The 108,433-nt window shown below is 72.6% G+C and carries 105 protein-coding genes, 1 tRNA gene, 3 pseudogenes and 1 riboswitch; of the genes and pseudogenes, 67 read left to right on the top strand and 42 right to left on the bottom strand.

Annotation, left to right across the window (positions count from 1 at the left end; all coding sequences use genetic code 11):
- Window positions 1-596, bottom strand: a 596-nt coding sequence (locus tag B0E54_RS11795) for a UbiA family prenyltransferase (RefSeq protein WP_234583404.1), incomplete at its 3' end; no start/stop codon positions are given.
- A gap of 46 nt (window positions 597-642) precedes the next feature.
- Here B0E54_RS11795 and B0E54_RS11790 point away from each other — a divergent pair.
- From B0E54_RS11790 to B0E54_RS11775, 4 genes are all read left to right on the top strand, one after another.
- Window positions 643-1,416, top strand: a complete 774-nt coding sequence (locus B0E54_RS11790) for a bifunctional 2-polyprenyl-6-hydroxyphenol methylase/3-demethylubiquinol 3-O-methyltransferase UbiG (RefSeq protein WP_234583403.1) — start codon at window positions 643-645, stop codon at window positions 1,414-1,416.
- A gap of 42 nt (window positions 1,417-1,458) precedes the next feature.
- Window positions 1,459-2,625, top strand: a complete 1,167-nt coding sequence (locus B0E54_RS11785; RefSeq protein ID WP_234583402.1) for an acyl-CoA dehydrogenase family protein — start codon at window positions 1,459-1,461, stop codon at window positions 2,623-2,625.
- A gap of 85 nt (window positions 2,626-2,710) precedes the next feature.
- Entirely contained in the window at window positions 2,711-3,769 is a 1,059-nt protein-coding gene (locus B0E54_RS11780; RefSeq protein WP_234583401.1) for a type III polyketide synthase, read from the top strand.
- A 31-nt stretch (window positions 3,770-3,800) separates the two neighbouring features.
- The gene (locus tag B0E54_RS11775; protein ID WP_234583400.1) at window positions 3,801-4,433 is read left to right on the top strand and encodes a hypothetical protein; all 633 of its coding nucleotides are present in this window, start codon (window positions 3,801-3,803) and stop codon (window positions 4,431-4,433) included.
- 9 nt (window positions 4,434-4,442) lie between these two features.
- On the opposite strand, the gene B0E54_RS11770 is transcribed toward B0E54_RS11775, so the two are convergent.
- On the bottom strand, window positions 4,443-5,120 hold the full coding sequence (locus B0E54_RS11770) for a hypothetical protein (RefSeq protein ID WP_234583399.1): 678 nt from the start codon (window positions 5,118-5,120) through the stop codon (window positions 4,443-4,445).
- Window positions 5,121-5,449: 329 nt separating this feature from the next.
- Here B0E54_RS11770 and B0E54_RS11765 point away from each other — a divergent pair, with 329 nt between their 5' ends.
- Genes B0E54_RS11765 through B0E54_RS11750 form a run of 4 tightly spaced genes read left to right on the top strand, consistent with a single transcriptional unit; the run spans window position 5,450 to window position 8,225 of the window.
- Window positions 5,450-5,935 carry a CarD family transcriptional regulator gene (locus B0E54_RS11765; RefSeq protein WP_007073334.1) on the top strand — a complete coding sequence of 162 codons (486 nt, stop codon included), beginning with the start codon at window positions 5,450-5,452 and terminating at the stop codon, window positions 5,933-5,935.
- Window positions 5,936-5,991: 56 nt separating this feature from the next.
- Window positions 5,992-6,687 carry a 2-C-methyl-D-erythritol 4-phosphate cytidylyltransferase gene (gene ispD, locus B0E54_RS11760; protein WP_234583398.1) on the top strand — a complete coding sequence of 232 codons (696 nt, stop codon included), beginning with the start codon at window positions 5,992-5,994 and terminating at the stop codon, window positions 6,685-6,687.
- A 13-nt stretch (window positions 6,688-6,700) separates the two neighbouring features.
- Window positions 6,701-7,186, top strand: coding sequence for a 2-C-methyl-D-erythritol 2,4-cyclodiphosphate synthase (gene ispF / locus B0E54_RS11755; protein WP_234583409.1), 486 nt, complete (start codon window positions 6,701-6,703; stop codon window positions 7,184-7,186).
- 10 nt (window positions 7,187-7,196) lie between these two features.
- The gene (locus tag B0E54_RS11750) at window positions 7,197-8,225 is read left to right on the top strand and encodes a lipopolysaccharide assembly protein LapB (protein WP_234583397.1); all 1,029 of its coding nucleotides are present in this window, start codon (window positions 7,197-7,199) and stop codon (window positions 8,223-8,225) included.
- A 155-nt stretch (window positions 8,226-8,380) separates the two neighbouring features.
- Here B0E54_RS11750 and B0E54_RS11745 read toward each other — a convergent pair whose 3' ends face one another.
- Entirely contained in the window at window positions 8,381-9,547 is a 1,167-nt protein-coding gene (locus B0E54_RS11745; protein ID WP_234583396.1) for a homogentisate 1,2-dioxygenase, read from the bottom strand.
- A 94-nt stretch (window positions 9,548-9,641) separates the two neighbouring features.
- Between B0E54_RS11745 and B0E54_RS11740 the strand changes: the two genes are divergently transcribed.
- The 6 genes from B0E54_RS11740 (at window position 9,642) to B0E54_RS11715 (ending at window position 14,672) form a co-directional block, all read left to right on the top strand.
- Entirely contained in the window at window positions 9,642-10,511 is an 870-nt protein-coding gene (locus B0E54_RS11740) for a hypothetical protein (protein ID WP_234583395.1), read from the top strand.
- A complete protein-coding gene (gene fahA / locus B0E54_RS11735; protein WP_234583394.1) occupies window positions 10,508-11,704 on the top strand; it encodes a fumarylacetoacetase in 1,197 nt (398 codons plus the stop codon). Before B0E54_RS11740 ends, fahA begins: the two co-directional genes overlap by 4 nt.
- A gap of 344 nt (window positions 11,705-12,048) precedes the next feature.
- A complete protein-coding gene (locus B0E54_RS11730) occupies window positions 12,049-12,258 on the top strand; it encodes a DUF397 domain-containing protein (RefSeq protein WP_007466013.1) in 210 nt (69 codons plus the stop codon).
- A 139-nt stretch (window positions 12,259-12,397) separates the two neighbouring features.
- Complete coding sequence (locus tag B0E54_RS11725; RefSeq protein ID WP_234583393.1) at window positions 12,398-12,880, top strand: SRPBCC family protein; 483 nt, start codon at window positions 12,398-12,400, stop codon at window positions 12,878-12,880.
- 85 nt (window positions 12,881-12,965) lie between these two features.
- Window positions 12,966-14,222: a PQQ-binding-like beta-propeller repeat protein gene (locus tag B0E54_RS11720; protein ID WP_234583392.1), complete on the top strand. Its 1,257-nt coding sequence runs from the start codon at window positions 12,966-12,968 to the stop codon at window positions 14,220-14,222.
- Between the two features lie 90 nt (window positions 14,223-14,312).
- On the top strand, window positions 14,313-14,672 hold the full coding sequence (locus B0E54_RS11715) for an LPXTG cell wall anchor domain-containing protein (protein ID WP_234583391.1): 360 nt from the start codon (window positions 14,313-14,315) through the stop codon (window positions 14,670-14,672).
- A gap of 16 nt (window positions 14,673-14,688) precedes the next feature.
- On the opposite strand, the gene B0E54_RS11710 is transcribed toward B0E54_RS11715, so the two are convergent.
- From B0E54_RS11710 to hppD, 6 genes are all read right to left on the bottom strand, one after another.
- Window positions 14,689-15,612 carry a hypothetical protein gene (locus B0E54_RS11710; protein ID WP_234583390.1) on the bottom strand — a complete coding sequence of 308 codons (924 nt, stop codon included), beginning with the start codon at window positions 15,610-15,612 and terminating at the stop codon, window positions 14,689-14,691.
- Between the two features lie 127 nt (window positions 15,613-15,739).
- Window positions 15,740-16,294 carry a hypothetical protein gene (locus B0E54_RS11705; RefSeq protein WP_234583389.1) on the bottom strand — a complete coding sequence of 185 codons (555 nt, stop codon included), beginning with the start codon at window positions 16,292-16,294 and terminating at the stop codon, window positions 15,740-15,742.
- 134 nt (window positions 16,295-16,428) lie between these two features.
- Window positions 16,429-17,532, bottom strand: coding sequence for a histidinol-phosphate transaminase (hisC, locus tag B0E54_RS11700; protein ID WP_234583388.1), 1,104 nt, complete (start codon window positions 17,530-17,532; stop codon window positions 16,429-16,431).
- The gene (locus tag B0E54_RS11695) at window positions 17,529-18,509 is read right to left on the bottom strand and encodes an RDD family protein (RefSeq protein ID WP_234583387.1); all 981 of its coding nucleotides are present in this window, start codon (window positions 18,507-18,509) and stop codon (window positions 17,529-17,531) included. The genes hisC and B0E54_RS11695 overlap by 4 nt, the downstream gene beginning before the upstream one ends.
- A 37-nt stretch (window positions 18,510-18,546) precedes the next feature.
- Window positions 18,547-19,311, bottom strand: coding sequence for an RDD family protein (locus tag B0E54_RS11690; protein WP_234583386.1), 765 nt, complete (start codon window positions 19,309-19,311; stop codon window positions 18,547-18,549).
- Window positions 19,312-19,322: 11 nt separating this feature from the next.
- Entirely contained in the window at window positions 19,323-20,528 is a 1,206-nt protein-coding gene (hppD, locus tag B0E54_RS11685) for a 4-hydroxyphenylpyruvate dioxygenase (RefSeq protein WP_234583385.1), read from the bottom strand.
- Window positions 20,529-20,658: 130 nt separating this feature from the next.
- Here hppD and B0E54_RS11680 point away from each other — a divergent pair, with 130 nt between their 5' ends.
- The 5 genes from B0E54_RS11680 to B0E54_RS11660 all read left to right on the top strand — a co-directional run bounded on the left by B0E54_RS11680 (window position 20,659) and on the right by B0E54_RS11660 (window position 29,192).
- Entirely contained in the window at window positions 20,659-21,165 is a 507-nt protein-coding gene (locus B0E54_RS11680; protein WP_234583384.1) for an Lrp/AsnC family transcriptional regulator, read from the top strand.
- Window positions 21,166-21,267: 102 nt separating this feature from the next.
- On the top strand, window positions 21,268-22,725 hold the full coding sequence (locus tag B0E54_RS11675; protein ID WP_374109262.1) for a PQQ-binding-like beta-propeller repeat protein: 1,458 nt from the start codon (window positions 21,268-21,270) through the stop codon (window positions 22,723-22,725).
- Window positions 22,726-22,839: 114 nt separating this feature from the next.
- A complete protein-coding gene (locus B0E54_RS11670; protein ID WP_234583383.1) occupies window positions 22,840-24,507 on the top strand; it encodes a fumarate hydratase in 1,668 nt (555 codons plus the stop codon).
- A 258-nt stretch (window positions 24,508-24,765) separates the two neighbouring features.
- Window positions 24,766-27,747 carry an AfsR/SARP family transcriptional regulator gene (locus B0E54_RS11665; protein ID WP_234583382.1) on the top strand — a complete coding sequence of 994 codons (2,982 nt, stop codon included), beginning with the start codon at window positions 24,766-24,768 and terminating at the stop codon, window positions 27,745-27,747.
- Between the two features lie 35 nt (window positions 27,748-27,782).
- Window positions 27,783-29,192, top strand: a complete 1,410-nt coding sequence (locus B0E54_RS11660) for an aspartate ammonia-lyase (RefSeq protein ID WP_234583381.1) — start codon at window positions 27,783-27,785, stop codon at window positions 29,190-29,192.
- A 101-nt stretch (window positions 29,193-29,293) separates the two neighbouring features.
- Here the strand turns inward: B0E54_RS11660 and eno are convergent, their stop codons facing one another.
- Window positions 29,294-30,601 carry a phosphopyruvate hydratase gene (gene eno / locus B0E54_RS11655; protein ID WP_234583380.1) on the bottom strand — a complete coding sequence of 436 codons (1,308 nt, stop codon included), beginning with the start codon at window positions 30,599-30,601 and terminating at the stop codon, window positions 29,294-29,296.
- 175 nt (window positions 30,602-30,776) lie between these two features.
- On the opposite strand from eno, the gene B0E54_RS11650 reads away from it, so the two are divergent.
- Entirely contained in the window at window positions 30,777-31,199 is a 423-nt protein-coding gene (locus tag B0E54_RS11650; protein ID WP_234583379.1) for a MarR family winged helix-turn-helix transcriptional regulator, read from the top strand.
- 37 nt (window positions 31,200-31,236) lie between these two features.
- Here B0E54_RS11650 and B0E54_RS11645 read toward each other — a convergent pair whose 3' ends face one another.
- Window positions 31,237-31,521, bottom strand: coding sequence for a hypothetical protein (locus B0E54_RS11645; protein WP_234583378.1), 285 nt, complete (start codon window positions 31,519-31,521; stop codon window positions 31,237-31,239).
- Window positions 31,522-31,928: 407 nt separating this feature from the next.
- Here B0E54_RS11645 and B0E54_RS11640 point away from each other — a divergent pair, with 407 nt between their 5' ends.
- From B0E54_RS11640 to B0E54_RS11630, 3 genes are all read left to right on the top strand, one after another.
- Window positions 31,929-32,741, top strand: coding sequence for a helix-turn-helix transcriptional regulator (locus B0E54_RS11640; protein ID WP_234583377.1), 813 nt, complete (start codon window positions 31,929-31,931; stop codon window positions 32,739-32,741).
- Window positions 32,732-32,914, top strand: coding sequence for a DUF397 domain-containing protein (locus tag B0E54_RS11635; RefSeq protein WP_234583376.1), 183 nt, complete (start codon window positions 32,732-32,734; stop codon window positions 32,912-32,914). The genes B0E54_RS11640 and B0E54_RS11635 overlap by 10 nt, the downstream gene beginning before the upstream one ends.
- Before the next feature lie 71 nt (window positions 32,915-32,985).
- Window positions 32,986-33,570 (top strand): GNAT family N-acetyltransferase, encoded by a 585-nt coding sequence (locus tag B0E54_RS11630; protein ID WP_234583375.1) that lies wholly within the window; start codon window positions 32,986-32,988, stop codon window positions 33,568-33,570.
- On the opposite strand, the gene B0E54_RS11625 is transcribed toward B0E54_RS11630, so the two are convergent.
- Window positions 33,537-34,082 (bottom strand): CGNR zinc finger domain-containing protein, encoded by a 546-nt coding sequence (locus B0E54_RS11625; RefSeq protein WP_234583374.1) that lies wholly within the window; start codon window positions 34,080-34,082, stop codon window positions 33,537-33,539. The two genes, B0E54_RS11630 and B0E54_RS11625, sit on opposite strands and share 34 nt — an antisense overlap.
- Window positions 34,083-34,168: 86 nt before the next feature.
- On the opposite strand from B0E54_RS11625, the gene B0E54_RS11620 reads away from it, so the two are divergent.
- From B0E54_RS11620 to B0E54_RS11610, 3 genes are all read left to right on the top strand, one after another.
- Window positions 34,169-35,125, top strand: a complete 957-nt coding sequence (locus B0E54_RS11620) for a DMT family transporter (RefSeq protein WP_234583373.1) — start codon at window positions 34,169-34,171, stop codon at window positions 35,123-35,125.
- Between the two features lie 13 nt (window positions 35,126-35,138).
- Entirely contained in the window at window positions 35,139-35,861 is a 723-nt protein-coding gene (locus tag B0E54_RS11615) for an HAD family hydrolase (RefSeq protein WP_234583372.1), read from the top strand.
- Between the two features lie 97 nt (window positions 35,862-35,958).
- Window positions 35,959-37,701: a S8 family serine peptidase gene (locus B0E54_RS11610; RefSeq protein ID WP_234583371.1), complete on the top strand. Its 1,743-nt coding sequence runs from the start codon at window positions 35,959-35,961 to the stop codon at window positions 37,699-37,701.
- 154 nt (window positions 37,702-37,855) lie between these two features.
- Here the strand turns inward: B0E54_RS11610 and B0E54_RS11605 are convergent, their stop codons facing one another.
- The gene (locus B0E54_RS11605; RefSeq protein ID WP_234583370.1) at window positions 37,856-38,296 is read right to left on the bottom strand and encodes an endonuclease domain-containing protein; all 441 of its coding nucleotides are present in this window, start codon (window positions 38,294-38,296) and stop codon (window positions 37,856-37,858) included.
- Between the two features lie 297 nt (window positions 38,297-38,593).
- Between B0E54_RS11605 and B0E54_RS11600 the strand changes: the two genes are divergently transcribed.
- Entirely contained in the window at window positions 38,594-38,821 is a 228-nt protein-coding gene (locus tag B0E54_RS11600) for a hypothetical protein (RefSeq protein ID WP_234583369.1), read from the top strand.
- Between the two features lie 311 nt (window positions 38,822-39,132).
- On the opposite strand, the gene B0E54_RS11595 is transcribed toward B0E54_RS11600, so the two are convergent.
- Window positions 39,133-39,798 (bottom strand): IclR family transcriptional regulator, encoded by a 666-nt coding sequence (locus tag B0E54_RS11595; protein ID WP_374109263.1) that lies wholly within the window; start codon window positions 39,796-39,798, stop codon window positions 39,133-39,135.
- Between the two features lie 54 nt (window positions 39,799-39,852).
- Here B0E54_RS11595 and cysS point away from each other — a divergent pair, with 54 nt between their 5' ends.
- Both cysS and rlmB read left to right on the top strand, forming a co-directional pair.
- Window positions 39,853-41,268 (top strand): cysteine--tRNA ligase, encoded by a 1,416-nt coding sequence (gene cysS / locus B0E54_RS11590; RefSeq protein ID WP_234583367.1) that lies wholly within the window; start codon window positions 39,853-39,855, stop codon window positions 41,266-41,268.
- On the top strand, window positions 41,268-42,401 hold the full coding sequence (rlmB, locus tag B0E54_RS11585) for a 23S rRNA (guanosine(2251)-2'-O)-methyltransferase RlmB (RefSeq protein WP_234583366.1): 1,134 nt from the start codon (window positions 41,268-41,270) through the stop codon (window positions 42,399-42,401). The genes cysS and rlmB overlap by 1 nt, the downstream gene beginning before the upstream one ends.
- Before the next feature lie 51 nt (window positions 42,402-42,452).
- Here the strand turns inward: rlmB and B0E54_RS11580 are convergent, their stop codons facing one another.
- Both B0E54_RS11580 and B0E54_RS11575 read right to left on the bottom strand, forming a co-directional pair.
- A complete protein-coding gene (locus B0E54_RS11580; protein WP_234583365.1) occupies window positions 42,453-43,040 on the bottom strand; it encodes a hypothetical protein in 588 nt (195 codons plus the stop codon).
- A gap of 170 nt (window positions 43,041-43,210) precedes the next feature.
- Entirely contained in the window at window positions 43,211-44,302 is a 1,092-nt protein-coding gene (locus B0E54_RS11575) for an ABC transporter ATP-binding protein (RefSeq protein ID WP_234583364.1), read from the bottom strand.
- A gap of 342 nt (window positions 44,303-44,644) precedes the next feature.
- Here B0E54_RS11575 and B0E54_RS11570 point away from each other — a divergent pair.
- Window positions 44,645-44,721: transfer RNA gene (locus B0E54_RS11570), tRNA-Thr, on the top strand.
- 675 nt (window positions 44,722-45,396) lie between these two features.
- Here the strand turns inward: B0E54_RS11570 and B0E54_RS11565 are convergent.
- Complete coding sequence (locus B0E54_RS11565) at window positions 45,397-45,666, bottom strand: hypothetical protein (RefSeq protein WP_234583363.1); 270 nt, start codon at window positions 45,664-45,666, stop codon at window positions 45,397-45,399.
- Window positions 45,667-45,777: 111 nt separating this feature from the next.
- Between B0E54_RS11565 and B0E54_RS11560 the strand changes: the two genes are divergently transcribed.
- From B0E54_RS11560 to B0E54_RS11545, 4 genes are all read left to right on the top strand, one after another.
- Window positions 45,778-46,836: a hypothetical protein gene (locus B0E54_RS11560; RefSeq protein WP_234583362.1), complete on the top strand. Its 1,059-nt coding sequence runs from the start codon at window positions 45,778-45,780 to the stop codon at window positions 46,834-46,836.
- A complete protein-coding gene (locus B0E54_RS11555) occupies window positions 46,833-47,234 on the top strand; it encodes a helix-turn-helix domain-containing protein (RefSeq protein WP_234583361.1) in 402 nt (133 codons plus the stop codon). The genes B0E54_RS11560 and B0E54_RS11555 overlap by 4 nt, the downstream gene beginning before the upstream one ends.
- Window positions 47,235-47,268: 34 nt before the next feature.
- The gene (locus B0E54_RS11550) at window positions 47,269-47,688 is read left to right on the top strand and encodes a VOC family protein (RefSeq protein ID WP_030327852.1); all 420 of its coding nucleotides are present in this window, start codon (window positions 47,269-47,271) and stop codon (window positions 47,686-47,688) included.
- Window positions 47,689-47,754: 66 nt separating this feature from the next.
- On the top strand, window positions 47,755-48,405 hold the full coding sequence (locus B0E54_RS11545; protein WP_234583360.1) for a histidine phosphatase family protein: 651 nt from the start codon (window positions 47,755-47,757) through the stop codon (window positions 48,403-48,405).
- A gap of 8 nt (window positions 48,406-48,413) precedes the next feature.
- Here the strand turns inward: B0E54_RS11545 and B0E54_RS11540 are convergent, their stop codons facing one another.
- Window positions 48,414-49,007: a protealysin inhibitor emfourin gene (locus B0E54_RS11540; RefSeq protein ID WP_234583359.1), complete on the bottom strand. Its 594-nt coding sequence runs from the start codon at window positions 49,005-49,007 to the stop codon at window positions 48,414-48,416.
- Window positions 49,008-49,157: 150 nt separating this feature from the next.
- Here B0E54_RS11540 and B0E54_RS11535 point away from each other — a divergent pair, with 150 nt between their 5' ends.
- The 3 genes from B0E54_RS11535 (at window position 49,158) to B0E54_RS11525 (ending at window position 54,317) form a co-directional block, all read left to right on the top strand.
- Entirely contained in the window at window positions 49,158-51,545 is a 2,388-nt protein-coding gene (locus B0E54_RS11535; RefSeq protein ID WP_234583358.1) for a M4 family metallopeptidase, read from the top strand.
- Window positions 51,546-51,684: 139 nt separating this feature from the next.
- A complete protein-coding gene (locus tag B0E54_RS11530; protein WP_234583407.1) occupies window positions 51,685-52,458 on the top strand; it encodes an enoyl-CoA hydratase/isomerase family protein in 774 nt (257 codons plus the stop codon).
- Between the two features lie 332 nt (window positions 52,459-52,790).
- Entirely contained in the window at window positions 52,791-54,317 is a 1,527-nt protein-coding gene (locus B0E54_RS11525; RefSeq protein ID WP_234583357.1) for a serine/threonine-protein kinase, read from the top strand.
- A gap of 67 nt (window positions 54,318-54,384) precedes the next feature.
- Here B0E54_RS11525 and B0E54_RS11520 read toward each other — a convergent pair whose 3' ends face one another.
- From B0E54_RS11520 to B0E54_RS11505, 4 genes are all read right to left on the bottom strand, one after another.
- Window positions 54,385-54,828 carry an HNH endonuclease gene (locus B0E54_RS11520; protein ID WP_234583356.1) on the bottom strand — a complete coding sequence of 148 codons (444 nt, stop codon included), beginning with the start codon at window positions 54,826-54,828 and terminating at the stop codon, window positions 54,385-54,387.
- A gap of 215 nt (window positions 54,829-55,043) precedes the next feature.
- Window positions 55,044-56,300, bottom strand: coding sequence for a hypothetical protein (locus B0E54_RS11515; protein WP_234583355.1), 1,257 nt, complete (start codon window positions 56,298-56,300; stop codon window positions 55,044-55,046).
- Window positions 56,301-56,366: 66 nt separating this feature from the next.
- Window positions 56,367-57,920: an FAD-dependent oxidoreductase gene (locus tag B0E54_RS11510; protein ID WP_234583354.1), complete on the bottom strand. Its 1,554-nt coding sequence runs from the start codon at window positions 57,918-57,920 to the stop codon at window positions 56,367-56,369.
- Window positions 57,921-57,950: 30 nt separating this feature from the next.
- The gene (locus tag B0E54_RS11505; protein WP_234583353.1) at window positions 57,951-58,433 is read right to left on the bottom strand and encodes an MSMEG_6728 family protein; all 483 of its coding nucleotides are present in this window, start codon (window positions 58,431-58,433) and stop codon (window positions 57,951-57,953) included.
- A gap of 106 nt (window positions 58,434-58,539) precedes the next feature.
- Here B0E54_RS11505 and B0E54_RS11500 point away from each other — a divergent pair.
- Window positions 58,540-60,444, top strand: a pseudogene (locus tag B0E54_RS11500) (TrkA family potassium uptake protein); the annotation flags it as partial.
- Here B0E54_RS11500 and B0E54_RS11495 read toward each other — a convergent pair.
- Together B0E54_RS11495 and B0E54_RS11490 are read right to left on the bottom strand one after the other, a co-directional pair.
- On the bottom strand, window positions 60,379-61,617 hold the full coding sequence (locus tag B0E54_RS11495) for an APC family permease (RefSeq protein ID WP_308195349.1): 1,239 nt from the start codon (window positions 61,615-61,617) through the stop codon (window positions 60,379-60,381). The pseudogene B0E54_RS11500 and the gene B0E54_RS11495 sit on opposite strands and share 66 nt — an antisense overlap.
- Before the next feature lie 9 nt (window positions 61,618-61,626).
- Window positions 61,627-62,364 carry a phosphatase PAP2 family protein gene (locus tag B0E54_RS11490; RefSeq protein WP_234583406.1) on the bottom strand — a complete coding sequence of 246 codons (738 nt, stop codon included), beginning with the start codon at window positions 62,362-62,364 and terminating at the stop codon, window positions 61,627-61,629.
- Between the two features lie 120 nt (window positions 62,365-62,484).
- Between B0E54_RS11490 and B0E54_RS11485 the strand changes: the two genes are divergently transcribed.
- A complete protein-coding gene (locus B0E54_RS11485) occupies window positions 62,485-63,708 on the top strand; it encodes a DUF4032 domain-containing protein (protein WP_234583351.1) in 1,224 nt (407 codons plus the stop codon).
- 291 nt (window positions 63,709-63,999) lie between these two features.
- Here B0E54_RS11485 and nagA read toward each other — a convergent pair whose 3' ends face one another.
- The 3 genes from nagA to B0E54_RS11470 form a co-directional block, all read right to left on the bottom strand.
- On the bottom strand, window positions 64,000-65,109 hold the full coding sequence (gene nagA / locus B0E54_RS11480) for an N-acetylglucosamine-6-phosphate deacetylase (protein ID WP_234583350.1): 1,110 nt from the start codon (window positions 65,107-65,109) through the stop codon (window positions 64,000-64,002).
- The gene (locus B0E54_RS11475) at window positions 65,106-66,107 is read right to left on the bottom strand and encodes an ROK family protein (protein WP_234583349.1); all 1,002 of its coding nucleotides are present in this window, start codon (window positions 66,105-66,107) and stop codon (window positions 65,106-65,108) included. The genes nagA and B0E54_RS11475 overlap by 4 nt, the downstream gene beginning before the upstream one ends.
- A 114-nt stretch (window positions 66,108-66,221) precedes the next feature.
- Window positions 66,222-67,151: an SIS domain-containing protein gene (locus tag B0E54_RS11470; RefSeq protein ID WP_234583348.1), complete on the bottom strand. Its 930-nt coding sequence runs from the start codon at window positions 67,149-67,151 to the stop codon at window positions 66,222-66,224.
- 202 nt (window positions 67,152-67,353) lie between these two features.
- Between B0E54_RS11470 and B0E54_RS11465 the strand changes: the two genes are divergently transcribed.
- The 4 genes from B0E54_RS11465 to B0E54_RS11450 all read left to right on the top strand — a co-directional run bounded on the left by B0E54_RS11465 (window position 67,354) and on the right by B0E54_RS11450 (window position 70,817).
- The gene (locus B0E54_RS11465) at window positions 67,354-68,139 is read left to right on the top strand and encodes a DeoR/GlpR family DNA-binding transcription regulator (RefSeq protein WP_053654382.1); all 786 of its coding nucleotides are present in this window, start codon (window positions 67,354-67,356) and stop codon (window positions 68,137-68,139) included.
- A gap of 120 nt (window positions 68,140-68,259) precedes the next feature.
- Window positions 68,260-69,270, top strand: a complete 1,011-nt coding sequence (locus B0E54_RS11460; RefSeq protein ID WP_255786846.1) for an ATP-binding cassette domain-containing protein — start codon at window positions 68,260-68,262, stop codon at window positions 69,268-69,270.
- Window positions 69,267-70,283, top strand: a complete 1,017-nt coding sequence (locus B0E54_RS11455) for an ABC transporter permease subunit (protein WP_234583347.1) — start codon at window positions 69,267-69,269, stop codon at window positions 70,281-70,283. The genes B0E54_RS11460 and B0E54_RS11455 overlap by 4 nt, the downstream gene beginning before the upstream one ends.
- Window positions 70,284-70,394: 111 nt before the next feature.
- On the top strand, window positions 70,395-70,817 hold the full coding sequence (locus tag B0E54_RS11450; protein ID WP_234583346.1) for a DUF3263 domain-containing protein: 423 nt from the start codon (window positions 70,395-70,397) through the stop codon (window positions 70,815-70,817).
- An 11-nt stretch (window positions 70,818-70,828) separates the two neighbouring features.
- On the opposite strand, the gene B0E54_RS11445 is transcribed toward B0E54_RS11450, so the two are convergent.
- Window positions 70,829-71,044, bottom strand: a complete 216-nt coding sequence (locus B0E54_RS11445; RefSeq protein WP_234583345.1) for a hypothetical protein — start codon at window positions 71,042-71,044, stop codon at window positions 70,829-70,831.
- A gap of 279 nt (window positions 71,045-71,323) precedes the next feature.
- Here B0E54_RS11445 and B0E54_RS11440 point away from each other — a divergent pair, with 279 nt between their 5' ends.
- The 14 genes and pseudogenes from B0E54_RS11440 to B0E54_RS11375 all read left to right on the top strand — a co-directional run bounded on the left by B0E54_RS11440 (window position 71,324) and on the right by B0E54_RS11375 (window position 79,856).
- Window positions 71,324-72,001 (top strand): hypothetical protein, encoded by a 678-nt coding sequence (locus tag B0E54_RS11440; RefSeq protein ID WP_234583344.1) that lies wholly within the window; start codon window positions 71,324-71,326, stop codon window positions 71,999-72,001.
- Complete coding sequence (locus B0E54_RS11435) at window positions 71,998-72,393, top strand: phage holin family protein (protein WP_234583343.1); 396 nt, start codon at window positions 71,998-72,000, stop codon at window positions 72,391-72,393. The genes B0E54_RS11440 and B0E54_RS11435 overlap by 4 nt, the downstream gene beginning before the upstream one ends.
- 24 nt (window positions 72,394-72,417) lie before the next feature.
- Window positions 72,418-73,017: a DUF3618 domain-containing protein gene (locus B0E54_RS11430; RefSeq protein ID WP_234583342.1), complete on the top strand. Its 600-nt coding sequence runs from the start codon at window positions 72,418-72,420 to the stop codon at window positions 73,015-73,017.
- A complete protein-coding gene (locus B0E54_RS11425) occupies window positions 72,986-73,876 on the top strand; it encodes a hypothetical protein (RefSeq protein WP_234583341.1) in 891 nt (296 codons plus the stop codon). Before B0E54_RS11430 ends, B0E54_RS11425 begins: the two co-directional genes overlap by 32 nt.
- Window positions 73,877-74,002: 126 nt before the next feature.
- Complete coding sequence (locus B0E54_RS11420; RefSeq protein ID WP_234583340.1) at window positions 74,003-74,512, top strand: GNAT family N-acetyltransferase; 510 nt, start codon at window positions 74,003-74,005, stop codon at window positions 74,510-74,512.
- A gap of 601 nt (window positions 74,513-75,113) precedes the next feature.
- A complete protein-coding gene (locus tag B0E54_RS11415) occupies window positions 75,114-76,346 on the top strand; it encodes an SRPBCC family protein (protein WP_234583339.1) in 1,233 nt (410 codons plus the stop codon).
- Window positions 76,343-76,561, top strand: a pseudogene (gene gvpJ, locus B0E54_RS32910) (gas vesicle protein GvpJ); the annotation flags it as partial. The gene B0E54_RS11415 and the pseudogene gvpJ (B0E54_RS32910), both read left to right, overlap by 4 nt.
- A gap of 169 nt (window positions 76,562-76,730) precedes the next feature.
- Window positions 76,731-77,486: a GvpL/GvpF family gas vesicle protein gene (locus B0E54_RS11405; protein WP_234583337.1), complete on the top strand. Its 756-nt coding sequence runs from the start codon at window positions 76,731-76,733 to the stop codon at window positions 77,484-77,486.
- A gap of 2 nt (window positions 77,487-77,488) precedes the next feature.
- Entirely contained in the window at window positions 77,489-77,818 is a 330-nt protein-coding gene (locus tag B0E54_RS11400) for a gas vesicle protein GvpG (protein WP_234583336.1), read from the top strand.
- The gene (locus B0E54_RS11395) at window positions 77,787-78,101 is read left to right on the top strand and encodes a gas vesicle protein (protein ID WP_234583335.1); all 315 of its coding nucleotides are present in this window, start codon (window positions 77,787-77,789) and stop codon (window positions 78,099-78,101) included. The genes B0E54_RS11400 and B0E54_RS11395 overlap by 32 nt, the downstream gene beginning before the upstream one ends.
- 46 nt (window positions 78,102-78,147) lie before the next feature.
- Window positions 78,148-78,303: pseudogene (gvpJ, locus tag B0E54_RS32905) on the top strand (gas vesicle protein GvpJ); the annotation flags it as partial.
- Window positions 78,304-78,469: 166 nt separating this feature from the next.
- Entirely contained in the window at window positions 78,470-79,300 is an 831-nt protein-coding gene (locus B0E54_RS11385; protein WP_234583333.1) for a GvpL/GvpF family gas vesicle protein, read from the top strand.
- Window positions 79,297-79,506, top strand: coding sequence for a gas vesicle protein (locus tag B0E54_RS11380; protein ID WP_234583332.1), 210 nt, complete (start codon window positions 79,297-79,299; stop codon window positions 79,504-79,506). The genes B0E54_RS11385 and B0E54_RS11380 overlap by 4 nt, the downstream gene beginning before the upstream one ends.
- Entirely contained in the window at window positions 79,503-79,856 is a 354-nt protein-coding gene (locus tag B0E54_RS11375) for a gas vesicle protein K (RefSeq protein ID WP_234583331.1), read from the top strand. The genes B0E54_RS11380 and B0E54_RS11375 overlap by 4 nt, the downstream gene beginning before the upstream one ends.
- Window positions 79,857-79,941: 85 nt before the next feature.
- On the opposite strand, the gene B0E54_RS11370 is transcribed toward B0E54_RS11375, so the two are convergent.
- The 8 genes from B0E54_RS11370 to B0E54_RS11335 all read right to left on the bottom strand — a co-directional run bounded on the left by B0E54_RS11370 (window position 79,942) and on the right by B0E54_RS11335 (window position 89,302).
- The gene (locus tag B0E54_RS11370; protein WP_234583330.1) at window positions 79,942-80,874 is read right to left on the bottom strand and encodes an SMP-30/gluconolactonase/LRE family protein; all 933 of its coding nucleotides are present in this window, start codon (window positions 80,872-80,874) and stop codon (window positions 79,942-79,944) included.
- A gap of 93 nt (window positions 80,875-80,967) precedes the next feature.
- The gene (locus B0E54_RS11365) at window positions 80,968-83,169 is read right to left on the bottom strand and encodes an AAA family ATPase (RefSeq protein ID WP_234583329.1); all 2,202 of its coding nucleotides are present in this window, start codon (window positions 83,167-83,169) and stop codon (window positions 80,968-80,970) included.
- A 36-nt stretch (window positions 83,170-83,205) separates the two neighbouring features.
- A complete protein-coding gene (locus B0E54_RS11360; protein WP_234583328.1) occupies window positions 83,206-83,727 on the bottom strand; it encodes a hypothetical protein in 522 nt (173 codons plus the stop codon).
- Between the two features lie 37 nt (window positions 83,728-83,764).
- Complete coding sequence (locus B0E54_RS11355) at window positions 83,765-84,517, bottom strand: ATP/GTP-binding protein (RefSeq protein ID WP_234583327.1); 753 nt, start codon at window positions 84,515-84,517, stop codon at window positions 83,765-83,767.
- Window positions 84,495-84,974: a DUF742 domain-containing protein gene (locus tag B0E54_RS11350; RefSeq protein WP_234583326.1), complete on the bottom strand. Its 480-nt coding sequence runs from the start codon at window positions 84,972-84,974 to the stop codon at window positions 84,495-84,497. Before B0E54_RS11350 ends, B0E54_RS11355 begins: the two co-directional genes overlap by 23 nt.
- A complete protein-coding gene (locus B0E54_RS11345; RefSeq protein WP_234583325.1) occupies window positions 84,971-85,447 on the bottom strand; it encodes a roadblock/LC7 domain-containing protein in 477 nt (158 codons plus the stop codon). The genes B0E54_RS11350 and B0E54_RS11345 overlap by 4 nt, the downstream gene beginning before the upstream one ends.
- A complete protein-coding gene (locus B0E54_RS11340; RefSeq protein ID WP_234583324.1) occupies window positions 85,444-88,131 on the bottom strand; it encodes a sensor histidine kinase in 2,688 nt (895 codons plus the stop codon). Before B0E54_RS11340 ends, B0E54_RS11345 begins: the two co-directional genes overlap by 4 nt.
- Window positions 88,118-89,302, bottom strand: a complete 1,185-nt coding sequence (locus tag B0E54_RS11335; RefSeq protein ID WP_234583323.1) for a hypothetical protein — start codon at window positions 89,300-89,302, stop codon at window positions 88,118-88,120. The genes B0E54_RS11340 and B0E54_RS11335 overlap by 14 nt, the downstream gene beginning before the upstream one ends.
- A 375-nt stretch (window positions 89,303-89,677) precedes the next feature.
- On the opposite strand from B0E54_RS11335, the gene B0E54_RS11330 reads away from it, so the two are divergent.
- Together B0E54_RS11330 and B0E54_RS11325 are read left to right on the top strand one after the other, a co-directional pair.
- Window positions 89,678-92,542, top strand: a complete 2,865-nt coding sequence (locus tag B0E54_RS11330; RefSeq protein ID WP_234583322.1) for an alpha/beta fold hydrolase — start codon at window positions 89,678-89,680, stop codon at window positions 92,540-92,542.
- Window positions 92,542-93,438 (top strand): ABC transporter permease, encoded by an 897-nt coding sequence (locus tag B0E54_RS11325; protein ID WP_234583321.1) that lies wholly within the window; start codon window positions 92,542-92,544, stop codon window positions 93,436-93,438. Before B0E54_RS11330 ends, B0E54_RS11325 begins: the two co-directional genes overlap by 1 nt.
- Here B0E54_RS11325 and B0E54_RS11320 read toward each other — a convergent pair.
- Window positions 93,428-94,030, bottom strand: a complete 603-nt coding sequence (locus B0E54_RS11320; RefSeq protein WP_234583320.1) for a DUF4232 domain-containing protein — start codon at window positions 94,028-94,030, stop codon at window positions 93,428-93,430. The genes B0E54_RS11325 and B0E54_RS11320 overlap by 11 nt on opposite strands.
- 291 nt (window positions 94,031-94,321) lie before the next feature.
- Between B0E54_RS11320 and B0E54_RS11315 the strand changes: the two genes are divergently transcribed.
- Entirely contained in the window at window positions 94,322-94,771 is a 450-nt protein-coding gene (locus B0E54_RS11315) for a DoxX family protein (RefSeq protein ID WP_234583319.1), read from the top strand.
- 129 nt (window positions 94,772-94,900) lie between these two features.
- Here the strand turns inward: B0E54_RS11315 and B0E54_RS11310 are convergent, their stop codons facing one another.
- Window positions 94,901-95,206 (bottom strand): helix-turn-helix transcriptional regulator, encoded by a 306-nt coding sequence (locus B0E54_RS11310; protein ID WP_234583318.1) that lies wholly within the window; start codon window positions 95,204-95,206, stop codon window positions 94,901-94,903.
- Window positions 95,207-95,297: 91 nt separating this feature from the next.
- On the opposite strand from B0E54_RS11310, the gene B0E54_RS11305 reads away from it, so the two are divergent.
- From B0E54_RS11305 to paaN, 4 genes are all read left to right on the top strand, one after another.
- Window positions 95,298-96,266 carry a DMT family transporter gene (locus tag B0E54_RS11305; RefSeq protein WP_234583317.1) on the top strand — a complete coding sequence of 323 codons (969 nt, stop codon included), beginning with the start codon at window positions 95,298-95,300 and terminating at the stop codon, window positions 96,264-96,266.
- Window positions 96,267-96,333: 67 nt separating this feature from the next.
- Window positions 96,334-96,469, top strand: a riboswitch (SAM riboswitch).
- A gap of 10 nt (window positions 96,470-96,479) precedes the next feature.
- Window positions 96,480-97,766, top strand: a complete 1,287-nt coding sequence (gene thrC / locus B0E54_RS11300; RefSeq protein ID WP_234583316.1) for a threonine synthase — start codon at window positions 96,480-96,482, stop codon at window positions 97,764-97,766.
- Between the two features lie 255 nt (window positions 97,767-98,021).
- Window positions 98,022-99,041 carry a GNAT family N-acetyltransferase gene (locus B0E54_RS11295; protein ID WP_234583315.1) on the top strand — a complete coding sequence of 340 codons (1,020 nt, stop codon included), beginning with the start codon at window positions 98,022-98,024 and terminating at the stop codon, window positions 99,039-99,041.
- A gap of 50 nt (window positions 99,042-99,091) precedes the next feature.
- Window positions 99,092-100,765, top strand: a complete 1,674-nt coding sequence (gene paaN, locus B0E54_RS11290) for a phenylacetic acid degradation protein PaaN (RefSeq protein ID WP_234583314.1) — start codon at window positions 99,092-99,094, stop codon at window positions 100,763-100,765.
- Between the two features lie 248 nt (window positions 100,766-101,013).
- Here paaN and B0E54_RS11285 read toward each other — a convergent pair whose 3' ends face one another.
- Entirely contained in the window at window positions 101,014-101,544 is a 531-nt protein-coding gene (locus B0E54_RS11285; protein ID WP_234583313.1) for a GNAT family N-acetyltransferase, read from the bottom strand.
- Window positions 101,545-101,847: 303 nt separating this feature from the next.
- Between B0E54_RS11285 and B0E54_RS11280 the strand changes: the two genes are divergently transcribed.
- The 3 genes from B0E54_RS11280 to groL all read left to right on the top strand — a co-directional run bounded on the left by B0E54_RS11280 (window position 101,848) and on the right by groL (window position 105,375).
- Entirely contained in the window at window positions 101,848-102,051 is a 204-nt protein-coding gene (locus B0E54_RS11280) for a cold-shock protein (RefSeq protein ID WP_088950422.1), read from the top strand.
- Between the two features lie 121 nt (window positions 102,052-102,172).
- On the top strand, window positions 102,173-103,480 hold the full coding sequence (locus B0E54_RS11275) for a hypothetical protein (RefSeq protein WP_234583312.1): 1,308 nt from the start codon (window positions 102,173-102,175) through the stop codon (window positions 103,478-103,480).
- A gap of 272 nt (window positions 103,481-103,752) precedes the next feature.
- Window positions 103,753-105,375: a chaperonin GroEL gene (groL, locus tag B0E54_RS11270; RefSeq protein WP_234583311.1), complete on the top strand. Its 1,623-nt coding sequence runs from the start codon at window positions 103,753-103,755 to the stop codon at window positions 105,373-105,375.
- Window positions 105,376-105,433: 58 nt separating this feature from the next.
- Here the strand turns inward: groL and B0E54_RS11265 are convergent, their stop codons facing one another.
- The 3 genes from B0E54_RS11265 to B0E54_RS11255 all read right to left on the bottom strand — a co-directional run.
- Window positions 105,434-105,679, bottom strand: a complete 246-nt coding sequence (locus tag B0E54_RS11265) for a hypothetical protein (RefSeq protein WP_234583310.1) — start codon at window positions 105,677-105,679, stop codon at window positions 105,434-105,436.
- A gap of 77 nt (window positions 105,680-105,756) precedes the next feature.
- A complete protein-coding gene (locus tag B0E54_RS11260; RefSeq protein ID WP_234583309.1) occupies window positions 105,757-106,692 on the bottom strand; it encodes a GNAT family N-acetyltransferase in 936 nt (311 codons plus the stop codon).
- A 49-nt stretch (window positions 106,693-106,741) separates the two neighbouring features.
- On the bottom strand, window positions 106,742-108,433 hold a 1,692-nt coding region (locus B0E54_RS11255), incomplete at its 5' end, for a S8 family serine peptidase (RefSeq protein WP_234583308.1).

Genomic DNA, 108,433 nt, shown 5'->3' with positions numbered 1-108,433 from the left:
CTGCCCGCCGCGCCGAGGCGGTGCGGCAGACCGCGTACCCCCGTCCGGGCGTCGTCGGCCAGGTCCGGCAGCACGTTGGCGAAGTGCGCGCCGGCCCCCAGGCAGGCCGCCGCCGCCAGCAGCCAGGCCGGCGGGGTCGGCTCGCCGGGCAGCGCCAGCACCACGAAGCCGGGCAACGCGCCGAAGGACACGGCGTACGGCACCACCGAGAAGACGGTGGCCTTGAGCGGCCAGTCGTAGAGCAGCGCGGAGACGAGGGCGACGGTCAGCCAGAGCGCCGCCGGAGGGTTCGTGGTCAGCGCCAGCAGCGGGCAGGCCAGCGCGGCCGCCGCCGCGGCCCAGGCCGTGACGCGCCGGCCCACCGCGCCGGCGGCGACCGGTTTGTCGGTACGCCCCACAGTGGCGTCCCGCTCGGCGTCCAACGCGTCGTTGGTCCAGCCGACGGCGAGCTGGCTGGCGAGTACGGCGAGCACCACCGAGACGATTCCCGACGGCCGGTGCCCCACCCCCCAGGCCAGCAGACCGGACACCGTGGTCACCGCGACGGCCGGTTCCGGATGGCTCGCTCTGACCAGCCCTAACACCCTCGACGACATAAGGGAAGTCTGGTCGTTACCGAGCAGTCGTGCCACGCTCGGTGCCATGCGAGACGTGGCTGCGGCCGCGGCGTCCACCGGTCCCCGGGTGCTGCCGCGCAACGACCCGCGCCAGTACGACGACCTGGCCGGCGAGTGGTGGCGGCCCGATGGCGCGTTCGCGATGCTGCACTGGCTGGCCGAGGCCCGCGCGGCGCTCGTGCCGCCGGCGACCCGCCCGGGCGCGGTCCTTGTCGATCTGGGTTGCGGCGCCGGGCTGCTCGCGCCGCACCTCGCCGGCAAGGGATACCGGCACGTCGGTGTCGACCTGACCCGCTCGGCGCTGGTCCAGGCCGCCGGGCACGGGGTGCGCGTGGTCCAGGGTGATGTCACCGCGGTGCCGTTGCCGGACGGGTGCGCCGACGTGGTCTCGGCCGGTGAGCTGCTGGAACATGTCCCGGACTGGCCGCGCGCGGTGGCCGAGGCGTGCCGGCTGCTGCGCCCCGGCGGCCTGCTGGTGCTGGACACGCTCAACGACACGGCGCTGGCCCGGCTGGTCGCGGTACGGATCGCCGAGCGGCTGCCGACCGTGCCGCGTGGCATCCACGATCCACGGTTGTTCGTGGACGCTCGCGCGCTGGTGGCCGAGTGCGCCCGGCACGGTGTCGAGCTGCGTCTGCGCGGCATCCGTCCGCAGGTCGGTGGCCTGGTCGGCTGGCTGGTGCGCCGGGCGCGCGCGGCGCGGACGCCGGGCGCGACGTCGACGGGCCGGGTCCCGCGCATCGTGCCGACGCGGTCCACCGCCGTGCTGTACCAGGGCCAGGGGGTCCGCAGAGGATAGTCGGCTTCGTGGCGGGGTATGGGACGCCGAGGAGGAAGCGATATGACGGTGCACGCGCTTGAGGCGGCCCGCCGGTTGGCGCCGCGGTTCGCCGCGCGCGCGGCGGAGCACGACCGGGACGGCTCCTTTCCGGTCGACGACTTCCGCGACCTGCGGGAGGCCGGCCTGTTCGGGCTGATGGTGCCCCGCGCGCTGGGTGGCCTGGGCGCCAGCTTCGCCGAGTACGCCGCGGTCGCCACCGAACTTGCCCGGGGCAACGGCGCGACCGCGCTGGTGTTCAACATGCACGCCTCGGTGACGGGCGCGCTGGGCGCGGTCACCGAGGAGTTGGCCGAGGCCCTGGGTGTGCCGGACGAGGCGCTGGCCGCCCGGGACCGACTGCTCACCGCCGCCGCGGAGGGCTCCTGGTACGCCGTGGCGATGAGCGAGCGCGGCGCAGGTGCGCGACTCTCGGCGTTGAGCACGGTCTACGAGGCGACCGACGAGGGGTGGCACCTCAAGGGCAGCAAGACGTTCTGCTCCGGTGCCGGGCACGCCGACGGTTACCTGGTGGCCGCGCGCAGCTCCGCCGACCAGTCGGTGGTGTCGCAGTTCCTGGTGCCGGCCGGTGACGGTCTGAGCGTCGAGCCGACCTGGGACGCCCTCGGCATGCGCGCCACGTCGTCGCACGACCTGCATCTGGACGTCACCGTGCCGACCGACCGGCTGCTCGGCGGGGTGGAGGGGCTGGCGCTGGTGGTCGCCCAATTGATGCCGCACTGGCTGGTGGCCAGTTACGCGGCCGTCTACGTGGGGGTGGCCCGGGCGGCGATCGACGCGGCGGCCGAGCATCTCAACGCCCGCAACCTGGCCGGCCTGCCGGCGGTGCGGGCGCGGCTGGGCCGGGCGGACGCGGCGACCGCGGCGGCCCAACTGGTGGTGGCCGAGGCGGCCCGCCGGGTGGACGACGCCCCGGGGGACGCGGAGACCAACCGCTGGGTGTGGCGGGCGAAGCTGCTGGCCGGCACCACTGCCGCCGAGGTGGCGGCGTCGATGCTGGAGGCGGCGGGGACGTCGGCGACCCGGCGTGGTCACCCGTTGGAGCGGCTCTACCGGGACGCCCGCTGCGGCTCGCTGCACCCGGCCACCTCGGACGTCTGCGCCGACTGGCTGGGCATCGCCGCTCTGGGCGGGGACCCGGATCGCGACGCATCGGTACCGCGTTGGTGAGCCCGCGCGGCGTTACACGTACGGGGGAGGTGCCGGCCGAGGTGGCCGGTGGGACGGCCAGGGGGAGGACAGCGTCTGACGAGAGGTGGGGATCGTGTCCGTACCAGTGATCGCGGGGCTCGGGACAGCACAGCCGCCGTCCGCTTCGCAGGACGAGTTGTGGGAGGGCTTCTTCTCCCGGCACTTCACCGGCACCACCCGGTCGTTGGCCCAGCGGATCTTCGCGAACTCGGGGGTGACCCGACGGCAGGCCGCGGTCAACCCGCTGCTCGAGGACGTCTCGGACTGGCCGACCGAGCGCCGGATGCGTCGGTACCAGGTGGAGGCGCTGCCGCTCGGCAAGGAGGCGGTGGGGCGTGCGCTGACGGCCGCCGGTCTGGACGCCAGCGACATCGGGCTGTTCATCGTCTGCTCCTGCACCGGGTACGCCACCCCGGGGCTGGACATCCTGCTCGCCCGCGACCTGGGCATGGCAGCGGACACGCAGCGGATGTTCGTCGGCCACATGGGCTGCTACGCGGCGCTTCCGGGGTTGGGCGCGGCGAGTGACTTCGTGACCGCCCGGGGCCGGCCGGCGCTGCTGCTCTGCGCGGAGCTGACCAGCCTGCACATCCAGCCGTCCACCGCCCGGGTGGACACCCAGCAGATCGTGTCGCACGCGCTCTTCTCGGACGCCGCGGTCGCCGCCGTGCTGGTGCCCGGCGGTCGGGGGTACGCGTTGCGTGAGGTCACGTCGGTCACCGACACCTCGACCGCCGACCACATGACCTGGGACGTCACCGACGCGGGGTTCCGGATGGGGCTGTCGCCGAAGGTGCCCCAGGTCCTCTCCCGGCACGTCCGGGGGCTGGTGGATGACCTGTTGGCCCGGCACGGCGGCGTCAGTTCCGACGTGGACGGCTGGGCGGTGCATCCGGGTGGGCCCCGCATCCTCAACGTGGTGGAGCGGGAACTGGCCCTGCCGCCGGAGGCGTTGGCCGCGTCCCGGGCGACGCTCGACGAGCACGGCAACTGCTCGTCGCCGACAGTCCTGCTGATCCTGGACCGGTTGGGCCGTTCGACTCCGGCGCCCCGGCGGGTCCTCATGCTGGCGTTCGGTCCGGGCCTCACCCTGTACGCCGCCCTGCTGGATCGACAGGACTGAGCGCCGGCGACCCGACCGGTACGCTCACCACATGGATGCGGCGGACGGCCGGCTGCGGTCGGCGGTGCTGGCCGGGGTGACCCTGGCCGCGCTGGCGGTCGGCGGCTGGTGGTGGCGTGCCGCCGCGCCCACGCCGATGGCCGGGCCGGTGGGCGTACCGAGCGCCGAGCCGAGCGTCAGCACCGAGTTGGAGCGTGTCCTGGCCCGTGGTGTGCCCGAGGGGCGGGTGACGGTGCGGGTGGATCCCGAAACGGGCGAGGCCGTGCGGGTGGAGAGCCGCTCCCCTCTGGTCGACCCGGCGACGGGCACCGTCGTCGATCTCGGCGACGATCAGGGCGTGCTGTCTCCCGGGAGTGACCTGCCCTCGTTCCGCATGATGGTCTGGCGGGAGCAGCGAGAGCTCACCCCCGGCCAGGAGGTGACGCGTCAGTCGGCGGACGACGGCTCGCGCTATCTGCTGCAGTACCGGTGCACCCGACCGGGCACGCTGGCGGTGACGGGCACGGGGGCCGGGATCGCCGGCCCGCCGCGCATCGACTGCGACGGCACGCTGGCCTCCGCTGAGGTGCTGCCCGGCGGGGGGCCGTTCCGGGTGACCCTGTCGGCCGTCGGTGACGAGCCCATCGACGTCCAGGCGCAGCTCGTCGCGCTGCCCCCCGCGTAGGACGACCGCTCAGCGGGTCAGGGCGATCAGGTCGTCCTGGTACGCGTCGACCGACCCCGGGTCCGGCAGCACCCGGGTCACCACCCCGGTGCGGTCGACCAGCAGCGCGTTCGCGGCACCGGGCCCGAGGAACGAGCGCAGCCCACCAGCGGGGTCGGCCAGCGCCCGGACGCCCCTGGTCGGCGGTGCGGTCGCGACAGCCCGTCCTTCGCTAACGGTGACGACTGTGACACCGGCGGGCGCCGCCGCCACGGCCTCGGTGACGACGTCCGGGCAGCCGCAGTCGTCCACGAGGATGATCATGGCGGGCAGCAGGCCACGCAGCGGCACCGGCGCCTGCCCGGCGTCGACCAGGTCCAGCGCGGGCAGCGGCTGGCCGGTGAGCGTCACGGGCGGCGTCGAGGGCGCCGGGGTGGGTCGGTCGGTGCCCCGGCCGACGCGGGGCCAGGTCACGGCGACCAAGCCGGCCAGGGTGGTGAGCATCGCCACCAGCAGGACCAGCAGCGGCAGGGTGAGGGCGCGGTGCCCGGTGTGGCGGCCGGCCGCCCGGCGCAGCTCGCGGCGCACCGCGGCTGCCTCGCTCGCCAGGGCCGAGGCGTCGTCGGGGACGACGACGCGGCCCCACTCGGGTGGCAGGTCGGGCAGGCCGTCGGGAGGCCCGTGGCCCTCTGCGTCCGGCTTGCCCATCGGACCCCCTCCGAAGCGTCTCGAGAGCGGAGTGCGGCTCGGACTCCAGCGTCCCGCACCAGGGGCACCTCCCGCTACACCTGGGCGCGTTTCCGCCGGGCGGGATACCATGGGAGGAGCGCATTGCCCTTGATCTCGACGTTCTGTTCACCCGTACCGGGAAGTCATCCGTGCGTTACGGAGCGTGTTCGAACCATCGGTTTGACCGCCTGTCAAGCTGAAGAAAGACCTCTCACAGGGCCCCTGAGCTGCGCCAACGGTCAGGACATCGGTGAGACATCGTTGCCTGAGCGTGTTACCCTAGACACAGCGAAAGGGGTTTCGAACCTATGGTTTTCAGTGTCGGCGAGACCGTTGTTTACCCCCACCACGGGGCCGCACTCATCGAGGCAATCGAGACTCGGGTCATCAAGGGCGAGCCCAAGCAGTATCTCGTCCTGAGGGTCGCGCAGGGTGACCTGACGGTCCGGGTGCCGGCCGAGAACGCCGAGATCGTGGGCGTCCGTGAGGTGGTCGGCGAAGAGGGCCTCGGCAAGGTCTTCGACGTTCTCCGGGCTCCGCACACCGAGGAGCCGACCAACTGGTCGCGGCGTTACAAGGCCAACCTGGAAAAGCTGGCCTCCGGCAACCCGCTGAAGGTCGCCGAGGTCGTGCGTGACCTGTGGCGCCGGGAGCGGGAGCGGGGCCTCTCCGCAGGCGAGAAGCGGATGCTGGCCAAGGCCCGCGACATTCTCGTCGGCGAGGTCGCGCTGGCTGAGAAGAGCACCAAGGACGAGGCGGAGACGCTGCTCGACAAGGTCCTCACCGAGGCCTAGTCCGCACAGCATCGTCGTACCCACTTCGTAGCGAAGAAACCACCGAGGACCGCGACGTGACCGCGCAGCTCAATCCGCGCGGTGACGTCGCGGTCCTCGTGCCTGCGGCGGGTGCCGGCGTACGGCTCGGTCCCGGCCGACCCAAGGCGCTGCGCCTGCTCGCTGGCGAGCCGTTGCTGGTGCACGCCGTACGCCGGCTCGCCGCCGCCGCGTCGGTGCACACGATAGTGGTGGCCGCGCCCGCCGCTGAGGTGGTGGGCGTCCGTGAACTGCTGGCGCCGGTGGCTCCGGTGATCGTGGTGCCGGGTGGCGCCGAGCGGCAGGCCTCGGTCGCCGCCGCGCTGGCGGCGGTGCCGGCCGGCCCGACGATCATCCTGGTGCACGATGCCGCCCGAGCGTTGACCCCGCCCGAGTTGGTCGAATCGGTCGCCGCCGCGGTCCGGGGTGGCCGGGCCGCGGTGATTCCCGTCCTGCCGGTCGTCGACACGATCAAGGAGGTCGGCGCGGACGAGGTGGTGCTGGGCACCGTCGACCGGGCCGCCCTGCGGGCGGTGCAGACCCCGCAGGGCTTCCGCCGGTCCGTCCTGACCGCCGCGCACGCCGCGGCCGGCGACCCGCTCACCGACGACGCCGGCCTGGTCGAGAAGCAGGGCATCGCCGTGAGCTGCGTGCCCGGCTCGGAGTACGCCCTGAAGATCACCCGTCCGTTCGACCTGGCGTTGGCGGAGCACCTGCTCGCCGCCGCCGGCTGACGCGTAACCTCTGATCATGATCGTTCCTCGGGTGGCCATCGGCACCGATGTGCACGCGTTCGAGCCTGGCCGGCCCTGCTGGGTGGCCGGCCTGCTCTGGCCCGACCAGGACGGTCTCGCCGGGCACTCGGACGCCGACGTCGCCGCCCACGCCGCCTGCAACGCGCTGCTCTCCGCCGCCGGCCTCGGTGATCTCGGCGCCGCCTTCGGCGTGGACCAGCCGGAGTGGGCCGGGGCGTCCGGCGTGGCGCTGTTGGCCGAGACGGCCCGCCGGGTGCGGGCCGCCGGCCTGGAGATCGGCAACGTCTCCGTGCAGATCGTCGGCAATCGTCCCAAGATCGGCCGCCGTCGGGACGAGGCCCAGCAGGTGCTCTCCGACGCCGTCGGCGCCCCGGTCACCGTCTCCGCCGCGACCACCGACGGGCTCGGTTTCGCCGGCCGTGAGGAAGGTCTGGCGGGCATCGCGGTGGCCCTGGTGTACGACGCGCCGGCCGCCTAGGCTCGCCGCGATGTCCACCGAACCCGCCCCCGACCGGTTCGCCGGCGACGGCTATCTCGAACGCGCCCAGCTCCTCGCCGAGCTGGGACGCCACGACGAGGCGGCCGGCGAGCTGACCGAAGGGCTCGCGCTGAAGCCCGCGGATTCGCAGGCCCTCACCATGCTGGCCCGGGTGCATCTCGTCGCCGACCGGCCGGCCGACGCGCTCGCCGCCGCCGACGCGGCAGTGGCCGCCGCACCGCAGGCCCTGCCGGCGCTCGTCGTCCGGGCCATGGCGCTTGTCGACCTGGGGCGCTACGCCGACGCGGCGGCCACCGCCGACCGGCTGCTGGCGCTCGGGCCGACCGACGCGTACGCCCAGCGCAGCGCGGCGGCGATCCTGGCCGACTCGCGGAACGGGCAGCCGGCGCTGAACGCGGCCTGGCGGGGGGTTGAGCTGGCCCCGCAGGAGGCGCAGGCGCACCTGGTGCTCAGCCTGGTCGCGGCCCGGCTGGAGCTGTTCGACCTGGCCGAGCGGGCCTACCGGGAGGCGCTCCGGCTCGATCCGCGCCTCAGCGAGGTCGAGCACGGCGTCGGTGTCCTGCACCTGGAGCAGCGCCGCTGGTCCGAGGCGTTGGCGCACGTGGCGGAAGCGGTCACGATGGGCCCGAGCCGTGTCGACTCCCCGCGGACCCTCGCGTACGGCCTGCACCGCCTGGTGCTCTACGGCGCGGGCTGGTCACTGGTCGCCGCGGTGGTGGTGGCGTTCGCGGCCTCGACGAGCGACGGGTTCTCCCGTGCGCTGGCGGTGCTCGCGGCCCTCACCGGCGGCGTCGTGGTCTGGCAGCTCGCGGCGCGGCTGCCGGGGCTCACCCGGACCGTCCTGCCCGCCATGCTGCATTCGGACCGCACGATGGCCCTGGCGATCTACGCGGTGGCCGCCGCGCCGGCCCTGCTGCTCGTGTACGCGGTGGTCGGCTCGCCGTGGCCGCTGGTGCTGGCGATCGTCGCCACCGCGATAGCCGAGTTCGCCGTCTTCACCAGAACAACCTTCCGCTGACCAGGCAACCCACCTTCGGCAACACCACAACACCGCAACAGATCACCAGCGTCTGTCAGCTCGCCCAGGTCAGGGTTTTCGCCGGAGCCCGCCCGCGTCGGGATCAAGCCTGACCGCCCAGAGCGGGCGGGCTCCGGCGAAAACCCCCACAGCGACTAAACAGAACGCGCCCACGTCCAGGCGTACCCCTCGTCCTCGCAGGCGCGCGCCGCGTCGCACAGGTCGAGGGGCCGGAAGGTGTCCACCATGACTGCCAACTCGTCGAAGTAGTCCGCGCCGATGGAGCGTTCGGCGGCGCCCGGCTGAGGGCCGTGGGTGAAGCCGGACGGGTGCAGCGAGATGGAGCCCTGCTCGATGCCGGAGCCGCGTCGGGCCTCGTAGTTCCCGCCGGTGTAGAAGAGCATCTCGTCGGAGTCGACGTTGTGGTGGTTGTACGGCACCGGGATCGACTGCGGGTGGTAGTCGACCTTGCGGGGCACGAACGAGCAGATGACGAAGTTGGGGCCCTGGAAGGTCTGGTGCACGGGCGGGGGCTGGTGGATGCGGCCGGTGATCGGCTCGAAGTCGTGGATGGAGAACGCCCACGGGTAGAGGTGCCCGTCCCAGCCGACCACGTCGAACGGGTGGTTGGCGTACACGTAGCGGGTCCAGCCACGACGGTGGCGGACCAGCACCTCGACCTCCTCGCCGTCGACGAGCAGCGGGGCGTCCGGGCCGCGGACGTCGCGCTCGCAGTACGGCGAGTGCTCCAGGAACTGGCCGCGGACGGAGAGGTAGCGCTTGGGTGGACCGATGTGCCCGGCCGCCTCGACGGTGAGCAGCCGGACGGGCTGGTCGCCGGTGGGTACCAGCCGGTGGATGGTCGAGGTGGGGATGACGACGTAGTCGCCGGCGACCGCGTCCAGCGCGCCGAACGGCGACTCGACCCGCAGGGTGCCCGCCTCGACGTAGAGGCAGTGGTCACCGGTGGCGTCGCGGAACAGCGGGGAGGGCCGGTCGGCGAGGACGTACCCGATGCGGACGTCGTCGTTGGCGAGCAGGTACTGCCGGCCGAGGATCGGGTCGGCGCCGCCCGCGTCGAGCTTGTGGGTGCGCAGGTGGCGCGGCTTGAGCGGCAGGTTCGGCGCACGGGTGAACGTCGGCGGGGTGAACTCGTCGGCGGCCAGGATCGCCGTAGGGGCGTGCCGGTGGTAGAGCAGCGAGGAGTCGGAGGAGAAGCCCTCCTGGCCCATCAGCTCCTCGGCGTAGAGGCTGCCGTCGGGCTGGCGGAACTGGGTGTGGCGCTTGCGCGGCACCTCGCCGACGCTGCGGTAGTACGGCATCTCGCCTCCCGATAAATCCCGTTCACCGGCCAGAGGCGTCCGATAATCGGACGCTGTTGTCCGTTCCTTGTAGCGTCCCGTACATTCTTGTTCCGTGTCAACGCAGGTGCCCGCGCTCCTTCACGGCCTGGTGGACGACGCCGCCGTCTTCCCTCCGGGCAGCGCCGCGCTGCCCGACGCCCTGGCCGCCCACCGCCGGCACCGCGCCGCCTGGTACGCCGACCTGGTGGGCCCGCTGCTCATCCCCGCCTCGACAGTCGCGGCCGGTGAGCTGAGCGGTCTCGTCGACCCGGCCGAGGGCCTCGTGATCGGGCTGATCGGTGACACCGGCATCGGTCGTCTGCCCTTCGCGCTCTCGTTCCTGGCACCCGACGGCGTCACCGCACGCCAGGTCGAGGTGGCCGTCGCCAAGCGGGGCGAGAACCCGCTGCCCGGCATCGCCGAGCTGCTGCGGCTGACCGACGAACTGCCGGACGTCGACGCCGTCTACGCCGAGCTGCCGCTGACCTTCGGGCTGATGGGCGCCCTCGACGCGGTCGCCGCCGCCCGCGCCGACGGCGTGCCGATCGCCGCCAAGTTCCGCACCGGCGGGCTGGCCGCCGAACTGTTCCCCACGCCGGCCGAGCTGGCCGCCGTGATCTGCGCCTGCCGGGACCGGAACCTGCCGTTCAAGCTGACCGCCGGGCTGCACCAGGCCGTGCGACACCTCGACCCGGAGACCGGGTTCACCCACCACGGGTACGCCAACGTGCTGGCCGCGACGCTCGCCGCGGCCGACGGGGCGGGCGTGCGGGTGGTCGCCGAGCTGCTGACCGCGCTCGACCCGCGCCCGCTGCTCGAACGCGCCAACGAACGGCTGGACGCGCCGCGCCCACTCTGGGTCGGCTTCGGCTCGTGCAGCATCCTGGAACCACTTACCGATCTGATCCGGCTGGGGCTGGTGAACGGGGGGCACGACGCATGACCTGGGTGACCGGCGTTGACGGTTCGCCGTACGGGGTGACGAACCTGCCGTACGGGGTGTTCTCCGCAGGCGGGGACGAGCCGCGGATCGGCGTACGGATCGGGTCGTGGGTGTTCGACCTGGCCGCTGCCGAGACCGCCGAGCTGGTGCTGGCCGCTGGCGCGCTGTGCCGGCCCACCCTCAACGACTTCATGGCGTTGGGACGTCCGCAGTGGACGGCGGTGCGTCAGCGGATCGTCGAGCTGCTGACCGACCCGGCCCACCGGTCGGCTGTGGAACCGCTGCTGGTGCCCCTGGCCGACGTGGAGCTGCTGCTTCCGTTCGAGGTGGCCGACTACGTCGACTTCTACTCCTCCGAGCACCACGCCTCGAACGTCGGGCAGATCTTCCGCCCCGGTCAGCCGCCGCTGCTGCCCAACTGGAAGCACCTGCCGATCGGCTACCACGGCCGCGCGGGCACCGTCGTCGTCTCCGGCACGCCCGTGGTCCGGCCCACCGGCCAGCGGGCGTCCGCCGAGGGTCCGGTCACCGGCCCGTCGGTACGCCTCGACATCGAGGCCGAGGTCGGCTTCGTGGTCGGTGTGCCCAGCCCGCTGGGGGCCCGGGTGTCCGTCGACGACTTCGCCGACCACGTCTTCGGAGTGGTGCTGGTCAACGACTGGTCGGCCCGCGACATCCAGGCTTGGGAGTACCAGCCGCTCGGCCCGTTCCTCGGCAAGTCCTTCGCCACCTCGGTCTCGGCCTGGGTGACGCCGTTGGACGCGCTGGCCGAGGCCTTCGTGCCGGCTCCGGAGCAGGACCCGCCGGTCGTCGACTACCTGCGCGACGTGCCGCACCTCGGGCTCGACCTGCGCCTGGCGGTCGAGTGGAACGGCGAACGGGTCAGCGAACCGCCGTTCGCCACCATGTACTGGACCCCGGCGCAGCAGTTGGCGCACCTCACCGTCAACGGCGCGTCCCTGCGGACCGGCGACCTGTACGCCTCGGGCACCGTCTCCGGCCCGGACCGTTCCCAGGTCGGCTCCTTCCTGGAGCTGACGTGGGGCGGGGCCGAGCCCGCGAAGGTCGGCACCGAGAGCCGTACCTTCCTGGCCGACGGCGACACGGTCACCGTCACCGCCACCGCGCCCGGCCCGGACGGCACCACAATCGCCCTCGGTGAGGTCACCGGAACCGTCCGTCCGGCCCGCTGAGCCGGCCAGTCCCGCGGGCCCGCGCCCGGCCCGCCTGCCACCTGGCTCGACCTCGGCTTCCTTTGCTCTGCTTCACCCCACGCAACACCTGGGGCCGCTCGCTGTTGCGTCCGTTGAAGCAGAGCAAAGGGTCCGCCGGGTTCACCTCGGCCCGCGTCGGAGCCGCCTGAGCGCCTGCCCGTCGGGCCGTCTCATCGATGAGACTCGTGATCGCACCGTCTGTGCGATCACCAAGCCTGGTTACCCCGTTGGTCACGCGGATCAACTCGCCCTGCCACCCGTACGGCCGGAGCACGACCGGTCGCGGGTGGCGGGGCATCCCGACGCACACGGAGGTAACGACGATGCACGATCTCACCGGAGCGCTCTGGCGCACCAGCAGCCGTTCCAACGACCAAGGGCTCTGCGTGGAGGTGGCCGACAACCTGGTCGACGTCCTCGGTCTGGTCGCTCTCCGCGACTCGAAGGACCAGGCCGGCCCCACGCTGGCCGTCAGCCCGCCGGGGTGGACAGCGTTCATCGGCGCGATCAGGGGTGGTCGCTTCGACCGCTGACCGGCACGCCGGGCACCGGTGCACGATCGGTGCCGGGCGACAGCCGGAACGGACAACGGGGCCTCCGGACGGTGAAATTCCGTCCGGGGGCCTCGTGCGGCCCGGACCGCGCGTACCGTCGACGACACGGGAGGGTGGCATGTCGACGGTGGCGGTTACCGGGTTCATCGAGGCGCACGCTGTCGATGTCTGGCGTCTGCTGACCGACCTGCCCGGCCGGGCCACCCGCCTCAGCGCGGCCGGCCCGGTCGAGGTGCTGACCCCGGGCCCGTTCGGGCCGGGCACCGCCTGGCGCGAGGCGCGCGCCCAGCCGGGCGGCGGCACCCTCACCGAGGAGTTCCTGGTGGTGGAGGCGCTCGCGCCGCAGCGTCTGGTGCTCTGTTCCTCAGGCGCCGGCGCGGACTACCGGATCACCTGGAGCCTGCGGCCGGTCCGACGTCGCCGCCGCGCCCGCACGGCGGTCACCGTCACCCAGGAGGCCGTGCCCACCGATCCGTACGGCCGGGTGGTGGCGCTGCTGCTCGGTGGCCTCGCCGCCCGGGCGGTCGAGGTGGCACTCCGGCGCGACCTCGCCGACCTGGCCGTCGCGGCCGGCACCCTCGGCTCGGTCGAGGCCGCCTGACCCGTTCGCCCGCCCACCGCGTCCCGGACAACCTGGCCGGGGTCCGGTCGGTTGCGCTGGGTAGGGTGCCGGGCGGAGGTGCGGCATGGGGTTCCCGAGGGGCCGACGACGGCTCGTGCTGGCGGCGGTGGTGCTGCTCGCCCTGGCAGCCGTCGCGGTCATCGTCCACCGGGTGCTCGCGCCGGCCGAGGTGAGCACGCCGGCGCACGGCGCGTATCCGGCCGCGCCCCGACCGGCCGCAGGTGTGGTCGGTCGGCTGCCGGTCGCCCCGTTGATCGTGGACGGCAGGCTGCGGGTGTACGCCGCACACCGCCAGGTCTACGCCGACCGCCCCGTCGACGGCCGGCACCGGACAACGCCGTACTGGTCGTACCGGCGCTGGCCGGCGGAGCTGACCGGGGTGGTGGCGAGCGGCAGCACCGTGATCAGTCGCTGGTCCGACGGCCGGCTCGTCGCGCTCGACGCGTCGACCGGGCGGGTGCGGTGGCGGGCCGACGGCCCGGTGCCCGCCGAGAACCCGGAGGTGATCCGGCGGACCGGGGCCGGCACGGTCTGGGACGCGCGCGGGCTCCTCCTCACCGACCTGGCGGACGGCCGGACGGTGCTGACGGTCACCGGTGACACGCAGGCCCGCGGGGTGGAGGTGGCCGGCGGTCGGGAACTGTGGCGAGCCGATCTGCCCGGCGCCTGCCGCAGCGACCTCGGCACCACGGCGACCGGGCAGGTGATCGGCCTGGACGCCTGCGCCGGGCCGGCCACTGTCGAGTTCCGGGATGCCGCGACGGGTGTGGTGGGCGAGCGTTGGCGACCGCCGGGCGGCCCGGATCGGCTGGTGGTCACTCCACTCGGTTGTCGTACCGGCCGGTCGGGCTGTCTGGGCCTGCGGACCGCCGGCCCCGGGGACGCCGGTGGCCGGGGCTGGCTGCTGGGCGGTGGCGGGCCGCTGGCCGCGCCCGCGCTGGACCCGGCCGGGGCCACGCTGGCCGGTGACCAGGCCATCGCCGTCGTCGACGGGGTGGCGGTGGGGCGGTCGGCGCGGACGGGCGCCGAGCTGTGGCGTTTCGCCGGCCTGGGACCGGCGCGGGTGCTCGCGGTGCAGCCCGGCCGGGCGCATCTGCTGACCGAGGCCAACGAACTGGTGACACTCGACCCGGTGACCGGGGCGCTGCTCTCCCGTTACACGCTCAACGTGGGCTCGGACGGCACGGGCTGGGCGCCCGGGGCGGTCTGGGCCGAGGACGGCTACGTCGCGGTGGAACGGCTGCGCGAGCCGGTCGACCCGAACGGCGACGACCAGCGCTACTACCTGACCTCCGAGGCGGTGATCCTGGCCGCCACCTGATCGGGGCACCGGGTCATGAAACTTTCACCCACTCTGACCAGAAAAGGTACTTTTCTCACGGTTCAGGTTTCCGGTGAGAGGGGTCGGCGCATGGCCAGCAGGGCAGCCAGATGGTGGGTCGGCGGCGTGCTCGCCGCGACCGCGGGCCTCGTGATCATGGTGCCGCCGGCGCTCGTGTCGGACGGGACGTCGGCCAGCGCGTTCGCCGCCGTGCGGGTCGCACCGTCGGACGACACGGGTGTCACCTTCGAGGTGGTGCCGGCCACGCCGACCGCCACCCCGACCACGCCGACCCCCACCCCGACCCGGCACCCGCACCCTCCGACGCCCAGCCACGGTGGAGAGTTGCCGGTCACCGGCTCGGGTGGGTCGGTCCTGCTCCTCGCCGCGCTGGGCCTGACCCTGCTGGCCGTCGGTTGGCTTGCCGCACGCCGCCGCCGACCCAGCTGACGTACCCCGGCGGATGTCAGCGTCCGGCCGGGACCCGCTCGCGGGGCGCGGCGGCGGGGGAGCGACGGGACCGGCGGGACCGACGCAGGAGCAGCGTGAGACCGGTGGCCAGCAGCAGTGCCGCGACTGTCGCCCCCAGCGTCCAGGGGGACAGCATGCGGGAGACGACGCTGCCCTTGCGGCCAACCTGACCCGGGTCGGGGAACCGGATCTGTGCGGTCAGGTTCCGCTTCACCAGACCGCTCTCCAGGTGCACCTCGGCTTTCCAGGGGCCGTTCGGCAACTCGGCGGGAAACCGGGCGACGACCTGTCCGGTGCCACCCGGGGGCAGGGTGACGCCCTCCCCGACCGGGAACGGGCCGGCCCGGCTGCCGGCCGGTCCGTCGTTCAGGGTTATCGCGCCGGTCAGGTCGACGGCACGGCCGCCGGTGTTGGTGACCTGGACGGTCAGCGACGGCACGCCTTCGGGGCTACGGGCCGGCCGCAGGTCGCCGATCGCGAAGTCGGAGGCCGGTTCGCCGCCGGGACCGACGTCGAGATACATCCGGACGCCGACCCGGTGGATCTGCTTGACCTCGCCGCTCGCCCGGGGTGTCGAGGTGGTGGACGCCCAGAGCACCCCGTACCGCTCGCCCCGGGAGGCGGGCGGTGGCACGGTGATGGTGGCCCGCACCCGGGCCTCGCCCCACGGTTCCAGCTCCACGGCGCTGCGGTCGATGGTGGTCCAAGACGTCAGCTCGTTGGCCGCGTGGCCCTCACCGAAGGTGAACGCCGAACCCTCCAGGGTCGCCGCCGCCGGGTACACGTCGACGTGGCGCGGCTCGCCGGTCCGGTTGACGATCAGCAGTTGCCGGTTGATCGTGGTGCCCGGCGGTAGGTGGTCGACGATGTAGCGCAGCGCCCGCGGGTCGTCGCGGCGGTCGGTCGGGGCCTCCAGCAACCGGATCCCGATGCTGCCCTCGTCCGATCCCGCAGCCGGCTCGGCCGCACCGGCCCGGGTCGACAGACCCGGACCGGCGAGGCAGAACAGGGCGAGCGCGACCGCGATGGTCGACCGCCCCCGGCGGTCACGCCACCGAATGTGTCACCGTGCCGGTGTAGACGCCCGCGATGCTGTCCAGCGGGACGTTGACCACCAGGGTGGGGTTCCAGGAGGCGGTGTTGCCGCCCGTGCCGCCGGAGTGGGTGAACGCGGTGAGCGGGGTGACGCTGTCCAGCGGCGCCGCGTCGCCGGCGGTGGCCTGTCCGGGCGTGAAGGTGCCGTCGCCAGTGGTGGCGGTCGCCGGGCCGGACCAGTAGTCGATCTCGGACGGCAGGACCGTCTCGGGAGGAGAACCACCGCCGGTCTGGAAGACAGTCGCCGTCACCGAGGCGACCCAGGACGCGTCGGCGGCGCCTCGGGAGTCGGTAACGGTCACCGTGCCGAGCGGGCCGGTGATGGTGCCGCCGGGTGCGCCGGTGCCCAGGTCGGCGGTGGCCGGCGCGTCGATGTCGAGGGTGCCGACGAGGACCTCGAAGGTGACCGTCGTGGTGTCGGTGGGCGCCGCGACGGCGGGTGCGGCGAGGAAGCCGACCATCGCGGCGGCGGCCGCTCCGGCGAGACAGATCTTGGCAGTACGCACTGTTCGTTACCCCGTTTTCTCGAAGTGAGCCGGCGTGGGTCCGCGCCACGCCGGCTACTTCGGAAGATAGGGCAAATAACACGCAAAACTGGACAAACCAGTCTTATGTCATCGGTTGGTCACACCGCGTCCGCTCAGGTGAGCGCCGCCTCCGCGGCGGCCAGGAACGCGTCGTTCTCGGCCGGAGTGCCGATGGTGACCCGCACGCCGTCCCCGGCGAACGGCCGGACGATCACCCCGCGCGTCTCGCACGCCTTGCCGAACGCCACGGCCTTCTCGCCAAGCGGCAGCCAGACGAAGTTGGCCTGGCTGGTCGGCACGTCCGGCACGAACTTGCGCAGCGCCTCGGTGACCCGGTCCCGCTCGGCGACGACAAGCGCGCAGCGGCGCTCCATCTCGCCGGCCTGGGTCAGCGCCGCGAGCGCGCCCGCCTGGGCGGCCGTGCTCGTCGAGAACGGGGTGACCACCTTGCGGATGGCCGCCGCCACCGCCGGCTGGGCGACCAGCCAGCCGATCCGCAGCCCGGCCAGGCCCCACGCCTTGGACAGGGTGCGCAGCACCGCCACGTTCGGCCGGTCGAGGTAGTCGAGACCGTCCGGCACCTCGGCGTCGGTGACGAACTCCCGGTACGCCTCGTCGATGACCACCAGCACGTCGTCCGGCACCGCGTCGAGGAACCGGTCCAGCTCGTCCCGGCGTACGGCTGTGCCGGTGGGGTTGTTCGGGTTGCAGACCAGGATCATCCGGGTCCGGTCGGTCACCGCCGCCGCCATGGCCGCCAGGTCGTGCCCGTGCCCGGCGTCGTTGGGCACCCGCACGCTTGTCGCGCCGCTGGTCGCCGCGATGATTGGGTACGCCTCGAACGACCGCCACGAGTAGAGGACCTCGTCGCCGGGCAGGCAGGTGGCCCGGACGAGGTGCTCGGCGAGCGCCACCGACCCGCAGCCGGTGGCGATCCGGTCCGCGTCCACGCCGTAGCGCTGCGCCAACGCGTCCCGCAGCGCGACAACGCCCATGTCCGGGTAACGGTGCGAGGCCATGACTGCCTCGGTGACCGCCTCGACCACACCGGGCAGCGGCCCGTACGGCACCTCGTTGCTGGCCAGCTTGATGGCCTCCGGCAGACCCAGCTCGCGCGCGAGGTCGGCAGGGCTGCGCCCCGGCACGTAGTTGGGCAGCGCGTCCAGGTCGGCGCGGGTCAGTCGCAGCGCGGGCTCGTGACGTCCGGAGTCGGTCATGGCGTGTCTCCCGAGGGCTGGGGGTGGTCGTCTGGGGCGGGGGAAGCGGCGGTGTCGGGGACCTCGACGACCACCGTCTGCGCGCGCTTGTCGTGCAGCGCCCGGCGCAGCGGGTGGTCGAAGAGCGGGGACAGGGAGTCGACAAGTTGCAGCAGCAGGCCGAGCCCGGCGCAGTACCAGAGCAGGGTGGGCAGGCCCAGTGTCGTCCACCGGGTCAGCGCCCGACCGAAGCCCAACGGCTGGTCGGCGGCGATCGGGACCGCCTTGATCCGCATCAGCCGCTTGCCGATGGTCTGCCCGTTGGCCGCCATGGCGGGCACCTCGTACGCCAGCCACAGCGCGGTGGCGATCACCACGATCACCACCTGGAGGAGCCCGGTCTGCTCGCTGATCGGTGGCATCCCCTCGGTGGAGGTGTTGCCCTCCAGGCCGCGCCGGAACGCCTCCCGCCAGTACGGCATCAGCTCGTCCAGCCACCGCCAGACGAACCAGCCGTTGACCAGCACGTTCAGCGCGAACACGAGACCGAAGTCGATCAGCCGGGCGACGAGCCGGCGGCCGTAACCGGCCAACCTGAGCCCGTGCGGCCGGGGCTCGGGCGGTCGGCCGAGCCAGCCCGGGGGACCGCCCTGCGGCGCCCAGCCCGGCGGCACGCCCTGCGGCGTCCAGCCCGGGGGACCGCCCTGCGGCGTCCAGCCGGGAGGACCGGTCTGCGGGGCCCCACCCGCGCCGGCCGGACCGTGCCCCGGTTGCGGGGCCGGCCCGGAGTGCGGAGGCCAGCCCGGCGCGGTGCCTACCGGTTGGTCGGTGGTCGGAGCCGCCGGGGTGACCGGTGCGGGCGGCGGCTCGGCCGGCGGCGGCCCGTCCGGCGGGGTGGCGTCGACGGGAATGGGTGCGCCGAGCCAGCCCTCGCCGTCCCAGTACCGCCGGGTCTCGGTGTCGGCGGGGTCGACATACCAGCCGGGTTGCACGCTCACGCCGACGCTCCGCTGCTGTACCTGCTGGTTCGCTCGCTCACGAGGCAACCTTAACGACGATCGTTTCGGCGGCCTTGTCGTGGAGGCACTGCTGCCAGGGCTTGTCCCAGAGCTGCCAGAACCCGTCGAGGTAGCTGCCCCCGGGCACCAGGCCGACGAGTTGCTGCGCCAGGAACCGCTTGGCGGCGGTCCAGCGGTCGAGGGCGCGGGTCGGATCGAGCGGCACGACCCGCAACTTCATGGTCTTCTTGCCGAGGGTCTGGCCGGTCCGGAACATCATCTCGACGTAGTACACGTACGAGAGCACGAGCGAAGCGGCGAAGATCGCGAGTTCCAGCCACAGCAGGGGCAGCAGGAAGTCGTGGTAGAAGTCCGGCTCCACCATCGTGCCGTCCGCCTTGACCTGGAACATGTCCGGCGCGATGACGACGAAGAAGTAGATCATCGCGGGCACGGTGAACACCATGCCGATCACCATGAAGACCGCGTAGTCGATCAGGGTGGCCAGCAGCCGGTCGGTGAAGCTGGCGAGCGGCTGCCCACCGGGGCTCAGCGTCGGCGGCGGGGCCACCGGCCGGGGTGGGCCGGGATACCACGGCGGTGGGCCGTAGCCGGGCGGCGCGTACTGCGGTGGGCCGTAGCCGGGCGGCGCGTACTGCTGTTGGATTGCGTACCCGGGTGGGGCGTGGTGCGGCGGCACGGCGTACCCCTGGAGGATCTGTCCGGGCGGCGGCGCGACGCCGCCGGCGGCGGGCGGGGGCCCACCGACCGGCGGCGTCGGGTACGGCGGAGGCTGCGTCACGCTCGACAGTGTTACAGGTTGCCGCGGGCTTCCTGCTCCCGCTCGATGGCCTGGAAGAGGGCCTTGAAGTTGCCCTTGCCGAAGCCCAGCGAGCCGTGCCGCTCGATCAGCTCGAAGAAGACGGTCGGGCGGTCCTGCACCGGCTTGGTGAAGATCTGCAGCAGGTAGCCGTCCTCGTCCCGGTCGACCAGGATCTTGCGGGCCTTCAGCTCCTCGATCGGCACCCGCACGTTGCCGATGCGGGCCCGCAGCTCCGGGTCCTCGTAGTACGAGTCCGGGGTGTCCAGGAACTCCACGCCGGCGGCGCGCATCGCGTCGACGCTGGCCACGATGTCGTTGGTGGCGACGGCGATGTGCTGGGCGCCGGGGCCCTGGTAGAACTCCAGGTACTCGTCGATCTGCGACTTCTTGCGGGCGATGGCCGGCTCGTTGAGCGGGAACTTCACCTTGCGGGTGCCGTTCGCGACGACCTTGCTCATCAGCGCCGAGTAGTCGGTGGCGATGTCGTCGCCGATGAACTCCGCCATGTTGGAGAAGCCCATCACCCGCTTGTAGAACTCGACCCACTCGTCCATCCGGCCCAGCTCCACGTTGCCGACCACGTGGTCGACGGCCTGGAAGAACCGCTTCGGCTGAATGCCGGCGTCGATCATCGGCTGCCGGTCGACGATCGGGCCGCGGGCCACGAAGCCGGGCAGGAACGGGCCGCGGTAGCGGGACCGGTCGACAAGGGTGTGCCGGGTGTCGCCGTACGCGGCGATGGCGGCCATCCGGACGGTGCCGTTCTCGTCGCTCACCTCGTGCGGCTCGACGACGCCGGTGGCGCCCTGGGCGACGGCGTGCGCGTACGCGGCGTCGACGTCCGGCACCTCCAGCGCGATGTCGCTGATCCCGTCGCTGTGCTTCGCCACGTGCTCGGCGCCGTCGGCGTCCGGGCGCACCGCGCCGGTCAGCACGAACCGGGCCGAGCCACTGGTCAGCACGTACTGGGCGTGGTCGCGGTAGCCCTGCTCCGGGCCCCGGTACGCCACACAGGTCATGCCGAAGGCGGTGGAGTAGTAGTGCGCGGCCTGCTTGGCGTTGCCGACCAGGAAGTGCACGTGGTCGAGCCCACGGACGGGGAACGGGTCGTGGCTGATGTCGTGGTCGACAGCGCCGACGAGCCGGTCGACGTCGACGTCCTCGGTCGACTGGGGTCGGTCGATCGCCTGGGTCATGGTGGCCTCCCTCGCGTACCGGCCGGCCTCGTGGGCCGGTTCTTGACCGAAGGATCGCGGTGCGGGCGTCGAGTGGGCAACTGTCGGTGTAAATGCTGGTCAGGTTGTGCATTCGGTATGGTCTGAACCCGTGAAGGGTGAGCAAGCTGTGCAGCTCGACGTCCTCGACGTGCGATTGGTCGAACTGCTCGCCGAGGAGCCGCGGATCGGGGTCCTGGAGTGCTCCCGGCGGCTCGGCGTGGCTCGGGGCACCGTCCAGGCGCGTCTCGACAAACTGGTCGACAGGGGTGTCATCGGTGGCTTCGGCCCGGAGATCTCGCCCGCCGCGATCGGATTCGGGGTGACCAGCTTCGTCACGCTGGAGATCAGTCAACGGCAGGGGCACGACCCGGTCACCGCCCACCTCGCGGCGATCCCCGAGGTGCTGGAGGCGCACACCATCACCGGCTCCAGCGACCTGCTCTGCCGGATCGTGGCCCGCTCCAACACCGACCTGCAACGGGTCATCGACCAGATCGTCTCGTCGGCCGGCATCACCCGCGCGTCGACGATCATCGCGCTGGCCGAGCAGATCCCGTACCGCACGCTGCCGCTGGTGCGCAGCGCCGTCCGGGCCGAAGGAAGGGCTCCTTCCTGACGCCTCCGGCAGTGCAAGGCCCCCCGTTAACACCTTCGGCCCCAGAAAGCGCGGCGACACGGCGGCGCGGGCGTACGGAAGATCCGTGATCGTGGCTACGGTGTGCGGGTGGCGAAGGGGAGCGTGCGCGGCGGGCTGCTGGTCGGCCTCGCCGTGGTCGTCGCGCTCGCCGCCACCGGCGTGTGGAACCCGTTCCCCGGCCTGTGGGAGTGGGTGGACCGCAGCGAACCCATCTCCGAGCCGGACGTGGTCTGGCAGCAGCGGGTCGGCGGCACCCCGCGCAGCGTGACCATCGCCGGCGACGCCGTCGTGGTCGAGCAGCGCACCCGGGTGGAGGCCCGCAGCCTGGCCACCGGCGCCCAGCTCTGGGAACGCAAGGCGGACTGGTCGGCGGTCGCGGGCGGCGACTCCGACCCGGTCGTCGCCGTGGGCAAGCTCCTGGTCAAGGGGTACGAGCTGCTCGACCCGACCACCGGGGCGACCCGGCGACGCGACGACGACGCGGTGGCCGTGTGGACGTACCGCAACCTGCTGCTGGACGCCCGCTGCACGGATGCCACCGACTGCACCCTCAGCGCGTGGGACCCGCGGGGCACCGCCCCACTGTGGACTGCCTTCCTGCCCGGCGTGCACAGCGGGCTGCTCGCCGACAACCCGGGCCTGCGCGGCACCCGCCGGCTCGGCGCCACCCGCATCGACGACGGGGTGGCCGGGCCGGAGCCGGTGCCTCCGCTGCTCGGCTTCCCGGTCGACGGTCGGGTGCACGTCGTGGACACCGCCACCGGCCGGGTGCTCCAGAACGTCGAGCCGGGCCGGGACGAGCGGCTCTCCGTGGTGGGCGGTCGGATGTTGCGGATCGCCGCCCGCTCCCAGGACGGCACCTGCTACTTCACCATCTCGGCGCGGGACCCGGCGACGGGGCAGGAGGCGTGGCAGCGGGCCGGGGTCAACCTGCGCACCGCCGACACCGCCGGCTGCGTCCAGCGCGAGGACCCGCAGGGAGCGCGCAACGTGCTGATCGGCGTGGGCCCGGACGGCCGCGAGGCGGTCATCGACGGGTACGACGGGCGGCTCCTCTGGGTCGGTGAGGCGAGCACCAAGCTCGTCGCGGTCGACGACCGCTACGCGGTGTTCCGCTCCGCGGACAAGCGCTCGGTGGTGTCGCGTGACCTCGGCGCCGACCGGGTGCGGTGGACCCGTCCGGCGGGTGCCAAGTCCGGCGCGGCACTCACCCCGTACGCGGCGGTGCTCGCCGACGAGAAGCCGTCGAGGTTGGTCGCCCTCGACCCGCGCAACGGCCGGGAACTGGCGGTCCTGCGGACCTCCGCGAACGCTCTCGCCGTCGGATCGCAGGGAATGATCATCGGTGAGGGGCGGGAGATCGGGTACGTCCGCTTCGGCGCCACCGGAGGCGCCCCCGTCCCGCCTCCCGGCGACGGTGGCAACCCCGGCCCCGGCGGCACCGGCCCCGGCCGGGGCAACGACGGCAACGACGGCGACGACAACTGCGGGCCCAAGCGTGAACTGTGCCCCGATCCCGGCAGCGGCAAGGACGGCTGAGCGGGCACGACACCTGTGCGCCCAGCGCGCCGGGGCCCGGGGGATGAGAGCGGCGTCCCAGACCCAGCCCGGCGGGTGGGAATGATCGACCGGTCTGCCCTAGGCTTGCCGCTCATGAGCAGTGCCGCCGCATTCTCGTACGCCCCTCTGCTGCCGACCGGTCCCGACCAGACGGACTATCGCCTGGTCACCGACGAGGGCGTGGACGTCGTACACGGCCCGGGGGGCCGTCGTTTCCTCACCGTGGAGCCGGCCGCGCTCACCGCGCTGACCGCCGAGGCGATGCACGACATCGCGCACTTCCTGCGCCCGGCGCACCTGGCCCAGCTCCGGGCGATCATCGATGATCCGGCCGCGTCGCCGAACGACCGGTTCGTCGCGTTGGACCTGCTGCGCAACGCCAACATCGCCGCCGGCGGGGTGCTGCCGATGTGCCAGGACACCGGCACCGCGATCGTGATGGGCAAGCGTGGCCGGCACGTGCTGACCGACGGGGCCGACGCCGAAGCCATCTCCCGGGGCGTCTACCAGGCGTACACGAAGCTCAACCTGCGCTACTCCCAGCTCGCCCCGCTGACCATGTGGGACGAGCGGAACACCGGCAGCAACCTGCCGGCCCAGGTGGAGTTGTACGCCGAGGACCCGGACGGGCACCCCGACGCGTACAAGTTCCTGTTCATGGCCAAGGGCGGCGGCTCGGCCAACAAGTCGTACCTGTACCAGGAGACCAAGGCGCTGCTCAACCCGACGCGGATGATGCAGTTCCTGGAGGAGAAGCTGCGGCTGATCGGCACTGCCGCCTGCCCGCCGTACCACCTGGCCATCGTCATCGGCGGCACCTCCGCCGAGTACGCGCTGAAGACCGCGAAGTACGCCTCCGCCAAGTACCTGGACGCGCTGCCGACGCAGGGTTCGATGAGCGCCCACGGCTTCCGGGACCTGGAGCTGGAGGCGGAGGTGCTGGAGCTGACCCGCAACTTCGGCATCGGCGCGCAGTTCGGCGGCCGGTACTTCTGCCACGACGTGCGGGTGGTCCGGCTGCCCCGGCACGGCGCCTCGTGCCCGGTGGCGATCGCCGTCTCCTGCTCGGCCGACCGGCAGGCCGTCGCCAAGATCACCCCGTCGGGCGTCTGGCTGGAGCGACTGGAGACCGACCCGGCGCGGTTCCTCCCCGACGTCACCGACGACACCCTCGACTCCGAGATGGTCGTCCGGGTGGACCTGAACCGGCCGATGGACGAGATCCGCGCCGAGCTGTCCAAGTACCCGGTGAAGACCCGACTGTCGCTGTCCGGCCCGCTGGTGGTGGCCCGCGACATCGCCCACGCCAAGATCGCCGAGCGGCTGGACGCCGGCGAGCCGATGCCGCAGTACCTGCGCGACCACGCGGTCTACTACGCCGGCCCGGCGAAGACCCCCGAGGGGTACGCGTCCGGCTCGTTCGGCCCGACCACTGCCGGGCGGATGGACGCGTACGTGGAGAAGTTCCAGGCCGCCGGTGGTTCGCAGGTGATGCTGGCCAAGGGCAACCGGTCCGGTCAGGTGACCCGCTCCTGCCAGCAGCACGGCGGGTTCTACCTCGGCTCCATCGGCGGCCCCGCCGCCCGCCTCGCCCAGGACTGCATCAAGCACGTCGAGGTCCTCGAATACCCGGAGCTGGGCATGGAGGCGGTCTGGAAGATCGAGGTCGAGGACTTCCCCGCCTTCATCGTGGTCGACGACAAGGGCAACGACTTCTTCGCCGAGGTCACCAAGCCGGTGCTCACCGTCGGCCGCCGCTGACCGTTCGTCACGCGAAGAGGCGCCAGGCTCGCACCTGGCGCCTCTTGCGTCGGTAGTACCTCCACCGACATCGGTACGCCCGCCCGCTGGGGGGTGGGACGGGCGCACCGCCCCCGTCGGATGTCGTCACCGGCAACCTGGACCAAGTCTGCGATGCCCCACGCTCGATTCGCTCTCAGATCACTATCACCGGGCGGTGTCGGGCTGTGATCCCCGGACTACGCTGCTGGCTGGTGTTTCGTCGACACGGGGGAGCAGATGCGGTTCGGGATCCTGGGGCCTCTGCGCGTCGGCGGTGGCGAGTCCACAGTTACCGCCGGCCGGGACCGGGTCGTGCTCGCGATGCTGCTGCTCCGCGCCGGTCGGCTCGTGCCGGTCGAGGAACTGGTCGACGCGGTCTGGGAGGAGAGCCCTCCGGCCACCGCCCGTGCCCAGTTGCAGACCTGCGTCTCCCGATTGCGTCGCCGGTTCAGCGAGCTGGGGCTGGCCCCGGAAACCATAGTCACCGACCCGGCCGGGTACGGCGTGCGTACCGACCCCGCCGACCTGGACGCGCACCTGTTCACCCGGGGTGCCGAGGCGGCCCGTGCCGCCGTCGCGGCCGGTCGTCTGGTCGACGCCCGTACGCACTTCCGGGCCGCCCTGGCCCGGTGGCGGGGGCCGGCCTGCAGCGGCATCACCAGCCGCAGCGTCCGTCGCCGGGCGCAGGCGCTCGACGAACAGCGGCTCACCGTGCTGGAGGAGTGCGTCGACGTCGAGCTGCGCCTCGGGCGGGCCGCCGAGTTGATCGAGGAGTTGACCGAGAGCGTCGATCAACATCCGCTGCGGGACCGGCTGCGGGGTCAGTTGATGCTCGCGCTCTCCTCGGTCGGTCGGCAGGCCGACGCGCTCGCGGTCTACCGGGAGGGCCGGCAGTTCTACGCCGACGAGCTGGGCCTCGAACCGGGCGCCGATCTGCAGGAGCTGCACCAACGCGTACTCGCCGGTGATCTGGCTCTGGCCGGTCGGGACGTCCGGTCGACGGGGCCGGTACGCTCGCTGCCCCGGGCGATCGGCGACTTCATCGGCCGGCGGGAGACGGTGGCCCGCCTGGTCAAGGAGATCGAGGAGGACGGCACCCGGATCCAGGTTATCGACGGCATGGCCGGCAGCGGCAAGACGACGCTCGCCGTGCACGTCGCCAGCGCCCTGGCCGAGCGCTACCCGGACGCTCAGCTCTTCATCGACCTGCACGGGCACAGTGAGCGTGACCCGTTGACACCGGCGACGGCCGCAGCCGCCCTGCTGCGCCAGCTCGGCGTGCCGACCAGGTGGATACCGGAGGACACCGACGACCGACTGGCGCTGTGGCGTACGGAGCTGGCCGGCCTGCGTGCCCTGGTGGTGCTGGACAACGCGTTCGCCGCCGACCAGGTCGCGCCGTTGCTACCCAACGGTCCGCACTGCCAGGTGCTGATCACCAGCCGTCGTCGACTGGTCGGGCTCGACGAGGGTCGCCCGTCGTCGCTGGCGGTGCTCGACGCCGACGAGGCCGTGGAACTGCTCGGGCGGGTGGTCGGCGCGGAGCGGGTCGCCGCCGAACCGGAGGCGGCAGCCGAGGTGGTGCGGCGCTGCGGCCACCTGCCGCTCGCGATCCGGCTGGCCGGCGCCCGCCTGGCGCACCGGCCCCGCTGGCGCGTCGCCGACCTTGCCGAACGGATGCTCGCCGGAGCGGGAGCGCTGCCCGAACTGACCGCGGGGCAGCGGTCGGTGGGGCGCGCGTTCGCGTTGTCGTACGAGCAGATCACTCCCGCGGCGCAGCGGCTGTTCCCGCTGCTCGGTCTCCACCCCGGCGGGTGGCTGGACGGTCGGGTGGCCGCAGCCCTCGCCGAGCTGCCCCTGACCGACGCGCAGGACCTGCTGGACGAGCTGGTCGACGCCCATCTGGTCGAGGAGGTGCAGCCGGACCGCTACCGCCTGCACGACCTGCTCCGCGAGTACGCCCGCCTGCTGCTCGGCGAGCCGGAGCGGCAGGCCGAGCGTCGGGCCGCCCTGGCGCGGCTGCTCGACCACCACCTGGCCGTCACCCTGGCGATCGCCCGGACCATCGAGGCGGCGGGCAGCCGCCGCACCATCCCCGCGCACACGCCCGGTCGACCCGATCTGATCGACGCCCCGGTGGCGCAGGGTCCGGCGTGGTTCGAGAAGAACCACGCCGCGCTCACCGCGCTGGTACGCCTGGCTGCCGAGGAGGGCTTCGGAGTTCGGTGCTGGCAGCTGGCCCGAGCCTGCTGGCGACTCAACTTCGACGGCGGGCACCTCGACGAGCTGATCGAGACCCACACGACTGGCCTACGAGCCGCCGAGGAACTGGGCGACGAGGCGGCGGTGGCCACGATGTTGAACTACCTTGCGTCGGCGTACTTCCGGCTTGCCCGCTTCCCCGAGGCGATCAGAGCGATGGACGTGGCACTCGAACTGCGTCGCCGGCTCGGGTTGCGCGGCGAAGTGCTCGCCACACTCTGGAACATGGCCGTGTCGTACTCCGCGAACGGCGACTTCCGGCAGGGCAAGGCGAAGTTCGAGGAGGCTCTCGAACTCATCGCCGGCCGGGGCGACGCGAACGAACTGGCCAACCTGCTGAACAACCTGTGCGTGGGACTCATCGCCTGGGGTCGGTACGACGAGGCGCTGCCCCTGGTCCGGCAGCACCTCGTCCTGGCCCGTCAGACGGTGGACCTGCCGCAGACCGCACACGCGCTCGGGCACCTCGGCATCGTCCGTCATCGGATGGGTGACGTCGGTCCGGCTCGTCGGATCCTTCGACTCGCGCTGCATCTCCGGCGCAGGGTGCGGAATCGGTTCGGCCAGGGTGAGGTGCTCAACGAGCTGGGCGTGATGGAGCGCAACGCCGGAGAGCCGGAACGCGCCGCGGCCCTGCACCGGGACGCGTTGGTGGAGATGATGGAGGCCGGCGACCGGATCGGCCAGTGCGCCTCCCGCAACCTGATGGCCATGACCATGCTGGCGCAGGGAGACGCCGCCAGCGCGCTCGACCTGCACCGCCGGGTACTCGTCGACGCCGGCCGGCTGGGCGCCCGCTACGAGCAGGCCCGGGCGCTTCAGGGCATCGCCAGGTGCGTACGCGACACCGACCCGGCGGCGGCCCGTGCGCACCTGACCCGGGCACTGTCCCTGTACCGGCAGATCGACGTGCCGGACCGGCACGAGGTGGAACGGCTGCTCGCCGAGTTGGGCTGACGGATCATCTGCGGGTCGGCCACGGGCGCGGCAGGATGGTACGCGTGACGACTCCAGAGACGACCGGTTACCGGATCGAACGTGACTCGATGGGCGAGGTAGAGGTGCCCGCCGAGGCGCTGTGGCGGGCGCAGACCCAGCGCGCGGTGCAGAACTTCCCGATCTCCGGGCGGGGCATCGAACCGGCCCAGATCAAGGCCCTGGCCCAGATTAAGGGTGCCGCGGCCGAGGTCAACGGCGAGTTGGGCGTGATCGACGCCAACGTGGCCGCCGCGATCGCCGCCGCCGCCGCGCACGTAGCCGACGGCGGGTACGACGACCAGTTCCCGGTCGACGTGTTCCAGACCGGTTCCGGAACGTCGTCCAACATGAACGCCAACGAGGTGATCGCCACCCTGGCGAGCCGTGAACTGGGTTCGGCCGTGCACCCGAACGACCACGTCAACGCCTCCCAGTCCAGCAACGATGTGTTCCCGTCCTCGATCCACCTGGCGGCCACCCAGTTCATCGCGGAGGATCTGCTGCCGTCGCTGACCCATCTCGCCGAGGCGCTGGAGGGCAAGGCGGCCGAGTTTGAGACGGTGGTGAAGGCGGGGCGTACGCACCTGATGGACGCCACCCCGGTCACCCTCGGGCAGGAGTTCGGCGGGTACGCCGCCCAGGTCCGCTACGGCATCGAGCGGTTGGAGGGGTCGCTGCCCCGGCTGGCCGAGCTGCCGTTGGGCGGCACGGCCGTGGGCACCGGGATCAACACGCCACTCGGCTTCGCCGCCGCCGTGATCGGCAAGCTGCGTGAGTCGACCGGGCTGCCGCTGTCCGAGGCCCGCAACCACTTCGAGGCGCAGGGTGCCCGCGACGCGCTGGTGGAGACCTCGGGGCAGTTGCGGACCATCGCCGTGGGCCTCTACAAGGTCGCGAACGACATTCGCTGGATGGGCTCGGGCCCCCGGGCCGGCCTGCGCGAGCTGCGCATCCCCGACCTCCAGCCCGGCTCGTCGATCATGCCGGGCAAGGTCAACCCGGTGGTGGCCGAGGCGATGCGGCAGGTCTGCGCCCAGGTGATCGGCAACGACGCGACTGTCGGTTTCGCCGGGTCACAGGGCGACTTCGAGCTGAACGTCATGCTGCCGGTGATGGGCCGCAACCTGCTGGAGTCGATCCGGCTGCTGGCCGCGGCGAGTCGGCTGTTCGCCGACCGCCTGGTGGCCGGCCTGGTCGCGGACGCCGAGGTCTGCCTGGCGTACGCCGAGGGGTCGCCGTCGATCGTCACCCCGCTGAACCGCTACCTCGGGTACGACGAGGCCGCCTCGATCGCCAAGGAGGCGCTGGCCAAGCAGGCGTCCATCCGGGAGGTCGTGATCGCCCGAGGTCACGTCGACTCGGGCAAGCTCACCGAGACCCAGCTCGACGAGGTGCTCGACCTGCTCCGGATGACCCACCCCTGACCAGCGCCGCCCTCTGCTCACGCCCGGCGCAGTGCGCCGCGCTGCTCACGCCCGGAGCAGTGCGGCGCGCTGCTCACGCCCGGAGCAGTGCGGCGCGCTGCTCATGCCCGGAGCAGTGCGGCGCGGCCCGCGAAGCGCGCCGAGTCGCCCAGCTCCTCTTCGATCCGGATCAGCTGGTTGTACTTCGCCGTCCGGTCGGAGCGGGAGAGCGAGCCGGTCTTGAGCTGACCGCACCCGGTGGCGACCGCCAGATCCGCGATGGTGGTGTCCTCCGTCTCGCCGGAGCGGTGCGACATGACGACGGTCCAGCCCGCCCGCTGGGCCGTCGTCACCGTGGCCAGCGCCTCGGTCAGGGTGCCGACCTGATTGACCTTGACCAGGACCGAGTTGCCGACGCCGGTGCGGATGCCCTCGCTCAGCAGCGTCTCGTTGGTGCAGAACACGTCGTCGCCGGTGAGCTGGCAGCGGTCGCCGACGCGGGTGGTCAGCTCGCGCCAGCCGTCCAGGTCGTCCTCGGCCATCGGGTCCTCGATGGAGACGATCGGGTAGGCGTCGATCAGCCTGGCCAGGTAGTCGGCGTGCTCGGCGGAGGTGCGGCGTACTCCCTCGCCCGCGTAGTCGTACACGCCGTCGCGGAAGAACTCGGATGACGCCGGGTCCATGACCAGGCCGATGTCCGTGCCGGGGCGGTAGCCGGCGCCCTCGACGGCGGTCAGCACGAAGTCGAGCGCCTCCTCGGCGGTACGCAGCTCGGGCGCGAAGCCACCCTCGTCGCCCACGCCCGTGGAGTGCCCGGCGGCCAGCAGATCGCGGCGCAGGGTGTGGAAGACCTCGCTGCCCATGCGGACGGCTTCGGCGAAGGAGTCCGCGCCCACGGGAACGATCATGAACTCCTGGAAGTCGAGCGGGTTGTCGGCGTGGGCGCCACCGTTGACGATGTTCATCATCGGCAGCGGCAGGAGGTGCGCGTCGGCGCCGCCGAGGTAGCGGTAGAGGGGCTGGCGGTGGGCCGCCGCGGCGGCCTTGGCGACGGCGAGGGAGACGCCGAGGATCGCGTTGGCGCCGAGCCGGGACTTCGTGGCGGTGCCGTCGAGGGCGATCAGCGCGGCGTCCAGACCCGCCTGGTCTGCCGCGTCCCGGCCGCGCACGGCCGCCGCGATCTCCCCGTTGACGTTGGCCACCGCACGGTCGACGCCCTTGCCGTGCCAGCGCGTCGGGTCTCCGTCGCGCACCTCCACGGCCTCCCGGGCGCCGGTGGAGGCGCCGGAGGGGACGGCGGCCCGGCCCAGAGACCCGTCCGTCACCGTGACGTCGACCTCGACTGTGGGGTTGCCCCGGCTGTCGATGACGCGGCGGGCGGTGACGGTCTCGATGGTGGTGGTGATGGTTCCGGCTTCCAGTGCGGACATGGAGGTCCTTTTCGTTGTCGCCTGCCGTGGCTCTAGCTGCGACAACGCTGGCGCTGAGCCCGACAGCGCCAAACCCTACAGCAATGCTGATCAGTCATGCTGAACAGCCCCGCTGAACAGCATTGCTGTGCAGGTCAGGTGCCCAGCAGTGCTGACGAACGGGGTAAAGTGCCGTGTGCCCACCTCGGAAGCCGCCGCCATCGCCGCCGAACTGCGCACCGCGATGGGCAAGCTCACCCGGCGCGTCAAGCACGAGGACCGCATCCCGCTCGGTCAGATCGCCGTGCTCGGTGCACTCGACCGCGACGGCGCCATGACCACCAGCGACCTCGCCGCCGACCAGCGCGTACGCCCCCAGTCGATGGCCCGGGCGGTGGGGCTGCTCATGGAGCAGAAACTGATCACGCGACGGGCGCACCCCACGGACGGCCGCAAGTCGCTGGTCGAGCTGTCGGACGCCGGCCGGGCCGCACTGGAAGCGGAGCGCAGCCGCAGAGCCGGTTGGCTCGCCCAGGCCATCGAGGCCGAACTCACGGACGAGGAGCGGGCGTTGCTGGCCCGCAGCGCCGCCCTGCTGGAACGGCTCGCCATGCGCTAGACGCTCCCCTCGACGGCCGGGCCGCCGTCGACGAGCGTCAGGGTTCGGGCAACGCAGCCCAGCCGAGGAAGCGCACGTAGAGCGCTGCCGGGTCCGGGCCGTCGTGCGGGTTGAGCCGATACAGGTCCGCCGCCGCGTCGTGCAGAACGGTGCACAGGTAGATGCTCAACGCGATCCGGTCGTGGGCGTACTCGCGGCGGAGGCTGAGCCGGGCGACCGCACACGGCCAGGGCCCGGCGCAGACCCGACAGAGCCACAGTGGACGCAGCGGCAGGTGCGGTCGTGGCGTGATCGCGCGGTCGTCCGGGGCGGTCCGGGACATGGCGTGGGAATCCTTTCGAGCTGAATCGTCTCTGACGTCACCTCCCCGTGGGCCGTCTCGCTTTCGGCGACGTCGCCGAGTTCGTGGTCGACCGCGCGACGACCGCCATCCGCCCCAACCACCGAGATCTTGGACAGTTTCCGTTGGTGGCTAACGGAAACTGTCCAAGATCTCGAATAGTTCGCCCAGCCTGGGGGTGGGACCGCCCGGCACGGGGGTTCGGGCGGTCCCGCGCGACGCCGCCGGGCCCGGGGGGCGGGGAGCGGTGCCACACTTCACAGTCTGGTGATCGGGCGACTACGGTCGGAAGGGTTTTGCCGGGTCCTCACAGCCGTCCTGTTTCCGGTGGTGATGCCGCTGGCGGCCGGCTGGAGTTGATCGTCGACGGGGTGGAGAGGCGGCGGGTCATGGCCGATGGGCAGATGACGGCGGCGGCGTTCCTGGTCACGGAGCTGCGCCGGGCGCGCGTTCGCCGGGGCTGGAGTCAGGACGAGCTGGCCAAGGCGGTCAACTACTCGCCGTCGATGGTCAGCGCCGTCGAGCTGGGCCAGCAGCCGCCCACCGGCAAGTACCTGGAACTCGTCGACCGCGCCCTGGACACCGGCGGCCTCTTCACCCGCATGTCGAGCGAGCTGGTCAGCATGGACCGGACCCAGCCGTGGCTACGCGGCTGGCAGGCGCTCCTGGAGCAGGCGCGCACGGTCCGCTGGTACGAGCCCCGGTATGTACCCGGGCTCTTCCAGACCGAGGGATACGCGCGCGCGGTCTTCGAAGCTGGCGGCCTGCTTGCCTCTGACGAGGTCGAACGCCGAGTGACCGAGCGAATGGACCGCCAGGACGTGCTGCACAGCGAACATGCGCCGCAGATCGTGGCCGTGTTGGACGAGGCAGTGCTGCGGCGACGGGTGGGCGAGCGGAAGGTGATGCGCGATCAGGCGCTGCACCTGGCCAGCATCGCCACGGGGCACCCTCGGGTCCGGCTGCACGTGGTGCCGCGATCCGCCGAGGAGTACCCGGGGCTCGGCGGACCGTTCGCGCTCGCGGCCCTGCCCGACGGCACAGAAGTGGCCTACCTGGACAGCCAGGTTCGCGGCCAGGAGCTGGACCAGGAGCAGGATCTGGCGCGGTTGCAGCGGGTCTGGGAGGCTACCTTGGGCGAAGCCCTGCCCCCGCAGGCTTCCATCGAGTTGATGAGCGAGGTGGCCGAATCGTGGAGTTGACGGACGCTCGGTGGCGCAAGAGCAGCCGCAGCAACCAGGACGGCAACTGCGTCGAGGTGGCTACGAATCTTGGGGGCGTGGTCGGGGTGCGAGACAGCAAGGACCCGGACGGGCCCGTGCTCGTGGTCGACGCGTACTCCTGGCGGCTCTTCGTGGTCGCGCCCCCGCGCTGACGCGACAGCAGTGCCCACGGCGGCGCGAAAACGGCTCGACCGTGTCGCGGGACGGCGGGGATGATCCGGTCATGGATGGCGACGACCTGGTTCCTCCGGGGAGCGAGCGGCTGCGGTTCCGGCGGTTGACCGTTGCCGATGTGGACGCGTTGGTCGAGTTGGACAGCGATCCCGAGGTGATGCGTTTCCTCACCGGCGGCGTCGCCACCCCGCGCGCCACAGTTCGGGGCGAGCACCTGCCGAAGCTGCTCGCCCAGTACGACAGGCATCCCGGCCTCGGTAGGTGGGCGGCTCTCGATCGGGGGACCGGTGACTTCCTGGGCTGGTTCGCCCTCGATCCGTCGGAGGACGGCGCCGAGGCCGAGCTGGGCTACCGGCTGCGCCGCGCGACGTGGGGGCGCGGCCTGGCCACCGAGGGTTCGCGGGCGCTGGTCCGGTACGCCCTGGACGTCGTGGGCGTGCGCCGGGTGTGGGCGCAGACGATGGCCGTCAACGAGCGGTCCCGGCGGGTGATGGTGAAGGCGGGGCTGCGCCACGTGCGCACCTTCCACCTCCAGTTCGACGACCCGATCCCGGGGACCGAGCACGGCGAGGTGGAGTACGAGCTGCGGGCCGACGTCCCTCAGGACCTGCCGGCGGCCCTGCGGGCGCGGTAGGCGGTCACCGCGGCCCGGTTGCCGCAGCCGGCCTCGCAGAACCGCCGCGACCGGTTGCGGGACAGGTCGACGACGACGTTGTCGCAGTCCGGGTACTCGCAGATCCGCAACCGGCTCAGCTCGCCCATGCGGACCAGGTCGGCGATCGCCATCGCCGCCTCCACCGCCATCCGGGTGGCCAGCGGCGCGTCGCGGGGCACGGCGTGCAGGTGGTACGGCTCGTCGTCGTGCTCGATGAGCTGCGGCAACGCCCGGTGTTCCAGCAGCAGGGCGTTGACCATGGCGACGACCTCGGGCGGTTCGGCGTGCCAGATCCGGCGCAGCCGGGGACGCAACTGCCGCACGGCGCGCAGCTCGGCGTCGGTGTGCTCGTGCCGCCCGCTGTAGGCGTGCCGGGTGAAGAAGGCGTCCAGCGCGGCGACGTCGGGCAGCAGCTCGCCGTCGCGGCCCGCGGTGTTGACCAACGCGGTGGCGGCGATCAACGAACATTCGGTGTCATGAGCGAATAGCAACTTGACTCCTGTCACGGTGGCCGCCTAGCGTCATGAGCACAAGGATAGTTTGCTCATGACACCGTGTCGTCCCCGAGGAGCGCGAGATGCAGTCACGACCCGCCGCCGGCGCTGCGCTGGCGCTGCTCTCCGCAGTCACGTTCGCCACCTCGGGCACCTTCGCGCGGTCGCTCATCGAAGCCGGCTGGTCGGCCGAGGCCGCCGTGATCGCGCGGGTCGGCGTGGCCGCCCTGGTGCTGGCGATCCCCGCAGTGCTGTCCCTGCGTGGCAGGTGGCACGTGCTGCGCAGCAACAGCGCGGCGGTCGTGATGTTCGGGCTGCTCGGGGTCGCCCTGGCGCAGGTGTGCTTCTTCAACGCCGTGCGTTACCTGCCGGTCGGCATCGCGCTCCTGCTGGAATACCTGGGCATCATCCTGGTCGTCGGCTGGATGTGGCTGCGGCACGGTCAGCGCCCCCGGCGGCTCACCGTGGCCGGCTCGGCCGCCGCCCTGTGCGGGCTGGCCTTCGTCCTGGACATCACCGGCACCGCCGGCTTCCACCCGGTCGGCGTGCTGTGGGGGCTGGGTGCCGCGTTCGGCCTGGCCGGCTACTTCGTGCTCGCCGGACGGGTCGACCCCCGGCTGCCCTCGGTCGCCATGGCCAGCGGCGGGATGGCCGTCGGCGCGGCCGTGCTGCTCCTCGTCGGGCTGACCGGGCTGCTGCCGCTGCGCGCCACGTTCGGCGATGTCGCGTTCGCCGGGCACCGCACCTCCTGGCTGCTGCCCATCGTCGGGCTCACCCTGGTCGCCGCCGTGATCGCCTACCTCGCCGGCATCGCCGGCACCCGCATCCTCGGGCCCCGGCTGTCGTCGTTCGTCGGGTTGACCGAGGTGCTGTTCGCGGTGCTGATCGCCTGGCTGTTCCTCGACGAACTGCCGACCGCGTGGCAGCTCTTCGGCGGCGCGCTGATCATCGCCGGGGTCGCCCTGGTGCGCCTCGACGAACTGCGCGGTACGCCCGCGCCCGCCCCCGGTGAGCCCACGCTGGCGGCAACCACCCGGTGAGAGAGTGGTACCCGTGCTGACCACAGTGGTGTTCGACGCCGACGAGACCCTGCTGGACCTGCGGCCGGCGGTGACCGCCGGGCTGGTGACCGTCCTCGACGAGATGCGCCGCCGAACGCCGGACGCCGCCGACGTGACGCTCGCCGAGCTGGAGTCCGACTGGGATGCCGTCTTCGGCGAGCTGAGCGCCGCTCCGGTGCTGGAGATCCGCCGCGCCGCGCTGGCCCGGTCGCTGGCCCGCGCCGGACTCGACGACCACCTGGACGAGATCGCCGCCCTCTTCTTCGCCCGCCGTTTCGCCCTCACCGGACCCTTCCCGGACGTCCCGCCGGCCCTGGCCGCGCTGCGCACCCGGTACACGCTGGGCTTCGCCACCAACGGCAACAGCCGCGCCGAACGCTGCGGGCTCGCCGGGGAGTTCGCCTTCGAGATGTACGCGCACGAGAACGGCCTGCCCAAGAAGCCCGCCCCGGAGTTCTACGCGGCGGTGGTCGCGACCGCCGGGGTCCCCGCCGAGCAGATCGTGTACGTCGGTGACTCGTGGGAGCACGATGTGGTGGCACCCCGACGGGCTGGCCTGCGGTCGGTGTGGTTGAACCGGTACGGCCTGCCCCGCCCGGCCGGGGTCACCCCCGACGCGGAGGTGGCCACCCTGGCCGACCTGCCGATGGTCCTGTCGGAACTGGCGACGGGATCGGCCGACCGGGTGGACGTGGGCATCGAGCTGGGCGGATGAAGGAGAGATTCACCGCCATAACGGACGTTCACCTGGCGCAAAGCCGGCGGGTGTTGTGTGATGGCTGCCACGTCCCTCAACGAGAGGATCCGATGTGGTGAGCAAGCGCTTCACCGCCGGTGCCGTCGCGACCGCGGCAACACTGGCACTTACGGCAGCGGGCCTGGGTGTACCGGCCACCGCCGCGCCGAGCACCTCCCGCACCTTCACTGTCGTGGCCGAGGACGGCTTCGCCGCCGACACGGCTGTCGCCGCCATCCAGGCGGCCGGCGGCACTGTGGTGTCCCGGTCCGACGAGGTCGGCATGTTCCAGGTCACCAGTGATCGGGCCGACTTCGCGGCCAGGGCGACGGCAGCCCCGAGCCTGATCGGCGCGGCCGAGCAGAAGGCCATCGGCCGCAAGCCGAAGCTGGACCGGGTCGAGCAGGAGCAGGCTGCTGGCGTGGCCGGTGCTGCGAGTGCTGCCGGCGCGGCCGGTGTGGCCGGTGCTGCCGGTGCCGGGAAGAAGGGTGCCAAGATGGACCCGCTCGACGAGAAGCTCTGGGGTCTGAAGATGATCCGGGCCGACGAGGCCCGCAAGGTCGAGCCCGGCGACCGTCGGGTCACCGTCGGCGTCCTGGACACCGGCGTCGACGCCAGCAACCCGGACATCGCGCCGAACTTCAACTGGTCGCTGTCGCGCAACTTCGCACCCGACATGACCGATGTGGACGGGCCGTGCGAGGTGCCGAGCTGCCTCGACGCCGTCGGCACCGACGACGGCGGGCACGGCACCCACGTGGCCGGCACCATCGGCGCCGCCGCCAACGGCTTCGGCCTCTCCGGTGTCGCCCCGAACGTCTCCCTGGTCGAGCTCAAGGGTGGCCAGGACTCCGGCTACTTCTTCCTCAACCCGGTGGTCAACGCCCTGATCTACGCCGGCCGGTCCGGGATCGACGTGGTCAACATGTCGTTCTACGTCGACCCGTGGCTCTACAACTGCACCGCCAACCCGGCCGACTCGGCGCAGGCGCAGGCCGAGCAGCGGGCCATCATCAAGGCGATGAAGCGGGCGCTGGTCTTCGCCCACAACAAGGGCGTCACCCTGGTCGGCGCGCTCGGCAACAACAACGAGGACCTGGGCGCACCGCGTACCGACACCACCAGCCCGGACTACGGCGCCAACCCGTACCCCCGGCCGATCGACAACAACAGCTGCTGGGACCTGCCCACCGAGGGCCCGCACGTGATCGGCGTGTCGTCGGTCGGTCCGTCGGGCAAGAAGTCGGACTTCTCCAACTACGGCACCGAGCAGACCTCCGTCGCCGCGCCGGGTGGGTGGGCCCGGGACGGGTTCGGGACCCCGACGTACAACACCCCCGGCAACCGGATCCTCTCCAGCTACCCGCTGAAGGTGCTCCAGGAGGAGCCGATCTCCACCACCATCCCGGACCCGAAGGTGGACGCGAACGGCAACATCGACCCGCGGGTCGCCACGAGCGTCTTCAAGCAGTGCAAGCCCAACGGTGAGTGCGGCTACTACACCTACCTCCAGGGCACGTCGATGGCGTCCCCGCACGCCGCCGGTGTCGCCGCGCTGATCGTCAGCCGGTACGGCAAGCCGCAGGGCCGGGGTGGCTTCGGCATGTCGCCGGACGTGGTCGAGCAGCACCTCTACCGCACGGCGGCCGAGCACGCCTGCCCGGAGCCGCGCCTCCAGCAGTACCGCAACGAGGGCCGGGACGAGACCTACGACGCGTACTGCGCCGGTGGGGTCAACTTCAACGGCTTCTACGGGTACGGAATCGTCGACGCGTACGCGGCGGTGAAGACCCCGCTCAAGCCGAACGCCCGCCCGTAAGTCACCACCGCGAGGCCCGGTCGACGCCCGTCGACCGGGCCTCGTCGGCGTCCGGGCCTCGGGCTTGATCGACTCCAGGTCGCCGAGGTGGGGGTATCCCGGACGTCTGATACAGCCATTTCGGCGACCTGGAGTCGATCACGGTTGGTGGCGATCAGCGCCGCCAGCCGCGGGAGATCAGGGCCGACCGAACCTCGGTGAGCACGGCGGGGAACTCCTTCTGGAGCCGCCTGCTCGTCACGTGCAACACCAACCAGCCCGCACCGACGAGAAGGTTGAGCCGTCGACGATCGCGGTGCAGTTGCTCGGGGTCGGCGTGCCATCGGCCGTCGTACTCCACCGCCACCCGGAACTCGGGCCAGGCCAGGTCGGGATGGAGCACCAGCCCGCCGGGCAGCCGGATCGGATGCTGGGTGACCGGTCGGGGGAGCCCGCCCAGCATCAGACGCACCCGTAGCTGCGACTCGGGTGGTGACTGCGCTCCTGCATCGGCGACGTCGAAGATCCAGCACGCGCGTCGTCCGCCGGGTCGGTCGGCATTGGCGGTGGCGACGGCGGTCAGCGCCGCCGGGGTGGTCAGACCGGTCGCGAGCAACGAGTCGACAATTCCAATCGCACGCAGCGGGTCCAACCAGACCGCCGTCTCCCACGCGGCAGATGTCGGATCGGTCCGGCGGAGAGCGGCGCCGCCCCGCTCGCCGGGCAGTGCGTTGAGCGGCGTCGGCGGCGAGGCTGGTGGCCGCCGTGACACTGGCGTCGGCGGTGAGGCTGGCGTCCGCCGGAGCGGTGGCGTCGACGGCCGCGCGACGGGCAGGGCGTCCCTCGCCACAGCCGGCCGTTGTGCGATGGACAGAGCGGGGCTCGGCATCGCAGCGGAATCGAATTTGACCACGTGCACCTGAAGGCCGCGTTGAGAGTCGACGCGGGCGACTTTCGGCAGCAGCACGTGCACGTCGTCATCGAATCCGGCGGCATGCTCGATCCCGTGCAGGTAGGCCGACGAGGGCCCGGCGATCATCGCCTGCGACGGCAGCCGAAGGATTGCGGCACGGCAGGCCAGCTCGTGTGTGCGTTCGAGACGCGCGTCCGCGTACACGTCGTGGCGGAGTCGGACCCATGACGAGCCGCGCAACTGATGTCTGGTGATCAAGCCCTGCCGAATCGCTGCGGAGCCACGAAAAACCTGCCAGGCAAGGGCAGGAGGCCGGTGAGGGTGCGGAGGCATGCGGCCAGCGTCTGACGCTCGAGGTTCTGGCCGATACCCCTGTGGACAGCGGCGGATGGTCGCCCCGCAGGTGCCTGTGGACAACTGCCACGAGCCCGATGGACGTGTTATACGGCGAGATCATCACCAGTGCGGCGTTATGGCGCTGTCCAAGGCTGGCGATGCCGCCATATCGGCGATCTGGAGTTGATCAAGGGTCGGGTGGGTCAGCGGAGGGCGGCGGTGACGGCTGTGGCGGCGGCGAGCACCTGGGGGCCGATCAGGTCGACGTCCAGCGGGGCGAGCGCGACCACCCCGACGCTGGCCTCCAGACCTGGCACGCCGAGCACCGGCGCGGCCACCCCGTACGCCCCGGACTGCAGCTCCCCGCTGCTGCTCACCGGCTCCGCCGCGCCGCCCCGACCGGCCAGGATCGCCCGACCCGCGGCACCTCGGTCCAGGGGATGCCGCGCCCCGGTCCGGTACGCGACGTGGAACGACGTCCAGCTCGGCTCGACCACGGCCAGGGCGACGCCCTCGCCGCCCTCCACGACTGTCAGGTGTGCCGTGGCGCCGGCCTGCTCGGCGAGCCGGCGTAGCGCGGGGAGCGCCCCCTCGGCGAGCAGCGGCTGGGCACGTCGGGCCAGGTGCAGCACCCCGGCGCCGAGGCGGAGCCGGCCGTCGCTGTCGCGGCGCAGCATCCCGTGCGTGGTCAGCGGGCCGACGAGCCGGTAGACGGCCGCCCGGCCGATGCCGAGTCGCGTCGCCACCTCGGTGACCGTCAACCCGGCCGGCGCGTCGGCGACCAGGTGCAGCAGTCGCAGACCCCGGTCGAGAGTCTGGGACGTCTCCCCGGCCCGGCCGGACCCCGCCGTCTCATCCACAGCACGCAGCGTACGACCCGGCACCGGCGGACCCGCACAGGCGCGGACGGCTACCCTTGTACGGTGACGCTACGCCTGTATGACACCGCCACCCGATCGGTGCGGGACTTCGTCCCGCGGGAAGCCGGCAAGGTGGGGGTCTACCTGTGTGGTCTCACCCTCCAGGCGCCGCCGCACATCGGCCATCTTCGCTCCGGCGTCAACTATGACGTGCTGCGTCGCTGGTTGCTGGCCGCCGGCTACGAGGTCACGTTCATCCGCAACCTGACCGACATCGACGACAAGATCCTCGTCAAGGCGGGGGAGCGGGGTCTGCCGTTCTGGTCGATCGCGTACGCCAACGAGTTGATCCTCGCCGAGTCGTACCGGGCGTTGAACGTGCTGGCGCCCACCTACGAGCCGCGCGCCACCGGGCACATCCCGGAGATGCACGAGCTGATCACGAAGTTGATCGCGGACGGGCACGCGTACCCGGCCACCGACGGCTCCGGCGACGTCTACTTCGACGTGGCGTCCTGGCCGGCGTACGGGTCGCTGTCGGGTCAGTCGCCGGACGCGATGCAGTCGGCGGGGGACGCCCCCGACCGGGGTAAGCGGGACCCCCGCGACTTCGCCCTCTGGAAGGGCGCCAAGCCGGACGAGCCGGCGGACGCGTACTGGCCGTCGCCGTGGGGGCTGGGCCGCCCGGGGTGGCACATCGAGTGCTCGGCGATGTGCTGGCGCTACCTCGGCCCGGAGTTCGACATCCACGGCGGTGGTCTGGACCTGACGTTCCCGCACCACGAGAACGAGATCGCCCAGTCCCAGGCGGCCGGGTTGCCGTTTGCCCGCTACTGGGTGCACCACGGGCTGCTCAGCATCGGCGGGGCCAAGATGGGCAAGTCCGCCGGCAACGCGCTCGACCTGGCGTACGTGGATTCGCTCGGCGTGCGGCCGGTGGAGCTGCGCTACTACTACGCCGCCGCCCACTACCGCTCGGTGATCGACTACTCGGAGGACTCGCTGCGGGACGCGGCCACCGCGTACCGGCGGATCGAGGGTTTCGTGCAGCGGGCCGCCGAGCGGGTGGGCCCCGGGCAGCTCGGTGAGCTGCCGGCCGGCTTCGTCGCGGCCATGGACGACGACCTCAACACCTCCGCCGCGCTGGCCGTGCTGCAACAGCACCTGCGCGACGGCAACACCGCGCTGAGCACCGGCGACGATGTGACCGTCCGCACCACCCTGGCCGCGGTACGGGCGATGCTGGATATCCTCGGCATCGACCCCTTCGACGAGGCCTGGACCGGCGGCGGCAGCTCGAACGATCTGCGCGCCGTGGTGGACTCCCTGATCGCGCTGGCCCTGGAGCAGCGCGCGCAGGCCCGGGGCCGCAAGGACTGGGCCGCCGCCGATGCGGTACGCGACCAGCTCAAGCTGGCCGGCGTGGCGGTCGAGGACACCCCCCAGGGCCCCCGTTGGACTATTGGAGAGCAGGACTGATGGCCGGCAACTCGCAGCGCCGTGGCCGGCGACTGACGCCGAAGGCGGGCGCCCCCAAGGGCTCCGGCGGCAAGAACAAGGACTCCCTCGCCGGACGCGGGCGCACCCTGCCCGCCGACGAGCGACCCTGGCACAAGGGTTACTCGGGCACCGAGAAGCTGCCGCAGCGCACCGCCTGGAAGCAGGACAAGGAGCGCCGGGCGGCGGCCGAGGAGGGGCGTGCCCCCAAGATCGGCCAGCCGGGCAGCAAGGACACCACCTGGGGCAAGGGCGGTGGCCGGGGCGTACCGGCGAGTCGGGGTGGCGCCGCGGGTCGGGGTGGTCGGCCGACCGCCGGCCGGAGCGGCCCCCGGGTCGCGCCGGGTCGCAAGTCCAACCCGTCCAAGGACACCCCGGAGCTGCTGGTCGGGCGCAACCCGGTGCTGGAGGCGCTGCGCGCCCAAGTGCCGGCGACGGCGCTCTACGTCGCCCAGGGCATCGACATGGACGACCGGATCAACGAGATCATCCGGACGGCCGCCGACCGGGGCATCGCCAACCTGGAGATCAGCCGCGCCGAGATGGACCGGATGACCGGCGGCGTGCTGCACCAGGGCGTCGGGTTGCAGGTGCCGCCCTTCGCGTACCAGCCCTTCGAGGACATGGTCGCCGCGGCCCTGGAGCAGCAGGCGCCGCTCCTGGTGGCGCTGGACGGGGTCACCGACCCGCGCAACCTGGGCGCGGTGATCCGTTCGGCCGCCGCGTTCGGCGCGCAGGGTGTCTTCGTACCCGAGCGGCGGGCTGCCGGGATCACCGCGACCGCCTGGCGGACCAGCGCCGGCGCGGCCGCGCGGGTGCCGGTGGCCCAGGTCACCAACCTGACCCGGTCGCTGAAGGCGTGCCGGGACGCCGGCTTCATGGTGGTCGGCCTGGACGCCGACGGCGACACCGACCTGTACGACCTGGAGGCCGCTGTCGGGCCGCTGGTGGTGGTGGTCGGCTCCGAGGGGCGCGGGTTGTCCCGGCTGGTCGGCGAGACCTGCGACCTGACCGTGAGCATCCCGATGATCTCCGAGGTGGAGTCGCTCAACGCCAGTGTGGCCGCCGCGGTCACCCTCGCCGAGGTCGCCCGCCGGCGCTCGGTCGAGCTGTAACGACTGTCGACGAGGCCCCTTCCCGCAGGTGTGCGGGAGGGGGCCTCGTCGTCAGATCTGGTGGGTCCAGGCGACGAAGAGCAGCGCCCCGGCCACCGCGATCAACAGCGTGACCGGAATCAGCCACGCCGGGGCGCGCTCCCCGTCGAGACGGCGGGTCAGCCGCTGGTGCACGGCGGCGATGCCGATCAACGCGAGCAGGGCTGCGGCGGCCATCGGCAGGCCGACGAGGAAGTGCGCCACCCACGCGCCGGCCCGGGTCGGACCACCCCAGGAGTGGTCGTACGGGCCGCGGTCGACGATGCCGTACAGCACCCCGCGCAGCACCATCAGCAGCTCGACGCCGAGCGGCACGACCGCCGCGACGCCGAGCAGCAGACTGAGCAGCCCGTGGCCGAGCACCGCGAACGGGCCGGGCCGTCGGCCCGTTGCGGGCGTCGGTGGCGCTCCGAGCAGTCCGGTACGCAGGGTCCGCCACCGCCCGGCGGCGGCGCCGGCCCCACCCAGCGGGGCGGTCACCAGCGCGAGCAGGGCGACCGGCACCAGCGTCGCGCAGTAGGCGAGGCTGCGGCCGGCCAGGCGGGCGGTCCGGTACGGCCGGGAACGGATGGTCGGGTGCACTGTGGCGGTGGCGGACACGGCGTCTCCTCGGGATCGGTGTGCCGCGACGCTACGGGCGCGGCCCGCCCTGCCGAGTCACCCCGCGGAGCCACATTGGTGCTGGCACCCGGGGGTGAGAAACCCTCCCCGGGTACGACGAAAGGGGCGGCCCGCCGAAGCGGACCGCCCCTTTCCGGTACGGCGTTACGTCAGATCCGGCCGCCGGTGGCGGCGTGGAAGACGTGGCTGCGGCCGGTGCGCGGCTTGACGAACACGGTGTCGCCCATGTTCGGCATGGTGCGCCGGTCGGTGCGGACGACGAAGCGCTCCGAGTTGCCGCCCAGCGCGGCGTGCCCGTAGACGTTGGCGTCCGAGCCGAGGTCCTCGACCAGCTCGACGACGACCGGCATGCCGCCCTCGGTCGGGCTGACCAGGTCGCAGTCCTCCGGGCGGAAGCCCACGGTCACCTTGCCGTCGCCACCCTCGGCGCGGGCCGCAGCGACCTGCTCGCGGGTCAGCGGGATGTGCAGCTCGGCGAACTCGGCGCCCTGCTCGTTCAGCGGAACGGTCTTGATGTTCATGGCGGGAGAGCCCATGAAGCCGGCGACGAACACGTTGGCCGGGGTGTCGTACAGCGCCCGCGGGGTGTCCACCTGCTGGAGGACACCGTCGAGCAGCACGGCGACCCGGTGGCCCATGGTCATGGCCTCGACCTGGTCGTGCGTGACGTAGACCGTGGTGACGCCCAGCTTGGCCTGGAGCGACGCGATCTGGGTACGGGTCTGCACGCGCAGCTTGGCGTCGAGGTTCGACAGCGGCTCGTCCATGAGGAAGACCTGCGGCTCGCGGACGATCGCCCGGCCCATCGCGACACGCTGACGCTGACCGCCGGAGAGCGCCTTCGGCTTGCGGCTGAGGAACTCCTCCAGCTGGAGCAGCCCGGCCGCCTCCTTGACCCGCCGGTCGATCTCCGACTTGGAGGTCTTGCGCAGCTTGAGGGCGAACGCCATGTTCTCGTACACCGTCATGTGCGGGTAGAGGGCGTAGTTCTGGAAGACCATCGCGATGTCGCGGGCCTTCGGGGGCAGGTGGGTGACGTCGCGCTGGTCGATGTAGATCGAGCCGGCGTCGACGTCCTCCAGGCCGGCGAGCATGCGCAGGCTGGTGGACTTGCCACAACCGGAGGGGCCGACGAGAACGAGGAACTCGCCGTCGCCGATCTCGAGGTTCAGCTCGTTGACGGCGGGACGCTCGGTGCCCGGGTAGATCCGGGATGCCTTGGAATAGGTGACCGTAGCCATGGTGGTGCGCTTCCTTTCACCGGCAGGAACGTGCCGGACGATCCGAGTGAAGGAGCGACCGGCACGTACCCGTGCCGGTCAGCGGACGGCGGGTCGGCCGCGGGGGCGGCCGTGGTGTCGTCCGTGTCACTGCACCGTAAACGGCTTTCACCGCGCTGCCAAGGTGAGGGGCCCTCGGAAGTGATCCATTGCCCACGCATTCCGGGCACTCGGGCACGGGCAGGTATCAATCGACGTCTCCTCAAGGCGGTGGGGCGTCGGGTTGTTGACGTTTCCCGTGCTCGGGAGCCCTCGCGAGCGGGATATCCGGACGTCAGTCGCTATGCTGACCTCGACGCACGCGCCCCTGTAGCTCAGCTGGCCAGAGCACTCGCCTTGTAAGCGAGATGTCGCCGGTTCGATCCCGGCCGGGGGCTCCATTTCCACCAGCGCCTTCCCGGTGGTCAGTCGACCGGCTTGCGGCACGGGGCTCATTGGAGCCTCCCGGGCTGCCGGCGATGTCGGGTCTCAGAACCGTCGTGGCAGATCAGCCCGGGACGTGGGTGTCGCGCCCGGCTGGACAACGTGCGGCATGGTTTGTGTCGTGGACGAGCGGCAGGGTGCGGGGCAGGATCGCTTCCGCGATCCCTTGTGGTCAGCCTGTACGAGATGGCGGCCGAGGACATTTACGTCGTCTGTCCGCGTTGCGGGCATCGGGCGATCAACGCTGCACGGCCAACGGCCGACAAGCGGGTGCCCTCGTGGCCCCGTCGGCTCTCGTGCACGAGGTGCGCGTACTCGGCGTCCTGGTCGCCACAGGGATCTCGGGAGTCGTGTTGGGGCGGTCCGGTAGATCCGTTTTTCGGCTTGCCGTTGTGGCTGACGGTCCAGTGCCGCGGCGGGAAGACGCTCTGGGCGTTCAACCGTACTCACCTCGACCTCTTGCAGGAATACGTCGGTGCACGACTGCGCGAGCGGGGCCCGCAGCCGGGTGGCATGACGCTGGTGGCGCGGCTGCCGAACTGGCTCAAGGCTGCCAGCAATCGGGACGAGGTGCTCAGGGCCATAAGTCGGCTTCGCGCGTCGGTTGACTGGGACACCGCAAGGGGCTGTCGCTAGGGAGCCGGTCTGGCGGTGGCCCACCAGACGACGAGTCGATCCGCGGCGGAGCCGACCTCGTGACGGGTGGGATCAAGCCCGAAATGGTTTTCAAGCTCGTGCCACAGGAACTCGCTGATCTCGGACCGGCCCGCGCCGCCTCTCAACCTCGCCAGCAACGGGCCGAGCATGCAGTCGTACTCGTCCGGAGCGGTCTCTGCGACGCCTATCGGGTCCCACTGGTTGAGCAGCTGTCTCAGGTTCAGTTGCAGGTCGCTCAGGTCCACGCGGGTTGATCGTGCCAGATGCTCGTCACGGTCACCGGCGGTGCCGTCGGCAGGGGCATCGATGGTCTGCCGCTCCTATAGTTCGGGTATCACCGACCGTCGAGGAGTCGCATGAGCCCGGTCGTCGCGATCGCCGGTAGTGCCCAGGCAGGTCGCTCCTACTCGCCCGCCGTACGCGACCCGGAGCGTGCGCCTGCGGCGGCGGCCGAACTGGGTGCGGCACTCGCCAACCAGGGCTGTCGCATCGTCGTGTACTCCGGCGATGCCGAATACCTGGAACGGGACGTGGTGCGCGGCTACATCAGCTCCGGCCGGGCGCTGCCCGGGTCGATCCTGGTCCGTGGCCGCTACCAGCAGGACGTGGGCTTCGCGGAGGCCGAGCGGCACCCGGAGCTGTTCACGGTCGTGCCCGAGTCGACCGACGACTGGGAGGTCAGCTTCTACCGGTCGCTGCTGACTGCCGACGCGTTGCTGCTGGTGGGCGGCGAACGCTCCACGTTCATCGCCGGGCTCATCGGTCTGTCCCGGCGCATCCCGGTGGCGGCGGTCGCCGCGTTCGGTGGAGGCGCGGAGAAGGTCTGGCAGCGCCTCAGCGGCGAGCGCGGCGTCGCCACCGAGGAGGAGGTGGCAGTGCTCGCCCGGCCGTGGCAGCCGGGCGCCGCCGAGCCGATCGTCACCGCGCTCTGCGCCCAGGTGCAGCGCCGCGCCGAGCAGGAACGCGCCTCCGGCGAGGCCGAGCGGGCTGCCGGGCGGCGTACGGTGGCGGGCCTGGTCACCGCGCTGGTCCTCCTGCTGCTCGCCCTCGCCACGATCCCGCTGGCGTACGCCGCTCCGGCCGGCGGCTGGCAGAACGTCGCGGTCCTCGTGGCCGCCCCGCTGTTCGCCTCGGTGTGGGGTGCGATCGTGCGCAACGCGTACGACGGCAGTGGCAACTGGCTGCGGGCGGCGGCGTTGGGCTCGGCCGCCGGTGTCATCGCCTTCCTGCTGTTCGTCGCGGCGCAGATCGCCACGAACCCGGGCCTGCTCGACGGTGACGCGGCGCGGCAGTTGGTCTTCTTCGTCCTGGCCATCGGGTTCATCGGCGGGTTCACGTCCGAGGTCGTCTACGCCAAGCTGCGCGACCAGGACGTGGCGCAGACGTCGGTCCTTCCGCCGGGCGGCCTGCGGTGAGCCGGGCCGTGGAGGAGTCCAACCGGGCGATGCTGCGGGCGCGCGACGCGATGGACCGGTCGTACGCCGAGCCGCTGGACATCCCCGCGTTGGCCCGGATCGCGCACGTCTCCGAGGCGCATTTCATCCGGACGTTCCGGGCCACGTTCGGCGAGACGCCACACCGCTACCTGCAACGCCGCCGGGTGGAGCGGGCCATGACGCTGCTGGTGGAGACGGACCGGGACGTCACGGACATCTGCTACGCCGTCGGCTTCGGCAGCCTGGGCACGTTCAGTCGGACGTTCCGGCAGATCGTGGGGGAGTCCCCCACGGATTTCCGGCGTCGCCGCGCGGCGGCGGGCAACGTGCCGTCCTGCTTCACCAAGGCGTGGACGCGTCCCAGCAGTTTTGGATAAGCAGCAGGTCAGGGCCACCCTCTACGGTCGTGGCATGACGATGAACGCGATCAGCCGCTCCCAGATCTACGTCCTCGACCAGGACGCGGCGCTGGACTTTTATGTCAACAAGCTCGGTATGGAGGTCAACACCGATCAGGATCTCGGCTTCATGCGCTGGTTGACGGTGAACCTGCCCGGTGACCCGGAGCGCGAGATCCTGCTGGAGAAGCCGGGCCCGCCGGCGCTCGACCCGGCGACTGCCGAGCAGGTGCGGGAGCTGCTCACCAAGGGCGCCCTGGGTGGGTACCTCTTCATGACCACCGACGACGCCCGCAAGACGCACGAGGATCTCGTGGCGAAGGGCGTCGAGATCACCGACGAGCCGACCGAACGCCCGTACGGGATCGACTTCGGCATCCGGGACCCGTTCGGCAACAAGATCCGCATCGGCCAGATGTTCCCCCGGGCGTAACGTCAAGATCCAAAACCGGAGGGCGCGGGCCAGTCCCGCGCCCTCGGGTGTGTTTGGGTGTACGGCATGCGAACGCGGTTGCTGTACCTGGCCCGGCACGCCGAACAGGACCTCACCGGGCATGCCGACACGGACTCGACCGAGCCGGATTCCGGCCTGTCCGAGCGCGGCCGGCGGCAGGCCACGCTGCTCGGTGAGCGGCTGCGGGGCCGACCGTTCGCTGCCGTACACCACGGGCCGTTGCGCAGGGCCGCGCAGACCGCCGAGGTGGTCGCCGCGGCACTGCCAGGCGTTCCGGTGTACGCCACGGAGCTGGCCGGCGACCACCTCCCGCACGACACGGACCCGGCCGGGCTGCCGTCGGCGTACGCCAATTTCCTGGCCGGGTTCTCGACGGCCGAGCGGACCGACGGGCCGCGGGTGACGGCGGCGGCGGTGCGGCGCTTCACCGGCCCGGCGGTTGCCGACGAGGGTGCGGCCGGCGGCGAGCCGGTTCGTGAACTGGTGGTGACGCACACCTTCCTGATCGCCTGGCTGGTCCGGCATGCCCTCGACGCGCCGGCGCGGCGGTGGCTGGGTTTGAACCACCACAACGCGGGGTTGACGGTCATCCGGTACGGCGTGGCGGGGCCGCCGAACCTGATCGCCGTCAACGACGTGGCGCACCTGCCGGCGGAGCTGCGCGGCACCGGTCTTCCCCCGGACTACCTGGTCTGAGCCGCCAGTCAGCCGGTGACCCGCAGCAGCAGCTCGACGAGCGCACGGGTCGCCGGCGGCGGCGCGGGATCGGCGGGGCAGTCGACGTACCCGGTCTCGACGGCGCCGACGGTCAGGCGGTAGGTGAACGCGTCCGCGCAGCTCGACGCGGTGGCCGTGCGGCGGGCCTCGGTGGTCAGTCGGGGGTCGGCCGCCAGGCCGCGTAGCCGGCCGAGGTCGGCGGCGTCGAGTTTTCCGGTACGACGGCTGCCGGCCCGGTCCACCACCGTCCACCGGCCGTCCGACTCGACTGTCACGTTGTCGCCGCGTCCGGCGAAACCGCCCGAGCGGAACAGCGTCACCCGCTCGGCCGCCGCATCGGTGGCCCCCGGTCCAGGCGGCACGGGCCCGGTCGGCACGGGCCCGGTCGGCACGGTGCCGGTCGGCGGGGTGCCGTCCGGCGTTGTCGGTGTCGCGGTCACTGGCGGCGGGGTGTCGGTGGCCGATGGTCGGTCCGCGGCGCTGCCGGCCCGGTCGGTGCCGGTGCAGCCGGCCAAAAGGGCGGCCAGGAGCGCGATCGTGACGGTCGTCGAGGCGGGTCTCATGTCCGTCGGACGTGTCATTGCCGGCATTGGTTCCCTTGTCAAGGCCCTCATCCGTTCGGCCAGTCTCAATGTCTGGGAGCGGTCCAAGGCTTCTCTTTTCCTCAACACATCGCTATATCTACATGCGTGACTACCCCCGTCACACCCTTTCTCCTTTCAGGAGGGCACGTGAAACGACCCCTCGCGGCCGTCAGCGCAGCGCTGCTCACCAGCGGCCTGCTGACCTGCGTCGCCACCGCGGCGCACGCCGCCCCACCCACCGCTCCCGCGCCGGACGCCTCCGCCGCGGCCCGAGCGGCGACCGTCCTGCGGACGAACCCCGGCGCCGTCCAGGGTTCGAGCGCCGAGTCCTACCAGGTGCGCAGCACCCGGGTGGACGCCTCCGGTGCGGCGCACACCCGCTACACCCGCACCTACCAGGGGCTTCGGGTGTACGGCGGTGACTTCGTCATCCACACCGCGCCGAACGGTACCTACGCCGGCAGTTCGGTCGCACTCGCCGCGCCACTGACCGTCCCCACCACGGCCCGGATCACCGCGGACGCGGCGAAGAAGGCGGCCCGCGCCGGGTTCAACGGCAAGGCCGAGACCGTGGGCGCTCCGGAACTGTTCGTCGACGCCAGCTCCGGCAAGGGCCGGCTGGCGTGGGAGACGGTGGTCAGCGGCTGGCAGCCGGACGGGCAGACGCCGTCGCGGCTGCACGTGATCACCGACGCCACTTCCGGCGCGACCGTCGGGTCGTTCGACGAGATCGAGTCGGTCACCGGCAGCGGCCAGGGCATCTACACCGGCTCGGTGAGCATCGACACCACGCTCTCCGGCAGCACGTACCAGATGATCGACCCGGTACGCGGCAACGGCCGCACCTGCGACATGAACAACGGCACCTCCACCTGCACCACCTTCACCGACGCCGACAACGCGTGGGGCACCGGCGCCAACTCCAACCGGCAGTCGGCCGCCGTGGACGCGCACTTCGGTGCCGCGAAGACCTTCGACTACTTCAAGAACGTGCACGGCCGCAACGGCATCTTCGGCAACGGCAGCGGTGTGCCCAGCCGCGTGCACTACGGCAACAACTACGTCAACGCGTTCTGGGACGGCGCCCAGATGACCTACGGTGACGGCTCCAGCAACGCCCGACCGCTGGTCTCGCTGGACGTGGCCGGGCACGAGATGAGCCACGGCGTCACCGAGGCGCTCGCCGGCCTGGTCTACTCCGGTGAGGCCGGTGGCCTCAACGAGTCCACCAGTGACATCTTCGGCAACATGATGGAGTTCTACGCCGCCGCGCCGAGCGACCCGGGCGACTACCAGGTCGGCGAGAAGATCAACATCAACGGCAACGGCACCCCGCTGCGCTACATGTACAACCCGTCGCTGGACGGCTCGTCCGACAGCTGCTGGTCCACCAGCACCAAGAGCAAGGACGTGCACTACTCCTCCGGCGTCGGCAACCACTTCTTCTTCAACCTCGCCGAGGGCACCGGCGCCACCTCGTACGGCACCTCGCCGGTCTGCGGTTCCGCTCCGGCGGTCACCGGCATCGGCCGCGCCAAGGCGGAGAAGATCTGGTACCGGGCACTGGACGTCTACTTCACCTCCAACACGTCGTACGTCAACACCAGCAACCCGGCGAACACCGCCCGCGCCTACAGCCTGCGGGCGGCGACCGACCTGTACGGCAGCTGCTCCACCGAGTACAAGGCCGTGCAGGCCGCCTGGACGGCAGTGAACGTGGCCGGCAGCGACTCGAACTGCTCGACCGGCAACGACTTCTCCGTGTCGCTGTCGCCGACCGCCGGCTCGGTGAACCCGGGCAGCGCGGCCTCCACCACCGTGTCGACCGCCACCACCAGCGGTACGGCGCAGACCGTGACGTTCTCCGCGTCCGGCCTGCCCAGCGGGGCGAGCGCCGCGTTCAGCCCCGCCTCGGTGACCTCGGGCGGCTCGTCCACCCTCACCATCAGCACCTCGGCGAGCACCCCGCCCGGCACCTACTCGGTCACCGTGAACGGCGCGGGGTCGGTCACCCGCAGCGCCACCTACACGCTGACCGTGAACGGCACCGGGGGCGGCTGCACCTCGGCGGGCCAGAAGCTGGCCAACCCGGGCTTCGAGTCCGGTTCGACCGGCTGGACGACCAGCTCCGGCGTGATCACCAACTCCAGCAGCCAGGCGGCCCACGGCGGGTCGTACAAGGCATGGCTGAACGGGTACGGAAGCAGCCACACCGACACGCTCGCCCAGTCGGTGGCCCTCCCGGCCGGCTGCTCGTCGTACACGGTCAGTTTCTGGCTGCACATCGACTCGGCTGAGACCACCACGAGCACGGCGTACGACACGCTGCGCGTGCAGGTGCTCAACCCGGGCGGGACGGTGCTGGCCACGCTGGCGACCTACTCCAACCTGAACAAGGCCACCGGCTACAGCCAGAAGTCCTTCTCCCTGGCCGCGTACGCCGGCCAGACCGTCAACCTGAAGTTCACCGGCGTCGAGGACTCCTCGTTGCAGACGTCCTTCGTGGTCGACGACACCGCTCTCAACGTGTCCTGACCTGACCGGCACGCGGGCCCGGCGGCCATCCCCAACGGTGGCCGCCGGGTCCGCGCCGTCGTGTTTCTGGCAATCTTGGACAGTTGCCGTCAGCTCAGGACGGAAACTGTCCAAGATTCGTTGCAGCATGGAACTCGGGGTGAACGTGTCGGACGCGGAACTGACAGTCGCGGTGACCGGGCCGGTGGCGACCGTGGTGATCCACAACCCGGCCCGTCGCAACGCGATGACTGCCGCCATGTGGCGGCAGCTCCCCGAACTGCTCGACCGGCTGGAGCCCGACCCCGACGTACGGGCCCTGGTGCTCACCGGCGCGGGCGACGCCTTCTGCGCCGGCGCCGACCTCGGTGACCTGGCCGAGCTGCTGGACGCCGGTGACACCAGCATCGCGGTGGCCGCCGAGGAGCGGCTGGCCGGCTTCGCCAAGCCGACCATCGCGGCGATCCGGGGCGCCTGCGTCGGGGGTGGCGCTCAGCTCGCGGTCGCCTGTGACCTGCGGATCGCCTCGGATGACGCTCGCTTCGGCGTACCGCCGGCCCGGCTCGGGCTGGTCTACCCGGCGCCGACGACGCGGCGGCTGGCCCGGCTGGTCGGCCCGTCGGCGGCGAAGCACCTGCTGTTCACCGCCGAGCTGATCGACGCCGACCGTGCCCTGCGGATCGGCCTCGTCGACGAGGTGCTGCCCGGCGACCGCCTCGCCGCACGGGTGGACGACCTCACCGCCACGATCGCCCAGCGATCGCCGCTGAGCGTCGCCGCCGCCAAGGAGATCGTCGACGACCGGGCCGGACCGGCACGGATCGCCTGGTGGCACCGGAAGGTGGCGGACAGCGGCGAGGCCCGCGAAGGCGTCGCGGCCATCGCCGAGCGCAGGACGCCCCGCTTCGCCTGGCGCGCGCCGACAGAGCGTTGAGACTGGTCGCCTGAGCGCCGTCGTCGCCGCCGCCGTCGTCGCCGTCGCCGTCGCCGTCGGCCGAGGCATCGCTGAGGTAGGCCCGCCCGCCGCGCTGGATCCCGGTGCCGGCTCGGCCCGGTAGCACCCCCTCTCTTCCCTTTGCTCTGCTTCAGCGGAGGCGACACTCACGGCCCGTGAGTGTCGCCTCCGCTGAAGCAGAGCAAAGGGCGTGCATAGGTATCCGCGGACCCCGCGCGCCGGGTCGGCCATGCCTCGGCCGGAGTTCCATTCATTGCGAAACCTCGATCCCGGGTGGTGCCGGGCCGGTGCGGTACGGCAGGCTGTCGGTCGTGCAACGTGATCGGTTGCTTGCGGGCCGCTACCGGCTCCTGGAGCGCCTCGGCAGCGGCGGCATGTCCGCGGTCCATCGGGCGTACGACGAGGTGCTCGAACGGGACGTGGCGGTGAAGGTGCTCGTCGGCTCGGACGCCAACGCCCGACAGCGGATCCGGGCCGAGGCCAAGGCGGCAGCCCGGTTGTCACACCCGTACGTCACAAGCGTCTACGACTTCGGTGAGTCGGTCGTCGACGGCGTCCAGGTGCCGTTCGTGGTGCTGGAACTGCTCAACGGCGTCACCCTCGAACAACGGTTGGCGGCCGGTCCGCTGCCACCCCGCGCCGCGCTGCGGGTCTGCGCGGAGGTGGCCTCGGCCCTTGAGGCCGCGCACGCCCAGGAGCTGGTGCACCGCGACGTGAAACCGAGCAACGTGATGCTCACCCCCACCGGCGCGAAGGTGCTCGACTTCGGTATCGCGGCGGCCGTCGGCGACCCCGAGATCGACTTCGATGGTCGGCTGCTCGGTACGCCGGCCTACCTCGCCCCGGAGCGGCTGGCGGCCGGCGAGGTCCTGCCGGCCTGCGACGTGTACGCCCTCGGCCTGCTCCTGCACCGGACGCTCACCGGTCGGCTGCCCTGGGCCCCCGAGGCGCAGACCGCGATGCTCCGCGCCCACGTCCACGTCGAGCCGGACCCGTTGCCCGAGATCGACGGAGTCCCCGCCGAGATCCACCGGCTCTACCGCTGGTGCCTGGCCCGCGATCCCGCCGACCGGCCCTCGGCCGCCGATGCGGCCCGCATCCTGCTCGGAGCTGCCGCCGGGCCGGCGACGGCGGATGTGGCCCCAGCCCCGGGCGGAGCGTCCGGGGTCGGTTCGGCGGCCATCGGGGGTGCGCCGGTCGACGACGTGCCCGAGCCCCCCGCCGGGGTCACCGCCGACCCGACCTGTGCTTCCCGGCGACAGTTCTGGCGTCGGCATCGGGTGGTGCTGGCGGTCGGCAGCGCGGTGATCGCCGCGGTGGCGGTGGCCGGCTCGCTGGGCGACTACGCCACCCGGCAGCACGACGGGACCGTGCCACGAACCGGCATCGGCTCGGGTGGCACCACCACTGTGGGGCTGCCGCAGACCGTCGAACAGCCCGAACCGTCCGAGACCCGTCCGTCCGCCGGCCCGTCGGCCCGGAAGACGCCGGCCGTCCCCCGGGCCAGCTCAGCGACGGGTTCGGACGGACCGTCCACGCCGGCGCCGGCGCCGACCCCGCCCACACCGACGCCCACGCCCACACCGACGCCGACGCCCACCGACCCGGTGCTGGTCCCGGTGCAGGCCCAGGGCGGGACGGTCACCGTCCGCTGCCTCGGGGGATCTGCCGAAATTGTCACGGTGACGCCCGCGTCGGGCTTTCGAGCGGAGCCCTACGACCCGGGTCCGGCGAAGCAGGTCCAGGTCGAGCTGACGTCGACCGAGCACAGCAGCGAGATCCGTGCGCACTGCGCGAGCGGCCGTCCGGTGCCGAAGGTCAAGGAACGGGCTCTCTGACCGGGGCCGACGGGTGCCGCGCCGGGGCGTACCCCGACGCGGCCCCCCGTTCCCGCCGGCCGGTCGGTCACCGCCCCGCCAGCGACGCCCAGCCGGGGTTCACCGGCTCCCGGCGCAGCGGCATGCCCGCCTCCGCCGGGGTGCGGTCGCCCTTGCGCTGATTGCAGCCGTAGCAGGCGGCGGTGGTGTTTCGCCAGGTGTTCCGGCCGCCCCGTGAGCGCGGCAGGATGTGGTCGATGGTCGACGCGACCCCGCCGCAGTACGCGCAGCAGCGCTCGTCGCGGCGGAGCACCCCGGCCCGGGACCACGCCGGCCCGGAGTTGAACCGCCACCGGGTGACCACGTAGCGGACCAGTCGCACCACCCGGGGCAGCGGGAAGACGCCGATCACCTGGTCCGGCTCCGCCTCGTGGATCTCGGCCACCCGGCGGCAGAGCATCCGGACGGCGTGCTGAACGGTGACCCGGTGCAACGGGCCGAGGTCGGCGTTGATGACGAGGACGGCGTCCACCGGGGACTCCTTTCAGCTGGTGACGGACAGCGAAGAGCCGCCCGGTCCGGCGTTCGGACGGGGCGGCTCGGCGCGTACGGGAACGCGTCAGTCGGGCCGGCCCGTCCGGGGGCCTTCCGCTCGCCAACCGTCGCCGGGCAGCGTCGACGACAGCACGGTGGTGACGTGCGACATCGTCATGATCGGCTCCCGCGGCGGTGGTTGACCTTGCGCGATCACGGTAGGTCGGCACCCGAGAGCGGGGCAACGTATTTCGATGGACCGCCCGGCTCCGCGGGACGACGCTGACGGCGGGTCCGAGGAGCGCGCCGGGTCCGTGGAGCGCGCCGGGTCGGGGGAGTGACCCCTGCCGCGCGACGGGCGTTGGCCAGGGGCCGGTCCAGCCGCAGGGCCATCCGCGCGGTGAGTTCGCTGTCCAGCAGCGGCCGGTTGACCTCCCCCGCGACAGCCAGCGCGGGACCGGAGACGGAACGCCAGATGGCGGCCAGCCCGGCGCCCAGCCCGAGCAGAGCGACGGTGGCCCGCGTGGTCGGCGAACCGGCCGCGGCGGCGGCGCTCACCCCGACCACCGCGAAGAGCACCACCAGCAGGGGCACCAGCGCCGGCCAGAAGATGCCCCGGGCGGCCTGGGCCACCAGTCGCCGGTCCCGGATGATCAGGTTCCGGGCGACCACCGCGTAGTCCTCCTCGTCGAGCAGGTCGCGCGGGTGCAGGCCGCCGGTGAGTACGCCGCGCCAGAGGTCACCCTGGTTGCGTAGTTCGCGGCTCAGCTCGGCCGGCTCGGGTTCGGCCGGATCGCCCCGGCCGGCCCGTTCCACGGCGACTGCCCAGGCTGCCAGCGAGCGGCGCACCACAGCGGCGGAGTACGGCGGCAGCACGCTGGCCAACTCGTCCAGCCACCGGCTGATCTGGATCTGCCGGCCGTCGAAGCGGCGCAGCAGTTGGGCGGCGTCACCGGGCCGGACCGTGTCGGCCAGGGACCGGCCCAGCCGGTACGCGAGCCCGACCCGGAGGTTGGTGGCCATCGCCCAGCGCAGCACGTCCACGTTGAGGTCGTCGAGGGCGAGCAGCAGCGGTTCGGTGTCGGCGGTGTCGGGCTGTTCCGCCTCGGGCAGCCGGTCCAGGTCGGGCAGCCGGGTCCGGGCGGCGGACGTGTCCGGCAGCGGCCCGGTGTGCCGGGTGAGCGCCGAGATCTGGGCCAGCGCAACGTCCACGCCGTCGAGGTACATCCGCATCCGGCGCGGGAGTGACATCTCGGTCAGGTTGGAGAGCTTGGCCGGTGGGTGGGCCGGGACGGTCGGGCCGGGTTCGGCGTGCTGCCCGTGGTGGTACGCGTCGGCCATCCACCAGCCCAGCCGCAGCGCGATGACGACGCAGGCGCGTTCGTCGCGGAGCATCGGGTACGCGTCGTCCCGGATGGTCTCGTCGGCCGGCCGGACGTCCGCCGGGCCGGCGCGGTGCAGTGGTGACATCGCTGCTGCCCTCCCGCCCGGCCGATCGACGGATGATCATTCGAGCGTACGGCAGCGTAGCGTCGCTTATGTTGGTTTTTGTCGGTTTGGGGTGCTCCGCCCGGCCAGCAGGCCCCGGGGCCGGATCGAGCGCACCGGCTCGGCTGCGGCGCCCTCGGCGCGCAGGATGTGGTTGGCCGCGATGATCCCGGTGGCCGCGGACCGCTCCATCAGGGCGCTCGGGAAGTCCGTGGCGATACCGTCACCGGCCAGATAGACGCCGGACGCCTCGGTGCGCACCCCCGGCCGCCAGGCGTGGCTGCCCGGCGTGAACGCCGGCGCCTGCGCCTCCACCCGGGCGCGCAGCTCCCGGACCCGCAGGTCAGCCGCCTCCGGCCAGAGCGTCACCAGCTCGCGGCGCATCCGCTCGGCCAGCTCCTCGGCCGGCACACCGGGCGCACAGGCGTACGCGTGCAGCTCGACGACCGAACCGCCGGTCTGCCGCGCCCAACGGCGCGACTCGTTCTCCAGCCGGTGATAGAGCGTCACCGAGTCCAGTGTGGGCTGACGCGACACCCCACTGAACACGGCCCGCTCGGCCGCCACGTCCCCGTCGCACCAGTACCGCGCCACCGCGTACGGCGGGCCGGGCGTGCCGAAGCGGGGCATCCGCGCCGCCAGCTCCGGTGCCCGCCCGACCAGGTCGGGGGAGGCCGCCACCAGCGCGGCCAGGGCCGGCGGATCCACCGCGAGCACCACGTGGGCCGCCGGGTGGCTGCCACCGTCGGTGGTCGTCACCCGCCAACCCTCGCCGTCGCGGTGCACCCCCGTGGCGCCGGAGCCGGTGACCACCCGGCCGCCGTGCTTCTCCACGTGCCTCGTCAGCGGCTGCCAGATCGCCGTCGCGTAGTCCTCGTCGGGGCAGTCGAAGGCCAGCCCCTCCGGATTGCCGAGCAGGTAGAAGTGGAACTGGGCGACCATCTCCGCCGCCGACATCTCCGCCTCGTGGTTGAAGAACGAGTGCGAGAAGACCTCGAACAGCATCGCCCGCGCCCGGTCCGGCAGCCGCAGCGAGGCCAGCAGCTCGTCGGCGGTGGTGTCGTCCAACTCCGCGTAGGTGCGGACCGGGTCGTAGGTGAGCAGCGGCAACGCCGCGTCCCGGTCCATCGACCGCAGGTCGGCCAAGCGCAGACTGGGACTGCGCAGCAGCAGCGCCAGCAGGTTCGCCGGCGGCGCGGGCGGCAGCCTGCCGAACTCCTCGGTCGGCCACTGTGAACTGAGGATCGGGTAACCCGGAATCGGCTTGAGGAAGCCCAGGTCGGGATCGACCCGACGAAGGATGGAGCGCCAGTTGTAGTACTGCCGGAAGAACGCGTGGAACCCGTGCTCGTTCTGCTGCTCGCCGTCGCCGAGCGCCTCGGGCCACGCGCCGAGCCGCCCGCCCAGCGTGGGCGCCGCCTCCAGCACCGTCACCGCAACACCCCGCTCGGCGAGCACGACCGCCGCCGACATGCCGGCGATCCCGCCGCCGACAACCACCGCCGCGACCGGTCGCGGCACGCGGTCGGCGCCACCTCCGCCCGGGTCCACCTGGTGCTGACGTACGCCGATGAGCCGACCCACCACACGCGACAGCGCCACGCGCACCTCCCTCTTCGGGCCCAGTCTCCCCTACGGCAGGCAGCGGCGCTCGCGGTCGGACGCGGGCCAGACGTACTCCAGGTCGTCGGGGGTGTCGGCGCCGAAGATCGGGCGGTAGTGCGTCGGGTCCTTGCGCAGCAGCGACGAGCGGTGGCTCAGGTGCAGGTCGTCGCGGCCCAGCCAGGGCGGCACGTCACCGGCGCGGGCCAGCTCGTCCTGCGTGCGTACGACGCCGGCCCCGCAGGCTGCGGCGAGGTCGACGGTAAGCGTGGTGGCGCAGGTGTCGGCGCGTCCCGGCTCGGTCCAGACGGCACACATGTCCAGCCCGTAGCGGGTGAGCGCCTCCTCGTACCCGGCCCACATCTTCACCGCCGGATGGTTGCGCCACCCGTACCCCGGCCAGGTGAGCCCGCGCAGCACCTGGATGGCCTCCACCCGCTGCTTGCCCAGCCGCTTCTGGTCCAGCGCGCGGGCGCTGGCCAGAAAATCCGGGTACGGCAGGAAGGTCTGCATCCCGCTGCTCTACCCGCCGCCCCTGTCGACATGCCTGGTCTCCGTGCGTGGCCGGGATGATCCGGGCGGGGTCGCCCAGTGTGGTCGTGCTGGTTACGATCCGGGCATGGCGGAGCCGTGGCGGGACCGGGCGCGACGGGCGGTCGAGTGGAACTGGCGGCTACGCGCCGCCGGTGACCCGCGTCCGCACTACGTGATCTGCGGCCAGGACGCTCTCGCCTACTACGTGGCCCGCGCGATGGTCGAATCCGACCTCCCGGCCGGCGGCGTCCGGGTGACAGTCGTGCTGCCGGAGCGCTACCGCCGCAACGGGCCGGACGTGGCCGGGCTGCGCGGGGTCCGCGTGGTCCGCTCGGAGCGCCTGGACGTGGCGACCTTCGAGGCCGCCGGGCTGGCCGGGGCGACCGGTCTGGCGCTGCTGCACCAGGACGACGTCGGCAACCTGCACGCCGCGCTCTGCGCCCAAGCCGTCGACCAGCGGGTGCGCCAGGTGCTGCGGATGTTCAACGGCACCCTCGCCGACGGCGTACGCAAGCTGCTCAAGGCACCCGTCGAGGTGCTCTCCGACGCCGAGATGGCCGCGCCGGCGTTCGTGGCCGCCGCGCTCGGCGAGGTCGACCCCAGCTCCTTCCAGCATCGGGACAAGACGTTGCGGGTGGCGCGGCGTGCCGACGTGCGGGAGCAGGACGTGGTCTGCGCGCTGGCCCACCTCACCGAGCAGCAGGGCGTGGAGTTGCTGCCGGACGAGTGGGTGCCCGCCGACCTGGTGCTCGCGGAGGTGACCGGGCAGCCGCCGGGCACCGAGGTCGCCGCCCGGCGGCTGGTCCGGGCGCGGCGGCGGCGCCGCCCGATCGCGGTGCTGATGAGGGCCGTACGCGGCTTCGCCACTCGCAAGATCGGTATCGCGGTGATGCTGGTGCTCGCGGTCATCGCGGTCCTGGGAGCGCTGATCTCCCGCGCCGAGGACGTCTCACCGCTGGAGGCGCTCTACCTGACGTTGGTCACCACGCTCAGCGGCGCCGACCCGGACACCGACAAGGCGGCCGACGCGCAGATCATGCAGGTGGTGCTCAACCTGGCCGGGTTGGCGCTGATCCCGCTGATCACCGCGGTCGTCGTGGACGGCATCGTCAACGCCCGGCTGGCCCTGCACACCGGCCGGCTGCAACCGGCTCGCGCCGGGCACGTGGTGGTGATCGGCCTGGGCAACGTCGGCACGCGGGTGATGGCACAGCTCCGCGAGTACGACGTCGAGGTGGTGGCGATCGACAAGGATCCGGAGCCGCGCGGCGGGGCGCTGGCCCGCCAGTTGGAGGTGCCGCTGATCGTCGGCGACGCCGCGCTGCCTGAAACACTGGCCGCCGCGTCGGTGGCCGACTGCCAGGCGTTGGTGGTGGCGTCCACCGACGACGTCGCCAACCTGGAGGCGGCCCTGGCCGCGCGCGATCTCCGCGACGACCTGCGGGTGGTGCTGCGGCTCTTCGACGGTGACTTCGCCGAACGGGTGGAGGAGACCTTCGCTCTCGGGGTGTCCCGATCGGTTTCCTACCTGGCGGCGCCGGCCTTCATCGGCGCGCTCACCGAACGCGCGGTGATCACGACGATCCCGGTCGACAGGCATGCGCTGCCGGTCGCCGAGGTGCCGGTCGCCGCGGGCTCGGAGCTGGACGGCGCACCGCTGGAGGCGGTCTCCCGGAACGGGCAGGTCCGCCTGATCGCCCGGACGGCGGCCGGTGGGGCGAAGACGATCTGGTGGAGGGACCTCGACCCGCGACAGGTGATCTTCGCCGGTGATCGGCTCACCGTGGTCGCCCGCCGGCGTGGCCTGGACTGGCTGACCACCCAGTGCGCCCCGCCCGCCCGTACCGGTCCAATTCCCCGGCCGACCGGGTCCGCGCCCGGCGGCGAATCGATCCCGTCGTCGGTGCCGCGCCCGGCGGACCTCTCAGCGACTCCGCTGCCGCAGGCCGTACCCGACGACGCCCGCGGCGAGCACCCCGAACCCGGCGAGGACGCTGCTGAGCGGCAGGTTGACCGCCAGCAGCAGGCAACCGACAAGCCCCAGGCCGGCGAGCACCTGCACCGGTAGTTTCCGCTCCCGATCCCGGCCGAGCGTGAGCGCCGCCGCGTTGGTGATCGCGTAGTAGACGAGCACCGTGCAGCTGGAGAAGCCGATCGCGTCGCGGACGTCGCCGAGCAGCACCACCACGATCACCACGGCGGCGACGGCCAGCTCGGCGCGGTGCGGCACCTGGTGCACCGGGTGAACGGCGGCCAGCGCACCGGGAAGGTCGCGGCGGCGGGCCATCGCGAGGGTCGTCCGGCCGACCCCGGCGACGAGGGACAGCAGCACGCCGACGACCGCGATCGTGGCCCCGGCGCGGACCACCCAGGCCAGGCCGGGCAGGCCGGCGGCGGTCACCACGTCGACCAGGGGCGCAGCCGAACCGGCCAGCCGGTCGGCGCCGAGCACGCCGAGCGTCACCACGGCCAGCACCAGGTAGATCGCGAGCACCGCGCCGAGTGCCAGCGGCACCGCGCGGGGGATGGTCCGCTGCGGGTCGCGGACCTCCTCGCCGAGCGTGGCGATCCGTGCGTAGCCCGCGAAGGCGAAGAACAGCAGCCCGGCGGCGGTGAGCACACCCCGGCCGGAGCCACCGGGGTCGCCGAGCCGATCCAGCTGCACCGGCCCACCCACCACGCCGACGACCGCGACAAACGTCAGCACCACGAGCACCACGCCGACGAGGGCCTTCGTGGCGGTGGCGGTCTTGCCGATGCCGCGCAGGTTCACCGCCGTCACCGCGAGCACCGCGCCGACCGCGACCAACCGCGCCTGCCCCGGCCACAGGTACGCCCCGATGGTCAACGCCATCGCCGCGCAGCTCGCCGTCTTGCCGACCACGAAACCCCAGCCGGCCACGAAGCCGGCCAACGGTCCGAGCCGTTCCCGGCCGTAGACGTAGGTGCCACCGGATTCCGGGTAGCGGGCCGCCAACCGGGCCGAGCTGGTCGCGTTGCAGAAGGCGATGAAGCCGGCGAGCACCAGCGCGGGCAGCAGGCCGGCGCCGCCGGCCGCCGCCGCGGCCGGACCGAACACCACGAAGACGCCCGCGCCGAGCATCGAGCCCAACCCGATGACAACCGCATCGTGTACGCCGAGCCGCCGCGCCAGTTGATCCACGCCTCGACCCTAGGGGTACGAGGTGAACGGCTGGTCCCAGTGCCGTAGCCGGCCGGGGAGTGGCAGATCGTCCCAGGGCACCCGGTGCAGCAGCCGGTCCAGGAGAAGCCCGAGCAGCAGCCCGGCCACCGAGTCGGTCAGCCAGTGCCAGCCCAGATAGGTGGTGGTGGTGAGGACCACCAACGGTGGCACCACCCGGATCACGGTGACCAGCCGGGGCGGCAGGTGCCGGCCGAAGCTGCGCGCGAGGGGGGCGAGCAGCAGGGCGATGACGCCGTACCAGACGATCGCGTTGGCGACGTGCCCGGACGGGTAGGACTGGGCGAACCGCACCGGCAGGTCGTCGTGGAACAGCGGCAGGGTCTGCTCGGGCGGCAGGAACGGCTCCTTGACGCTGGCGCTCGGTGCCGCCCGGGCGGTCCAGACCTTGAGCGGGCCGATCGTCAGGTAGGTCAGCACGAAGCCGACCACCGGCGGCAGGATCGGCCGCACCGACCGCAGCCGGACGGCCAGCAGCACGCCCAACCCGGCGGCGATGAGGGTCAGCGGGGTGCCCTGGCCGAGCAGGTTGAACACCCGGGCCACCCAGTACGCGACCGTCGGCCGGTGCGCCTCGGCCCAGTCGGCGACGGCCCGGTCCAACCCGAAGAGCTGGTGGGCGACGAGGGCGACGGTCAACCCGACCAGGGCGGCCAGCAGTAGGGCGTCGAACCACCAACCGGCCGGGCGGACGGGCCGTAGCCGCAGGTCACGTCGTACCGCCGTGGGTTTGAGCACGCGACCACGCTACCGGGCCGACGCGAGGCCGGGGTGTTCGGCGTTGTGGGCCGAGCCACGATGTGAGGCGGATGCGGGGGGCGACCCGTCATGCTTGTGCCCGTGCGGATCACGTCTGCCCTCGTGGACCCGGCGCTGCTCGACCTGCCCTGGTCGACACCGCTGGAGGAGTGGCCTGCCCAACACCTGGTGGCCCTGCCCCAGGGCATCTCCCGACACATCGTCCGCTTTGTCCGCCTGGGTGACTACGTCTACGCGTTCAAGGAGACCCGCGAGCGGATCGCCGAGCGGGAGTACGACCTGCTCCGGGCCCTGGAGCGCATCGACTTCCCGTCCGTCGAGGCCGTCGCGGTGGTCGCCGACCGGCAGACCGACGACGGCGAGCCCCTCGAATCGGTGCTGATCACGCGGCACCTGCAGTTCTCGCTGCCGTACCGGGCGCTCTTCTCGCACACCCTGCGCCCCGAGACGATGAGCCGGCTGCTCGACGCGCTCGCCGCCCTGATCGTGCGGATGCACCTGACCGGCTTCTTCTGGGGCGACTGCTCGCTGTCGAACACGCTGTTCCGCCGCGACGCGGGCGCGTTCGCCGCCTACCTGGTCGACGCGGAGACGGGCGCCCTGCACAACTCGCTCTCCAACGGGCAGCGCGGCGAGGACCTGGAGATCGCCCGGGTGAACATCTTCGGTGAGGCGCTGGACCTCCAGGCCGCCGGCCTGCTGCACGAGTCCATCGACCCGGAGGTGGTCTGCGAGGAGGTCGTGCAGCGCTACGAGCGGCTCTGGCACGAGATCACCTACGAGCAGGCGGTCGAACGGGAGGCGCGGCACGACATCGAGGGCCGCATCCGCCGGCTCAACGAGCTGGGCTTCGACGTGGCCGAGGTCGCCATGTCGACGATCGACGACGGGCGCTACCTGGTGCGACCGAAGGTGGTCGACGCCGGCTACCACACCCGGCGACTGCTGCGGCTGACCGGTCTCGACGCCGAGGAGAACCAGGCCCGCAAGCTGCTCAACGACCTGGACGCGTACCGGGCGGAGAGCGATCTGACCGACGAGCAGCAGGCGGCGCACCGCTGGCTCACCGAGGTCTTCGAGCCGGTGGTCCGGGCCGTGCCCGCACACCTGCGCCGCAAGCTGGAGCCGCAGGAGCTGTTCGCCCAGATCATCGAGCACAAGTGGCTGCTCTCCGAGCAGGCCGGCCGGGACGTCGGGATGGCGCCCGCAGTGCAGTCGTACCTGTCCGACGTGCTGGTGCACCGCCCCGACGAACAGGCCGTGCTCGGCGTCGACGTCCCCGCCCTGGGCTGAGACGGCCTCCGCTTCACGGCGCCGCCGTGCTGGCCGCCGCTTGTCGCCGCCCGTCGCCCTCTGGTGCTGTTGCGGTCGTCGCGACCGGAGCCTTGAGTCCGACACGTCCCGGACGGCCAGCCCCTCGACAGGGATGGAGACGCGTCCTGTCGAGCTGCCCCAGATATGGGGCAGTCGCCGCCCCAGGTCCTAGCCCCACCTATGGGGCAGCTCGACAGCGTGTGCAGTAGCAAGGGGCGTTGCCGTCCGGGAGCGCGCGGCGAGCGCGACGGGCGGGGCAGCCCAGGCGCGTCACTCCACCCAGGAGCCGCCGCGCAGCACCCGCACCACGTTGAGGTCGTCGTCGAGCACGACCAGGTCGGCGCGGAGGCCGACCTGGAGGGCACCGACCCTGTCGCCCAGGTCGATGGCGCGGGCCGGGGTGGTGGCCACCATCCGGGCGGCGTCGGCCATCGGGATCCCGGCGTGCACGGCGTGCCGCAGCGCCGCGTCCATGGTCAGTGTGCTGCCGGCGATCGCCCCGTCGCGGGCGAGTCGCGCCACCCCGTCGGTGACCGTGACGGCCTGACCGCCCAACTCGTACTCGCCGTCGGCCATCCCCGCGGCGGCCATCGCGTCGGTGATCAGCGCGGCGCGGTCCGGGCCGACTGTCGCGGTGGTGAAGGTCAGGATGCCGTCGTGCAGGTGCACCCCGTCGGCTACCAGTTCACAGATCACGGTCGGCGCGTCGAGCATGGCCACCACCGGGCCCGGCTCGCGATGGTGCACGGGCCGCATGCCGTTGAACAGGTGCGTACCCACGCTCGCGCCGGCCGCGATGGCGGCGCCGGTCTGTTCGTAGGTGGCGTCGGTGTGGCCCACGGCCGCCACCACGCGGTGGGTGGTGAGCAGCTTGATCGCCTCCAGCGCGCCGTCGCGTTCCGGGGCGAGGGTGACCATGCGGATCGCGCCCCGACCCAACTCGATCAGCTCGGTCAGCTCGTCCGTGGACGGGTCGCGCAGGTACTCCGGGTTCTGTGCGCCGCAACGGGCCGCGGAGAGGTAGGGGCCCTCGAAGTGGACGCCCGCCAGCACGCCCTCGTCGACCAGCGGCGCGAACGCCTCGGTGGCCGCGCGCATCACCGCAAAGGGCGCGCTGACCAGGCTGGCCAGCAGCGTCGTGGTGCCGTGCGCCAGGTGGAAGCCGGCCGCGGCGCGCGCCTGGTCGGCGTCCCCGGTGGTGAAGGTGTGCCCGCCGCCGCCGTGGGTGTGCATGTCGACGAAGCCCGGCAGGATCCAGTGTCCGTCGCGGACCGACGGATACTCGGCCACGGCCGTGATGCGGTCGCCGTCCCACTCGACGCAGCCCTGCCGGATGACACCGGTCGGGGTCACCACTTTGCCGTTCACCCGTACGGTCATCGCTCCTCCTGATGGTCAAGGACGCGGGCGGCGTCCGTGTCACGGACGCCCGCGGCGTCCAGCGCGAGCAGGGCGGCGCCGAGGCAGCCCGCCTCGTCACCGAGGGCCGCCGCGACCAGCCGCGGCTCCCGGTGGAAGGTCATCCGCTCGTGCAGCGCCGCTCGCAGCGGGCCGAGAAGGCCGTCGCCCGCCTGGGCCAGGCCGCCGCCGAGCACGATCGTCGACACGTCGAACAGCGCCTGCCCGGTGGCGAGGCCGTCGGCGAGGGCCTCGACCGCCTCCTGCCAGACCCGGCTGGCGAGGGGCTCACCGGCGGCCGCCCGCTCGGCCACGATGGCGGCCGTCACGGCGGCACCGGGCGTCTGCTCCGCGCCGTCGCCGGCCAGCTCGGCGTAGCGACGGCCGATCGCGGCCGCCGAGGCGATCGCCTCCAGGCAACCGGGTCGCCCGCAGCCGCAGCGCGGGCCGTCGGGACGGACCATGATGTGGCCGATCTCCCCGGCGGCGCCGTGCGCACCGACGGTGGCCGAGCCGTCGACGACGTGCGCGGCGGCGATGCCGGTGCCGATCGCCACGAAGAGCACGTGGTCGGCGTCGCGCCCGGCGCCGAGCCGGGCCTCGGCGAGGCCACCGACGCGCACGTCGTGGCCGAGCGTGGTGAGCAGCCCGAGCCGCGCCACCGCCAGGTCCCGCAGCGGTACGTCCCGGAAGCCCACGTTCGCCGACCAGACCGCGACCCCGCGTGCCTCGTCCACCACTCCGGGGACGGCGATGCCGACGGCCATCGGGGTGAGGCCGTCGGCCCGGGCCTTGCCGATCAGCCCGTCGGCCACGTCGAAGATGGTGTCGATCACGGCGGCCGGGCCGCGCGCGGCGTCGGTGGGGTGCCGCTCGGTGCGTACGGCGACGCCGTCCGGTCGGACCAGGGCGCACTTCATGCCGGTGCCGCCGACGTCCAGCGCCACGACCACCCGGTCATCGCTCACGGCACCGCTCATGGCGCAGGCTCGGTTCGCGACTGCGGGGCTCGCAACCCCGGCTCACTCCTCGCGCTCACGGCGCAGGCTCGGTTCGCGACTGCGGGGCTCGCAACCCCGGCTCACTCCTCGCGCTCACGCCAGCACCACGGACCGGCTGAGGTGCCGGGGCGCGTCGGGGTCGAGGCCCCGGCTGGTCGCCAGGGCGACCGCGAAGCGCTGGGCCAGGATCAGGTCGGCCATCGGGTCCACCGGCGTACGACCGGCGGACCAGCTGCCGAGCACCGTGCGCCAGCCGTGCGTACGGCTGTGCACGAAGGCGGCGCCGGTGGCGGCCACGTCCTCGGGTAGCCCCTCGGGCAGCTCGCCGAACGCCCACACGAGCCGCCCCGGTGCGGCGATCGAGATGGGGCCGTGCCGGTAGTCCATCGCCGGGTACGCCTCGGCCCAGAAGGTGGCCGCCTCCCGGCACTTCAGCGCGGCCTCCTGGGCGAGGCCGACCGTCCACCCCCGGCCGAGGAAGGTGGCCTGGCCGATGGTGGCCGGATCGATCGGCAGCGGGGAGCGCACCGCCACCTCGGCGTCGGCGGCGAGCGCGGTCACCGGGTCGCCGAGGTGTGCCCGGAGCAGGGCCAGCGCGGTCGTCGCGAAACGGGTCTGCACCACCGACCGCTCGTCGGCGAACGGCATGGTCACCGCGGCCGTGGCCAGGTCGACCGCCGGCGCGGCCGGGTCGCCGACGATGACTGTGGTGGGCGTACGGCCGCGCAGCGCGGCGAGCAGCTCCAGCACCTCGGTGGTGGTGCCGGAGCGGGTGATCGCGATCAGTCGGTCGTAGTGGCGGCCGGCTGGGAACTCGGACGCCTGGAACGCGTCGGTCTCGCCCTGGCCGGCCTGCTCGCGGCGGGCCGCGTACGCCATCGCCATGAACCACGACGTGCCGCAACCGACGACGGCGACCCGCTCGCCGGGGCGGGGAAGGTCGCCGCGTACGGCGCCGGACAGCTCGGCGGCCTCCCGCCAACAGTCGGGCTGGCTCGCGATCTCCGCGTCCACGTACGCCATGGGAAACTCCTCGCCGGGCCGACCTGTCTGCGCAATACGGCTCGTTACACCCGTATTTCGCGCGTTATTCTGCGCGAAGCGGGGTGGTCGTGGCAACCGCCCGGCCGATCGCGCAGATGAGCCTTTTGCGCCAGGCTAGTTTCGCGCACTAGTGTGCACGCAATCAATCACCGAGCGTGCAGTTGCTGGGAGGGCCCCCGCGGTGGACCGGTACGCCAGATGGAACGCCCTGCTGGAGATGCTGACCGACAACGGCCGGGTCAGCGTCGAGGCGGCCGCCGAGCGGCTGGACGTCTCCCAGGCCACCATCCGACGTGACTTCGACCAGCTCGCCCAGCAGCAGATGATCACCAGGACCCGGGGTGGCGCGGTCGCCAACGGTGTGTCGTACGACCTGCCGCTGCGCTACAAGACGGCCAAGCACTCGGCCGAGAAGCAGCGGATCGGTGCCGCCGCCGCGGCGCTCGTCACGCCCGGCACCGTGGTCGGCCTCAACGGTGGCACCACCAGCACGGAGGTGGCCCGGGCCCTCGCCGTACGACCGGACCTGAACACCAGCGCCGAGGGTGCCCAGCTCACGGTGGTGACCAACGCGCTGAACATCGCCAACGAGTTGCTCGTGCGGTCGCGGATGAAGGTGGTGGTCGCCGGCGGGGTGGTGCGGCCGAAGTCGTTCGAGCTGGTCGGCCCGCTGGGCGGTGCGCTGCTGCGGGAGGTCACCCTGGATGTCGCGTTGCTCGGCGTGGACGCGATCGACCCGCAACTCGGCGCCGCCGCGCACCACGAGGGTGAGGCGGCCATGAACAACCTGATGGTGGCCCGCGCCAAGCGGGTCGTGATCATCGCGGACTCGTCCAAGTTGGGCGGTCACGCCTTCGCCCGCATCTGCCCGGTCGAGCGGGTCGAGACGCTGGTGACCGACTCGGGGGCGGCCCCGGAGGTCGTGGACGCCTTCCGGGCGGCTGGCGTGCAGGTCGTCTGCGCCTGAGTGGTAACACTCCGTAGCTGAAACGCATCGATCGGCGTGTCGATGCATACCGGGTATTGCGCGGCGCTGCATACCGCGTATGGTGTCGGCTGTCACGCCCACCATCGGGGGAGGTGCAGCTTGCCAGCTGTCCTGGAGATCGAAGGTCTACGTAAGACGTACAAGAGTCGTCGACGCGGCACCCGCAACGCGCTCGACGGCTTCGACATGCGGGTCGACGCGGGGCAGGTGCACGGCTTCCTGGGCCCCAACGGGTCCGGCAAGACGACCACGCTGCGTACGCTGCTCGGCCTGATCCGGCCCGACGGTGGCCGGATGACGCTGCTCGGGCACGAGGTTCCTGCCGCGCTGCCCTCCGTCGCCGGCAACGTCGGCGCGATAGTCGAGAGCCCGCAGTTCTTCCCGCACTTCTCGGCCCGGGACACGCTGTCCCTGCTGGCCGGGGCCGGGGAGGTGCCCGCCACGCGGGTCGACGAGGTGCTGGAGCTGGTCGGGCTGCGCGACCGCGCCGGCGAGCGCGTCAAGACGTACTCGCTGGGCATGAAGCAGCGGCTCGCCGTCGCGTCCGCCCTGCTGAAGAACCCGACGCTGCTCATCCTCGACGAGCCGGCCAACGGCCTCGACCCGGGCGGCATCCGGGAGATGCGCACGTTGATGCGGACGCTTGCCGAATCCGGAATGACAGTGCTGCTGTCCAGCCACATCCTCGGCGAGATCCAGCTGATCTGCGACTCGGTCACCATCATCTCGCTCGGCCGACGGGTCGCCTTCGGCCCGGTCGACGAGGTGCTCGCCCAGCACTCGTCCGGCGCGGTCCGGGTCCGCCTGGAGGCGGTCAGCGACCTGCCGACGGCCACCGAGGCCCTCACCCGGGCCGGGATCCGGGTCACCGGGCACCCGGACCACCTGATGCTGAGCGGTGTCGACAAGCCGGCCACCGTGACCCGGCTGCTCGCCGAGCACAACCTGTACGTCAGCGAGCTGGCCCCGATCGCGGTCGACCTGGAGAGCGTCTTCCTCGAACTGACCGCCACCGCGCCGGTCCCCGGCCAGCACCGCCAGGTCGACGAGTCCACGAAGGTTGGTGGGACGGGTCAGCCCGGCGCCACCGCGGGAGGGTGGGGCGCGTGAGCCTCTTTCGGACGGAGCTGCGCCGGCTGACCAAGCGGCGCTTCACCCGCTACATGACGCTTCTCGGCCTGCTGGTGCTGGCCGCGGTGGTGGTCGGTGTCTTCTTCACCAACCACAAGATCGACGCCGGTCAGCTCGCCAAGGCCGAGCGTCAGGCCGACCAGCAGTACCAGGAGCAGGTCCGCTGGAGCGAGCAGGAGCGGGTCAACTGTGAGCAGGCCAAGACGGCCGGCACGCCGAACGACGGCCGCTACCCCGACGACTGCTCGGTGATCACGGCCCCGTCGCGGGACCAGATCGAGGCGGAGTGGTTCCTGCCCTCGACGTTCAACTTCCGCAAGACGTTCGACGAGACACTGGTCCCGTTCGCGGCGATCCTCGCCCTGGTCGGGTTCGTCATCGGCGCGTCCTTCGTCGGCGCCGAGTGGAGCACCGGCGGCATGATGAACCTGCTGCTCTGGCGGCCGAAGCGGCTCACCGTACTGCTCACCAAGCTGGCCGCGCTGCTCACCGGCATCCTGGCGGTGACGCTGCCCGCGGCGGTGCTGTGGTTCGCCGGGTTCTGGGCGGTGGCCAGCTTCCGGGGCAGCACCGAGAAGATGACCTCGGGTGCCTGGCAGTCGTTCGCCCTGACCGGGGTACGCGGCGTGGCGCTGGTGCTGGTGCTCACCACCATCGGCTTCGCGCTGGCCTCGCTGGGCCGGCACACCGCGATGGCCCTCGGTGGTGTCGTGGCCCTCATGGTGGTCGGCCAGTTCGGCCTGGGAATTCTGCTGTCGATGGCCAGCGTGAAGTTCGCCGAGGCGTGGTTGCTGCCCACCTACGCCCTGGCATGGATGACCAAGAAGGTGACGCTGCAGGACTGGGACGCCTGCAACGCCACCTACTCCGGGGAGTGCAAGCCGGACACCATGGACATCACCTGGCAGCAGTCGTCCGTACTGTTCTCGATCGGGGTCGTGGTGATCCTCGGCGCAGCGCTCTGGACGATGCGTCGACGCGACATCACCTGATCGACGTCACGGAGTCAACGGCGCGGCCGGCCCCACCGTCGGGTTTCCGACGTGCGGAGCCGGCCGTGCCGGCTGCTGCGACAGTGGTCGGCCCTGGCTAGGCTGAACGTCATGCCCGCCGACGCCGCGCCGACCGCTCCCGAGCCGTCCACCGACGCTCGTCCGGGCGAGCTGGCCGGCGGTGTCGCGGCCAGCGTCCCGACCCCCCGCCCGGCGCCGCCCGTCGAAAGCACCGACGACGCCCTGCCGGCCGGCACCGAAGCGGCAGACGACGAGACGGCCGCCGCCACGGCCGCGCCCCCGGCGGGCCTGACCGCGCGCGAACTGGCCATCCTCGCCTTCGAGCAGCAGTGGTGGCGGCACGCCGGCGCCAAGGAGCAGGCCGTCCGGGACACCTTCGGCGTCTCCTCCACCCGGTACTACCAACTGCTCAACGGGCTGCTGGACAATCCGGCGGCGCTCGCCGCCGACCCGGTGCTGATCGGCCGGCTCCGCCGGCTCCGCTCGTCGCGCGCCCGCAACCGCCGTCGCTGAGCCCGCCGGCCCTACTTCTTCTCGTACCCCTGCAGGCCGTTGCCGATGGCGAAGAACGTCGGCGCCCACTCGCCGATGAAGATGCCCCACCGGTCCGCGCGCGCCACACCGGCCCGCTCCAGGTGCCTGGACAGGAACCAGCTGGTGAACGACAGGCCGATGCTGGCGAAGCCCGCCATGTACATGTGTTCCGCCTTGAGCCCCGATTCGTGCAACCGCTTCAACATGCGATCCCCCTGACGCTGTGGACGGTCTGCGCGGTCCGGACGCCGCCGTCCGCGATCCGCCGGACTCACCGTTCCTGCCGGGTCCGGTTGTCCGGAGACTCCGGAGATGGCTGTTGCTGACGCTACCGTCCGTGCTGCCTCCGATGCGGTCCGTTGGCCCTGATCGGTGGTCTTTCCCCGTCGGCCCGTCGACCGGCTCGCATGTCGGCGGGCCCGGCGGGTAGGCGACGGACGTTCCGGGGTCGCCAGGCGACCCAGCACCCAGGAGGGGAGCGGGGCATGACGGCAACGAACCAGAGCGGCACACCGAGCGGTAGCGGGCAGCAGGCCCGGCAGGAGGCGTCCCGAGTCGGCCACCAGGCCACGCAGGCCGGTGGGCAGGTCGCCCACACCGCCGCCGACCAGGGCGGGCAGGTGGCCGCCGAGGCGCGCAGACAGGCCCGGCAGCTGACCGGCCAGGCCGGCGGACAGCTTCGGGAGCAGGCACAGACGCAGCAGCGGCGGGCCGCCGAGGGCCTGCGCGACATTGGTCGTGAACTGGGGTCGATGGCCGAGCGGGACGGTGATTCCGGGCTGGCCGGCCAGGCGGTACGCCGGGTGGCTGACGCCGCCCAGCAGGCCGCGGGCTGGCTCGACGAGCGTGAACCCGGCGAGGTGCTCGACGACGTGCGCAGTTACGCGCGACGCCACCCGGGGACCTTCCTGGCCGGCGCGGCAGTGGCCGGGCTGTTGGTCGGACGGCTCACCCGTGGCCTGACGGCGTCGGCCTCCGGCAACGGCGGGAGCCCGGGCACGCCGAGCGCCCAGCCCGCGCCCCAGGGCACAGCTCAGTCGGCCCCGCAGGGCGCAATGGCGGAGACCGGTCAACAGCAGCCGTACGTGGGGGCGGCGCGGGCGCAGAACGTCTCGCCCGCCGGTCGGCCGCAGTCGGACCTGCCCGGCGGGGTGGCACCGTGAGCGCCCCGGAGAAGGAGCGGACCCAGGCATCGGTTGGCGACCTCCTCGGCGACGTGACCCGGGACATGTCCACCCTGGTGCGCAAGGAGGTCGAACTGGCCAAGGCCGAGCTGCGCGAGGAGGTGACCCAGGCGGGCAAGTCCGGCGGTATGTTCGGCGCTGCGGGGCTGGCCGGGTTCCTCGCCGTGCTCTTCGTGTCGTACGCCGTGTGGTGGGGGCTTTCCAACGCGATGGACCAGGGGTGGGCGGCGCTGATCGTCGCGATCCTCTGGGCCGCCGTCGCCGGTGGCCTGTTCCTCAACGCGCGTACTCAGCTGAAGCGGGCACGTGCGGTCCTGCCCCGAACGAAGCAGACCGCCCGGGAGTTGCCGGACGCCCTGCGGGGCCGGTGACCGAGTCGGTAGGGAGAGCACACAATGTCCAATGATCCGGATCGGATCCGGCGGGAGATCGAGACCACCCGCAACGAGTTGAGCAGTGACGTCGACGCCCTGGCCGACAAGGTCAACCCGCGTCGGATCGCCGGTGACAGCGTCGGGCAGGCTCGCGGCGCTCTCACCCGAGCGAAGGAGAAGATGATGGGCAGCTCGAATCACCTCGGGCAGGAGGCCGGCCAGCGGATGTCGTACGCCGCCGGTTCCGTGCGCGACGAGACCCGGTCGCTCGGGCAGCAGTCCCGCGAGCAGGCGCAGGGCAATCCGTTGGCAGCCGGGCTGGTCGCCTTCGGCGTCGGTCTGCTGGCCGCATCGCTGATTCCGCCGAGCGGGCGGGAACGGCAACTCGCCGGCCGGGCGAGGGAGATGGTGAGCGAGCACTCGGGTGAGCTGCGCGAGCAGGCGAGCCAGGTCGGCCACCAGATGCAGGACAACCTGCGGGAGCCCGCGCAGCAGGCGGCCCAGTCGGTGCGCTCCAGCGCCCAGCAGGGGATGTCCGCGGTACGCGACCAGGGTCGCTCGGCCGCCGGTCAGGTGCAGGGACAGGCGCATGCGTCCGCCGACCAGCTTCGGCAGCGCTGATGCGACGGGGCCGGCGCCGATGATGCGGGTACGCTCCGCGTCCGCGCCGGCCCCGGGCCGGTCGGTCAACGAGGACCTGGTCTTTCAGTTCGGCCCGCTGGTCGGCGTCCTGGACGGCGCGACAGTGCCGGACGGCTTCGACACCGGCTGCGTCCACGGCCCGGAGTGGTACGTCCGACACCTGGCGGCCCGGCTCGGTGTGGCCGAGGCGGCCCGTCCGGCGGCCCGCCTGACGAGCAACCTGGCAGCGGCCATCCTCGCCGTCCGCGCCGACCACGGTGGGCAGTGCGATCTCGACCATCCGGGCACCCCGTCCAGCACTGTCTGCCTGCTGCGGGACTGCGGCGACCAGGTGGACTACCTGGTGCTCTGCGACAGCCCGTTGGTGCTGGACGTCGGCGGGCAGGTCAGCGTGGTGACCGACGACCGGCTGGACACGGCGATGGCCGAGCTGCGGCAGACGGTCGCGACCGTGCCGGCCGGCGCGGCGGACCCGGTCGCGCGGTTCCGGCACGCGGTGGGCGTCCAACGGGAGCGGATGAACCGCACCCACGGCTACTGGGTGGCCGCCGCCGACCCCGACGCGGCCTTCCACGCGGTGACCGGGACGGCGCCCCGGCGCGGTCCGGCTGCCCTGCGTCGGGCCGCGCTGCTCAGCGACGGCGCGTCCAGTGCGGTCGAGCAGTTCGGACTGACCGACTGGGCGGGGTTGCTGGACCTGCTGAGCGTCGAGGGGCCAGCCGGGCTGCTGGGCCGGGTCCGCGACGCCGAGCGCGATCATCCCGACCGGCTGCGAAGGCACAAGCCCACCGACGACGCCTCGGTGGTGTTCTGCGACTTCGGGGTGGTCGCCCCATAGGCCAGATGACGACGGAGCGTGAGGAGAAACACCCTAACCGGCCGACCGGCCGGTACGGGTGACCGGACCGCCAGTGGATGTCCAATGGGGTGGACTTCGGCCGATGAGGCCGGCAGACTGCGGCACGTGGCGGGTGCGGTCCGGCTTGAGCCGGTGGACGAGCAGAACTTGGAGCCATTGCTCTCCGTAGCGGCTGCCGAGGCTGAGCCGGGTGAGGTGATGCCTCCGGTCGAGGCTCCCGCTGGCTGGTCGCTCGCCCGCCGGGAGGCGTTCCGTGAGTTCCACCGGGCGAGTTTCGCCGGTCTGGACGGCCCGACCGGCTCCCAGATGTACGCGATCCTCGTCGGCGGCGAGGTGGTCGGCATGATCCGGATGACGCGCTGTGACGAGCCGGGCACGGTGGAGACCGGCATGTGGCTCGGCCTGTCGGCGCGTGGTCAGGGGATCGGCGCGGCGGCCCTGCGGGAACTGCTCAACGTCGCCGCCCGCGCGGGCATGCGAGCCGTGGTCGCCGAGACGACGTCGGACAATGTCGGCGCGGTGGCAGTTCTCGAAAAATGCGGTGCGAAACTGCGTGAGGACGGCGGAAAGGTGCACGCCGAAATCTGTCTCGATTCAACGCCTCCCGCTCTCTGAAACCGCTCCACTCTTTCGTCGTCGTTGGTGTCTTCCCTGCTCAAGACCGCCTGAAAGTCCTGTCTGTGCCGCTGGGTGCCGTCTTTCCGAATGTCTCCGGTGCCGCGCTCACGGAAATTGTCGGAGCGGTTTCGCGGCAATTCCCCCGGGTACTGCCCGCCGGGTCCGCAGATACGGGACGTCTGATCGAGGGCGTGGCGCGCGCTATTCCCCGGTAGCCCTTCTCCGGCCCCTGCACGGGCAGACGTCCCGGACCCACCGGGGAGCGAGGGAGACCTGATGAAGACCGGAACACGAATCGGGCTGGCGGTGGGCTTCGGCTACCTGCTGGGCCGCCGTCGCAAACTGCGTACCGCCCTGACCCTGGCCGCGGCGGTGGCCGCCGGCCGGGCGAGCCGCGACCCGGGCGGTCTGCTGAAACGAGGTGGCGACCTCCTCCAGTCGTCCCCGCAGTTGAGCAACCTGAGCCGGCTGGGCGGGCCGCTTGTCAACGCCGGTCGGTCCGCCGCGACCGCGGCGGCCGGCAGCGGCGTCGACGCGCTCACCGGCCGGCTGCGCGGCTCCGCCGACGCGCTGCGCCGCCGCACCGGCAACAGCGGCGGTGACGGCGACAACGGCGGGAGACACCAGACCGGGAGGCCTCGGCGACAAGCTCCGCGGCCAGTTGGCCGACGAGGTGCGCAACCTGGCCGGGGCGATCGGCGATCGCGCGGTGAGCGTGGTGACGGAGCGGATCACCGGTGCGACGGGCCGCCTGAGCGAGTACGCGCGCCAGGGCGGAGGACCGGGCCTGATCGCCGCCGCCACCGGCGCGCAGAAGCTGGCCGAGGGCGGCTCACCGATGAAGGCGATGGTGCATGCCGGGGTGGCCGGCGGTAAGGAGAAGGTGATGTCGGCTCTCGGCCGCGTGGGCGGCAAGGGCGGTAAGGGCGGCAAGAAGCAGAAGGTCACCAACATCGTCGAGACGATCGAGGTCGGTGTCCCGGTGCGGGCCGCGTACAACCAGTGGACGCAGTTCGGCGACTTCCCGAGCTTCATGAAGAAGGTCGAGCAGGCGGAGAACGACGAGGCCGAGAAGATGACCTGGAATGCGCAGGTCTTCTGGTCGCACCGGACGTGGGAGTCGACGATCATCCGCCAGGTGCCGGACCGGCTCATCCACTGGCGTTCGAAGGGCGAGAAGGGCTCCGTCGACGGCACCGTCAGCTTCCACGGGATCACCCCCGACCTGACCCGCATCCTGGTGGTGCTCGAGTACCACCCGCAGGGCCTCTTCGAGCACACCGGCAACCTGTGGCGGGCCCAGGGCCGGCGGGTGCGGCTGGAGTTGAAGCACTTCGTCCGGCACGTCATGACCGAGGTGGCGCTCGACCCGGACCAGGTGCAGGGCTGGCGCGGCGAGATCCGCGACTCCCAGGTGGTCAAGGACCACGAAACCGGCCTGCGCGAGGACCGGGAGCAGCGGGAGCGCGGCCGGGAAGGGCGCGGCCAGGCTCGGACCGAGCCGGAGGACGAGGAGTACGCCGACCAGGAGCAGCCCGAGGAGGAGCCGCGCCGCCGGCCCGGCGGGCGACTGCGCCAGCGGCCACCCCGGCGACCGGCCGAGCCGGAGTACGACGAGGAGTACGAGGCGTACGAGGACGGCTACGACGAGGGGTACGCGGACGAGCCCGACGAGGAGGAGCCGCCGCCGCCACCCCGTCGTCGTGCTCCCGAGCGGGCCCGCCGCCTGCAGCCGCGCGAGGAGCCGCAGCGGCCCCGGCCGCCGGTGCGCCGGGGATCGGAGCCGCCGCGCCGACCCGTGGTACGCCGCCGTCGGGAGGAGGAGGAGTGACGCTCGCCTCCGGCGGTGACGCCGTCGGCGGGGCCCTGGAACGTGTGGAGGGTGCCGCCGGCGGGCTCGCCGACGTCGTGGAGACGGTGCTCGACAAGGGCATCGTGATCGACGCGCAGGTGACGGTCGGGGTCATCGGCATCCCCCTCGTGGAGATCAACGCCCGGGTGACCGTGGCGAGTATCGAGACGTACCTGCGGTTCGCCGAGGCGGTCGACCGGCTCGACCTCGACCCGGGCGAGGGCGAGGGGCTGGCCGGTCTCGTCGGGGGCGTCACCGGTGCGGTCCGCGAGGTCACCGGTTCGGTCCGGGACGTCACGGGCTCCGTGCGGGACGTCACCGACGACGCCACCGGCACCGTGCGGGACCTCGGGAGGGGCTGACATGGCGGACGACACGGGACTGTTCATCTACGGGCTGGTGCCGGCGGACGTGGAGGCGACACCCGACGCGGCCGGGGTCGGCGACCCACCCGGCGAGGTGACTGTCATCCGGCACGGAGACCTCGCGGCCCTGGTCAGCGAGGTGCCGCTGGACGCGCCGCTGGGCCAGTCGGCGGACCTGCGGGCGTACCAGGAGCTGCTCGACGGGACGGCGGCCGTGGCGCCGGTGCTGCCGGTGCGCTTCGGCACCGTCGTCACCGGGCCGGACGCGGTGCTCGACCTGCTCCGGCCACACCACGACCGGTTCGCCGCCGCGCTCGCCGAGTTCGAGGGCCGGGTGCAGTACGTGGTGCAGGGCCGCTTCGACGAGCGGGCGTTGCTGCGCGCCGTCCTCGACGAGAACCCGAACGCCGCTCGGCTCGCCGAGCAGGTACGGGGTCGGGGCGAGGCGGCCAGCAGGGAGCCCCGGATCCGGCTCGGGGAGCTGATCAGCCAGGCTGTCGAGTTGCGCCGTGAGGCGGAGAACCGGCGGCTGCTCGACGTCACGGCCGAGTACGTGGTGACCACGCAACTGCGCCCGCCGACCCACGAGATGGACGCGGGGCACGTGGCGCTGCTGGTGGACACCGACACCGAGGCCGACCTCATTGACGTGCTGGAGCAGTACGCCCAGGACCGGCGGGGGCTGCTGCGGCTGCGACTGCTCGGGCCGCTCGCCCCGTACGACTTCGTCGACGCCCACCAGTTGGCGGGCTGACGGTGGACCTGCTCTGGGCGCTGCTGGCCCTGCCGTACGCCCCCGTGCGCGGGTTGACCGCAGTGGTCGCCGTGGTGGCCCGGGAGGCCGAGTCGCGTCAGCGGAACCCCGTGAACGTCCGGCGCGAGCTGGAGGAACTGGACGCCGCCGTGGCGGCCGGCGAACTCAGCGCCGAGGAACGCGACCGCGCCGAGCAGCGGGTGCTGGACCGGCTCACCGGGGGAGCGGGCCGGCGTTCCGAGGGCTCGGCGTCCGCTGACGGACGATCTCGTGGCCCCGTCCGGGAGAGGAGAGTGCGCCGTGACCGACGACGCGAGGGCCCGCGAGCGTGAGCCGGCCGACGAGGATTACCTGCAGCCCGTGTCGGCGGCCGAGGCGGCTCGCGCGGGCCTGCGGCAGCTCGTCGAGTTGACCGGCCGCGAGCCCTCCGTGACCACGTCGCTGGAGCCCACCGAGGACGGTTGGCTGGTCGGGGTGGAGGTGGTGGAGGCACGCCGGATCCCCAACTCGACAGACCTGCTCGGCCTGTACGAGGTGGAGTTGGACATCGAGGGGAACCTGCTCGGCTATCGGCGGGTGCGCCGCTACCAGCGCGGAAAGGGTGAGGTGGGCTGAGATGACCGCTGGGCAGCCGCCCTCGGTGGTGCAGAACTCGGGCCAGGTGCTGCCCGCCGGCCACGAGCCGGCCAACCTGGGCGACATCCTGGAGCGGGTGCTCGACCGGGGCATCGTCATCGCCGGGGACATCCGGGTCAGCCTGCTCGACATCGAGCTGCTGACGTTGAAGCTGCGGCTGGTCATCGCATCGGTGGACACGGCACGCCAGATCGGCATCGACTGGTGGGAGCACGACCCGTGGCTCAGCTCCCGTGCCCGCCCTCCGGTGGAGCCGGGACCGCGCGATCCGGAGCAGGTCGAGGCGGAGCGGCGGCCCCGGGTGGCGGCCCGGGCGCGACGTCGCGACGCCGAGGTGGAGGAGTGGGATGAGTTCGACGGCTGAGGTGGCTCCGGACCGGCGTGCCGCGGTGACCGGGGTCTGGCTGCACGGCGTGGTGCGGGACGTCGACCGGGTGGCGCTGGCGACGGTCGCCGGGATGGGTGGCGTTGCGGTCCGCGCGGTGTCGGCCGCCGGGCTGGTCGCGGTCGTCAGCACCGCCCCGCTCGACGAGTACGGCGAGGAGCCGCTGCGCCGCAACCTGGAGGACCTGGCCTGGTTGGAGCGGGCCGCGCGGACGCACCATGCAGTGGTCGAGGCGCTCGCCCGACAGGGGCCGGTGGTGCCGGCCCGACTCGCCACCGTGCACACCGACGACGGGCGGGTCGCCGCGTCGCTCGCGGCCCGGCGGGCCGAGCTGTCCGCCACCCTGGCCCGGTTGACCGGGCGCGGCGAGTGGGGCGTCAAGGGCTACCTGGTGCCGGGGGCGTCCGTGCCCAGCGTCGCTTCCGGGGCGGGCGGCGGTGGGGTGGGGACGGCGTACCTGCGCCGCAGGCGTGCCCAGTTGACCGCCCGCGAGGAACACCAGCAGGTGGCGAGCGCGGCGGCGGACGCCGTGCACGTCGCCCTGTGCGAGGTGGCCGTGGCGGGACGCCGGCACGCCCCACAGGACCGGCGACTCTCCGGCGTGTCCGCACCGATGGCGCTCAACGGGGCGTACCTCGTCGACACCGCAGCGCTGCCGCGCTTCAGCGACCTGGTCGGCTCGTTGGGCACCCGTCATCCGGGCCTGCGGCTGGAGCTGACCGGGCCGTGGCCGGCGTACTCCTTCGTGGCGGAACGGCCGGAGCCCGCCGGCGCCGGCGGGGAGTCGCGGTGACCACCGCTCTCGCGCCGAGCAGCGCGGACGATCCGCTGGCCTACCGGCCGGTCGCCCTGGTCGACCTCCTCGACCGGGTGCTCGCCACCGGCGTGGTGATCAGCGGCGACATCACGTTGTCCATCGCCGACGTCGACCTGGTCCGGATCTCGTTGCGGGCGCTCGTCGCGTCGGTCGGCGCGCTGACGCCACCGGAGGTCGGATGACCGGCCGGGACGATGCGGGCGAGTTGATCGCCGCGCTCGACGCGCAGTCGTGGCGGCCACCCCGGGTCACGCCGTTGGACCGCCGGATCGCGGTGGACCGTGACTCGGTCGAGCGGGGACTAGCCAGCCTGGTGCTCACCGTCGTTGAGCTGCTGCGCCAGCTGATGGAGCGGCAGGCGCTGCGCCGGGCGGACCTCGGTGACCTCACCGAGGAGCAGGTGGAGCGCATCGGGGTCACCCTGATGGCGCTGGAGGAGCAGATGGCGGGGCTGCGCGAGCACTTCGGTCTGGCCCCGGAGGACCTGAACCTGGACCTCGGCCCGCTCGGCCCGCTCCTCCCCACGGACTGACCCGTGCCGGACTGACCCGCGCCGGATCGACCCGGGCTGGGACGGTCGGCGGTGACCCGGACGGGCCACCGCCGACCGCGCCCGATCAGGCCGGGAGACGGACGATGTCGTAGTCGACGTCCGGGCCGGGTTCGACGTCGAACCGGCCGTTCACCACGTACAGCGCCGAGCCGAGCAGGTCGCCGGTGGCCGGCGACCGCAGGGCCGGACCGGTGATCTCCCGGCGCACGACCCCGGCGGTGTAGTCGGCGTTCAGCCCGACGACAGCGATGACGTTTGTCAGGTTGCGGATCACGTAGAGGGTGTGACCGCGCAGCACCAGCCCGTCGGCCCGGTCCACCGAGTAGCCGCCGAGGTCGAAGACACGGCTCGCGCCGGTGCGCGGGTCGACGCGTACCAGCTGGCCGGTCAGCATCTGCGCGACCAGCAGGTCACCGTCGGGCAGCGCCACGATCCCGTTGTTGAACGCGTCGGGCGTCGCGGCCGGGCCGCGCAGCGGCAGGACCCGCGCGGCGCCGGCGGCGGGCAGCCGACCGCCCGGAAGCAGCGGTACGACGTACAGCGCCGGTCGGGCCGAGTCGGTGAAGTAGACGGCGCGGCTGGTGACCACGAGGTCGTTGACGATGCTGCCCGGCTCGTCGGTGAACTGGTAGTGGGCCAGTTGGGCGCCGGTGCCGCCGTCGTGGACGCTGGCTCCACCGGAGGAGAAGTCGGCGGTCCACAGCCGGCCCTGCGGGTCGAGCTTGAGACCGGCCTTCTCCCGGCCCGGCGCACCCGGGATGAGCACCGAGCCGCGCCCGGTACGGACGTCGCCCCGCCAGACCGCGCCGTTGCCGACCGAGCCGACGTAGACGGTCGTGCCCCGACCGATGGTCAGACCCTCCGGGCTGAACCCGTCCGGCAGGGCGATCCGGGACGGGAACGACGGCGTCGGGTGCGCCGCCGCCGCCGAGCCGACAGTGGTGAGGGTGGCCGCGGCCACCAGAGGGACGACGAGAAGAGTGAGGAGCCTGCGCAAGAGGAACACCGCCTGTCGTCGAGTGGATCTCTCCACTGAGGAACGTGCCGCTCTGGTAACGCGCCGGGTACGGCAAAAGGTTGGGCGCGGCGCTCAGTCCCTGCCGGCGGCGTACGCGGCGAGCCAGGCGACCTGGGCCGCATCGAGCGACGGCCGGACCCGTTCGCGGGCGGCCGCCACGTGCGCGGCGGTGACCGTGGCGGCGGCCAGGGACTCCCGCATCGCCGCGAGCGCCGCCTCCCGGACCACCGCCGCGCAGTCCGCCGCCGAGAAGCCGGTCAGCTCCGCGCCGAGCGCGGCCAGGTCGACGTCGGGCGCCAGCGGCACGTGCCGGGCCGCGGCGCGCAGGATCTCCGCGCGGGCCGGCCCGTCCGGCGGCGGCACGTAGACCAGCCGCCCCAACCGACCGGGTCGCAGCAGCGCGGGGTCGACCAGGTCCGGCCGGTTCGTGGCCCCGACCACCACCACGTTGCGCAGCGTCTCCACCCCGTCCAGTTCGGTGAGCAGAGCGGCGACCACCCGATCGGTGGTGCCCCCGTCGGTCGCCTGCCCGCGTACCGGCGCCAACGCGTCCACCTCGTCCAGGAAGATCAGCGTCGGGGCGGCCTCCCGGGCGCGGCGGAACAACTCGCGTACCGCACGTTCGCTCTCGCCCACCCACTTGGAGAGCAGCTCCGCGCCCTTCACCGAGAGCACGTTCGCCCGTCCCGAACCGGCGAGCGCGGTGACCAGGTAGGTCTTGCCGCAGCCGGGTGGGCCGTAGAGCAGCACGCCGCGCGGTGGCTGCACGCCGAGGCGGGCGAACGTGTCCGGGTAGGTCAGCGGCCACAGCACCGACTCGGTAAGTGTCTGCTTGACCTCGTCCAGACCGCCGACGTCGTCAAGGGTCACCGACGCCAGCTCCAGGGTGGACGCCGCCATCGTCGTCGGCCGGACCACCTCCAGGGCGGCGGTGAAGTCGGCCATCGCCACCGTCGGCGTCCGCGCGGACTTCTGCCGCAGCGCGGCGCGTACCCCGGCCTCCCGGACCAGCGCGGCCAGGTCCGCCGCCACGAACCCGGGGGTACGCCCGGCCACCTCGTCCAGCCGGACGTCGTCGGCGAGCGGCACCTGCCGGGTCAGCACGGTGAGCTGCTCACGGCGCAGGGCCGGATCGGGCAGCGGAACGCTGATCCGCAGCGACAACAGGTCCGGTGCGCGCAGCGCCGGGTCGACCGCCTCGGGCCGCCCGGTCGTGCAGACCACTGCGACACCCGCCCGGACGGTCTGGGCGAGCACCTGCCGGAACACCGTGGCCAGCGGGCCGGGCTCCTCCGCAGGTGCCAACGCCTCCACATCGGTGACCAGCAGCACCGCGGGTCCGCCGGCCCGAACCGTCGTCGCCGCCGCGCGCAGCCGGTCGGCCGCCGCCTGGTTGGTCAACGCGGCCACCTCGGGCGCCCACAGCGGGTGGACGCGCGCGCCCACCCGGGCGGCGACGGCCCGGACCAGAGCCGACTTCCCGGAACCGGCCGGCCCGGAGAGCAGCACGCCCAGCGAGATGGTGGTGCCCAGCCGGCCCAGCACCTCCCGGTGGTGAAAGCCGAGATCGAACAGCTCGGTCAGCTCCTCGGCCTGGGCGCGCAGGCCGGGCAGCTCGTCCACGTCGGGCACGTCGCCGGCCGCGTCCACCGTCGGGGCCGCGCCGGACGCCGGGGCCGCGACGGGCTCGCCGTGGGTGGCCGGGCCGTGCTCCCAGGCGACCACCGTGTCCATGGTGACCAGCGAACCGGCGGACTCCTCGACGGCGACCACGGTGAGCAGGGTGCTGGTCCACGCGAAGCCGACAGTGGTGGCGAGGCTGCGCCGGGCCGCCTCGACGAGGCCGCGCGTCGAGGCGTCCGGCAGCACGTCCTGCGGCAGCAGCGACACGTCGTCGCCCGTCGTGACCACCTTGCCGAGCAGGGCGAGCCGGAGCATCTCCGGGCTGACCGACGCCAGCACCTGCACCGGCCCGGTCACCGTGACCCGGGCCGCCGGGGTCAGCGGCAGCGGCGACACCCGCACCGGAGCGCCGTCCCGCAGGCCCAGGTTGCCCAGCGTGAGGTCGTCGGCGTACAGCAGGGCGCTGCTCGCGCCCGACCCAGCAGCGGCGACGATCCCGGCGGTCTCCCGGCGGCCCGTCAGTCGCACCGGGTCGCCGGGGCGCAGCCCCAGCGCGGTCAGCGCCTCCGGGTGCAGCCGCACGATGCCCCGTCGGGCGTCCAGCGCCGCGGGCCGCAGGCTCGCCGTCAGGGTCAGGTCGGGTTGGGCCACCGCCCGACCGTAGCCGCCGTCAGCACGTCGGCGCGGTCAGCGCCGCGGATCCAGCTCATCCAGCAGCGACGGATCCCGCCGGATCAGCTCTGCCAGCCGGGCCGCCGGGTCCGGGGTCAACCCGTCCGGGCCGGGTGCCCACGCCGGAACCGTCCGACCGGACAGCGGCCAGGACGGCGGGGGTTGCACCGGGGCCGCGGGCGGCTCCGGACCGACCGTGACGTCCGGGCCGTTCCAGGAGACCCGCAGCGGGTACGTCCGACCGTCGTGCTCGACGCGGACGGTCACCGCCAGGCCCGGGTGGGCGCCGACGACCTGGCGGACGGCCTCGGCCACCTCCTCGACCGGACCCCACCCGACGACGTCGCCGGGGCTCTCCGGTTCCGCGTGGCGACCATCGTGCCGGGCGGGCCCGGCGTTGCGCCCGCCCGTGGCGGCGCCCTGCCCGGCGGTCGGGCCCGGCGGTGGCGCGGTGTCGTCCCGATCGGTGACCCGCCGGCGCAGCGCCTCCTCGCGCCGGGCCAACCGGGCCAGCGTCTCGTCCAGGTCGCCCCTCACAGCTCACCCCTTCCCGCCACGGCCGGAGCCGGTCGGCTCAGGCCTTCCTGTCCCGGGTGGCCCGGTCCAACGCCCGGTCCAGGACGACCAGTAGAGCGTCCCGTACCGAGAGCCGGTCCCGGGCGTCGAACTGCACCAGGGGAACATGATCGCCGATGGCGAGCGCCCACCGGATCTCGCCGAGTTCCAGGGCCAGTCGTCCGTCGAACGCGTTGACCCCGACCACGAACGGCAACCCGGCCCGCTCGAAGAAGTCGATCGCCGGGAAACAGTCGTCCAGTCGGGAGCTGTCGACCACCACCAGCGCGCCGAGCGCACCCCGGGCCAGGTCGTCCCACATGAAACCGAACCGCGCCTGCCCGGGAGTGCCGAACAGGTAGAGCTTCAGGCTGCGGTCGATGGTCACGCAACCAAAATCCATCGCCACGGTCGTGGTGGTCTTGGTCGACCGTATGCCCGGGTCGTCCACGCCGATGCCGGCGCTGGTCATCTCGGCCTCGGTGGTCAGCGGGGCGATCTCGGAGATCGCCCCGACAGTGGTGGTCTTGCCCACGCCGAACCCGCCGGCGACGAGAATCTTGACCGGCACGGGGGGCGCCGCTGGTGGCCGGTTGGGCGGCCCGTCGCCGGCCGGCGGCCGGTACGGCGGTGGTGGGCCCGGCGGCGGGGGCGTGGCACGCCCGAGCGCCGGAGGAGTTCCCGGGGCCGTGCTGTAGCGGGCGGTGGCGCTGTTGCCGGCGAGCCCTCCGATCGGGACGCCCGGCCATTCAGGAGATCGCACGAAGTCCATCAATCACTCGCAGGATGAGGTCGGGGTCGAGGGCGTCGTCGGCGTCGGTGACGTGCACGTCCAGGTGCCCGGCGGCCCGCAGGTCGCCGACCAGGACCCGGGTCACGCCGAACTGCAGCCGGGTCCGGGCGGAGAGTTCGGCCACCGAGATCGGCTCGGCGCAGAGCGCGATGATCGCCTGGAGCTCCGGCGCCAGCAGGCCGACCGGCGGTTCGGTCCACCGGCCGCCGTCCGGGCGCAGGGTCACCTGCGTCTCCAGCCCGATCGCCGGATCCGCGCCGGCCACCCGCCCGGAGGTGAGCACGAACGGGCGCGGACCTGTCGGGCCGCCACCGCTCTGCTGCGGCTCCGGCGCCGCCGGCACGCCGCCCCCACCCGGGTGCGGCGTGCGCAGGTAGGGGCGGATCCGGGTCCCGGGCCCCGGGTCCGGGTCCTCGCCGGCGACGTCGGGGGTCACTGCTGGACGGCGTTCTTCAGCTCGGCGATCAGTCGCGGGGTCAGCGCACCACCGGCCCGACCGGCGAAGAGCGTCATCTCGTACGCGACGGTGCCCAGGTTCGCCGACCGGTCGGCGACGACGCCGAGTACGGAACCACTGCTGATCGCGCTGATCAGCAGGTAGCCGTCGGCCATGTCGACGATCACCCGGTTCAGGCCGCCGAGCGCGTACCAGCTGGCCGCGCCGCCGGCGAGGCTGGTCATGCCGGAGACCACTGCGGCCAGCCGCTCCGCGTTGGAGCGGTCCTTGATCGCCGACATGGCCATCAGCAGCCCGTCCGAGGAGACCGCGATCGCCTCCAGCACCCCGGCTGTGCTGGAGGTGAAGGAGTCCAGCAGCCAGTTGAACGTGCGCGCCTCGGGACTGAGGTCCCCGACGGCGCCGGGCTGGCTCTGGTGTTCGACGTTGTCGTGCAGGAAGGGGCTGGTCACCGTGATGATCCTTCTTCGTTCCGACGGTCTGGGCTGACTTCGCGGAGAGCACGGGCGACGCCCGCCTCGAACTCGGTGATGAGGTCGCGCACCTCGGCCGGATCCCCGAGGTGCTGGCTGGGCGGCTGGCAGGGTGGGGAGACCGTGAGGTTGGCGCCGGGCACCCGGCGGCTCAGTCGGGGACGGATCCGGGCGGGTCCGGCGGTGTCCGCCACCGTGGGGCCGAGGCCGCCCGGGGTGGCCGGCAGGTCGACCGTCTCGCCTGGATCCTCCGGCGTGGGGCCGGCGCTGGTGGTCGGCTCGGTGGCCGTCCGCATCGACCACTGCCCGACGGGGCGACCGGCGGCCGGCGGGACGCTCAGCTCGGCCCGGCGTACGCCGGACTGGAACGCCTCGACAAGTGCGCGAGCCGCCTCCGGGTCGGCGCTGCTGGCGTCGGCGGGCCGGGCCGGCGTGGCGGTGGCCGGGAGGCTGGCACCGGGCACCCGCTGCCGGATGCGGGGGCTGGCGGTCGCACCCGCCGCCGTCGCCGGGCTGTCCGTGGCGGCGGCCGGACCGGGTGCCGTGGCGGCCGGACCCGCTGCCGTGGCGGCCGGACCCGGTGCCGTAGCGGCGGGAACGCCGGTGTCGACGATTTCCCGCGCGCCGAACGCGTCCCAGGACTGGCCCGACTCCAGGCTGCGGGTGGCCCGGCTGAGCAGGTCCGTGTCGAATCCGGCAGGTGCCGCGACGGCGGCGCGGGTGCGGGTTTCGCGGGCGGAGTCGAGAGCGGGCCGTCGGCCCCGGTCCGGCACGGCCGCCCGGGCGACAGTCGCCCCGGCCCGGTCGGCGCGGCGCAGCACCAGCGACGTCTGCGGGATCTCCACCTGCGCGGTCACCCCGCCGCCCGCGGTGGCGGCGAGGCTCACCTCCCAGCCGTGGCGGCGGGCGAGCCGGCCCACCACGAAGAGGCCGAGCACCTCGGTCGGCGCCAGGTCGAGACGTTCGCGCCGGGTGAGCCGGGCGTTCTCCTCGGCCAGTCGCTGCTCGCTCATGCCGATGCCGTTGTCCACCACCGTGATCCGGGCGCCCCGCCCGGACGTCTCGCCGGCCACCAGCACCCGGGTGTGCGGCGGGGAGAAGACTGTCGCGTTCTCCATCAGCTCGGCCAGCGCCAGGACGAGGTCGCCGACGACCGCCGGAGCGGCGGCGATGCCCGCCGGCACCTGCACCTCGACGCGGGTGTAGTCCTCGATCTCGCCGAGCGCCAGCCGGACCACGTCGGCCAGCGGCACCGGCGCGGTGTGCGCGTCGGCGCCGGCCGAGCCGGAGAGCACCACCAGGCTGCCGGCGTTGCGCCGCAGCCGGCTGGAGATGTGGTCGAGCCGGTACAGGTGTTCAAGGCGGCCCGCGTCGGCCTCCTGTTGCTCCAGCCGGTCGATGAGCGCGAGCTGGCGACTCACCAGATTCTGCGTACGCCTGCCGACGTGGCCGAACATCTGCGCCACGTTGCGCCGGCCGGCGACCTGCCGCTCGACCAGCTGGGCGGCGGTGTTCTGCACCCGGTCGAAGGCCTTGGCCAGGTCACCGATCTCGTCGTTGGACCGGATGACCACCGGTTCCAACCGGACGGACTGGACGTGCTCCGTCTCGTCGTCGGTGACCCGGACCAGCTCCGCCTCGGCGACCCGGGCGACCCGGTCGGCGGAGCGGGTGAGCTGACTCAGCGGTCGGGCCACCGTGCGCGCGACCGCCGCGCTGAGCAGCACCACAAGCGCCAGGATCAGCGCCGCCGCGGCACCCACCAGGTACGCGGCGGTAAGCGCCCGCCGCTGGTCGGCCTTCACCTCGGCGAGAACGTCGGCGACGATCTTCTTCTCGACGAACTGGCCGAGCCGGATCATCGTGCGGACGGCCGGGAAGAGCGCCTCCAACGGCACGTCGCGGACCGCGCCGGCCGGGTCCCGTGCGCTGGTGATCAGGAAGTCGGGGCTGGTACGCGCGGCCACCGCGGCGTCGTTGAGCTGGGCCACCTTGAGCTGCTCCGGAGTGATCAGGCTGCGGAAGCGCGCGTTGTCGACCTGAAGCGCGGCGATGCACGCCACGTAGCCGGCGGTGGTGTCCGGAGTGCCGATCGCCTTGACCAGGATGCTCAGGGTGGCGCAGGTGCCGATGCCCTCGTCGGCACGCAGCAGCCCGTCGAGGGCGAGCACCTGGCGGCCGGGCAACGTCTCGGTGTCCACGTTGAAGACCAGCCGTAGCGACCCGATCAACTCTTTGTTGACGGGGCCGAACGCGTCCATGACCTGGCCGGGGTTCGCGGACCGACCCAGCACCGCCCTGCGGAGGTCGCCGAGCCTGGACACCCCGTCGAGCGCGTGGTCGACCTGCTCGGTCAGCGCGTCGCCGCCGTCGGCACGCAGGTCGGCCACCCGATCGTCCACGTCGGCGGCCTTGCGGATCACCTCGGAGCGGTCGACGCGGCGCAGGAGGAAGCCGACCGACAGGATGCGTTCCTGTTGCAGGTCCTGGACGAGGCTGCCGACCCGGCTGGCGAGCCGCACCTGCTCGGTGATGTCGGCGGCGCGTTGCGCGGCGGCCACCCGGTCCAGCACCACGGGCACCGCGAGGCCGACCATGCTGAGTAGGGGGATCACCACGAGCAGCGCGAGCTTTCCGCGGATTCGAAGCCTACCGAGAAGCATCGAACGGCCCCCACTGCGCGAGGATCGGCTCGTGGGCCGCACCGACCGGTTGCAGCGGTCGAAGCTCGGCCGGTTGGCCGGTCGGGGCTGACGGTTGCCAGGGGTCGCCGGGCGGCGGGGTGGCGGGGTTCCCGGCGTCCGGCGTGGCGGCCCGTCGACGTGCGCGTCGACCGGCGGCGATCAGTATCCAGGCGAGCCAGGCCAGCAGCAGGAAGGCCGCCACGCCCGCTCCGGCGGCCAGCCAGCGGTCCCGGGCCAGCCCGTCGCTCCGCTCGGTGAGCAGGGCGTCCAGTTCGCCGAGGATGACCGGCTGGAGCTGGCGCGCGGCGTTGCGGGAGTTGAGTGCCGCGGCGGTCAGTTGACCCTGGTCGACGGTGCCTCCACCGCTCGGGGTCGAGTACAGGGCCAGCGCCTCCACCGACCGCTGATAGGCGTCCAGCGGGGTCAGCACGTTGGCGCCCAGGTCGGTGCTCTCCGAGCTGTCCACGGCGGAGCGCAGGTTGTCGACCACCTCGTTCGCGGGCAACAGGGCGGACACCCGCAGGCCGGTCAGCTCCATCAGGCTGCGGGGCCGTTCGGCGGCCGGCCGTCGGGTGGCGAGCGCACCCAGGTCGGCGAGCCGGCCGGCGGCCACCACCGCCTCGGGCAGCTTCTGGCCTGCGCTGTCCTGCAGGAAGAAGGAGTCGGCGCCCGGGTCACGGCCCAGTCCCGAGCTCTCCCGGACCTTGCGGTGCAGGGCGAGCAGCAGGTCGGTGACCTCGCCGTACGCGGTGTAGGCGGCCTCCGGGTCGGCGGGGCTGCGGTCGCGCAGCGCCTCCACCTTGGCCCGTAGCCCGGCCCACCGTTCCTGGCTGCGCAGTTTCCCGCCGATGCGGGCGTCCACCGTGGCGGCCTGCTCGACCGCGCGGCTCAGCGGCTCGCCGGGAACGGGGCGTCCGGCCACGGCCGCGGACTGGGCTTCCACAAGTGCCTCGGTGACCGGGACCAGGGCGCGCAGGTACTGCACGCCGAGTCGTTCGGAGTCGGCAAGGCTCCGGTCGTCACCGGTGTGCCGCCAGGTGGATGCGAAGAGCAGCCCCACCGGTGCCAGCAGCGCGACGATGAGCAGCAACGGCATCGACCGGCCCAGCATGGACGTCCGTCGACGGGCCCGCGGCGCGGGGACTGTCATGGTGTGTCTCCTCCGGCGTCGGGCGGGGGAACTGCGCGGCGTCGGGCTCGCCGACAGGTCCCGTCCACCGGACCGGAAAACTAACCGAACCCTGTGGGGGTCAACCGGTTGCCGGTGAGTCAGGTTTGCGTCAGTTCGAGCGATGTCACCGTTCGTCAGGGTTCCGAGCACGCTGTGTTCCGTCGATGTGTGTGACATGAAGGGATCGAGGGGGATATCCGCGGAAGATCGGAATTCACGGGATCCGAACTCAACTCACCCGGCCGCGGCGGAGGATGGGCGGTCGCACCGGAGTGGATCACCGATTGGAGCAACCGGACGGACGTACGGCGGATCTCAGCCAACGCTCAGCCTGCGGCCCGTACCGTGTGCCGCATGAGACCGCCCTCGCCGGCCGCGTGGTTCCGGCGTGCCCTGCCCACCCGCCGCCGCGCGATCGCCGCTGTGGTGGTCGTCGTGCTGCTGGCAGCCGCCGTGACCTGGGCGGTGTGGCCACAGGGATCGGGCGTACGCACCGAGAGCGCGATGCTCACCGTCCGCTCCGGACCAGCCGGCGACCAGCCGGTGAATCTGGACACGACCCTCTACCTGCCGGACGATGCCTCGTCCGGCCGGAAGGTGCCGGCGGTGCTGCTGGCGCACGGGTTCGGCGGTACGAAGGAGTCGGTGCGCTCGGACGCGGAGGAGTTCGCCGGGCGCGGCTACGCGGTGCTGACCTGGACCGCGCGGGGCTTCGGCCGCAGCGGCGGCGAGATCCACCTGGACAACCCGGACTACGAGGTACGCGACGCCGAGCGGCTGCTGGACTGGCTGGCCGCCCGGCCCGAGGTGCGCACCGACGCCCCCGGCGATCCGAAGGTCGGCGTGGTCGGCGGCTCGTACGGCGGCGGGTTGGCGCTGCTGCTGGCCGCCCAGGACCGGCGGGTGGACGCGATCGTCCCCATGATCACCTGGAACGATCTGTCCCGGGCGTTCCTGCCGGAGAGCACCGGCGCGGCACCGACCGAGGGCGTGTTCAAGAAGGGCTGGGCGGGTCTCTTCTTCGGTGGGGGCGGCAACGTGGGCAGTGGCCCGGCCGGCCTCTCCGGTACGACCGCGGCCCAGCCCGAGCAGGCGCCGGCGTCGGCCGGCCCGCCCAGCCCGGGCCCGGGTGAGGGCCCAGGCACCGCTCCCGGTGGCGCCCCGGCCGGCGCCGCCGACCCGTCCTGCGGGCGGTTCGCCGCCGACGTGTGCGCCGCGTACCTGCGGATCGCCACCACCGGCCAGGCCGATCAGGCCGCCGTGGACCTGCTGCGCCGCTCCAGCCCGGCGGGCGTGCTGGACCGGATCAAGGCCCCCACCCTGCTGGTGCAGGGTGAGGCGGACACCCTCTTCCCGCTCGGTGAGGCGGACGCGAACGCCAAGGGCATCGCCGCCGCCGGCACCCCGGTCCGGGTCGCCTGGTTCACCGGCGGCCACGACGGTGGCAGTGGACCCCGCTCGGACTCCGACCGGGTGAAGTTCCTGACCGTCCAGTGGCTCGACCACTACGTCAAGGGCGAGGGCGACCCGCCCGGCGACGACTTCACCTGGTCGCGGATCGCCGGCTTCGACGCGCTCGACCGGGGCCTGGTCGCCACCGGCTTCCGCCGCGCCGACTATCCCGGCCTGGGCGGCAACGCCCGCCGGGAGGTGACGGTCACCGGTCCGGCGCAGCCGATCGCGAACCCGCCGAACGGCAACCCGGCCGCGATCTCCTCGATCCCGTTCGCGGGCGGGCTCGCCTCGCTGCTGGACGGGGTGGCCGGTGACGTGCCCGGCCAGCACGCCCGGTTCGAGTCGGCACCGCTCACCGAGGCGGTGGACGTGGCGGGCGCACCCACCGTCACGGTGCGGGCCGCCTCGCCGACCGGGGAGGCGGTGCTCTTCGTCAAGCTCTACGACGTCGACCCCGACGGCGCGGCCACCCTGCCGAACGGCCTGGTCGCCCCGATCCGGCTCACCGGCCTGCCGCAGCGGGTGCAGGACGCCCGCCCGGTCACCGTGACGCTGCCCGGGATCGTCCGCCGGGTGGAGGCCGGCCACCGGCTGCGGCTGGTGGTGGCCACCTCCGACCAGGCGTACACCACGCCCGCCGCGCCGACCGTCTACACGGTGGCCGCGGACGGCGCGGTCAGCCTGCCCACCGTCAGCGGCGAGCCGATCCCCACCGCAGCCACGATCTGGCGCTGGGTGCTCGCCGGCCTGCTCGCCGCCATCGTGATCGGGCTCGTCGTGGTCGTCGCCCTGGTCCGCCGCCGGCACCGCCGCCAGGACCGCTCGGTGCATCCGGAGTACGCGGACACCCCGCTGGCCGTACGCGCGCTGCGCAAGGAGTACGCGGACGGCTTCGTCGCGGTGTCGAACGTCGACTTCGAGGTGCACCCCGGTCAGGTAGTGGGTCTGCTCGGGCCGAACGGCGCCGGTAAGACCACCACCCTGCGGGTGCTGATGGGGCTGACCCAGCCGACCGCCGGCGAGATCTACGTCTTCGGTCGTCGGCTGGTGCCCGGCTCGCCGGTGCTGTCCCGGATCGGCGCGCTGGTGGAGGGGCCCGGTTTCCTGCCGCACCTGTCCGGTCTGGACAACCTGAAGGCGTACTGGAAGGCCACCGGCCGGCCGGCCGAGGACGCGCACTTCGACACGGCTCTGGAGATCGCCGGGCTGGGCGACTCGGTGCACCGGAAGATCAAGAATTACAGCCACGGCATGCGCCAGCGGCTCGCCATCGCCCAGGCGATGCTCGGTCTTCCCGAGCTGCTGGTGCTGGACGAGCCGACCGACGGGCTCGACCCGCCGCAGATCGCCGAGATGCGCCGGGTGCTCCAGCGCTACGCCACCGACGGTCGCGCGGTGCTGGTCTCCAGCCACCTGCTGGCCGAGGTGGAGCAGACGTGCACGCACGCCGTGGTGGTGAACAAGGGCCGGATCGTGGCGTCCGGGCCGGTGCAGGAGATCGTCGGCGAGTCGCCGAGCGTGCTGTTCGACGTGACCGATCCGGTGGCGGCGCGGGCGGTGCTGGACCGGCTGCACGGCGTACGGGTGCTGCCGGAGAGCGACGGGCAGCTGGTGGTCGACACCAACGGCACGGCCCGCAGTGAGGTGGTGGCGGAGCTGGTGCGCGCCGGCATCGGGGTGGACCGGGTGGTGCCCCGGCGACGCCTGGAGGACGCGTTTCTCGCCCTGGTGGGCGAGAACTCTCGGGGAAGCGGTGACCGGTGATGGCTGGATCTTCCGTCGAGGCGCCGGTGGGCGTCACCGACCCGGCCGGTGCGGCCCGGGGCTACCGCCCCTCGGCCACGATGCCCTTCGCGGCGGAGTTCCGGCGGCAGGCGTCCCGGCGGCGGACCCAGTTGGCGCTGGGGTTCATGGTGCTGCTGCCGCTGATCATCCTGGTCGCCTTCCAGTTCAACTCCGGCGGCGACGACGACAACGGCAACAACGAGTTCGCCAGCCTGGTCGACCTGGCCACCTCCGGCGGGCTCAACTTCACCCTCTTCTCGATCTTCGTGTCGGCGTCGTTCCTGCTGGTCGTGGTCGTCGCGCTGTTCTGCGGCGACACGGTGGCCAGCGAGGCGAGCTGGGGCAGCCTGCGCTATCTGCTGGCCATCCCGGTGCCCCGGGCCCGGCTGTTGACGGTGAAGCTGGTGGTCGCGCTCGCGTACTCGGGGCTGGCCCTGCTGCTGCTGGCCGGCACCGCCCTGGTCGCCGGCACGCTGCGCTACGGCTGGTCGCCGCTGCGCAGCACTGTCGCCGCCGAGCTGGAGCCGACCGAGGGGCTGCTCCGGCTGCTGGCAGTGCTCGGCTACCTCGCGGTCGTACTCCTGGTGGTGGCCGGCCTGGCGTTCCTGCTGTCGGTGACGACGGACGCCGCGCTCGGCGCGGTCGGCGGAGCGGTCCTGCTCTGGATCCTGTCCAGCATCCTGGACCAGATCACCGCGCTGGGCGGTCTGCGTGACTTCCTGCCCACCCACTTCAGCACCGCCTGGCTGGGGCTGCTCTCCACGCCGGTGCAGACCGACGACGTGGTACGCGGCTGCATCTCGGCGATCAGCTACGCGACGCTGTTCTGGGGGTTGGCGTTCTGGCGGTTCACCCGCAAGGACATCACGTCGTAGCCGCCTTCCAGGCGCTCACGCCGATCCGGCCGGTGTTGCCCACGTCGACCGGGCCGTGCGGGTCGACCTCCTCGGCCGGCTGACCGGCGGCGGGCGCGATCGTCAGGTACGCCCCGGCGGTGGCCACCACCGTCGGATCGGTGACCAGGTTGCGCCAGAGGACGGTGGCGACAGCCCGCTCGCCCTTCTGCAGCGTGATCGGCTGCGGCGGCTGATCGAAGCCCGACGTGATCTCCTTCGCGCCGTTCACCACCCGCAGGATGATCGGCTTGCGCTGCTCGTTCAGGACCCACACCACCGGGTAGCCGTTGAGTTGGTAGGGGCGGTCGGCGCAGTTGACCAGTTCCAGGCCGAGGGCGCGCAGGCCCATCGCCGCGTCCCCGCCGGTGGACCGGATCCGGACGCCGGAGGCCGGGCACTCGGGGACCGGGTCGGCGCTCGCCGACGGGGTCGTGGCGGGCCTGGGCGGTGGCGGGCCCGTAGGGTCCCCGCCCGCGTCCCGATGTTCGTCGGTGGTGCAGGCGGTGAGCAGAAAGGCCGCCGCGACCGCCGCGATGACCCGTCGCCGTGCTGCCGTACCGAGGGAGATCATCCGCCGATCCTCGCCCACCCGGGCGTTCCGCCGCAGGCCGGCCCCGCGCTCGCCACGGTCAGGTGCCGTGCCACCGGCGATCGCTCGGCCTCGCCGATGGTCCTCCGCCCCACACCTGGGGCAGCTCGACAGGCTGTACGGCCACCCCAACGGGCGATACGTTCTGGCGGGAGCGCTCCCATACTGCGATATATTCCGATCGGGGATTTTCCCACCAGCAAGGAATTTATTAACTTCGATACATTCGTGGCCCACCATTGAAGAGATCTGTCCCCTTCGATGGAGGTCTCCATGAACGTCTCTCGGCTCGGCGGGCCGACCCTGTCCCTGTTCCGCATCGTGACCGGCCTGCTGTTCATGCTGCACGGCCTGTCCTCGGTCTTCGGGTTGTTCGGCGGCAACCCCATGACCGGTGCGGCCATCCCGCTCGGCTCCTGGCCGGGCTGGTGGGCCGCGCTGATCCAACTGATCTGCGGCGCGCTGGTGCTGGCCGGGCTCTTCACCCGGCCCGCCGCGCTTCTCGCCTCCGGCTCGATGGCATACGCCTATTTCGTGGTCCATCAGCCCGAAGGCCTGCTCCCGCTGCGCAACGGCGGTGAGCTGTCGGCGCTCTTCTGCTGGTCGTTCCTGCTGGTCGCGGCACTCGGCTCGGGCCCCTGGGCGCTCGACGCGCTGCTCGCCCGGCGTCGCGCCGACGCCCCACCGGCCTCGGTGAGCGACCCCGCCCCGGTTTCCGCCTGACCGCACCCGAAACCGCGCGTCGCCGGAGCCTCGACGAGGCGGCTCCGGCGACGCGCCCGGTCAGGGTCGGGCCGGCTCGGGCCTGGTCGGGCCGCGTCGATCGGAGGCGGAAGCAGGCGGGCGCGGGCGTCAGGCCGGAGGGCGCGGGGCGAGGACCGCGTCCAGGAGGCCCGGGTACCGCTGGTCCACCTCGTCGCGGCGCAGCCGGACCAGTCGGCTGGTGCCGGCGGCCCGGGTGCGGGTCAGGCCCGCCTCGCGCAGCACCTTGAGGTGGTGGCTGCGGGTCGCCTTGGAGACGCCGAAGTCGAAGCTGCCGCAGGCGGCCTCGCCGCCCTCGGCGAGCGCCCGCACGATCTGTAGCCGCACGTCGTCGGCGAGTGCGGCCAGCACAGCGGTGACCGGTACGGCGGCCAGGTCGGGTTCGTGCGGCTCCATGTGACCAGTGTAACCCTTGTTCGACAACTTTCGAACAACACCCTATGGTCGGTGTCGTTGGTTCGAAGATACTCGAACATTGGAGCTGACGATGCGATCCCGCGCCGCCGCCTATCCGCTGCTCGCCGTGCTCGCCTGGGGCGCGATGTTTCCGATCCTGGCCAGCGCGCTGAGCCGGGTCGATCCACTCAACCTGACCACCGCCCGCTACCTGTTCGCCGCCGTCATCCTGGTCGCCATCCTGCTGGTTCGCGAGGGCGCCACCGCGCTGCGGCTGGGGGGTCGGGGAGTCGAGGTGGTGGTGCTCGGCGTCGTCGGCTTCGCCGGCTTCAACCTGCTCACCAACCTGGCGCTCGAACACGCCGCCCCGCAGCAGATCTCCCTCTTCGTGGCCACCACACCGGTCATCACCCAGCTGGTCCGCTGGGCGCGGGACGGCGTACGACCGAAGCCGCTTCTGCTGGCTCTCTCCCTGGTGGCGCTCCTCGGAGTCGGCCTGGTGATCACCCGCGGCAGCCTGGCCGGTCTCGGCCAGTTCGGTCTCGGCGGCCTCATGATGATCGGCGCGGTGCTCGGCTGGGGCATCTACACCCACGGCGCCAGCCGGTTCGGCGCCTGGTCGCCGCTGCGCTTCACCACGCTTACCGCGCTCGCCGGCACGGCCGCCATGCTGGCCGCGAGCATCGGCGCCGACGCCGTCGGGTGGCAGCACGCGCCGGCCGCCGCCGACCTCGTGGCGGTCGCCCCACAACTGGCGTACGCCGTGATCGTCGCCGCCGTCGTCGCGGTGCTGGCGTGGAACACAGGTGTGCAGCGGCTGGGCTCCGCCAACGCGGCCCTGTTCATGAACCTGGTGCCGGTGACCACCTTCGTCGTGCAGATCGCCCGCGGCTACCGGCCCGAGGCCATCGAGCTGGTCGGCGCCGCGATCACCATCGCCGCCCTGGTCGCCGCGAACCTCGCCACCAGGGCACGGACCCGGTCGTCGTCCCTGCCGCAACCCACGGCGGTCACCGACCCGGCCGCGGTGGTCGACCCGGTGGCGGTGGCCGCCCGCTGACCCACTCACTGGGATACCCGGTGGAGGCGACAGGCAACGTTGCCTAGACTCGACGGCACAACTGCATACCTCATCCAGAGGGGCTGAGGGATACGGCCCGACGACGCCCCGGCAACCACCCCGCGCGCTCACCGCTGAGCGACAGGCGGGGCAGGTGCCAATTCCGTCCCCGCCGCACCGTGCGATGCGGGGAAAGATGAGAGGACTCTCGACATGACGTCGACGCTCGCCGCCTCCGGCATCGACACCTCCGCAAGCCCCGCCCGCGCCCTGGTCTGTCGCGCCTGTTCGGCCCGCTACCCGCTCGCCGCCCAGCACGCCTGCTACGAGTGTTTCGGTCCCCTCGAAGTGGACTACGACACCGCGGCCCTGGCCACTGTCACCCGCGAGCAGATCGAGGCGGGCCCGAACAACATCTGGCGGTACGCCGCGCTGCTGCCCGCCGGCCAGGACCCGGCCACCCGGGTCACCCTCGACCCGGGGCTGACCCCGCTGGTGGCGGCCCCGCACCTCGCCGCCGAGCTGGGCATCACCGCACCGCTGTGGGTCAAGGACGACAGCGCCAACCCGACCCACTCGTTCAAGGACCGGGTCGTCTCGGTGGCGCTGACCGCCGCGAAGGCACTCGGCTTCACCCGGTTCGCCTGCGCGTCCACCGGCAACCTGGCCAACTCGGTGGCCGCGCACGCCGCCCGCGCCGGTGTGCCCTCGGTGGTCTTCATCCCCAGTGACCTGGAGCAGGGCAAGGTCATCACCACCGCCGTCTACGGCGGCGAGCTGGTCGCCATCGACGGCTCGTACGACGACGTCAACCGGCTCTGCGGTGAGCTGGTGGAGACCGACGAATTCGAGGACACGGCGTTCGTCAACGTGAACGTCCGGCCCTACTACGCGGAAGGCTCCAAGACCCTCGGTTACGAGGTGGCCGAGCAGCTCGGCTGGCGCATCCCGGCCCAGGTGGTCATCCCGATGGCAAGCGGTGAGCTGCTCACCAAGATTGACAAGGCGTTCTCCGAGCTGGTCGAGATCGGCCTGGTCGAGGCGCCGGCCGGCGGCTGGAAGGTCTTCGGCGCCCAGTCGGCCGGCTGCAACCCGATCGCCGCCGCGCTGCACGCCGACACGGACACCATCACCCCGGTCAAGCCCACCGGCATCGCCAAGTCGCTCAACATCGGCGACCCGGCTGCCGGCCTCTACGCCCTGGAGGCGGTCCGGCGCACCGGCGGTTGGATGGAGTACGCCGACGACGACGAGATCCGCGCCGGCATCCGTGACCTGGCCCGCACCACGGGCGTCTTCGCCGAGACGGCGGGCGGGGTGACCGCGGCGGTGCTGCGCAAGCTGGTCGAGTCCGGGCGACTCGACCCCACGGCGGAGACTGTCGTGTTCAACACCGGCGAGGGCCTGAAGACCATCGACGCGGTGGCCAGTCAGGTCGGCCCGACCCACCACATCAAGCCCAGCCTTCGCGCCGCCCGCGACGCCGGCCTCCTCGGCTGATCCTCGGGTTGAACGTGCCGACCTGCCGGTAACTGGGTTTTCGCTGTGAGTATGGAAAACCCGCCGGTCTGGACTTGACGGCAGGAACCGGACGGCGCAAGATGCTCCGTGCGGGAGGGCATTTCGCCGGAGACTTTTGAAGTTCTTGCGACCCAACGCCGGAGGCGTTGTGCGAGTGTCCCTCCCGACCACGTCCGATGAGGCCAGCGAATATTCGCTGGCCTCATCGCTTTTGCGGCTGTCAGGCTCCCGGGCATGAGCATCACGATCACGTCCTTCGACGGCGCCGACCGGGCCGCTGTCGACGAGGCGTACCGGGTCGGGGCGGCGGCCAACGAGGTCGACCTACCGGACTTCCCGCCCTTCTGCCGGCGTCGCTTCGACGCGCTGTTCCACACTCCGGCACCCGGCACCCGATCGCTCTGGGCACTGGCCCGGCTGGACGGGGTGCCGGCCGGATACCTCCAACTCGACCTGCCGCAGCTCGACAACACCGACAACGCCACCGCCGAGCTGACGGTGCGTCCCGACCTGCGGCGGCGCGGCGTCGGCCGGGCGCTGCACGAGTACGGGGTGCGACTGCTGCGGGAGCACGGCCGCAAGCGGGTGGTCGCGATGACCGTCCGCGCGCTGCCCGGCGGTGCGGCCCGTTCCGGGGCGGGCGACGCGTTCGCCGCCTCGACCGGCGCGCAGTCCGCCCTGGCCGAGGTGCGTCGCCGGCTGGAGATCGCCGACATCGACCGACCTGCCCTGCGGGCGGCGCTCGCCGAGGCCGGGCCGCGGGCCGAGGGCTACCGGTCGGTCTGTTGGCAGGGCAGCACGCCGCAGGAGTACGTGGCGGACATCGCCTACCTGGACAGCCGGCTGTTGATGGACGCGCCAATGGGTGACGTGCAGTGGGAGCCGGAGCAGGTGGATGCCGAGCGCATCCGGGGCAACGAGCGCGCGTTGGACGCCCGGGGCCGGCGGTGCTACCACCTCGGGATGCGGCACGAAGCGTCCGGTCGGCTGGTCGCCTGGACACTGCTCGACGTGGGCGCCTCCGCCGACTGGCACGCCTTCCAGCAGATCACCATCGTCGACCCGGCCCACCGTGGGCACCGCCTGGGCCTGATCGCCAAGGCGGAGAACCTGCACCACCTGCTCACCCACGAGCCGGCGGTACGCGTCATCGACACCTGGAACGCGGCCAGCAACAGCTACATGGTGGCGATCAACGAGCAGCTCGGCTTCCGCCCGGTGGACGCCTGGAACAACTGGCAGCTCACCCTCTGACGGGTATCGGCGCTACTGCTCGCCGACCGGACTCAGGCATGATGGCTGGCATGACGGAGACCCCGCATCCCCTGTACGACAGGCACGCCGACACCCTCAACCGTGCGCTGACCGCGATCACGGAGCGGGGCTACTGGTCCGCCTATCCCGAGTCCCCCAGCCCCCGCGTGTACGGCGAGACCGCCGCCGCCGACGGCAAGGCCGCCTTCGAGGCGTACCTGGGTGGTGATTTTCCGCTCGACCAGCCGGGCACCGGCGAGCGGATCGCCACCGAGACGAGCCCGTTCGGGGTCGAGCTGGCGGTGCGTTACCCGCACGCCGGCACCGACGAGCTGATCGCCGCCGCCTCCGCCGCGCTGCCGGCCTGGCGCGACGCCGGCCCGCAGGCCCGCGTGGGCGTGTGCCTGGAGATCCTCGACCGGCTGCACAAGAACATCTTCGAGCTGGCCAACGCGGTGCAGTTCACCAGCGGGCAGGCGTTCGTGATGGCCTTCCAGGCCGGCGGCGCGCACGCGCTGGACCGGGCGCTGGAGGCGCTGGCGTACGCGTACGCCGAGATGACCCGGCACCCCGGCACGGCCGGCTGGGAGAAGGCCGCCGGCAAGGGCGACCCGCTGCGGATGACCAAGACCTTCCACGTGGTCCCGCGTGGGGTGGCGCTGGTGATCGGCTGCAACACCTTCCCGACCTGGAACTCGTACCCCGGGCTGTTCGCCTCGCTGGTCACCGGCAACCCGGTGATCGTCAAGCCGCACCCGCGCGCGGTGCTGCCCCTGGCCGTCACGGTGAAGTACGCCCGGGAGGTGCTCGCCGAGGCCGGCTTCGATCCGAACCTGATCCTGCTGGCCGCCGAGGCGCCCGGCGAGAAGCTCGCCAGCGACCTGGCCCTGCACCGGTCCGTCAAGATCGTCGACTTCACCGGCTCCACGGAGTACGGCGACTGGCTGGAGACGCACGCCCGGCAGGCGTCGGTCTACACCGAGAAGGCCGGGCTGAACACGGTGGTCATCGACTCCACCGACGACTTCGCCGGCATGTGCCGCAACCTCGGCTTCACCCTGACCCTCTACAGCGGCCAGATGTGCACCACCTCGCAGAACATCCTCATCCCCGCCGGTGGCATCGAGACCGACCAGGGCCACAAGAGCTTCGACGAGGTGGCCGGCGGGATCGCCGCGGCGGTCGGCAAGCTGACCGCCGACCCGGCCCGGGGCGTCGAGCTGACCGGCGCCATCGTCAACGACGGGGTGCTGGAGCGGCTGGCCGAGGTCACCAAGGTGGGTGAGCCGGTGCTGGAGTCACGGGCCGTGGCCCACCCGGCGTACGCCGACGCGGTGGTGCGTACCCCGACGATCGTGAAGCTGCGCGCGGACGACGCCGAGACGTACGGCCGGGAGTGGTTCGGGCCGATCTCGTTCGCCATCGCCACCGACTCCACCGCGCACAGCCTGGAACTGCTGCGCCGGACGGTCGGCGAGAAGGGCGCGCTGACGGCCGGGGTCTACTCGACCGACGAGGCCGTGCTGGACGCGACCGAGGCGGTGGCGGTCGAGGTCGGGGTGCACCTGTCCTGCAACCTCACCGGCGGGGTCTTCGTGAACCAGTCGGCGGCGTTCTCCGACTTCCACGGCAGTGGCGCCAACGCGGCGGCGAACTCGGCGCTGACGGACGGGGCGTACGTGGCCAATCGGTTCCGGATCGTGCAGTCGCGGCGGCCTGTCTGATTGTTGCGGTTGGGGTTTCCGGGGCAGCCCGCCCCGCTCCGGGCGGTCAGGCTTGATCCCTGCGCGGGGCGGGCTGCCCCGGAAACCCTGGCGTGGGCACTGTTGTCGCTGACGCATCCGGCTTTGGGAGACATCACCGGGGTTCTGCCTTGGGATGGGTTCTTTGTTTCCTGGGCGGTTCTCTTGGCTCCGGGTCGGTTGTCTTGGCTCCGGGGCGGTTCTTTGTCTCCCGGTCGGGTCGCTTGTTTTTAGGCGGGGCGGCGCATCTGTAGTTCGTTCAGCGCGGGGATCGTGGGGTGGGGGACCCGCACGCCGGTGTCGGTGAAGCCCAGCCGCTGGTAGGCCCGGTAGGCGCGGTCGTTGCCCACCACCACCTCCAGCAGCAGCTCCGGTCGGCCGCAGGCCCGCGACCAGGCGGCCACCCCGTCGATCAGCTCGCCGAGCAGCCCGCTGCCCCGCCAGGCCGGCGTCACGTACACGGCGTAGATGACTGTCAACCCCGGCTCGTTCGGAGCGACCGTGCCACCGGCGTGCCCGACCAGACGGCCTCCCGGGTCCGCGACGAACTGCGCGTTGTGGGGGCCGACCGACGTGTACGCCACCCGCGCGGCGAACTCGCTGTGCGGTCGGGCCGCCGCGTCGGCCAGGGTCTCCAGGAAGGCCAACGGCGCGTCGGCGAGCATCTCCAGGCGCAGTGCCCGCATCCGGGCGGCGTCCTCCGGCCGGACCCGGTGGATCTCGGCCTGCCGAACGGCGGCTGAGCCGATATCGGTGGTCATGCCTGCATGCCTACCACAGGGGCCGGAGCTGCCTCGGGGCGTGGCCCGCACCGCTGGCGGGCCGCCGAGGACCCCCGGGTCCGGTCGTCCGGGGCCCGTTCCGGCCCGTCCCGGGACCCGGTCGGGTCGCCCGGGAATACGCCCGATTTGGGGTCGTGCGCGGCCGTCACTCCTCGTGTAGCGTGCGATTTCGGTCACCCTTTCAGCGGCCGTCGTCGATCGCTGAGGCGGTGGTCCGAGGGCGTCCGGCCGTGCCGCGCGCCCGGGGCAGGCAACGCTGCGCAAGAGTGAGGGAAGTGCACAGTGGCACAGGGTTCCGTGAAGTGGTTCAACGCCGAAAAGGGCTACGGCTTCATCGCCGTCGACGGCGGTCAGGACGTGTTCGTTCACTTCTCCGCGATCGAGATGGACGGCTACAAGGCGCTGGACGACGGCCAGCGGGTGGAGTTCGAGATCGCCCAGGGGCAGAAGGGCCCGCAGGCGGAACACGTACGCGTCATCGCCTGAGCGAATTCCCGGCCTCCTCGCTAGCGGATAGGCCCCCGATCGGCTGACCGGTCGGGGCTGGCGGTGCGGACGCCCACCCGGGAAGATCGTGAGCCGTTCCAGCCGATGCTGAGGAGGGTTCATGACCGACCAGTCGCCCCCACCCACCACGCCCTCCGGGCCGGGTGAGCCGGGGCCGTCCGACCCCACCTCACCCGTCTCCGGCGCGGCTCCGGGCGGATCACCGGCCTCCGGCGCAGACCCCGGGCCGCCCGGATACGGCCCCGGCCCCGCGAGGCCGCTGGGCCCCACTCCCCAGGGCTGGGGGCAGGCCGGTCCGCCGGATCCCACCGCGCAGGGCGGTTGGGGTCCGCCGGCCGGGCCGCCGCCCGGTTGGGACCCCGCGCAGGGTGGCTGGGGTCCACCGGCCGGGCCGCCGCCCGGTTGGGACCCGGCGCAGAGCGGCTGGGGTCCGGCCGGTGCGCCGCCGCAGGGTTGGGTCTTTCCGCCCACCGGCGGCTACCCGCCCGGGGCGGGCCCCTACGGTGGGCAGCCGTGGTATCCGGGGGCGCCGGTCGGCTGGTACCCGCCGGGTCACGGGCTCGACCCGAACGACGCCCTGGTCACTCCGCCCGGCGCCGGCGTCGGGGGCTGGTTCGAGCGGTGCGCTGGCGCACTGCGGCGGGGCTGGCGGCAGTTGGTGCCGATCATGCTGCTCACGCAGGTCCTGCCGGCGGCGGTGCTGTCGGTCGTCTCGCTGGGCCTGGACCCGTCGCCCGGCTGGGAGGCGCAGGCCGAGATGGATCCGGCCGCCGGACTGCCGGACAACTTCGCCGCCACCCTGGTAACCCTCGTCGCCGTGCTGGTCGGCGGCAGCCTGCTGATCGGTCTGGTGCAGGCCGTGGGGTGGGCCGCCGGCAGTTGGGTGATCACCCAGCAGGCGACCGGCCGGCCCGCCAGCGTCGACGCGGCGCTGCGGTACGGCCTGCGCCGGGCGCTCGGCCTGTGGGGCTGGACGTTGCTGGTCAGTGTGCTCATCGGCATCGGCTTCTGCTTCTGCGTCCTGCCGAGCATCTATCTGGCGTTCGCGTTGAGCATGGCCGGTCCGGTCTACCTGTTCGAGCGGCAGAACCCGATCGGCAGGTCGTTCGGGATGTTCCACGCCCGGCTCGGGCTGCTGCTCGGCCGGGTGGCACTGGTGGGCGGGGCTGTGATCGTCGGCACCGTGGTTCCGGGCGTCCTGGAGTCGGTGGGCACCACCGGGGTGGGCACGGACCCGTTCGCGTCTCCGGGCACCGCGGTTCTGGTGGTGGCGGTGATCGGTGTCACGGCGGTGCTGGCGCTGCCGGCCCACCTCGCCCAGTTGATCGGCCTGCTGATCACGTACGCCGAGCAACGCGCCCATGAGGCGCCGGTGAACGGGGCCGCACTGGCTGCGGAACTCGGCTGAGCGGGCCCATCGTGCTTGCACTCGGCAGGTGAGAGTGCTAAACAAGTCATTGGCACTCGCATACCGTGAGTGCCAATGGTCGGGACGGTGGGGCCAGGTTGCCCGGGCGTGGAGACGCCGGGGCGGCACATGGCCGGTCGTCGCGGGCTATCCGGCCCGGCCGAAGGACGTCGTCGTCGCCAGGTGGCGACGTCCCAAGGTGCGTACACCAGGCGGCCCATCCGGGGGACACATCTCGGGTGGCCCGTGAGTGTCCAGGAGGACAACGCCGTATGGCCAAGATGATCGCTTTCGACGAAGAGGCTCGCCGCGGCCTCGAGCGGGGCATGAACCAGCTCGCCGACGCCGTAAAGGTGACCCTCGGCCCCAAGGGCCGCAACGTCGTGCTCGAGAAGAAGTGGGGTGCCCCCACCATCACCAACGATGGTGTGAGCATCGCCAAGGAGATCGAGCTCGAGGACCCGTACGAGAAGATCGGCGCCGAGCTGGTCAAGGAGGTCGCCAAGAAGACCGACGACGTCGCCGGTGACGGCACGACGACGGCGACCGTCCTGGCCCAGGCCCTGGTTCGCGAGGGCCTGCGCAACGTGGCCGCCGGCGCCAACCCGATGGCCCTGAAGCGGGGCATCGAGGCCGCGGTCGCGAGCGTCTCGGAGGAGCTGTCCAAGCTCGCCAAGGACGTCGAGACCAAGGAGCAGATCGCCTCCACCGCCTCCATCTCCGCTGGTGACTCCAGCGTCGGCGAGATCATCGCCGAGGCGATGGACAAGGTCGGCAAGGAAGGCGTCATCACCGTCGAGGAGAGCAACACCTTCGGGCTGGAGCTGGAGCTCACCGAGGGTATGCGCTTCGACAAGGGCTACATCTCGGCCTACTTCATGACCGACCCGGAGCGCATGGAGGCCGTCTTCGACGACCCCTACCTCCTGATCGTCAACAGCAAGATCTCGTCGGTCAAGGACCTGCTCCCGATCCTGGAGAAGGTCATGCAGGGCGGCAAGCCGCTGCTGATCATCGCCGAGGACATCGAGGGCGAGGCCCTGGCCACCCTGGTCGTTAACAAGGTCCGGGGCACCTTCAAGTCGGTCGCCGTCAAGGCGCCGGGCTTCGGTGACCGCCGCAAGGCCATGCTCGCCGACATCGCCATCCTCACCGGTGGCCAGGTCATCAGCGAGGAGGTCGGCCTCAAGCTGGACGCCGTCGGCGTCGACATGCTGGGCCGTGCCCGCAAGGTCGTGGTGACCAAGGACGAGACCACCATCGTCGACGGTGCCGGTGACGCCGAGCAGATCCAGGGCCGGGTCAACCAGATCCGGGCCGAGATCGACAAGAGCGACTCCGACTACGACCGCGAGAAGCTGCAGGAGCGGCTGGCCAAGCTGGCCGGTGGCGTTGCGGTGATCAAGGTCGGCGCGGCCACCGAGGTCGAGCTCAAGGAGCGCAAGCACCGCATCGAGGACGCCGTTCGCAACGCGAAGGCGGCCGTCGAGGAGGGCATCGTCCCGGGTGGTGGCGTCGCGCTGGTGCAGGCCGGCAAGACCGCCTTCGACAAGCTGGACCTGGTCGGCGACGAGGCGACCGGTGCCAACATCGTCAAGGTGGCGCTGGACGCCCCGCTGCGGCAGATCGCCGTCAACGCCGGCCTCGAGGGCGGCGTCGTGGTGGAGAAGGTCCGTAACCTCGAAGCGGGTCACGGCCTCAACGCCGCCAACGGCGAGTACGTCGACCTGCTGGCCGCGGGCATCATCGACCCGGCCAAGGTGACGCGCTCGGCGCTGCAGAACGCGTCGTCGATCGCCGCGCTGTTCCTCACCACCGAGGCCGTCGTCGCGGACAAGCCGGAGAAGACCCCGGCTGCCCCGGCTGGCCCGGGTGGCGGGGACATGGACTTCTGAGTCCAGTTCCGACACACCGAACGGGGCGGGCCGCTGACGCGGTCCGCCCCGTTCGTCGTCAGGTGGGCAGCGGGCGCTGGTTACGGCGCTTCTGCGCCCGGTCGTACGGCGGGAGCAGCTGGATCGGCGCGTCCACCATCTCCTGCGGTTCCTCGGCCAGCGGTTCGCCGTCGGTGGTCATCTCGGCCAGTTGCTCGGCGTCGCCGTAGTCGAGCCGGTCGAACGGGAGTTGGCCGGGCAGTTCGCCGACCGGTTTCCAGGTGATCGGCGGGCCGTCCTCGGTCTGGTCGTCATCCGTGGTCATGGCTGCCTCCTCTACCGAAACGGTAGGGGGCGTCGATGGCTCGTGCGGGCGAATGGATTCATGTCCCATTTGCCCTCTCACGTCACCGGTAGGGTCCGCCGGTACAGGAAGAAGACCCGCTCGATCCGGGCACCCGCGCTGCCGGAGTAGAACGGCACCGGCCCCACCCAGCCGATCTGCGCCCGGTCCACCCCCGCCGCGCGCTGGTCACGCAGGCAACGTCGCAGCAGCACGCCGCCGATGCCCGAACCCTCGGCGGAGGGCGCGGTGCCCATCGGCCCGAACCAGCTCGGCCGGGACGACCCGTAGGCGGCGAAGCCCAGCACCTCGCCCGCCCGCTCCGCGAGGTGGCATCCGGCCCCGGCGCGGCCCACCGACCCGGCCAGCTCGCCGTCCCAGGTGCCACCGAAGGTGGACCGGGCGAACGCGGCCAGCGCGGGCAGGTCCGCGGGCTCCGCCCGGCGTACCGTGATGCCCTGCCCCGCCAGCCGTTGCTCTGCGGCCTCCGTGGACCGAAGGGCCGGTGACCCGTCGTACGACAGGTCGGCGGTCATGTTCCAGGCGGTCCGGTCCTGGTGGTAGCCGAGCGCCAGGGCGGCGCACACCGCCGGCGTGTACCGCACGTCGATGCCCGGCCAGGCGTAGTACGGCGGGTTTCCGGCCAGCAGCACCTCGGTGACGCCGCGCCGGCCGAGTGCCTGCTCGGCGCGCGACAGCAGCGCGCGACCCACCCCCCGGCGGCGCTGGTCGGGGAGCACCGCGACCAGGTCCACGTGCCCGATGCCCGCCTCGGTCGGCGACACCGAGCAGAGCAGCACCCCGACCAGGTCGTTCCCCAGGTACGCGCCCAGCCCCACCACCGCGCGGTCGGCGGTGGCCCGGGTCCACAGCACGTCCACGATGGCTGCCGCCTCGGCCGCGTCCTCGGGCAGGTCGAGCGCCTGTGCGCAGAGCCGCGCCACGGTGGGCGCGAGGTCGGGGCTCAGTTCGGCGACGGTGATCTCGGCGTCCATGGTCGCCGACCCTAGATCACCTGCCGGCGGTGACCGGCCCCGCCCTCGTTCACCCCTGGGCGGCGCGAACGGCCGCGTACGCGTCGACCTGGCCGGCGCCGGTGACGTTCGCCGGACCGCCGCAGGCGTCGGTGGGGTTGTCGGAACGGTACGTCGGTTCGGCCGGCGTCGCGGTGTCCCGCAGGATCTGCCGGGTCCTGGTCAGGTCCCCGATCAGCGCCGGGTTCGCCGACCACATGAGCGCCACCACTCCCGCCACCTGCGGGGTCGCCATCGACGTGCCGTCCAGCGCCGCGTACCCGCCGCCGGGCATGGCCGACACCACGCCCACCCCGGGCGCCAGCACGTCAGGTTTGCCGACGCCGCCCGGCACCGGTCCGCGTGAGGAGAACTCGGCCACCCGCCGCTTCGCGTCCACCGCGCCCACGGTCAGCACGTTCGCGTACGGAGCGGGCGGGTCGTCGATCGACGCGCACCACGGGCCGGTGTTGCCGGCCGCGGCGACCACGAAGATCCCGGCGGCGTCCAGCGCCGTGGTGGCCGGGAGCAGGGCCTCCCGGTCGCAGCCCTCGATCACCGGGCAGCCCCACGAGTTGGTCAGCACCTGCGGGGCGCGCTCCGGCCGGCCGTCGGTGAACGGATCACCGCCGGCCGGGAAGGGCGCCAGCATGAACTGGAGGCAGTCCAGGTAGTGCCCCGGGCTGCCCAGATTGCGGTCCAGATCGACGCAGCCGACCCACTGGGCGTCCGGCGCCACCCCGATGCCGTCCCGCCCGACCGCGCTGCCCGTCGTGTGGGTGCCGTGCCCACCCTGGTCGTTCGGCGTTCGGGTGCCGTCCCACGGGTCGTACCAGGAGTCGTCCCCGCCCCGGAACCCGGCCCGCAGCGCCGGATGGCCGCCGTCCACGCCGGAATCGGAGCTGCCGACGACGATCCCCCTGCCGGTCACCCCCAACTGGGACCAGACGCGGTCCGCGCCGAGCTGACGGATGTTCCACTCCGGGCCGGTCGGCGCCGGCGCGGTGCCCCGGCTCTGCCCGGCCGGGGCCGGCAGCGGCCGCAGGCGCTGACTGACCAGCACCCGGGCCACCTCGGGTCGCCGCGCGAGCCAGGCCCGTACGGCCGGGCCACCATCCACCTCGACCGCGTTGACCAGGTAGTACGGCACCGGGTCGAGTCGTAGCCGCCCCGCCGTGCGGCGCAGGTCGGCCTGACTGCGGTCGGCGGTGGTCACCAGCCGCCGGTAGACCTCCGCCGCCCGGGCGTCCCGTCCGGCCTGCCCGGGAACGCCGGCCGGGATGCCGCTCAGGTCGGCCTGCTCACGCAGCACGACCAGCAGCCGCTCCCCGTACAGGCCGGGTTGGCCGGGCCCGACGTCGACGACACCCACGGTCACCAGCAGGACCGCAGCGGCCAGCGCGGCGACCCGGCGACTCGGGGTGCGTGCCGTCGGGCGGGCCAGCAGCACCGCGTACCCGATGGCGACCAGTACCGCGACGGCGAGGCCGGCCCCGGCGGCGGCCGCCACCCAGAACGGGACGTCCCGGGTGCCGATCAGCAGCAGGCTGATCTCTTCCGGGTCGGTGAAGGCCAGCGGGCCGAACGCGGCCAGGCCCACCAGCCAACCGGTCGCCGTCCGGCCGGCGCGTCCGGCGCCGGCCGGGTCGGCGGTCGGTCGCCAGGTCGCGGCCAGGTCGGCGGTGGGCCGCCCGGTCGCGGCCGGATCGGCGGTGGAGCGGCC

Source organism: Micromonospora sp. MH99 (assembly GCF_021442385.1).
In the GTDB taxonomy this organism is placed as follows: domain Bacteria; phylum Actinomycetota; class Actinomycetes; order Mycobacteriales; family Micromonosporaceae; genus Micromonospora.
This window is presented reverse-complemented; position numbering and strand designations above follow the sequence as displayed.

What these genes read in the sequence shown, in the direction of transcription:
- B0E54_RS11660 (WP_234583381.1), top strand. Translation starts at nt 27,783, where the DNA reads ATGGTACGCGTGACGACTCCAGAGACGACCGGTTACCGGATCGAACGT.
- B0E54_RS11540 (WP_234583359.1), bottom strand. Translation starts at nt 49,007, where the DNA reads ATGACACGTCCGACGGACATGAGACCCGCCTCGACGACCGTCACGATC.
- B0E54_RS11260 (WP_234583309.1), bottom strand. Translation starts at nt 106,692, where the DNA reads ATGGACGCCGAGATCACCGTCGCCGAACTGAGCCCCGACCTCGCGCCC.
- B0E54_RS11450 (WP_234583346.1), top strand. Translation starts at nt 70,395, where the DNA reads ATGCCCGCCGACGCCGCGCCGACCGCTCCCGAGCCGTCCACCGACGCT.
- B0E54_RS11515 (WP_234583355.1), bottom strand. Translation starts at nt 56,300, where the DNA reads ATGTCACCACTGCACCGCGCCGGCCCGGCGGACGTCCGGCCGGCCGAC.
- fahA (WP_234583394.1), top strand. Translation starts at nt 10,508, where the DNA reads ATGACCTGGGTGACCGGCGTTGACGGTTCGCCGTACGGGGTGACGAAC.
- B0E54_RS11405 (WP_234583337.1), top strand. Translation starts at nt 76,731, where the DNA reads ATGGCGGACGACACGGGACTGTTCATCTACGGGCTGGTGCCGGCGGAC.
- B0E54_RS11725 (WP_234583393.1), top strand. Translation starts at nt 12,398, where the DNA reads ATGTCGACGGTGGCGGTTACCGGGTTCATCGAGGCGCACGCTGTCGAT.
- B0E54_RS11430 (WP_234583342.1), top strand. Translation starts at nt 72,418, where the DNA reads ATGTCCAATGATCCGGATCGGATCCGGCGGGAGATCGAGACCACCCGC.
- eno (WP_234583380.1), bottom strand. Translation starts at nt 30,601, where the DNA reads ATGTCCGCACTGGAAGCCGGAACCATCACCACCACCATCGAGACCGTC.
- B0E54_RS11265 (WP_234583310.1), bottom strand. Translation starts at nt 105,679, where the DNA reads ATGACCACGGATGACGACCAGACCGAGGACGGCCCGCCGATCACCTGG.
- rlmB (WP_234583366.1), top strand. Translation starts at nt 41,268, where the DNA reads ATGGCCGGCAACTCGCAGCGCCGTGGCCGGCGACTGACGCCGAAGGCG.
- B0E54_RS11730 (WP_007466013.1), top strand. Translation starts at nt 12,049, where the DNA reads ATGCACGATCTCACCGGAGCGCTCTGGCGCACCAGCAGCCGTTCCAAC.
- B0E54_RS11630 (WP_234583375.1), top strand. Translation starts at nt 32,986, where the DNA reads ATGGATGGCGACGACCTGGTTCCTCCGGGGAGCGAGCGGCTGCGGTTC.
- B0E54_RS11620 (WP_234583373.1), top strand. Translation starts at nt 34,169, where the DNA reads ATGCAGTCACGACCCGCCGCCGGCGCTGCGCTGGCGCTGCTCTCCGCA.
- B0E54_RS11785 (WP_234583402.1), top strand. Translation starts at nt 1,459, where the DNA reads ATGACGGTGCACGCGCTTGAGGCGGCCCGCCGGTTGGCGCCGCGGTTC.
- B0E54_RS11485 (WP_234583351.1), top strand. Translation starts at nt 62,485, where the DNA reads ATGCTTGTGCCCGTGCGGATCACGTCTGCCCTCGTGGACCCGGCGCTG.
- B0E54_RS11665 (WP_234583382.1), top strand. Translation starts at nt 24,766, where the DNA reads ATGCGGTTCGGGATCCTGGGGCCTCTGCGCGTCGGCGGTGGCGAGTCC.
- B0E54_RS11550 (WP_030327852.1), top strand. Translation starts at nt 47,269, where the DNA reads ATGACGATGAACGCGATCAGCCGCTCCCAGATCTACGTCCTCGACCAG.
- B0E54_RS11340 (WP_234583324.1), bottom strand. Translation starts at nt 88,131, where the DNA reads ATGCTTCTCGGTAGGCTTCGAATCCGCGGAAAGCTCGCGCTGCTCGTG.
- B0E54_RS11560 (WP_234583362.1), top strand. Translation starts at nt 45,778, where the DNA reads ATGAGCCCGGTCGTCGCGATCGCCGGTAGTGCCCAGGCAGGTCGCTCC.
- B0E54_RS11305 (WP_234583317.1), top strand. Translation starts at nt 95,298, where the DNA reads ATGCGATCCCGCGCCGCCGCCTATCCGCTGCTCGCCGTGCTCGCCTGG.
- B0E54_RS11475 (WP_234583349.1), bottom strand. Translation starts at nt 66,107, where the DNA reads ATGAGCGGTGCCGTGAGCGATGACCGGGTGGTCGTGGCGCTGGACGTC.
- paaN (WP_234583314.1), top strand. Translation starts at nt 99,092, where the DNA reads ATGACGGAGACCCCGCATCCCCTGTACGACAGGCACGCCGACACCCTC.
- B0E54_RS11330 (WP_234583322.1), top strand. Translation starts at nt 89,678, where the DNA reads ATGAGACCGCCCTCGCCGGCCGCGTGGTTCCGGCGTGCCCTGCCCACC.
- B0E54_RS11715 (WP_234583391.1), top strand. Translation starts at nt 14,313, where the DNA reads ATGGCCAGCAGGGCAGCCAGATGGTGGGTCGGCGGCGTGCTCGCCGCG.
- B0E54_RS11385 (WP_234583333.1), top strand. Translation starts at nt 78,470, where the DNA reads ATGAGTTCGACGGCTGAGGTGGCTCCGGACCGGCGTGCCGCGGTGACC.
- B0E54_RS11505 (WP_234583353.1), bottom strand. Translation starts at nt 58,433, where the DNA reads ATGCAGACCTTCCTGCCGTACCCGGATTTTCTGGCCAGCGCCCGCGCG.
- B0E54_RS11470 (WP_234583348.1), bottom strand. Translation starts at nt 67,151, where the DNA reads ATGGCGTACGTGGACGCGGAGATCGCGAGCCAGCCCGACTGTTGGCGG.
- B0E54_RS11275 (WP_234583312.1), top strand. Translation starts at nt 102,173, where the DNA reads ATGACCGACCAGTCGCCCCCACCCACCACGCCCTCCGGGCCGGGTGAG.
- B0E54_RS11750 (WP_234583397.1), top strand. Translation starts at nt 7,197, where the DNA reads ATGTCCACCGAACCCGCCCCCGACCGGTTCGCCGGCGACGGCTATCTC.
- B0E54_RS11285 (WP_234583313.1), bottom strand. Translation starts at nt 101,544, where the DNA reads ATGACCACCGATATCGGCTCAGCCGCCGTTCGGCAGGCCGAGATCCAC.
- B0E54_RS11445 (WP_234583345.1), bottom strand. Translation starts at nt 71,044, where the DNA reads ATGTTGAAGCGGTTGCACGAATCGGGGCTCAAGGCGGAACACATGTAC.
- B0E54_RS11575 (WP_234583364.1), bottom strand. Translation starts at nt 44,302, where the DNA reads ATGGCTACGGTCACCTATTCCAAGGCATCCCGGATCTACCCGGGCACC.
- B0E54_RS11790 (WP_234583403.1), top strand. Translation starts at nt 643, where the DNA reads ATGCGAGACGTGGCTGCGGCCGCGGCGTCCACCGGTCCCCGGGTGCTG.
- B0E54_RS11335 (WP_234583323.1), bottom strand. Translation starts at nt 89,302, where the DNA reads ATGACAGTCCCCGCGCCGCGGGCCCGTCGACGGACGTCCATGCTGGGC.
- groL (WP_234583311.1), top strand. Translation starts at nt 103,753, where the DNA reads ATGGCCAAGATGATCGCTTTCGACGAAGAGGCTCGCCGCGGCCTCGAG.
- thrC (WP_234583316.1), top strand. Translation starts at nt 96,480, where the DNA reads ATGACGTCGACGCTCGCCGCCTCCGGCATCGACACCTCCGCAAGCCCC.
- B0E54_RS11295 (WP_234583315.1), top strand. Translation starts at nt 98,022, where the DNA reads ATGAGCATCACGATCACGTCCTTCGACGGCGCCGACCGGGCCGCTGTC.
- hisC (WP_234583388.1), bottom strand. Translation starts at nt 17,532, where the DNA reads ATGACCGACTCCGGACGTCACGAGCCCGCGCTGCGACTGACCCGCGCC.
- B0E54_RS11320 (WP_234583320.1), bottom strand. Translation starts at nt 94,030, where the DNA reads ATGATCTCCCTCGGTACGGCAGCACGGCGACGGGTCATCGCGGCGGTC.
- B0E54_RS11745 (WP_234583396.1), bottom strand. Translation starts at nt 9,547, where the DNA reads ATGCCGTACTACCGCAGCGTCGGCGAGGTGCCGCGCAAGCGCCACACC.
- B0E54_RS11640 (WP_234583377.1), top strand. Translation starts at nt 31,929, where the DNA reads ATGGCCGATGGGCAGATGACGGCGGCGGCGTTCCTGGTCACGGAGCTG.
- B0E54_RS11355 (WP_234583327.1), bottom strand. Translation starts at nt 84,517, where the DNA reads ATGGACTTCGTGCGATCTCCTGAATGGCCGGGCGTCCCGATCGGAGGG.
- B0E54_RS11310 (WP_234583318.1), bottom strand. Translation starts at nt 95,206, where the DNA reads ATGGAGCCGCACGAACCCGACCTGGCCGCCGTACCGGTCACCGCTGTG.
- B0E54_RS11645 (WP_234583378.1), bottom strand. Translation starts at nt 31,521, where the DNA reads ATGTCCCGGACCGCCCCGGACGACCGCGCGATCACGCCACGACCGCAC.
- nagA (WP_234583350.1), bottom strand. Translation starts at nt 65,109, where the DNA reads ATGACCGTACGGGTGAACGGCAAAGTGGTGACCCCGACCGGTGTCATC.
- B0E54_RS11765 (WP_007073334.1), top strand. Translation starts at nt 5,450, where the DNA reads ATGGTTTTCAGTGTCGGCGAGACCGTTGTTTACCCCCACCACGGGGCC.
- B0E54_RS11325 (WP_234583321.1), top strand. Translation starts at nt 92,542, where the DNA reads ATGGCTGGATCTTCCGTCGAGGCGCCGGTGGGCGTCACCGACCCGGCC.
- B0E54_RS11425 (WP_234583341.1), top strand. Translation starts at nt 72,986, where the DNA reads ATGCGTCCGCCGACCAGCTTCGGCAGCGCTGATGCGACGGGGCCGGCG.
- hppD (WP_234583385.1), bottom strand. Translation starts at nt 20,528, where the DNA reads ATGACCCAGGCGATCGACCGACCCCAGTCGACCGAGGACGTCGACGTC.
- B0E54_RS11770 (WP_234583399.1), bottom strand. Translation starts at nt 5,120, where the DNA reads ATGGGCAAGCCGGACGCAGAGGGCCACGGGCCTCCCGACGGCCTGCCC.
- B0E54_RS11720 (WP_234583392.1), top strand. Translation starts at nt 12,966, where the DNA reads ATGGGGTTCCCGAGGGGCCGACGACGGCTCGTGCTGGCGGCGGTGGTG.
- B0E54_RS11670 (WP_234583383.1), top strand. Translation starts at nt 22,840, where the DNA reads ATGAGCAGTGCCGCCGCATTCTCGTACGCCCCTCTGCTGCCGACCGGT.
- B0E54_RS11315 (WP_234583319.1), top strand. Translation starts at nt 94,322, where the DNA reads ATGAACGTCTCTCGGCTCGGCGGGCCGACCCTGTCCCTGTTCCGCATC.
- B0E54_RS11440 (WP_234583344.1), top strand. Translation starts at nt 71,324, where the DNA reads ATGACGGCAACGAACCAGAGCGGCACACCGAGCGGTAGCGGGCAGCAG.
- B0E54_RS11375 (WP_234583331.1), top strand. Translation starts at nt 79,503, where the DNA reads ATGACCGGCCGGGACGATGCGGGCGAGTTGATCGCCGCGCTCGACGCG.
- B0E54_RS11545 (WP_234583360.1), top strand. Translation starts at nt 47,755, where the DNA reads ATGCGAACGCGGTTGCTGTACCTGGCCCGGCACGCCGAACAGGACCTC.
- B0E54_RS11775 (WP_234583400.1), top strand. Translation starts at nt 3,801, where the DNA reads ATGGATGCGGCGGACGGCCGGCTGCGGTCGGCGGTGCTGGCCGGGGTG.